Consider the following 113367-nt stretch of genomic DNA (forward strand, 5'->3'; position numbering starts at 1 on the left):
GAACCTGGACGACGTCCGTCTTCCTCGGCTCGTCGCGGCCGAGAAGCGAGGTGCTCGCCGCCGGGGAGGGGGTGCCGATCACGCGCTTCGGCGCGCGCTCCTCCGGCTGCTCGATGTCGTGATTGTTGTCAGTCATTTGGCCTGTCGCCTCTTCGCGGTGATCCAGATGGCGGCCAGGGAGAGGAGGCTGAGCCCGACGACCCAGGCCACCAGACCCTCCGTGACCGGGCCGATGCGGCCGAGACCGGCGCCGCCCGGGTTGGGCTCCTCGCGCACGCCCACGATGTAGGCGATCATGTCCCGCTTCTGCTCGGGGGTGATGATGCTGTCGTTGAACACCGGCATCGCCTGCGGGCCGGTGATCATCGCCTCGTAGATCTGCCTCTCGCTGGCCTGGTGGAGCGGCGGTGCGTACTTGCCCTGGGTCAGGGCGCCGCCGGAGCCGACGAAGTTGTGGCACTGGATGCAGTTCGCGCGGAACAGCTCCCCGCCCTTGGACTTGTCGCCCTTGGAGGCGTCGACCTGCTCGTCGGTCGGGACGGTCGGGCCGCCGCCGAGTGACTGCACGTAGGCGGCGAGCTGCCGGACGGTGTCCTCGTTGACCCAGGGCGCCAGGGGCTTGCGCGGTGCCTGCGCGCTGGGGTTGGCCAGGGGCATGCGGCCGCTGCCGACCTGGAAGTCCACGGAGGCGGCGCCGACGCCGATCAGGGTCGGGCCCTGCGCGGTGCCCTCGGCGTTGAGGCCGTGACAGCTGGAGCAGCTCTGCTCGAAGAGTTTCTTGCCCTCCGCCACGTCGTCGGCCCTGCCGGACGCGATGGCGGCGTCGGCCTGCCGGCTGGGGGAGACCGCGAGCGCGACGGTGTAGACCCCGCCGATCAGGCCCAGGGCCAGGAGCAGGACGGCGTATCTCGCGAGGGGATGCCGCCGCCCAGCGGTGATCCTATTCACAGAGATCCCCGATTCCTTAGTGAATGCCATAGATGGTTACGAAAAGGCCAATCCAGACCACGTCGACGAAGTGCCAGTAGTAGGACACGACGATCGCGCTGGTCGCCTGCTCACGGGTGAAGCGCTTCGCGGCGTACGTGCGTCCCAGCATGAACAGGAACGCGATCAGTCCACCGGTCACGTGCAGGCCGTGAAAGCCCGTGGTCAGGTAGAACACGGAGTCGTACGCGGAGTGCGACAGCGTGTGCCCCTCGTGGACCAGCTGGCTGTACTCGTACAGCTGGCCGCCCACGAACACGGCGCCCATCAGGAAGCTGACGACGTACCAGAAGCGCAGCTTGGCGACCTGGCCCTTCTCTGCCGCCCACACGCCCAGCTGGCAGGTCACACTCGACAGGACCAGGATGATCGTGTTGACAAGGGCGAACGGGACGTTCAGATGGGCCTCGGGCCAGGGCAGGCCCTGGCCGATGCTCACCGACCGGATGGTGAAGTACATCGCGAACAGCGCCGCGAAGAACATGAGCTCGGAGGACAGCCAGACAATCGTCCCGACGCTGACCAGATCGGGTCTGCGGGACGAGTGTGCTGTCGTCGTCGTTGAAATTGCGGATGCTGTCGCCACGGGCAGCATTATTGCGGCTCTCCTGCTCGGGTCGCCGCACGACCCCCCGATAGCGGGTGCGCACGTCCCCCCAAAGTGGACGTATGGGGCAATTCGCTCGCCCTCGGCTCCGGCCTGGGTCTCCGGACCGGCTGACCGGTAGCATCCCAGGTGACCATACATCGACGAGGGATAGTGAGCGCGACCGTGAGCACCGACGACAAGATGAGGGTCCTCGTCTACAGCGACGACGCGAGCACCCGCGAGAAGGTGCGGCAGGCGATCGGCCGCCGCCCCGCCGGCGACGTGCCCCTCGTGGAGATCGTGGAGTGCGCCACCCACGCCAAGGTCGTCCAGCACTTCGACTCCGGCGAGATCGACGTCGCCGTGCTCGACGCCGAGGCCCAGCCCGCCGGCGGCATGGGCGTGGCCCGCCAGGCCAAGGACGAGGTCCACGACTGCCCGCCGATCTGCCTGCTGATCGCCCGCCGCGACGACCGCTGGCTGGCCGAGTGGTCGCGGGCCGAGGCCGTCGTGCCGCAGCCGATCGACCCGGTCGTCCTCGCCGAGACCGTCGCCGACCTGATGCGCCGCCGCCTGTCCACCCGCCTGTCCGCCCGGTAGCCCCCCGGAAACCCCCCTGGAGACCTCCATGGACGCGCGCACCACCTGGCCCGCGCTGTTATCCGCCCTGATCGCGGGCGAGCACCTGACGGCCGACGAGGCCGCCTGGGCGATGAACCAGATCATGTCCGGCTCCGCCACGTCCGCCCAGATCGCGGGCTTCGCGGTGGCGATGAGGGCGAAGGGCGAGACGGTCGCGGAGGTGACCGGCCTGGCGCGCACGATGCTGGAGCGGGCCACCCCGCTGTCGGTCGAGGGCCCCGTCGTCGACGTCGTCGGCACCGGCGGCGACCGGGCCCACACCGTCAACGTCTCCACCATGGCCGCGATCGTGGCCGCCGCCGCCGGGGCGAGGGTCGTCAAGCACGGCAACCGGGCCGCCTCCTCCTCCTGCGGCGCCGCCGACGTCCTGGAACACCTCGGGATCGTGCTCGATCTGGCCCCGGCCGACACCGCCAGGGTCGCCGTCGAGGCGGGGATCGCCTTCTGCTTCGCGCCGGTCTACCACCCGGCGCTGCGCTTCGTGGGCCCCACGCGCAAGGAGCTCGGCGTCCCCACGATCTTCAACTTCCTGGGCCCGCTGACCAATCCGGCCAGGCCCGCCGCCCAGGCGATCGGCATCTTCGACGCGGGGATGCTCCCCACCGTCGCGGGCGTCTTCGCCGAGCGCGGGGCCTCCGCGCTGGTCTTCAGGGGCGACGACGGGCTGGACGAGCTCACCATCGCCACGACCTCCACGGTGTGGGTGGTGCGCCGGGGCGCCCTCGAGAAGGTCGTCTTCGACCCGTCAGCCCTCGGCATCCCCAGGGCGGCGCCCGACGCGCTGCGCGGGGGGGACGTGGTGTTCAACGCCCAGGCCGTCCGCGACCTGGTCGGCGGCAGGACGGGGCCGGTCCGCGACGCGGTGCTGCTGAACGCCGCCGCCGCGCTGGTCGCCCTCGACGGCGCGGGCGAGGGCGCGGACGACGGTGCCGGTGACGACCTGAACGCCGCGATGGCCGCGGGGTACGAGCGCGCGACGAAGGCCGTCGACTCCGGTGCCGCGGCCGAGACCCTCGACCGCTGGATCGAGGTCAGCCGGGCCCTGAAGCCGTCCTGACCTCCGTCGGGGAGGGGTCCGGGCGAGGCCCCGGCCGCCTCGCTCGCGAAGGCCGTCCCGGCGTCGTCGTCCCGGATGGCCGGAGGTGTCCCGGCCGGGCGGCCGGGGTCGCCACGGTGTGCCGGGCCGTCCCGGTGCCGGAGGTCCTCCTCTCGTGGGCGGATGCAAGATCCGCCCACGAGGGGATGTATCGCCCCGGGTGGCCGTTCTAGATTGCGGCCATGTGGCGTGCCGACCTCCTGACCGGGCAGATGTTCCCCATCCTGCTGTCGTGCGCGGCGCTCGTCCTGTGCGTGGCCGTGGCGGGCCTGGTGCGGGAGCGCAGGCTCCTGCTGCTGAGGCTCAGGTCCTGGGAGGCCAGGTTCGCCGACCAGGGGGAGGCGCTGGCCGGCGCCCAGCTCGCCCGGAGGCGGGCGCGCATCGCCCGCGAACTGCACGACGTCGTCGCCCACGGGATCAGCATGATGACGCTCGGGGTGGGCGCCGGGCGAATGATCATGGACAAGGACCCCGAGCGGGCCAGGGAGACCCTGAGGGTGGCCGAGGAGTCGGGGCGCCAGGCACTCGTCGAGCTCCAGCGCACCCTGGCGCTGCTCGACCTCGACGGTCTCCCGGCCGGCAGGACGCCCCAGCCCAGGCTGTCCGACCTGCGCGACCTGCTCGCCGGGGTCAGGGCGCGGGGCCTGCGGGTGGACGTGGTCGAGGACGGCAGGCCCGCCGAGGTCGGGCTCGCCCTCGAACTGGTGGCCTACCGCATCGTCCAGGAGGCGCTCGACAACACCCTGCGGCACGCCGGTGCCCGCTCGGCCCGCGTCACGCTGCGCTGGCGGCCGGGTCTCCTCGACGTTCTCGTACGGGACGACGGCAGGACCGTCCCCACGGCGGCCGCGGGGCACGGTCTGCTCGGCATGCGCGAGCGGGCCGCCCTCTTCGGAGGGACGCTGGCGGCCGGCACCCTGCCCGGAGGGGGGTTCGAGGTGCGGGCGCGGCTGCCCACCGCGGGCGAGGCCGGCGGCCGTACCGGCGAGGGTGACGTCACCGTCATGGCGCGCCTCGGGCCGCGTCCGGGCTCCGCCGGCCCGGGTGAGACGGCCCCCGCCGGATCCGCCGGGCCGTGCCCGGGTGCCGGCCCGGGTGAGGATCAGTCGGACTCGCCGAGGCCGATCGAGAAGGCGGCGTCCAGGTCGTGCCGCGAGTAGGCCCGGAAGGCGACGTGGGTCTCGGTGTGCAGCACCCCGTCCACCTTGTTGATCCGGCCGGGGACGACCTCGGCGATCTCCTCGTAGGCGGGGACGCGGACCATGGCCAGCAGGTCGTACTCCCCGGTTATGGAGTAGACCTCGCTCACCCCGTCGATCTCGGCGACCGTCTGGGCGACCTCGGAGATCCGGTCCACCTCGGCGTTGATGTGAACGATCGCGGTGACCACGAGCTTCCTCCTCGTTGAGTGCGGCATTTCGTCTCAGAAGCTATCAGCGCAGCGGGCGGCCCTCGCGCGCCCGGCGCGGCTCGGCCGTCTGGTAGGCGCGGTCGATACGGGCCTTGAGCCGCCCCGCGCCCGAGACGGGCAGACTCCAGGTGCCCTCGACCTGCACCAGCCGCACCCCGGGGGTCTCCAGCCAGCGCAGGACGCACTCGGTCTCCTCGGCGCTGGCCGCGTGGACCGGCCCGGGGCCCGGCGGCACCGTCTCAGCGGTGGCGGTCAGCGCCTCGACGAACGGGGTGGGGTGGGCGCCCTTCGGCATCACCCCGGCCGAGGCGAGCCGCCCGTACCGGATGACGTGGATCTCCCAGACGCCGCCCGGCAGGGGGGCGGCGGCGACCATCTGGGAGATCGCGGTCAGCGACCGCAGCCGCTGCATGCGGGCCGAGGTGCGGACGTAGGAGGCGAGCCGGTCGCGGTCGGCCGCGGCCTCCTCGTAGCGCTGGTCGAGGGCGAGCCGCTCCATCCTGGCCTCGATCGCGGAGAAGACCGGGGCGGCGTCCAGCTCCATCGCCCGGCGGGCCGCCACGACGTGCACGGCGTACTCGCCGGGGCTCTGGCGGCCCTCGCACGGCGCCCCGCACCTCCCGATCTCGGCGAGGGCGCAGGCGGAGCGCCTGGTGCGCGGGGTGATCCGCTCGGTGCACTGCCGCAGCGGGATCGTCTCGTGCAGGGCCGTGCGGGCGTCCTCGGCGGCGCGGGTGCTGTTGAACGGGCCGAGGTAGGAGGCCTCGTCGTCCCTCACCTCGCGGACGACCGACAGGCGGGGGAACGGCTCGTCGGTCAGCTTGAGCCAGAACATCTTCTCGGGGAAGCGCGACCTGCGGTTGTAGCGGGGCTTGGCCGAGCCGATCAGCCGCAGCTCCCTGACCTCGGCCTCCAGCGAGGTCGCGCAGGCGATCGACCTGACCCGCGCGGCGATGCCGATCATCTCGCGGACGCGAGGCCTGGTCTCGCTCGCGGTGAAGTAACTGCGCACGCGGTTGCGCAGGTTGGTGCTCTTGCCGACGTAGAGCGGGTCGCCGCCCTCGTCCTCGAACACGTAGACGCCGGGGCCGGCCGGCACCGAGTCGGCCAGGTGCCGCTTGCGGCGCTGCTCGGGGGTGGGCGCGCGGACGAAGCCCTTGAGCTCCTCCAGCGTCTGCACCCCGAAGGAGCCCGCCCGCTCCAGCAGGGCGTGCAGCACGTCGACGGTGGCCCGCGCGTCGGCGAGCGCCCGGTGGCAGGGCTCGGTGTGGCTGAAGATCTTGGCGAGCGTGGACAGCTTGCAGTTGGGCGCCTCGTCGCGGGTGAGCAGCTTGCGGGCCAGGTCGACGGTGTCGACCACCTGGTGGGCCGGTGGGGGATAGCCGTGCGCGGCGCAGGCCGCCCTGACGAACCCCAGGTCGAAGCCCGCGTTGTGCGCCACCAGGGTGGAACCCGCGGCGAACTCCAGGAAGGACGGCAGCACCGACTCGATCCTCGGCGCCGCCACCACCATGCTGTCGGTGATGCCGGTCAGCACCGAGATGAACGGCGGGATCGGCGAGCCGGGGTCGACCAGGGTGGCGAACTCGCCGAGCACCTCGCCACCCCTGACCTTGACCGCCCCGATCTCGGTGATCGCATGCTCGCCCGCCGAGACGCCGGTGGTCTCCAGGTCGAACACGACGAAGGTGATCTGGCTGAGCGGGGTGCCCAGCTCGTCGAGTGTTCCCTGCACGGCGTAGTCCACGATTCACGACCATAGAAGCCCCGACCGACATTTACCGCACCGGGCCCTCCCCGGGCCGGTGCGCGCCGGTGCCGGGAGAACCCGCGCCCTCCGGGGCCCGTGAGGGCCTCCGGAGGGCCTCAGCTCCAGTGACTCCCGTCCAGCATCCGTTCGAGGAGGGCCCGGTGCATCACCAGGTCGTCGGGGTCGTCGGGCATGGCCTGCTCGCCGAAGTGGACCTGGCGCTGCCGGACGCGGGCCATGATGATGCCGTGCCTGAGGGCGGCGTACGTCTCGTAGAACTCCATGTCCCGGGGCTTGTATCCCGTTATTTCGTGGTACGTCTGGCAGACATCCTCGCGCCGCATGAAGTCGGGCATCCCCGGCAGTTCCATGAACTCGGTGATGTCCTGGAAGAAGGTGTGCAGGAAGATCATCCAGGAGATGTCCAGCTCGCGGGGGGCGATCGCGGCCATCTCCCAGTCGAGCACCGCCACCGGGGTGAAGTCGCGGTACATCACGTTCCCGATGCGGGCGTCGCCCCAGTTCAGCACGTCGGGCCCCGGATCGGCCGGCCAGTGCTCCTCCAGCCAGCCGAACGCCCGCTCCAGCAGCGGGACGGGCATCGAGCCGTGCGCCCACTCGTAGTAGGCCCGCTGCTCGTCGACGTGCCTGCGCAGCGCCGTCCCGCCCGTCCCGGGGGTCTCCAGGGGGCGCAGCTCCTCGGCGGTGAACGGGGCGTCGTGCAGCGCGGCCAGGATCTCGACGCTGCTCCGCTGCAGCCGGCCGCGGTCGGCGGGGGAGGCGTCCAGCAGCCAGCTCCCGAAGGTGTAGGGCATCACGTCCGGCGGCACGTCGCCGGTGAGCCGCTCCATCACGAAGAACGGGGCGCCCAGCCGCCCGGGGTCGGGCTCGTACCACAGGGCCCGGGGCGCGAGCACGCCCGCCCGCTCCCTGACCATCCGCATGACCTCGTACTGCCTGCCGAGGTCGTAGCCGGGGAAGACCGGCACCGCCTCGCTCGCCGGGGCCATCCGGGCGACGCACGCGACGTCGTGCCCGCCCTCGGCGGAGGTCCAGGAGGCGTCGAAGAGCAGGGTCTCGCTGGACATGCCGTTGCCCGAGGGGCGGGACAGCGGGGAGACGGCGACGGGAGAGCCCACCCTTCCGGCGAGCCATGAGCGCATCCGCTCCCGCAACTCCTCGAGGTCGCGGGTCGATGTCCGCATGCTCTTGTCGGCCTGCCGGCCGGCCTCGTTCGTCGGCTCGTCCATCGCGCTCTCCCGGGTGGCGTGCGTCACAAGGCGATCCGCACAGTCGTAACCCACCAGCAAGCACTTGTCCATGAAGCGTTCACGGGCTCGTCGGCCATCGGTCGATTCACGGTCAGGTCGGGGTCAGGGTGCGGTAGCCGTACCCTTGACGTGAAGACCGATCCGAGTAGGGGCCGTGATGAGTTCAGCCGGAGAGGGCCTGTCTCGTCCGTTACCCGAGCAGGTTCGCTTACATGTCGTGGAGCTGGCCTCCCAGATTCTCGGTTCGATGCCCGCCGCCTCGGTGCCGCTGCCCCTGAAGGGGATCGCCAAGTTCGACCCCCGCAAGCGGGCCAGGCTGGGCGGGGCGCCGATCGCCGCACAGCTGGAGACCGACAAGAAGTTCCGCGAGCTGGTCGCGGAGACGCTGACCGAGGGCTGGCCCGAGCTGATCGCGAGCCTCGCCGAGGGCACGGTCCCACCGGCCGCCGAGCCCGTCATGGTGGCCGCGGCCGCCTACCTGACCCGGCCGCCCGGCTGGGTGGACATGGTGGAGACGGCCCGCGCCGACCTGGAGCGGTCGGCCGCCGCGGCCGAGGGCTCGGCGCAGGAGCAGACGGTCTCCCGGCTGCGCGAGCAGCTGGCCGCCCAGAAGACCGCGGCCAAGGAGGAGTCGGAGCGGCTGCGCGAGCAGCTCAAGACCTCGCGCTCGGAGGTCTCCGACCTGCGCCGCAGGCTGCACGACGCCCGTGAGCGGACCAGGGCGGCCGAGGCGCGCGCCGCCGCCGCCCAGGAGGTGGCCGACGAGGCGCGCGCCGCCGCGCTCTCGGCGGGGAGCACGGTGGAGAGCGAGCTGCGCCGCCTGCGCGAGCGGCTGGCCGACGCCGAGCGGCAGCTGGAGTCGACGCGCAGGGCCGCCCGTGAGGGCCGCAGCGTGGAGGACACCAAGGTGCGCATGCTGCTCGACGCGCTGCAGGACGCCGCCGCCGGGCTGCGCAGGGAGCTCGCCCTGCCCTCGGGCATCCACCGTCCCGCCGACTCGGTGGCCTCGGTGGCGCCCGGCAGGCAGGGGGTCCAGGCGGTTCCCGCGCGGGCGCTCGCCGACGACGACCCCGCCCTGCTCGACCAGCTGCTCGCGCTGCCGCAGATCCACCTGATCGTCGACGGTTACAACGTGACCAAGACCGGTTACGGCACGTTCACCCTGGCCGACCAGCGCACCCGCCTCCTCACCGGTCTCGGCGCGCTCTACGCGCAGACCCGCACCGAGCTGACCTGTGTCTTCGACGGCGCCGAGCTGAACGGGCCGGTCCCGGTGTCGGCGCCCAGGGGGGTGCGCGTGATGTTCAGCGCCCCGAACCAGATCGCCGACGACCTGATCCGCCAGCTGGTCCGCGCCGAGCCCGCGGGGCGTGCGGTCGCGGTGGTCTCCTCCGATCGCGAGGTGGCCGAGTCGGTCCGCAGGATGGGCGCCAGGCCGGTGCCCTCGGTGCTTCTTCTCCGGCGTCTGGGGCGCGCGTAAACCTTTCGCGGTCGCCGAGCATCGGATCACCCAGGAGGTTTGATTCGATGAAGAAGATCATAACGCTCGCCCTCGCCGTCCTGGCCGCCGGAGCGACCGTCACCACACCCGCGGCGGCCACGACGGCCGCCATCCCCAAGGGCTTCCTGCTGTACGAGAAGGACGCCGCCAAGAAGGACGACGACCCCGAGACCAACTGGCGGGTCGGCAACTCGGCGAAGGCCAGGCTGGCCGTCAACCCGTGCGACAGGAGCACGCTGGCCGCGACCGGCCGGGTGGCCGCGCGGACGGTGACCTTCACCGGCGTGCCGGACTTCATGAAGGTCGAGCAGGTGGTCCTGTACGGTTCGCGGGCCTCGGCCGCCTCGGCCGTCGCCCAGGTGCGCGCCGCCCTGACCAGGTGCGGGGCCAGGACCGACTCGGGTACCGGCTACCGCTACGCCTCCTCGCGCCTGACCGGGCTCGGCGACGAGGCGCTGAGGATCTCCGGGCAGGTCTACTACGGCAGAAGGGCCGGGGTGGGCGGCGAGCGGAGCGTGCTGGTCAGGAAGGGCAACGCCGTCCTGGTCTACCTCTGGGCGGGCGAGTACGCCAAGCCCGCGAAGAGCGACTGGGCCGTTCAGCTGCGTGACGCCAGGAAGATGACCGCCAAGATCTGCGACATCGCCACCTGCGGGTAGCGGGACCGGGCGGGGTCCGGGGCGGACCGCCCCCGTGGCCGGGGCGCCGCCGGTCGCGAGACGGGCGCCGCCGGTCGCGGGTAAAGGGTTTCACCTGCAATTAAGGAGCAAACCCGGCGAAAAGGTGAGTCAATCATTACTTCTTCTGTACTATTCGCCGCAGGTCTGGTGCAGTCGGGAGGCGTTGACGTGGCCGTGGCGGGTTTGCCGGTTGGACTGATTCGGATACCGGTGGCGGTCGGACTCGCTCTCGCGTTGCTGACGCTGCCGATGGGCGGAGCGTCCGCCGAGCCGAAGCCGACGGCCGCCCAGGCCAAGAAGAAGCTGGAAAAGCTCAACGAGCAGGCCGACCAGGTCGTCGAGAAGTACAACCAGGCCTCGGAGAAGTGGAAGCGGGCCAGGAAGAAGTACCGCACGCTCAACGAGGACCTGACCCGCCAGAACGAGCAGGTCGCCGGGCTGCGCAAGGAGCTCGTCACGATGGCCGTCAGCACCTACCAGGTCGGCGTGATCAACGGCTGGGAAGGCATGATCTACCAGGCCGATCCCGGCGCCCTGCTGAGCGGCCTGGCCGCCGCCGACCAGATGTCCACCTCCCGCGCCCAGTCCCTGAACGCCTTCGACGAGGCCACCAAGGCGCTGCGGACCAGCCGGGACCAGGCGAAAAAGGCGCTGGCCGAGGCCGACGAGACGCGTGACGAGCTGGCCAGGGAGAAGGCCAGGGCCGACAAGATGGTCAAGGCCCAGACGAAGATCCTGCGCGAGCTCAACGCCTTCAGGACGGGCAACCCCGAGAGCGCCGGGATCCAGTACAACGGCTCCGCCTCGGGCAACGCCCGCGCCGCCCTGCAGTTCGCCTTCGCCCAGGTCGGCAAGCCCTACCGGTACGGTGGCACGGGCCCCGGCGGCTGGGACTGCTCCGGCCTGGTCCAGGGCGCCTGGCGCAGCGGGGGGGTCAGCCTCCCCCGCACGACCTGGGAGCAGTGGAGCTGGGGCGCGAGCCGCAAGGTCTCGCTGAGCGAGCTCCAGCCGGGCGACCTCATCTTCAGCGAGGGTCTCGGCCATGTCAGCATGTACGCGGGCAACGGCCAGATCGTGCACGCCCCGCAGACCGGCGACGTCGTCAAGGTCGTCCCGCTGTCCGCCTACGGCCGCCGCATCGTCGGAGCCGTCCGCCCCTGACCGCGCTCCCGCCGGGGAGGTCCCGGCCCCGCCTCGCGCGTGACGGGGTGCCGGAAAAAACCGGATGTGCCGGACACGGCGGTACTGCCAGCATCGGGACATGATCAAGCCGTGGATGCCCGACGAGCTCGCGTACGCCGGTCCCGAGCACCTCGACGCCGCGTTCGTCGCCGGGTTCGACCGCAAGCAGGGCAGGCCCGACCCCGGGGAGGACCTCGCCGTGCTCGCGGGGCACGGCGTGGGGGAGGCGGCGACGGTCGTGGAGTTCGGCGCGGGGACGGGGCAGTTCGCCCTCGCCGCGGCGCGGCGGTTCCGGCGGGTGGTGGCGGTGGACGTCTCCCCGGCGATGCACGACTTCCTCGGCGCCCGCGCCGCCGAGGAGGGGCTCTCCGGCCTTGAGCGCGTGCGTGCGGGCTTCCTGTCCTACGAGCACGCGGGGCCGCCCGCCGACGCGGTCTACACCCGCCACGCGCTCCACCAGCTCCCCGACTTCTGGAAGGCCGTCGCGCTCGACCGCGTCGCGCGGATCGTACGGCCCGGGGGCGTCCTGCGCCTGCGGGACCTGATCTTCGACTTCCGGCCGGCCGACGCCGACGCCGTGCTCGGCCGCTGGCTCGACGGCGCGGCGGGCGATCCCGCGCTGGGCTACACCCGCGACGACTACGCCGAGCATCTGCGCACCGAGTACAGCACCTTCAGGTGGCTGCTCGAACCGATGCTCGACGCCGCCGGATTCGAGATCGTCGAGGCGGGCTTCCGGGAGTCGATGTACGGCGCCTACACGTGCGTCAGGCGCTGAGGTCACCCGGCCGGATCGTCCGGGACCGCTCCACCGGCGGTGAGTGTGATGAAGATTACATAAATCGTGATTTGTCGGACTAGAGAGAAGGGTGTGACGAGAGTCATATCTCAATAGCATAAATAGCCATTAAGCAGGGGTAACAGGAAGATCAAGAGGGGTAGTAGATCTTCCAATTTGGCGAATGCTTTGCCGAAAGTTGGAGATCGGGGTAACTTCTGGCGTCGCGACGTGCAAGCCACGCCGTCGCGGTGAATGTCGGTCTTCGGGCCGGTGTCCCTATAGAAATCCAACCGGCCGCCGCGCCCCCACCCGGGGGCAGGGCTCGTCGCGGCGGCCCGCCGAATCTATGCAGCCAGGAGGCATGGAACCGGGGACCCAAAAGGCCCGATACAGCGTGGCCAGGGGTGAATCGGCGCGTTTGTGCCGTAGGGCATCTTCCAAGCCCGAATCCGTCAGCTAACCCGGTAGGCATCAGTGGAAGTCCCAAGGAGAAATCCTGTCTACCACCCCGTACAACCCTCGTCTGTCGCGCCTTTTCCGCCTTTCCCTCGGCGGCATCGCCCTCACCCTGACCGCCTCAGCCGGAGCGGTCACCCTGGGGTCCACGGCGGCGCAGGCGGTGGACGGCCCCTCCGAGATACTGGTCAACAGCGTGGCCGGTGTCTCCGAGAAGGCCGAGAGCACCAAGAAGACCGCCTCTCAGACCGGGACCAAGGCCAAGGCCGAAACCAAGGCCACGGTCAAGGCCAAGGCCAGGAAGAGCAGGGCGGCACTGCAGAAGGTCCGGGCCGGCAAGGCGGTCTCGGCGGCCAAGAGGCAGATCGGCGATCCGTACCGGTGGGGAGCCTCCGGTCCCGGAGCGTTCGACTGCTCGGGGCTCGTCCGGTACGCCTGGCGGAAGGCGGGCGTGTCCCTTCCCAGGATCACGCACAGCCAGTACAGGTCGATCAGGAAAAAGGTCTCGTGGAGCAATTTGCGCCCCGGTGACCTGCTGTTCTTCAGTGGAAAGGGTCATGTCGGCATGTACGTCGGCAAGGGCAGGATGGTCCACTCGCCGAGCAGCGGCAAGACGGTCCGTGTCGTGAGGCTGGCGGGCTACTACAGGTCCTCCTTCGCCGGAGCGGTACGGCCCGGGGCCTGAGCCCCGCACGAAGCCCGGGTACGGAGCCCGGGTACGGAGCCCGGGTACGGAGCCCGGGTACGGAGCCCGGGACCCGCGCGTGAGCACGGAGCCCAGGTACGGAATCCGAGCCCGCGCCGGAGCACGCGCCCGAGCACATGCCCGAGCACGCGCCCGAGCACGGAAAAGCGGCCCCGGTCCTCCACCAGGAGGACCGGGGCCGCTCCATGCCGGTCGAGTACCATCGGCTCGTGTCCGTCCCGAAAGGGCGCCGCGCCGTGCTCGCCGGGATGCTGGCGCTGATGAGCGCCGGCCCGTTCGCCGGGACGGGACCTCTCCTGGCCGGAGCCGCACCCCTCCCGCGCGCCCCCCGCCCCCTCGTCCCGTACGCCTCCCGGAGCCCGCGCGACCCCCGAGACCTGTGGCGGGGCGCCGCGGTCACCGTCCGGGGCGAGCACTCCCTCGTGATCGGCCACGGCGTCCCGGCCGCCGTCCTGCGGGATCTGGCGGCCAGGGCCGACCGGGCCCGCGCGACGATCGCGGCGATCTGGGGGCCGGTCCCCGCGGTGGTCCTCTTCCCCGCCACCGACGCCGAGGCCGCGGCGCTCGCCGGGGCCGGGAGCACCCGCGGCCTGGCCGCGATGGCGACCGCGGACCGGGTGGTCGTCCTGCCGTCGGGGTACGCCCGGCTCACCGCGACCGGCAGGGACGTGGTGATCACCCACGAGCTCGCCCACGTGGCCACCGGCGCGACCCGCGGCGGCCGGGTGCCGATGTGGCTGTCGGAGGGCTTCGCCGACTACGCGGGCTACCGCGACGCCGGGATCGCGGTGCGTACGGCCGCCGCCGAACTGGCCGCCGAGGTGCGCTCGGGCGTCCTGCCCGCCAGGCTCCCCGGCCCGGCCGACTTCGCCCCCGGCGCGCCGAGGCTCGCGCAGGCCTACGAGGAGGCGTGGCTCGCCTGCCGGTTCGTCGCGGAGCGCTTCGGGGAGAAGGCCCTGGTGAGGCTCTACGGTAGCGATGTCGAGAGCACGCTCGGCCTGCCGGTGGACGAGTTCACCCGAGCCTGGCGCGACTACCTCAGGGAGGAACTCACGTGACGCTGAGCACGACGGACACGCCCGCGGGCGTGCGGTCGGCGGGGTGGGCGCTGGCCGCCCTGGGGGTGGTCACGCTGGCGGTCGTGGCGTTCATGACGCCCTGGAGGGCGCTGCCCGAGGGGGCCCCGGCCGTCGTTCCCGATCCGGCCCGCGACTTCACCGCCGAGCAGATCGCCAGGGCCGGGACGTTCGACGCGCTGGTCAGCCTTCCCGGCTATCTGTCGCTCGGCCTGACGCTGGTCGTGGCGGGGGTGCTGGTGGCCACCCCGCTGGGCGCGCGGCTCGCCGGCCGGCTGCCGGGGCCCTGGTGGCTGCGGGCGCTCCTCGGCGTGCTGGCGCTGTCGGTGGCCGTGGCGATCCTGCGCTGGCCCCTGGGGATGTGGTCGGAGAGCCACCTGCGCGACTTCGGGCTGTCCACCCAGGCCTGGCCGGCGTGGGCGGCCGACCGGGCCAAGAGCACCGGCATCGGCACCGCGCTGACCGCGATCATGGTGCTGGCGGTGATCGCCCTGGCGCGGCGCTACCGGCGCTGGTGGATCCCCGCGGCGGCCGGGGCCTTCGCCCTGACCGTGGTCGCCTCCTTCGCCTACCCGGTGCTCATCGAGCCGGTCTTCAACGACTTCAGGCCGCTGGAGGCCGGGCAGCTCCGCGACGACCTGCTCGCCATGGCCGCCAGGGACGGCGTGCCGGTCGAGAACGTGCTCGTCGCCGACGCCTCCCGGCGGACCACCGCGCTCAACGCGTACGTCTCCGGATTCGGCGCGACCCGCAGGATCGTGGTCTACGACACGCTGCTCCGCGCGCCCGCCGACGAGGTCGAGCTGGTGGTCGCCCACGAGCTGGGCCACGCCAAGGCGGGCGACGTGCTGTCGGGCACGCTCGTCGGCGGCCTGGGCGCGGCGTTCGGGGCGTGCCTGCTCTACGCGGTGACCTCCGCCGGGGCCGTACGGCGCCGGGCGGGGATCTTCTCCCTCGGCGACCCGAGGGCGGTGGGACTGGTCATGGGGCTGCTGAGCCTGGCCACGGTCCTGTCGGGACCGGCCCAGAACCTGGTGAGCAGGCAGATCGAGGCCCGTGCGGACGTGCACGCGCTGGACCTGACCAGGGACCCGGCGACGTTCGTCGCCATGCAGAGACGACTGGCGGCCACCAATATTTCGGATTTGTCGCCAGATCTAGTCGAATATGTACTTTATGCATCGCATCCCACGACGCCGCAGCGCATCGCCCTGGCGCGATCCTGGGCACGGCTGAACGGCCTCCCCGAACCGTGAGCCGCACGCTGGTCGTCACGAACGACTTCCCGCCCCGCGCAGGGGGGATCCAGTCGTTCGTGTACGGTCTCATCGCCCGCCGCCCGCCCGGCTCCGTCGTCGTCTACGCCCCCCGGTGGGCCGGCAGCGCGGCCTTCGACCTGCGCCAGCCGTACCCCGTCGTGCGGCACCCGACCTCGCTGATGCTGCCCACGCCCGCCGTCGCCCGCCGGGCCGCCGGGCTGGTCGCCGAGTTCGGGTGCGACACCGTGGTCTTCGGGGCGGCGGCGCCGCTCGGGCTGCTCGCGCCCCGGATGCGCGAGGCCGGGGCCCGTCGCGTCGTCATGGTCACTCACGGCCACGAGGCGGGCTGGGCCGGGATCCCGATCGGCCGCCGGGTGCTCGCCAGAATCGGGGCGGACGCCGACGTGGTCACCTACCTGGGGGAGTACACCCGCCGGCGGCTGGCCAGGGTGATGGCGGCGGACAAACTGGTGCGGCTCGCGCCCGGCGTCGACACCGAGGTGTTCCACCCGGGGGCCGGCGGGGGGCGGGTGCGCGCGCGACTCGGCCTGGGGGAGCGGCCGGTGGTGGTCTGCCTGTCCAGGCTGGTGCCGCGCAAGGGCCAGGACACGCTCCTGCGGGCCTGGCCCGGCGTGGTCGGGGACGTGCCCGGCGCGGTGCTCCTGATCGTCGGCGGGGGCCCGTACCGCAGGACCCTGGAACGGCTGGCCCGGCCGATGGGCGCTTCGGTGAGGCTCACCGGCCCGGTGCCGGAGGCGGAGCTGCCCGGCTACCTCGCCGCGGGTGACGTGTTCGCCATGCCGTGCCGCACCCGTCTGGGCGGCGTCGACGTGGAGGGACTCGGCATCGTCTACCTGGAGGCCTCCGCCAGCGGCCTGCCCGTGGTGGCCGGTTCCTCGGGCGGCGCCCCCGACGCCGTGCTGAACGGGGAGACCGGCCTGGTCGTCGACGGCACCCGCCCCGAGGAGGTCGCGGCGGCCCTGGTCGGCCTGCTCAAGGATCCGGCCGGGGCGCGTGCGATGGGGGAGCGCGGGCGCGAGTGGGCGGCGCGCGAGTGGAACTGGGACCTCGCCGCCTCCCGCTTCGCCCGCCTCCTGGAGCCCGCGGAGGCCCCCTAGGCGAGCAGGTCCCGATGCCGGGAACAGTCCGGGAACAGGCCGGGAACAGTCCGGGAACAGGTACGGCGACGCGTACCGGTCGGTGAGCCCGCCCGTGAGGCACGTCCGTGGCGGGCCGGATGCCCCCGTGCCGTCCGGAGACCGGACCGCGTCGGCCGCCGCCATCTGGCGCAACCGCGGCACCGGCCGGCCCGTCACCCGGTCACCGACCGCCTGCGGCCACCGACCGGACCCCGAGCGAAACGGTCCCCGCCGGATCGCGGGCCGGTCGGTAGGCCGCGCATCGTGAACGCATCGCGGAGATATCAACCACGGCTCGCAGGATCGGTGTCACAAGGAAGCACTACCAGGGAGTGTCCCCATGTCCACCACTGCCGTCGTCGTCACCGTCCTCGCCGCCCTCTGGGTGGGTTTCTCGGCCTTCTCTCTCCTCCGCCGCGCTGATTGGGTCGTGGAGCCGCTGATGGACTACGGCGTCCCCCGCTCGTGGTGGACCTGGCTCGGCGCGGCCAAGGCCGCGGGGGCCGCGGGCCTGCTCGTCGGCCTGTTCGTGCCGGTCATCGGCGTCCTGGCCGGGATCTGCCTGGTGCTGTACTTCGCCGGAGCCGTCGTCACCGTGCTCCGGGCGCGCTCGTACTCGACCGTCGTCTTTCCCCTGCTGTACATGGGCCCGGTCATCGCCGCCCTGGTACTGGGACACGTCGCCTGACACCGACGCGGATCACAGCCGCAGGCTGTCATGTCGCCGCCGGGCCGCGCCGAGCCGCACCGGAGACCCGCGCGGGCTCCAGGGTGCCTGGAGCCCGCGGAGACCCCTAGCTGTAGAGGGAGTCGACCTGCTTGGCGAAGTCGCGCATCACGATGTTGCGCTTGATCTTCAGGGTCGGGGTGAGGTGCCCGCTCTCCTCGCTGATGTCGATGTCGAGGATGGTGAACTTCTTGATCTGCTCGGCCTTGGAGACGAATCTGTTGGCGCCGTCCACCGCCTTCTGCACCTCGGCGACGATCGCCGGGTCGGCGCTGAGCTCGGTGAGGTCCGCCCCCGCCTTGCCGTTGGCGGCCTTCCACTGCTCCAGGGCCTCGACGTCGAGCGTGACGAGCGCCGCGACGAACGGCCTGTCGTCGCCGACCACCATCGCCTGGCTGATCAGCGGGTGGGCGCGGATGTGGTCCTCCATCGGGGCCGGGGCGACGTTCTTGCCCGCGGCGGTGACGATGATCTCCTTCTTGCGCCCGGTGATGCGGAGGTAGCCGTCCTTGTCGAGCTCGCCGATGTCGCCGGTGTGGAACCAGCCGTCCGCGTCGATCGCCTCGGCGGTGGCCTCGTCGTTGTTCCAGTAGCCCTGGAAGACGTGGCGGCCCTTGACGAGCACCTCGCCGTCGTCGCCGATGCCGATGGTGACGCCGGGGAACGGCTTGCCGACGGTGCCGATCTTGTTGGCCCCCGGCATGTTGACCGAGGACGGCGCGGAGGTCTCGGTGAGGCCCCAGCCCTCCAGGGTCTCGATGCCCACGCCGCGGAAGAAGTGGCCGAGCCGCTCGCCGAGGGCGGACCCGCCGGACACCGCCGTCGTCAGCCTGCCTCCGGTCGCGGCGCGGATCTTGCGGTAGACGAGCTTGTCGAACAGGGCGTGCTTGAGCCGGAGGCCCAGGCCCGCGCCGCCCGCCGACTCCGCCCTGCTCCACGCGACGGCGGTGTCGGCCGCGGCGTGGAAGATCTTCCCCTTGCCCTCGGCGGACGCCTTCTGCTCGGCGCCGTTGTAGACCTTCTCGAACACGCGGGGCACGCCCAGCAGGAACGTGGGCTTGAAGGCCTGCAGGTCGGGGGCGACGTTCTTCATGTTGGGGGTGTGGGCGAGGATCGTGCCGGTCTCGATCAGCACGATCTCGATGATGCGGGCGAAGACGTGCGCGAGCGGGAGGAAGAGCAGCGCCGCCCTGCCGTCCACGACGAACAGGCGCTCCAGCGGTCCCTGCGCGACGTTCCTGGCGGTGAACAGCAGGTTGTCGTGGGTCAGGCCGCAGCCCTTGGGCCTGCCGGTGGTGCCCGAGGTGTAGACGATGGTCGCCAGGTCGGCGATGCCGCGCCCGGTCCTGCGCTCGGCGAGCGTGCCGTCGGGGACCTCGGCGCCGAGCGCGGTGAGCTCGTCCAGGGCGCCGCCGTCGATGCGCCAGACGTTCTTGAGACCCGGCAGCCCGGCCGCGTCCTCGCGGACGGTCTCCTCGTGCGACTCCAACTCGGCGAACACGGCCTTGGCGCCGCTGTCGGAGATGATCCAGGCGACCTGGTCGGCCGAGGAGGACTCGTAGATCGGCACGCCGACCGCCCCGGCGGTCCAGATCGCGTAGTCGATCACGGTCCACTCGTAGCGGGTGCGCGACATCAGGGCCACCCGGTCGCCGGGCTCCACCCCCGCCGCGATCAGGCCCTTGGCCACCCCGGCCACCTGGTCGCGGAACTCCCTGGCGGTGACCGCCGTCCAGTCGTCGCCGACCTTGCGCCGCAGGGCGACGGCGTCGGGCTCCTCCTCGGCACGCCGGAACACCGTGTCGGTGAGGTTGGCGGAGGCGGGGACATCCACCAGCACGGGGACGCTGTACTCGCGCACGGGTCACTCCTGGAGACGCACGATCGATGGGCTGCCTGGAAGTTATCGCGATAAGTTACGCATGAGTAAATTCGTCACCCAGGCGTTATGAAGAGGGATTTCACCGTAGCAACTACTGCCGCGCCGGACCGTCGGCCGCGCCGTGCGTCCCGTCGCGTTCCCGCCTCGCTGGGTTCGTCACATATGTCCCTGTTTATTGGTAGTTAGGATGTCCGGCATGCGGGTTCATGTCGTCAGCGATGTGCACGGAAGAGCCGACGCGCTGGCCCGCGCGGGAGACGGCGCCGACGCGCTGATCTGCCTGGGCGACCTGATCCTGTTCGTCGACTACGAGGACCACTCCCAGGGCATCTTCGCCGAGCTCTTCGGGGCCGAGCGGGCGGGGGAGTTCATCGCGCTGCGCACGGCCAAGCGGTTCGACGAGGCACGGGCGATGTCCTCCGTGCTGTGGGCCTCGCTGGAGGGCGACCCGCGCGACCACATCGAGCGCTCCGTCCGGCGGCAGTACGGCGAGATCTTCGCCGCGATGCCGACTCCCGCGTACCTCACCTACGGCAACGTGGACCTGCCGGTCTACTGGCCCGAGTACGTGCGGGAGGGCCACCACGTGCTCGACGGCGAGACCGTGGAGATCGGCGGCCTGCGTTTCGGCTTCGTCGGGGGCGGCCTGCGCACCCAGTACCGGACGCCGCACGAGATCGACGACGAGGAGTTCGCCCGCAAGGTCGAGGCCGTCGGCGAGGTCGACGTGCTCTGCTGCCACATCCCTCCCGCGATCCCCGAACTGCTCTACGACGTGGTCGCCCGGCGCTTCGAGCGGGGCAGCGAGGCCACCCTGGAGGCGATCAGGCGGACCCAGCCGCGCTACGCCCTCTTCGGCCACGTGCACCAGCCCCTCGCCGCCCGCACCCGGATCGGCAGGACCGAATGCCTCAACGTAGGGCACTTCCGGAACAGAGGCGTCCCCTACGTCCTGGAGTGGTAGCCGCGCGGTCCGGCAGAGCGCCCTCTCTCATCCGGGCGGTGACCCTTCGACGTCCGGGCGGTGACCCTTCGACGGGAGCGGCGGACACGCGAGGTGTCCGCTTCGTGTCGCCGCCTCCCGTCGGCGCGGTGGCCGCGCCCGGCCCCGCCGGGCGTACGCGGACGATCGTGAAGCAGTACGGTTGCCCCATGGCTGATCGCACCACCTCCAGCATCACGATCGGCGCGGACCGGTCGACCATCATGACGGTCATCGCCGACTTCCCCTCGTACCCGGAGTGGGCCGGGCAGGTGAAGGCCGCGCGCGTCCTCTCCACGGGGGAGGACGGCCGGCCGGAAACGGTCCGGTTCGTTCTCGACGCGGGCGTGATCAGCGACGAGTACACCCTCCGCTACACCTGGCACGACGACGAGTCCGTCGACTGGAGCATCGCCGAGGCGGGAAAGATGGTCTCCAGGCTCACCGGAAGTTATCGTCTTGCCGACGCGGGCAGCGGCACCGAGGTGACGTACGAGCTCGCCGTCGACCTCAAGGTGCCGATGATCGGCATGATCAAGCGGAAGGCGGAGAAGGTCATCATCGACACCGCCCTGAAGGGGCTGAAGAAGCGCGTCGAGACCCCATGAGGGAGCGGGGCGCGCGGCACGGCGCGGTCGCGGAGCGGAGTCCCGCGCCCTCCCGCCGGGAGGCGGCGTGAGCAGGGTCCTGCTCTTCACCGGCAAGGGCGGCGTCGGCAAGACGACCGTCGCCGCCGCCACGGCCACGCTCGCCGCCAGGTCCGGATTGAAGACCCTGGTGGTCTCCACCGACACCGCCCACTCGCTGGCCGACGCCCTCGGCGTGCGGGCCGGCGGGGAGCCCACGGAGATCGCGCCCGGTCTCTCCCTCCACCAGGTCGACACCCAGAGGGCGCTGGAACGCCAGTGGGGTGAGCTGCGCGACTACGCCAGGGGCGTCTTCGCCGAACTCGGCCTCGACGAGGTGACCGCCGAGGAGATCACGGTGCTGCCCGGCGCCGAGGAGGTCATCGCGCTGCTGGAGCTGCGCGAGCAGGCGCGCACCGGGCTGTGGGACGTCATCGTCATCGACTGCGCCCCGACCGCCGAGACGCTCCGGCTGCTCGCCCTGCCCGAGGCCCTCGACTGGCACGTGAACCGGTTGCTGCCCATCGGCAGGCGGCTGCTGAGCACCATCTCCCCGCTGGTCCGCCGCCTGGCGCAGGTCAGCATGCCGGAAGACCACGTGATCGGCGCGGGCGAGCGGCTCCACCGGGGCCTGATGGAGGTGCGCGAGCTGCTCACCGGGCCCGGGGCGAGCGTCCGGCTGGTGCTCACCCCCGAGGCCGTCGTGCTCGCCGAGGCCCGGCGCACGCTCACCTCCCTCAGCCTGTACGGCTACCGGGTGGACGCGGTGATCGCCAACCGTGTCTTCCCCTCCGAGGGCGCCGACCCGTGGCGGCGGAAATGGGTGCGGGCCCAGGCCCGGCACCTGGCTGAGGTCGGGGAGTCCTTCGCGCCGCTGCCCGTGCACACCGTGCCGTACCTCGAGGCCGAGCCCGTCGGCCTCGACGCCCTCGCCGCCGTCGCCGAGGCCATGTACGGCGAGGGCGACCCCTTCGCCCCGCCCTCCGTCGACCCGCCGCTGCGGATCACCGCCGAGGGCGAGCTGATCCTGGCCCTGCCGCTCGCGGACAAGGACGAGGTGGATCTGGCGCGCAAGGGCGACGAGCTGATCGTCAACGCCGGTTCCTACCGCCGGGTCCTGGCCCTGCCCGCCGCGCTGGCCCGCAGGTCGGTGCGGGACGCCGCGCTCCGAGACGGGTTTCTCCGGGTACGGTTCGAATCGGGAGGGCCTGATGACCGATAACACGAACGACGCAGAGAAGACCCCGAAGCCGCGCGCGCCGAGGAAGCCACGGAAGGCCGCCGGCGCCGTGACGCCGCCGTCCGAGGCCGGGGGCATCGAGAGCACCGAGAACACCGGGATCGCCGGAAGCACCGAGGGTTCCGAGGGTACCGGCAAGGCCCAGAAGGGCCGGCGCGCGGGGAAGACGACCCAGAAGGGGCGGAGCGCGGACCCGGCCGGGAAGTCCCCGAAGGGCGGGCGCACCGGATCGTCCGAGTCCGTCGAGTCCGTCGAGTCCGTCGAGTCCGTCGTGCGGGTCGAGGCCGTCGAGCGGCCGGAGAACGCCGGGACGCCCGCGCGGGGCGAGCGCGTCGAGAAGGTCGCGCGCCTGGAGGTGGTCGAGGTGGAGGCCGTGGCCGAGGCCGCGCCTTCCGAGCCGGCTCCGAGCTCCGAGCCGGACCCGGGCCCTGAGCAGGCCGAGGGTTCCGAGCAGACCTCGGGTCCGGCGCAGGCCGATCGCGACGCGCGCGCCGAGTGGTTCGAGGAACGCGCCAGGCGGGCCAGGCAGGAGGAGCGGGCCGGATGGACCCCGTGGGCCCGGCCCGGCGACCGCGCCGGGTCCGTGGAGCGCCAGAAGGACAGCGCGGCCGGAGAACGGGAACAGGAACGGGCACGGGACGAACGAGCGCGTGACGAGCGGTCCCAGGGCGGCAAGGACCCGCTGGGCGCCGCCGCCGAGGAGGCGTTCAAGCTCTTCGACACGCTGCAGCAGAAAGCGACCAGGGAACTGCGCAAGAACCTGATCAAGGGCACGATGAGCGGGGTCGGCGGCGCGTTCTCCGGTGGTGGCCGCAGAAGAGAGCGGGACGTGTGGGAGGAGGCGGTCTCGGAGCATGAGGAGTACATCTGCCGGGCCTGCCCCGTCTGCCGCGCGATGGCCGCGCAGCGCGAGTCGGGCGGTGGCGGTGCCGTCACCGACCATCTCATGCAGGCGGGCACCGAGCTGTTCGCCGCCTTCAAGTCGGCCGTCGACGGACTCGGCAAGCCCGCTCCCGCGCAGCGGGAACGGGAGCGCGAGCGAGGAGACACCCCCGTGGAGCACATCGACCTGGGGTGAGCCCAGGGGGAGAGGATGAATGGACAATGGCGCTGACCATCGGTGTGGACATTGGCGGTACGAAGGTCGCGGCGGGAGTCGTGGACGAGGACGGCCAGATCGTCGAGCATCTCTTGCGGCCCACCCCGGCGGAGAATCCGGACCAGGTCGCCCACACGATCGGTGACGCGATCCTGGAGCTCTCCAAGGGCCGGGAGATCGAGGCCGTCGGTCTCGGCGCGGCCGGGTTCGTCGACGAGACCAGGTCCATTGTCCGGTTCGCCCCCAACCTCGCCTGGCGCGAGGAGCCCCTGCAGAAGAAGGTCTCCGACATGGTCGGCCTTCCCGTCGTGGTGGAGAACGACGCCAACGCGATGGCGTGGGGCGAGGCCAGGTTCGGTGCCGGTCGCGGCGAGACCCACCTGGTGTGCGTGACCGTCGGTACCGGCATCGGCGGCGGCATCGTGTTCGACGGCTCCCTCTACCGGGGGCGCTGGGGCATGGGCGCCGAGCTCGGCCACATGCAGGCGGTCCCCGGCGGACGTCTGTGCGGGTGCGGCAACCTCGGCTGCTGGGAGCAGTACGCCAGCGGGAACGCCCTGGTCAGCGAGGCCAAGAGGATCGCCGAGGCCGAGCCGGACCAGGCCGTCAAACTCCTGGAGATCGCCGGAGGAACGCCCGACCAGATCGAGGGCCAGGAGGTCACCGAGGCCGCCCGGCAGGGCGACCCGGCCGCGCTGGCCGCGTTCTCCTCGATGGCCCGCTGGATCGGCCAGGGCCTGGCCGACCTCGCCGCCGTCCTCGACCCGGGCTGCTTCGTCCTCGGCGGCGGCGTCTCGCGTGCCGCCGACCTGTGGATCGACGAGACCCGCGAGTTCTACAACACCCATCTGAGCGGCCGGGGGCACCGCCCGCTGGCCGACATCCGCTGCGCCGAACTCGGCGCGGCGGCGGGTCTGGTGGGTGCCGCGGATCTCGCCCGCAGGCGCTGACCGCTTCCGGCGCGTACGGCCGCCCGCATGCCGATGGGGGCGGGCGGCCGGCACGCCCGGAGATGAGCGTGCCGGTCGGGGTGAACGGCCGGCACGCCCGGCGGTGAGCATGCCGATCGGAGCGGGTGGCTGGTACGCCCGGCGGCGCGCGGCTATCCTCGCGGCACGCGTCGCGAAGTGAGGTGGCCGTGGTGCTCAGGATCGCCAGCTACAACGTGCGCTCCATGAAGGATGACGTCCCGGCGCTGGGGCGGGTGGTCGCCGCGCTCCGCGCCGACGTGCTCTGCGTGCAGGAGGCGCCCCGGTTCCTGTGCTGGCGCCGCAGGCGAGGGCGGCTGGCCGCCTTCGGCGGGCTGGCCGTGGCCGCGGGCCGCCGCAGGGGCGGGGTCGCCGTACTGACCGGTCCCGGGGTGCGGTTGCTGCACGGGGAGGGTCATCTCCTGGAGTCCTTCTTCCCCCTGGAGCGGCGCGCCATCGCGATCGCCGTGGTGGAGGCGGACGGACGGCGGGTCGCCGTCGGCTCCATCCACCTGGACCTCGACGAGACCGCCCGCCGCCGCCACGCGGACGAGGCGGTGAGGCTCCTGCGGGAGGTGGCCGACCGGTTCGGCGCGCTGCCGGTGCTGGCGGGAGACATCAACGAGCAGTCCGGCCAGCCGAGCTGGCAACACCTCGCCGAACGGCTGACCGACTGCTATCCGGTCTCGCCGCGCGGCGACGGCTTCACCTTCCCCGCCAGGGGCCCGCACAAGCGGATCGACGCGATCTTCGCGGTCGAGGGTTTCTCCGTGGTCTCCTGCGGCGGGGTCGACGCCGACCCGGCCGATCTGGTGGCCGCCACCGACCACCTGCCGGTGGTCGCCGAGCTGGACCACCCGCGTCCCGAAGGCGAGGCGCCTCCGGACCTTGTCGCGGAACCCGTCGCGGACGCCGGTCCCGGTACGGCCCCGGTGAGATCCCCCGGCGCCGGCGACCACACGGGCCCCGCGCGAGGGGAGCCCGATCCGGGCCTCCCCGGGGAGGCGGGAGAGCCGGGGGAGACGGGAGGACCGGCGTCCCGGTGACCGTTCCGATGACCAAGGACAGGCCGTCTTTCCAGATCGCGCCGGTCAAGTGGGGAGACCGGCACACGGGGAGCGCGCGAGCCCCGTACCATTTGAAACATGACCCGTCGCCTTCCGCGGCGTGCGCTGGTTCTCTGCGCGGGAGGCCTGCTCCTGCTGTCTCCGCAAACGTTCCCAGCCCACGCCGATCCCGTCAGCCCGCCCGCGGCCGAGGCATGGCAGGCTCCGGTGAGCGCGGGCCTGAGCAGCGACGGATCGCTGTCCGACGTGGCGGGGGTCTCGGCCACGAGCGTGTGGGCGGTCGGCCAGCAGAGCGTCTGGGACGTCTGGCAGAGCCGCGGCGCGATCACCCACTGGGACGGTTCCTCCTGGAACGAGGTCGGCATCCGCAACGACCCGACCGGCGCCGGGCCCCTGCGTTCCGTCGCGGCGGCCTCGGCGACCGAGCTGTGGGCCGTCGGCGAGGGGCACGACGGCCTCCCCTATCTGGCGAGGGGGGACGGGGCGTCCTTCGACAGGGTCATCGTCGACAAGCTGCACTCGGGCGACTGGCTGGGCGGGGTGGCGGCCGTTCCCGGCCGGGTGGTCGCGGTCGGCCGCCGCGACAAGCTGCCCATGGTCGTCACCGGCACCGGCTCGAAGTGGAAGCTCACCCACCTTCCCGACCGGGGCACGCTGTACGGGGTGGCGCTGTCGGGCAAGAACGACGGGTGGGCGGTGGGCGACACCGGTGGCAAGCCGTTGATCATGAAGCAGTCCGGCGGGCGCTGGAAGACCTTCAAGGCCCCCGATATCGCCGGCGGCTATCTGCGTGACGTCCACCTCGACGGGCCCAAGCGGGCCCTCGCCGTCGGCGGCGTCTACCGGGAGGCCGGTGGGATCGTCCCGCTGGTCCTGTCGTGGAACGGCAAGAAGTGGTCTCGGGTGTCCCTCCCCGCCGGCGACGTCCGCCTGTACGGGGTGACGGGTGACCGCAAGGGTCACTTCTGGATCTCCGGGGTCGACCTGGAACGGCCCGGCGAGGCGTTCCTGCTCCGCTACGACGGACGCACGGTCAAGGCGCTGCGCGGTCCGGAGACCGCCGCCCCCCGGACGGTGCGGCTCCAGTCGGTGGCCTACCTGCCGGGCACCGGCACCGTGTGGACCGTCGGCCACGTGGTCGACGCCTCCGGCAAGTACACCGACGTGATCGAGCGCTTCGGCACCTCGGAGCGCGCCAAGCCGTAGCCGGGCGGCGACGGTCGTGCCCGGCGATCGTGGACGACCCGCTCGGGCGAGCGTGGCAGATGGCCCGCTCGGACGACCGCGGCCGAGGACCCGTTCGGGTGGGGTGGCCGTGGCCGGGCGCCCCGCTCAGATGACGGCGCCGTCGTCCCAGCCGGAGTCGTTGGGCGGGCCGTCGCCCATGCGGACCACCAGCGCCACGAAACCGCCGATGAACGCGGCGACCGCGGTGAAGAGCATCCACCCCTGCAGGTTCCAGTTGAGCGCGGCGCTCAGCAGCAGGTAGGCGGGACCGCCGAACAGTGCCAGCCATGCGATCTTGGTGGTGGCGTCGGTCTTGGGCAGTGGGGGCGGGGGCGGGGGCACGTAGTGCCCCTCTTCGTCCTCGCCGTCGGGCTGTTCCGTACTGGATTCGGTGTCGTCCGCGGGGTCGTCCTCCCGCAGGAGGTCCTCCTCGTCCGACTGTTTGATCACCCGTCGCGGAGGCTCGGCCGGAAGGTTCTCACTGTCCGGCCACGGCTGATTCGCCGAGTCACGCTCGGCGGTGTCGTTGAAGGACGCGACGATCTGACGCCAGACCTCGTCCTCATCGCTTTGAGGTGTCACCTAGCTGGGCCCGTTGTTCATCAGCCGATCACTTTCTCCCGGAGACCGCGCATCCCCCGCTCGCGATCAGTCTCTCTGCAAGGGTACAGACGCGTTCGCGGTGATGAACTCCAGGCTCCCCGCAAAGATCCGATCAGCGTCGTTGTCAAGCGTCGCGACGTGATAGCTGTCGGCGAGCTCCACCACATTCAGATTCCCCCCGGTCAGCCTCTCACGCAGAATACGCACACTCCCCGGTTTCACAACATGATCCTGCGGACTATGGAAAACCAGGACGGGCTGGGTGATCTTACCCAGCTCCGATCGGGTCAACGACCACAGCCGCAGGAGGGTGGCCGCGGCCTTGACCGGCGTACGCGTGTAGCCGAGTTCGGCCGCCCCCTCCTTCTTGATGTCCCCGGCGACGCCGGGCACCGACGCGACCACGAACCTGAGCAGGGGAGCCAGCCTGAGCAGTGGCACGTCGTTGACGATCGACGGGTTGACGACCACCAGTCCCTTGATCCCGTCACCGTGCACCTCGGCCAGCCGCAGCGCCATGCACCCGCCGAGCGACAGGCCCATGACGAAGACCTCGGCGCAGCTGCCGCGCAGGTCCGCCAGGGCCTTGTCCAGCTCGGCGTACCAGTCCTCCCAGCGGGTGCGCGCCATCTCCCGCCAGGTGGTGCCGTGGCCGGGCAGCCTCGGGAGCGCCACCGTCATGCCCGCCGCCGCCAGGTATTCACCCCAGGGGCGCAACGACTGTGGCGATCCGGTGAATCCGTGGCAGAGCAGGACGCCGATCTGTCCCCCCGCATGGTGGTACGCCTCCGCACCGGGCATGACTGGCATCGCGGCTCCTAGTAAGTTTCGCCCGATCGTCGCACGACTGGGACGTGTTTTGCGAGAGGTCGATTTGGGTGGTTCGGTGGGGTAGGTGACCGGGATCGGAAGTGGGAGGATAACTCCAGGTCCACGCCTGTCAACCGAAGGAGCATCGAGTGTTCTACTGGGTGGTGAAGGCCATCCTCTCGCCCTTCCTCCATCTGATTTTCCGTCCCTGGGTGGAGGGCGTGGGGAACGTGCCGAAGGAAGGGCCGGTGATCCTGGCCGGAAACCACCTGTCGTTCGCCGACCACTTCTTCGGGGCGCTGTTCCTGCGGCGCAAGGTGATCTCCCTCGGCAAGTCCGACTACTTCACCGGCCGCGGTCTCAAGGGAATGATGAGCAAGGCCTTCTTCAGCGGTGTCGGCACCGTCCCCATCGACCGCTCCGGAGGCAAGGCCAGCGAGGCGGCCCTGCGCACCGGCAGACGCATCCTCGACGAGGGGCACGTGCTCGCCATCTACCCGGAGGGGACCCGCTCCCACGACGGCCGCCTCTACAAGGGCAAGACCGGTGTGGCCCGCCTGGCGCTGGAGTCGCGCGTGCCGGTCATTCCGTGGGCGATGGTCAACACCTTCGAGATGATGCCCCCGGGCAGCGTCCTTCCCAAGCTGGGCATCCGCCCGGGGGTGAAGTTCGGCAAGCCGCTCGACTTCGCCCGCTACTACGGGATGGAGGAGGACCGCCTCGTCCTGCGCGCCGTCACCGACGAGATCATGTACGCGCTGATGGAGCTCTCGGGTCAGGAGTACGTCGACAAATACGCCGCGAGCGCCAAGGTCGAGGCCGCCCGCGCCGCCAAGGAGGCGAAGGAGGCGGCCAGGCAGGCCGCCAAGGAGGCGCGCCGGCGTCCTTCCCCGGGTGGAGACGGGACCACCGGCTGAGGCGGGCTCAGAGAGTCGACTCGCGGATGACCAGCTCGGGCTGGAACATGATCTGCTGATGGGCGTGCGACTCGGGGTTGTCGCACTCGTCCAGCAGCAGCTCGGTGGCGACCCGGCCGAGCCGGTGGGTCGGCTGCCGGACGGAGCTGAGCGAGACCGTCGACGCCGAGGCGAAGTCGATGTCGTCGTAGCCGATGAGGGAGATGTCCCGGGGGACCCGCACGCCCGCCTGGAGCAGCCCGCGCAGCATGCCCAGGGCGAGCAGGTCGTTCGCGCAGAACACGGCGTCGGGCAGACGCCCCCCGGCGATCATCTTCTCCGCCGCCTGCTGCCCCGACCTGGCGTTCATCGCGCCCATCGCGATCTCCTCCAGCGCCTCCCCGGGGTCGCGGCCCGCCGCGGCCAGCGCCCGCTCCGCGCCGATCAGGCGGTCGGCGCACTGGCGGATGGTGAGGGGGCCGGTGACGTAGGCGATCCGCTCGGCGCCGGTGGACAGCAGGTGGGAGACCGCCAGCGAGCCACCGGTGATGTCGTTGACCGCGACCGAGCACTGGTCGGCGCGTTCGGCGGGGTGGTCCACCAGCACCACGCTGATGCCGCGTTCCTTGAGCTGGTCGAGCTTGGCCAGGTTCTCCCCGGCGGGCGTGATGAGCACCCCGCGGACCCGCTGCTCGGCGAAGACGAGCAGGTTGCGCTCCTCCTTGAGCCGGTCGCCCGAGGAGTTGCCCAGGATCACCGCGTATCCGCGCTCGCTGGCCACCTCCTCGACCCCCGCCGCCACGTCGGTGAAGAAGGGGTTGCCGATGTCGATCACCGACAGGCCGACGGTGCGGCTGTGCCCGGCCCGGAGGCTGGAGGCGGAGCCGTGCCGGACGAACCCGAGGTCGCGGATGGCCTCCTCGACCCGGGTGCGGGTGGCCTCGGCGACCTTCTCCGGGCGGTTGAGCACGTTGGAGACCGTGCCGGGGGACACCCCGGCCCGTGTCGCGACTTCCTTTATGCTCACCGAACTCATGTGCATTGATTAAAACGTAACAACCGATGGTCCGCCAGTCGGCACCGGTACTTTCGGCCCACCTGACGGTTTCCGGCCCGCGATCCGACACGGGGGCGTTGACAGTGTCATGCGTGTCACATAGCTTTTTCACCGTCGTTAAAACGTTTTTAAAAAGATCTCACCTCGCCGCGCCCCGGGTCTCCCACGAAGGCCCCGCCGGGTGTCCGCGGGAGGTGACGGGTGAACGAGCGAGCGGAGAGGTGTCATGACGTCGCCGGTTGAGGAACTGCTGCAGCGGTCGCACGCGCTGGGGGCCGATCCGCGGAACACGAACTTCGCGGGGGGCAACACCTCGGCCAAGGGGACGGCGGCCGATCCCGTGACCGGGACCCCGGCCGAGGTGATGTGGGTCAAGGGTTCCGGGGGAGACCTGGGCACCCTGGCCGAGCGCGGCCTGGCGGTGCTGCGGCTGGACCGGCTGCGGGCGCTGGCGGGGGTGTACCCCGGGGTCGAGCGCGAGGACGAGATGGTCGCGGCGTTCGACTTCTGCGCCTTCGGCACGGGCGGCGCCGCGCCCTCGATCGACACCGCGATGCACGGCCTGGTGGACGCGGCACACGTGGACCACCTGCACCCCGACGCGGGGATCGCGATCGCCACCGCCGCCGACGGGGAGGCGCTGACGGCGCGGATCTTCGGGGACCGGGTGGTGTGGGTGCCCTGGCGGCGGCCCGGTTTCCAGCTGGGACTGGACATCGCGGCGATCAAGAAGGACAACCCCCGGGCGATCGGGTGCGTCCTGGGCGGGCACGGCATCACCGCCTGGGGCGACACCTCGGCCACCTGCGAGGCCAACTCGCTGGAGATCATCCGCACCGCGGAGGCGTACATCGCCGAGCACGGCAGGGCGGAGCCGTTCGGGCCGGTGCTCGCCGGGTACGAGCCGTTGGACGAGGAGGCGCGGGCCGCGCGGGCGGCGGCGCTGTTCCCCGTGGTGCGCGGGCTGGCCTCCACCGACGCCCCGCAGGTCGGCCACTACACCGCCACCGGCGAGGTGCTGGACTTCCTGTCGCGCGAGCGCCACCCCGAACTGGCCGCGCTGGGCACCTCGTGCCCCGACCACTTCCTGCGGACCAAGGTGGCCCCGCTGGTGGTGGACCTGCCCGCCGGCGCGCCGATCGAGGACGTGGTCGCCCGGCTGCGGGAACTGCACGCCGCCTACCGCGAGGAGTACGCGGCCTACTACCGGCGGCACGCAGTGGAGGGCTCGCCCGCGATGCGCGGTGCCGACCCGGCGATCGTGCTGGTGCCGGGGGTGGGCATGTTCTCCTTCGGCAAGGACAAGCAGACCGCGCGGGTGGCCGGGGAGTTCTACGTCAACGCCGTCAACGTGATGCGCGGCGCCGAGGCGCTCTCCTCGTACGCGCCGATCGAGGAGAGCGAGAAGTTCCGGATCGAGTACTGGGAACTGGAGGAGGCCAAGCTGCGCCGGATGCCGCCCGCCCGCCCGCTGGCGACGCGGGTGGCCGTGGTGACCGGCGGCGGCTCGGGCATCGGGGCGGCGACCGCGCGCCGGCTCGCCGCCGAGGGGGCGTGCGTGGTGGTGGCCGACCGCGACCTCGGCGCCGCGCGGAAGGTGGCCGCCGAGCTGGGCGCGAAGGCGTACCGGCCCGAGGACGTCGCGGTCGCGGTGGAGGTGGACGTCACCGACGAGGCACAGGTGGTCGCCGCGCTCCGGGCGGCGGTACTGGCGTTCGGCGGGGTGGACCTGATCGTCAACAACGCGGGCCTGTCGCTGTCGCGCTCGCTGCTGGAGACCACGACGGCAGACTGGGACCTGCAGCACGGCGTGATGGCCCGCGGGTCGTTCCTGGTCTCGCGGGAGAGCGCCCGGGTGATGATCGCCCAGGGGATGGGCGGGGAGATCGTGTACATCTCCTCCAAGAACGCGGTGTTCGCCGGACCGAACAACGTGGCCTACGGGGCGGCCAAGGCCGACCAGGCGCACCAGGTGCGGTTGCTGGCGGCCGAGCTCGGCGGGCACGGGATCCGCGTCAACGGCGTCAACCCCGACGGGGTGGTACGCGGGTCCGGCATCTTCGCCTCGGGGTGGGGGGCCAACCGGGCCGCGGTGTACGGGGTGGAGGAGGAGAAACTGGGCGAGTACTACGCGCAGCGCACCCTGCTCAAGCGCGAGGTGCTGCCCGAGCACGTCGCGGGGGCGGTCTTCCAGCTGACCCAGCTCACCCAGACCACCGGGCTGCACATCCCGGTCGACGCGGGCGTCGCGGCGGCCTTCCTGCGCTGACCGCCGGTCCTCGGTTCTCCTCGTCCGGCTCCCGTACCGCGAGGCGGACGGGGACGTTCCCGCTTCCTGATTTCTCATCCTGTTTCCCGCTTTCTGAGAGGGGCTCGCATGCAGTCGGCACCGGGGACCGGAGGGTTCGCGCGATCCGAACAGTCCGCGCCGTCGGCGCGGTCCGGGCAGCACGCGCAGACCGTGCCGGCCGGGCGGACCGGGCGGACCGGGCGGTACGCCGCGGTCGACCTCGGCGCGTCGAGCGGCCGGGTGGTCGTCGCCGAGATCGGGCCGGACACCCTGGAACTGCGCGAGGTGCACCGTTTCGCGAACGTGCCCGTCCGGGCCGGAGGCACGCTGTACTGGGACATCCTGCGGATCCACCGGGGAGTGCTGGACGGCCTGCGCGCGGCGGGCCCCGTCGACGGCATCGGGATCGACTCCTGGGCCGTCGACTACGGGCTCCTGGACGAGGACGGCGCGCTGCTCGGCAATCCTGTCCACTACCGTGACGCCCGCACCGAGAAGACGGCCAGCCGGGTCCCCTTCGAGGAGCTCTACGCCCGCACCGGCATCGCCCGCCAGCCGTTCAACACCATCCACCAGCTCGCCGCCGAGACCCGGCTGGCCTCGGCCTCGACGTTGCTGCTCATTCCCGACCTGATCGCGTACTGGCTGACCGGGGAGGTCGGCGCGGAACTGACCAACGCCTCCACCACCCAGCTGCTCGACGCCAGGACCCGCCGGTGGGACACCGTTCTGACGGGCGGCCTCGGCCCCGCGGCCAGGATCCTGCCGCCGATCCGGCGCCCCGGCGAGGTGATCGGCCCGCTGGCGCCGGAGGTCGCGGGCGAGCTCGGGCTCTCCCCGGACACCCGGGTCATCGCGGTCGGTTCCCACGACACCGCCTCCGCGGTGGCGGCGGTCCCCGCGGAGAGCGAGCGGTTCGCCTACATCTCCTGCGGCACCTGGTCGCTGGTCGGCGTCGAGCTGGACCAGCCCATGATCAGCGAGGAGGGGCGGCGGGCCAACTTCACCAACGAGGCGGGCATCGACGGCACCGTGCGCTACCTGCGTAACGTCACCGGGTTGTGGCTGCTGCAGGAGTGCATCCGCACCTGGGAGGCGGAGGCCGCCCCGGCGGAGACCCCGCCCGGCGCGGAGCCGTCCACCGGGTCGTTCACCGGGTCGCCCGAAGAGCCGGCCGGCGGGGCTTCGGCCGACGCCGGGGACTCGCCTGCCGGGGCGCCGGGAGGGCGGGTCGACCTGGAGGAACTGCTCGGGCAGGCCGCCGGGGAGGTGCCGTTCCGGTCGGTCGTGGACGCCGACGACCCGATCTTCCACGCGCCCGGCGACATGCCCGGACGCATCGCCGACTTCTGCCGCCGTACCGGCAGGCCCGTGCCGGAGACCCGCGCCCAGACCGTCCGATGCGTGATCGACTCCCTGGCGCTGGCCCACCGGGCGGCGATCGAGGACGCCCGGCGGCTCACCGGGCAGGCGGTGGACACGATCCACATCGTCGGGGGAGGCTCGCGCAACGCGCTGCTCTGCCGGCTCACCGCCGACGCCTGTGGCCTCCCCGTGGTCGCGGGGCCGGTCGAGGCCACCTCGACCGGCAACGTCCTGGTCCAGGCCAGAGCCGACGGGGTCGTCTCCGGCACCCTCGCCGACCTGCGCGCCCTGGTCCGGCGCACCCAGCACCTGGAGCGCTACGAGCCCCGCCCCGATGCCGGGATCCCGCCCGCGGACGCGCTCGGCGGGGCGGTTCCCGCCGGAGGGTGAGTGGATGTCCGCCGCAGGATCCCCGGAGGTGCGCGGCCGGGGGTCCTGGGCTCGCGGGACGCGCGGTGGCCGGTCAGGGCCTCACGGGGTGCCCGACCCCATGAGGTGGGTGCGGATCTGGCGGATGTGCTCCGGAGTGGTACGGCAGCAGCCGCCGACGAAGGCGGAGCCCGCGGCGGTCCACCCGGCCGCGGCCTCTCCGAACTCCACCGGGTCGGCCAGCCCGAGCCAGCGCCGGTTCGCGGAGTCCCAGACCTCGCCGGAGTTGGGATACACCATGGTGGGCTTGCCCTTGATCTGCGAGATCAGGCTGAGCACGTGGCGCGGTGCCGTGCAGTTGACGCCGATCGCGATCACCTGGGGGTTCCCGGTGAACAACCCGGCGGCCATCTTGAGCGGGGTGCCGTCGTTGATGTGCTCGCCGTCGCGGCAGGAGAAACTCACCCACGCCCGCATCTCCGGCGTCTCGGCGAGCAGCCGCCTCAGCGCCCTGGCCTCGGTGTAGGACGGGATGGTCTCGCAGGCCATCAGGTCGGCCTCGCTGTCGGCCAGGATGTGCCAGCGGTCGCGGTGCCAGTCGGTCAGGCCGTCCTCGTCGAGGTCGTAGTCGCCGGTGTACTCGGCGCCGTTGGACAGGTAGGCGCCGTACGGGCCGACGCTGGCGGCCACGGTGCCCGAACCGTGGGCGTCCCTGGCCTGGGCGGCCAGGTGCACGGAGAGCAGGATGAGGTCCTCGGCCTCGGCGGCGCTCAGACCGCGCCGTACGAACGCGGGGATGCTCGCCTGGTAACTCGCCGTTATCGCCACCTCGGCGCCCGCGGCGAAGTAGTCGAGATGCGCCTGCCGGATCACGGAGGGGTTCTCCAGCAGGATCTTCGCCGACCAGAGATCGTCTCGCAGGTCCGCGCCCAGCTCCTCCAAATGGGTGGCCAGGCCGCCGTCCAGAATCACCATCCCGCTACTTTATGTGGCGCGGCCCGAGTTGGAACCCCGCTCTTCCCGCCCTTGGTCCTGCTCTGTCCCATATCGGTCTCGTGGCATCTTCACCGCGCACGGTGATCCGCCGGTGATCCGCGCCCGCGTGAGGGCCGGATCCAGGGAGGGGCCTGCCGATGACCACTGCCGTGCCGTGCCGATGACCGCCGCCGCGCCGGGGACTCCATCTCGCCCCCGTGAAACGACGGGATACGGCTACGCGTCACCCCTCGCTGTCGTCCGAACCGGCTCGCCGCCCGGTAGATGTCTGTGAGGCTTCAGGACGGAGATCGTGAATGGACGACGGGTTCGACGGCGGGTCCGGGAAACCGGCCCGAAGCACGCTCTTCGCGGGTGTTCGTGCCCGGAGGTGGTCTCGTGACCGTTCGAACGGTCACGAGACCACCTCCGGGCCCTCAGGTCGCCACGGATTCCCGGCGCGGGATCGGGGAGGTCACCGCTTCCAGAACGGGCGTCGCCTTGCGGGGCCCGCCAGAGACTCCAGGACCTCCTCGGCCCGCCGCCACAGGGTGTCCACGTCCCCGCCGGCCTGCAGCTCCTCGGCCAGGGCCGCCAGCTCCGCGTGGCCGCCGAGGTAGACGGCGAGGGCCGCGAGGCGGCTGCCCAGGTCCTCCAGCAGGCGCAGCCGCTCGGCGGCGGGCAGGGAGGCCGCGGCGCGCAGCCGCCTCAGCTCCTCGGCGAGCTGCTCCCTCGGCGGCTCCTGCGGCGTGCCCTGCCTCGGGGGAGCCCCGGCCGGCGCGGGACGCAGCATCCGGGCGCGGTCGTCGAAGCCTCCGGCCGCCGCGTCCTGCGGCAGGCCGCCGACGGCCGGGCTCGCCGCGAACCTCGGCATGGAGCCGGGACGGGCCATCCCCGGAGGCGCCCCGGGGGACGGCGGCGGGCTCGGGGCCGCGCTCTCGAAGGCCATCGAGGTCATCATCATCGGCGCGGCGGCGACCGGGCTCTCCCAGCCGCTGGGCGGCTCCACCGGCTGGATCACCCGATGCGCCGGGCCGCCCTCGGCGACCACCTGCGTGTCGACCGCGACGAAGGCGGTGAACCGGCAGAGCACCCCGTATCTGAGCGAGGTCTCGACGATCTCGGCCTCCAGGGACCGGTCACCGGCCGCGTAGCGGTCCTCCAGGGCCCGCAGCCGCGCCCGCGCCCAGATCGCCCGTACGGCCGGATTGTCCACCGTCGACGCGGTGACCCTCCGCTCCCACGGCGAGCCGTCGGGGCCCAGGCCCCGTACGGTCAGCGCTCCGGCGGCCGTGCCGCGGTAGCGGCCGAGCACGGTGAGCGGGACGCCCGAGTAGATCGAACCGACGTGGCTGACCGTCTCGGTGACCAGGTCGAGCCCGTCGGCCTTGAGGGACAGGTCGGTGACCAGGGGGGCGCCGATCCGGCGGTGGATGTGCTCCATCGCCTCGTCCAGCCGGTCCTCGGACTCGACCAGCTCGCACCTGCCCCCGCCCAGCCCGGCCAGCCTGCCCAGGAAACCGGCGTTGACCGCCCTGTCGATGCCGACCGTGTGCACCCGCACCCCGGCCAGCCCGGCGCCGAGCCGCTCCAGGATCTGGTCCTCGTTGCCGACCTGCCCGTCGGTGACGAGCACCAGCACCCGGTCCCCGGCGGAGTCGGCGAGCAGCGCGGCGGCCCGCTCCAGCGGTGACAACATCTCGGTGCCGCCGCGCGCCTCCAGCCTGGCCAGGTGCTCCACGGCCCGGTAGCGGTTGCGGTCGGACGCCTCGGACAGTCCCTCGCCGAGCCCGTCCGGATACTCCACGACGGTATCGAAGGAGAGCACCGCGAACCGGTCGCCCGAGGTGAGCGTGTCGACGATGCGCGCGGCGGCGCGCCGGGCGGCCACCATCTTCCAGCCGGTCATGCTGCCCGAGCGGTCGAGCACCAGCACCACGTCCTTGGCCCCGGTCCCGGCGGGCGCCGGTTCGGGGACGACGGTCAGCGTGAACGTGCCCTCGCTCTCGTCGTCTCCGTCCGGGGCGAGCGCGAGGGAGGTGGAGGCGTCGAAGGCCAGGCGCAGGATGAAGTCGCGGTCCAGCCGCTCACCCGGCTGGAGGCGGATCACGGTGCCCTCCTCCCGCACCACGTGCAGGCTGGAACGGACCTCGCGCAGCTCCAGACCGGCGGGGTCGACGGAGACGGCGAGCGACAGCCGGACCGGGTTGGGGAAGCCGGGCAGCAGCACCGGCGGGGTGATGCGAGAGGCGTCGGGGACCGCGTCGGTGTCCGGGGCCCAGCCGTCGCCCGCGCGCTCGCCGTCCAGCGGGGTGCCCGGGACGTAGCGGGGGGCGACGACCAGCGGGAAGCGGAAGGTGGCCGCGCCGTCCTCGTACGGGAGCGGCTGGTTCAGCGTGAGGTGCACGGTGACCCGCTCGCCCGGCACGATGTTGCCGACCCTCATGGTGAAGACGTCCGGCCGGTCCTCCTCGGCGATCGCGGCCCGCTTTCCCTGGGAGATCGCCTGGTCGTAGTCGGCCCTGGCCTGGCCGCGCTCCTTGAGCACGCCCTCGACGACCCGGCCGTCGGCCTCCATCCTGAAGGCGGTCACGGCGGCCCGGTCGGGCAGCGGGAAGACGTACGTCGCCTCAAGGGCCACGTCGTGCGGGTTGCGGAAGCCCTGGACCACCTCGACCCCGGCGCTCAGGCCGGACACGGCGGCGGTCACGTCCACGCTCTCCAGCGGCAGGTTGCCGCGTTCGGTGGCGAGCGCCCCCATCCCGGCGTCGGGGACGGGCAGGCACTCCTCCGGCGGCAGTGTGGTGATCGAAGTGGTCATGCGTGCATTCCTTCCGGAGGTGTGAGGCCGCGTTCGCGAAGGAGCGACAGGAGTCCCTCCGAAGCGACGGCGATCTCGGCGAGGTCATCGGGTGAGGGGGCGTGTCCGCCCGTGTCGAGCACCAGCGTCACGCCGTTCGCGAGCCGTACGCCGTGGACGAGCACGGCTTCCGGGGTCGGCGGTGCCGGGGGAGTCCTGCCGGGCGGGTTCTGGGCCTGCGGGACCGCGGCGGGGAAGGTCTTGCCGGAGGGGGCTTTACCGGAGGGGGCTTTACCGGACAGGGCCGGAGCGGGCGGGACATGGCCGGAGGAAGCAGGAGGGGCCGGAGCGGGCGGGACTTCGCCGACCGGGGCCGGGGGCGGCTTCGGCGGAGCGGGGTCGGTGGTCGCCGGGGCGGTGGCTGCCAGGGCGGCGGACGGCCCGGCCCAGAAACGCGGGCGTGCCGCCCGGGGAGAACCGGTCCCTGCCGGAGGCGCGGGCGGGTGCCCGGGTGCGTGCTCCGGCCGGTGCTCCGGTGCGTTTTCCAGCGCGGGCTCGGGGAGCCGGGCGATCGACTCCAAAGTCTGGTCGGTGGCCCCCGCCAGCTCGGCCTGGATCTCGGCGATGGTCCGGCCGTCGGACTGGCGCCGCTTGACGGCGACGATCTGGAGCAGGTGACGCCTGCCGTACATGGCCACGCGGCCCCGGCGGGCCAGCGGGGGGTCGAGGAGGCCGATCGTCGAATACCAGCGGATGAGGCGCTCGTTGGGCATGTCCCTGACCCGCCCGTTGAGCTGGGCGGTGGGGGCCAGCGCCGCGGACGCCCGCTCGGCCAGTTCACCGATGGTCCATTCCATGTCTCTATGGTGACACTGTAATCATGACAGTGTCAACATGATGGCCGGAATAGGGAGGCAGATAGATGGGTACGGATATTTCGTAGCAAAGGGGAAACTAAGCTCGAAACAGGGGGGACACTTCATGTCCGCGATCACCAGCCCACTCACGCCAGAAGACAAGAAGACCATTGCCGTCGTGCTCCAGGGGGCTCTCGTCGACCTGCTCGACCTTTCGCTCTTGACCAAGCAGGCCCACTGGAACGTGATCGGCCACAACTTCCGGTCACTGCACCTGCAGCTCGACAAGATCGTCTCGTCGGCCAGGAAGCACGCGGACACCGTCGCCGAGCGCGCGGTGGCCCTCGGGTGCAACCCCGACGGCCGGGCCTCCACGCTCACGAGCACCAGCGAGGTGCCGCAACTGGAGTCGGGCTACATCAACGACGGCAAGGTCGTGGCCGCCATGACGGACATCCTCGGATCCATCATCCGCCGGATGCGTGAGCGCATCGAGGCCGCCGAGCAGCCCGACCTGGTCACCCAGGACCTCCTCATCGAGATCACGCAGGACCTCGAGAAGCACCACTGGATGATCGAGGCCCAGCGCTAGATCGTCTTTCGGGGCGCCCCGGCCCGTGAGGGCCGGGGCGCCTTCCGCATGAGTTCCGGCCAGATGGATGGACCCGGCCGCGCCGCAGGATCACTTCGGAGGGATCGAACACGTCCTTCTAACGCTGAAAGTGCCACAACAGCATCGACGGCGTTCCGGCGATGGCCGCGTGCGCCGCCTCGGGCGCCAGGTCGCACAGGGCCCACGGCCACACCTCCCACGGCTCCAGGACGTCGGTCCGCTCGCCGGGCTTCTCCGGCGGGTGCCGTGGCTCCTCGCAACGCCGTACCCGGAGCCCGGCCGCCAGCGCGGCTCGCAGGTAGTCACCGACCAGGTGGCGGTAGGTGGCCACCCTTCCCGGCCGGCCGTCGGGCAGCCGTACGGGCGGGACCACTCCCCGGGCCACGCCCTCGGGATGGATGTCGGTGATCACCAGGTGCCCACCGGGCCGCAACACCCGCGCGAACTCGGCCAGCACCGGGTCCAGGGCGGGCACATGTGTCAACGCCAGCGAGCAGACCACCAGGTCGACGGACTCGCCGGGCACCGGCAGCGATGACAGGTCACCCGGTTGGAACTCCGCCTGCGGCACCCGCCGGCGCGCCCGCTCCAGCATGTCGGGTGAGCTGTCCACGCCGCGCACCCGATGGCCGCGCCCTGCCAGATAGGCCGCGATCCTGCCGGTGCCGCACGCCGCGTCCAGCGCGTCGCCGGACGGCAGCGCGTCGACCAGTTCCCTGATGAAGGGCTCGTCGGCGTCGAACGCGGCGTTGGGGGTGTCATAGGTCTGCGACCAGATCCGGTAACCGTCCACGGTGTCCACGCGGGCCACCTCGACAGCGGCGCAGGCAAGGGAGTCGTCGTCGAGGAACTCGCGGATCTCGGTCAGGCGCGCCTCGACGAACGCGCGGTCGTGCTCGCCGGTGTAGGCCCGCATCAGGGCGATGCCCTCAAGTCCGAGCACGTACGCCAAAGGATGCTCGTAGATCACCGCGACACGCTAACGGCGGCTGCCGCGAGGAGGCCACCGGATTTCGAACCGGACGGGCACGCCCTGGATGCGCCAGGCTTCCAGGGCCTGAACTCCTCAGGAGCCGCCGTCCCGAGCACGTTCCGGAGCGCCGGGAGAGGATGATCGCGTCCCCGTGGCGCTACGGGGCGGGGACCTTCCTGTCGCCGTCCCCGAGCCAGACCAGGTCGGAGTGAGCGGTCCGAGGCGACTCCTGCAGGCCAGAGCGATGGTCTGTTCAGAGAAGCCTGCGTTCGATGCCGTCCGGGCGCACCAGCACGCCACCGGCGCGCTCCGCACCCACGCGACACCCGGGCCGAGTGGGAGGCGTTCGTCGGCGGCGTCAGGGACGGCGAGTTTGATTTCCCCGCCCGTTGACCGTACCGGCCGCCGAGTGGCACGGCCGGGCAGTGAGGCGATCCACCTTGCCCCCCGGCCTCTGCGGGTCCCGTCATACCTCGGTGGTAATCGACGGGCGGCGCCCGGAACCTGGAGGCTTGTGACATGAGTGATGAGACCCGTGACATCGTGGAAGAACTGCTGCGCCGGATGGCCGAGGGCGATCACGACCGTACGGCGGAGCTGTTCGCCGAGCCGGTCGACTGGCGGCTCGCCTGGCCCGCCGAGGGGCATCCGGCGGTGCCGTGGATTCGCCCCCGGTCCGGCCGGGCCGATGTGGCGGACCACTTCCGGTCGCTGGAGGCCCATCACGTGCCCGAACTGAACGGCACGTCGGTGACGCGGATCCTGGTCGACGGGGCGCACGCCGTCGTGCTCGGGGACATCGCGCAGACGGTGCGGGACGGCGGGGCCTCGTACACCTCACCGTTCGCGCTGCACCTCACCGTCGAGGACGGGCTCGTCACCCGCTTCCACATCTACGAGGACAGCCTCACGGTCGCGCGGGCCCTCAGCGCTCAAATGTGATCGCGAAGGGCCCCTTCCGTCGTAGTGTCGAGGAAAGGGCTCACGCTGCCCGCCGGGCACCACCCTCTTCCGAGATCCTTGGTTTTCCGGAGATTCGCCCTCCGGGTGACGCCCGGAACCGGATCCGCGCCCGGCCGCCCGGGGCGAGACTCCCGACGGCCGGACGAGGATCCGAACAAGGGCGTCGATACCGCACCGCACGCTGTTTTGACGGAAACTCCCATGTAAAAATTTGCTCGGCATTCCGCCTATAGGCTTCCGTTTCGTGCCGAAACGATCATCGACTCTCTGGGGGGCGGCGATCCTGGTCGCCTTGATTCCCGATATCCATTTCTGGATCAGGACGATGCTGTCCGGCACAGAGGGCGGCGGGGGTGTCTGGATCGCGTCCGCTCTTTGCGAGGGACGCCGGATCGACCTGTGGCTGGACGAGCTGCTCGACCCGGTCTGGGACCTCCCGCTCCTGTGGTTCGGATCCGTGCCGCTGATCGTCCTCGCCTGGGGAAGCCGGTCTCTGAGCGGGCGGGCCGGACGTCCCTGGATCGGCCGGATCCTGGGACGCCTCGCCGCCGTGGTGATGATCGTTCGCCATCTCCCGTCCCTGCTGCTGCTCGTGATCGACATATCCGCCGATCCCGGGTGCGGGGTCATCTGGGGACCGGGGCTGACGAACTGGGGTGTCACGAGGGATCTCTGCGGCCTGGTCGCCGCGATCCTGGTGCTCCTCGCGGTCCGTGCCTCCCGTACTCCGGGAAACGGCCTCACCCGTACGGCGATCGCGGTGCCGCTGGTGATCGTGGTGCTCCTCGGCGCGGTGGGCGACGTCGCGCGGGGGAAGGTGAGCGACGCGTCGGCGCTCGACTGCGCCGGATTCGGCGACGGCACCGTCTCGGGGCTGGATGAGAGCGAGAAGGAGTTCCTGTGCCGGGTCCGGGACGACTACCAGTGGGGCATACCGGAGCTCGAGGACATGCCCGACCGTGATCTTCTCGCGTACGGCCGCGGGCTGTGCGACCTGGCGGTGCGCCTCGGAGGAGGCGACGTCGACGCGCCCGCCGCGGCGGAGGCGATCGGCGAGCTGCACAGCCACTCGCTGGCGGGGGCGCTGAGCCTGCTGTGTCCCAAGGTGGCCGAGGTGCAGCGGGAGAAGGCGCTGCGGGCGCAGGAGGAGAGTGACGCCTACTTCGCGGCGGCGGAGCGGAGCTGTGCCGCCCATCCCCGGCACCGGCCGAGGATCACACCGGTACGGCAGGTCCGCGAGACCATGTGGACGGAGTTCTGGGAAATCCACGCCTGGGACGAGGAGAACGAGGGCGCCGAGGTCGAAGGCCGGGTGGCCGACCTGGTGGCGAGCGCACCCGGCGCGCTGGGCATCTGGGCGGCGGACGAGATCGGCCACGCGTGCGTGACGGGGGAGTCCTACCGGCGCCGACCGCCGGTGGAGACCCGGGGCTGGGAGCAGGTCGTCGAGGTCGGCTACCGGAGTGGCGACGGGGTCCTGTCCATCGTGGACGGGGAGGGTGAGCGGCTCCCCGACCTCGCGGCCGGAGGGCCGGGAGGCTACCGGGTCCGGGTCCACGTCCGGGGACGCAAGGCCGTACGGGAGAACGTCGACGTTCCCGACGGCACCGTCCAACTGCTGATCATGGTGTTTCCCGGAAAGGAGAAGGAGCCCAGGATCTACCGCGATTCCCTGTCGTCCTGAGCTCAGAGGAGATAGCGGGCCAGGTCGGCGACGGGGTGCGGTCCGGAGAGCAGGTCGCGCAGGGTGTCCAGGTGGGTGCCGCCCGAGGTGTGGTGGGCGGTGAGGCCGGTGTCGTGGACGGCCCGCTCCCAGCCGTCGTCGTCGTTCGCCGCCTCCTCCAGCCGCCGCAGCACGCTCGCCCCGTCCGCCTCCCCGGCCAGCAGCGTCAGCAGGTGCGGCCACTGGACGGCGAGCGCCGCGAGCTTGGCGACCTCGCCGTCCGAGGCGGGGGCCGCCCCGGCGAGGGCGCGGCGGTAGGTCAGGAACGAGTAGAAGCGGAACACGTTCACGTACCGCTTGATCTCGCGCGGGTTGAAGAACGTCAGGGCCGGGAGCACGAACTCGATCGCCCGGTAGGCGTTCTCGTCGCTGTAGAGGTCGTCGAAGACCCGGTCCGCGGCCTCGCGGGTCGCCGCGCAGAGGCCGCCGACGGCGTCGGAGCACTCGATGCCCAGGGCGTCCTGCGCCAGCCGCGCCGCCTCGTCGAGGGTCGTCGTGGTCGGGCGCAGCGCCCAGATGGCGTCCTGCAATCGGCTCACCTGGACCGGGTCCGGCGGTTCCGCCGCCCGTGATCCGGGGTCGGGCGTCTCCGCCGGCGTTCGCGGCCCGAATCCCTGCAGCTCCATCGTCGCCCGCAGCCCGAGCCCCGGTATCGCCACCGGTGTCCGCGATCCGGGTCTCCGCGGTTCCGCCGGTGCCCGCAGTCCCGGCACGGCCGCTCCCGGTGGCGTGATGGTGCCGGGCGAGCCCGGTGTGACCGCGCCGAGGGGGGAGGGCCGTGCGGGAGGCAGGGGACCGCGCGAACGCGGCCCGGCCGGATCCGGTGGCGGGTCGAGCCGTTCCAGGGCGGCTGAGGGGCCCGCCGGACGCGGTCCGGCCGGATTCGGTGTCCGTGTGGTGTCCGGGTCCCGCGGCCACGAGGGACCCGCGCCCGCGGGAGCGGTACCCGCGCCCGCGGGAACGGCAGGAGGACCGGCGTGCACGTCGGGACCGTCCGAGGGGACGGTCGCGGGCCGCGCCGGGCCGGACACGCCCAGCAGGGCCCGTACGAAGGCGGGCAGCCGGTCGGCGTCGTCCAGCAGCGGCACGCTCAGCGGGAGCTGCACGATCTTCTCCAGGAACCGCCAGCCCAGGCCGGACCGCCCGCCGCCCGGCAGCGTCCCTGCCAGCTCCGGATAGGCCGCCTCGACGTGCGCCACGACCACCTCCGGCTCCATGGCCAGCACGAACACGCAGTTGGGGAACTCTCCGGCGAGGAAGAGGTTGATCGCCTCGATGACCTGCGCCACCGTTCCCGGCGAGCAGCGGTCCAGGTCGTCCACGAACACCACCAGCGGGCGCTCCCCGGTGGCGACGAGGTCGAGGACCTGCCGCATGTCGGTCTGCACCAGGTGCAGGAAGCCGGTCCTGGACCGGTACCCGGGGGTGGTCGCGACCTCGTTGACGAACCCGTCGGCCGCGCCGGGGCCGAGCAGGTCGGGTTGGGTGACCAGGCCGCGGAACGCGTTGTCCGCCGACTCCCCGAAGAACCGCGCCAGCCGTACGGCACCCGCCCCCACCACCAGCGCCGACCCGGCGGAGCCGACGGCCGCGGCGGCGTTTCCCAGGAAGGCGCCGAGCGTGGGCAGCAGCGCGGCGGCGGCCAGGAGCGCCCCGGTGAGGACGACGGTGGCGACCAGGCCGAGGGCCACCGGCGCCAGGCGGGTCATCGCCAGGTGGTAGGCGCGCCTGCGGACCGCCTCCCGGTCGATCCTGGACAGGTTCAGCTCCAGCCAGAACCGTTCCCGCTCGGCGCGGGGCAGCCGCCGGGTGACCTGGCTGATGATCTCGTGGGCCAGCCCGGCCCAGACCTGCTCGCCGCTCTGGTACATCCACGGGTTGAACCAGACTGTGGGCCGCCAGTCCGCCCGCCGCAGCGGGAGCGGGCCCGGCTCTGCCTGCCCGGAGCCCTCCCGGGGACGCCGTCCCGTCCTGGCGAGCACCTCGGCGTTGGTCAGCGTCCGCTCCGCGCGGGAGCCGGGCAGGTGGATCGGGGCGGGGTCGTCCCCGGCGGCCCCGGGGTCCAGCAGGTCCTGGATCATCCGCATCAGCGAGGTCTTGCCCGCGCCCCAGGGGCCCTTGACGCCGATCGTGAGCGGGGGCCGGGTCTCGGGGTGGCGGACGAACGCGGCGATGGCCTCGGCGTAGACCCGGTGCCCGAGCTGGTCCTCGGTGGTCCACCGGTCGGCGGTGAGCCTGGCCCGGGGCCGTACCGTCCGCAGCCCGGCCCGGCGGCGGCGCAGCAGCGCCGAGGTCTGCGCCCGCTCGGCCGCCGACAGCCGCGAGTGGCCGAAGGTCCGCACGTCCGGGTGGACGAACGTGGTCGTCTCGCCCAGCAGGCCCCACTGCCTCAGCTCGGCGGCGTCGCCGAGGATCTCGTCGATCGGCTCGTCCTCGTCGAGGAGGGCCGCCCTGCGCAGGATCTCCCTGGCGGGCTCGCTCAGGTGGAGTTCGTAGACCCGCCGGACGATCTCGATCCCGCAGGCGGGCGGGGCGTGGTCGCCGAGCCGCGCCAGGACGCGGGCGAAGGCGGCGTGCGGCACGGCGGCGGTGTCCCTCGCCGGGGTGAGGGCGACCCCCGCGACGGCCCCGTACGAGATCAGGATGGGCGTGCGGGCGGCCGAGGCCGCCGCGTAGCGGGCGAGCGTGTAGGCGTGCAGGTCCCCGACGCTGATCGTCCCGTCCCCGTCGAGGTCGGCGGCCCGCGTCGTGAGGCCTTCCGCGATGACGTCGGTCAGCGTGCGCACCGGGCCGGGTACCGTCTCGTCGAGCCTCAGCGTGAGGGTGAGGGCCGCCGCGGCCACCCTCGGCTCCCCGGCCACGGCGAGCTGCCTGACCGGTTCGGCGGAGCCGTCCAGGGCGCTCCAGCCGAAGTCGACGATCATCAGTACGGCGGCCGCCAGCGACTCGCCGACCTGCCGCCCGAACGCGCCGATCATCGATCCCAGCTGTCCCGAGGTCCAGCCGCCGTCGGCGGGCAGCCGGATCACCAGCAGGTCGCCCTCCCGCGCCGAGCGCAGCAGGTTCCACACGCGCTCGCCGTCCGCGCCGGCCCCCTCGCTGGTCTCGGCCTCGACGGTGAACCCCTCGGCACGCAGCGCGCTCGCCAGCCGCGCGTCCGGCGGGGCGGCGTGCGGCCCGATGGCGGAGGTGCCCGCGTCCGGCGAGGTCGAGGTCGAGGCAGAGAGCGGGGAGGAGGACGGGACGGGTGACGGTGGCGGGGCCGCGGCCGGGGGAGAGTCGAGGAAGACGAGGGCTCGGCGGGTGCCCACGTGGGGCGTGGTCTCGAAAACTGGATTCGCGAACGCGAGTCCCTCGCTCAACGGTCCTCCCGATCTGACGGCGGTCATCCCACTGTGGACGCGTCGGACGGGACAGATGGCGATCTTGGCGATAGGTCGACCTGTTTTGACGGATGTTTGCTCGCCGGTTTCCGCAAAGTTTGCGGCGGGGAGCCGGGGCGGCGCCACCTGCGGTGTCACTCACGACGGTGCCACCCGCGGTGTCGCTGACGGCGGTGTCACTCACGGCGGCGCCAGCGAGATCACCGGCCCCTTCCGCCGCCGGGCGACGCGGCCTCCCTGACGACCTCCGTCAGCTCCTCGCGCAGCCCGGCGAAGAGCGGGTCGGCGCGGGGATGGTCGCCGTACGGCAGGTCCGAGCCGCGGTCGAGGACCACCCGGCCCGGCCTGCCGCTCAGCGCGAGCACGCGGGTGCCGAGGTAGACGGCCTCGTCCACGCTGTGGGTGATGAACACCACCGTCGTGCCCGCCCGCCGCCACAGCTCGCGGACCTCCTCCTGCATGCGTTCCCTCGTGAAGGCGTCCAGGGCGGCGAACGGCTCGTCCATCAGCAACAGCGCGGGTCCCGGGGCGAGGGCGCGGGCGATCGCCGCGCGCTGCTGCATGCCCCCCGAGAGCTCGTACGGCCTGGCCCTGGCGACGTCGGCCAGCCCGGTCAACTCCAGCAGCTCGGCCACCCGCTCGCGCCGCGCGGCCTTCGGCAGGCCGCGCAGCCCGAAACCGACGTTCCCCTCGACCGAGAGCCAGGGAAAGAGCCGGTGCTGCTGGAACACGTACCCCCTGGCCGGATCGGGCCCCGACACCGGCTTGCCGGAGGCCGTGATGGTTCCCGCCGACGGCGCGGTGAAGCCCGCCACCAGCCGCAGCAGCGTGCTCTTGCCGCACCCCGAGGGGCCCACGACCGTCACGAACTCCCCGGCGGCGATCTCCAGATCGATCGGGCCGAGGGCGTCGACCGTCCCGGCGCGCCCCCGGTAGGAGTGCGCCACCCCGGCGAGTGCGAGCGCCGTCTCCCGGGGGTCCGGGCTCCCGCCGGTCACCTCCGTGCTCACTTCGCTCGCGGTCCCGGGACCCGCGCCCGCGCGGGCGGTCTCAGCTTCCGGCGAAGGCATCCGCGAGCTCCTGCGTGGCCAGGCCCTTCTGGAAGACGCTCAGCTCCGGCACGGCGTCCACCTTCTTCTGGCCCTTGAGGAACTCGGCGGAGCTGCGCAGGTTCTCGGCGAACCTGCCGGGGGCCGAGGGGGTGCCGAGATACTCGGCGGAGCGCTGCTCGCCGGCGTCGAGGAGCACGAGCTGGCCGAGCTGGCGCGCGGCCTCCGCCGGATCGAGGTTGAGCTGGCGGCCGATGGCCGCGGCGGCGGCGTCCTTGTCGCTCCTGGCCAGCTTGACCGCGCGGTCCTGCTGCTGGAGCCACACGTGCAGCGCCTTCGGGTACTTCTTCGCGAAGTCGTCGCTCACCACCGCGAGGTCGGCGGTGAGCTTGCCCCGCCGGGCCAGCTCGCGGCTGGTGACCAGCGTCGTGCCGCCGTTCTTCTGCAGCTCGGCCAGGGTGGGCGTCCAGACGTAGGCGGCGTCGACGTCACCGCGCTGCCAGGCGGCCTGGATGTCCGGCGGCTCCATGTCGAGGATCTTCACGTCGGCCTCCGACAGCCCGGCCTCGGCGAGCGCGGCGAGCAGGCTGTAGTGGGTGGTCGAGGCGAAGGGGGCGGCGACCCGCTTGCCCGCGAGTCCCTTGACGTCGGTCACGCCGCCCCGGGCGACGAGCGCCTCGTTGTCCCCGATCACGTCGAAGATCCACGGCACCCGGTACGGGATGTTGAGCGGCGCCGACAGGCCACGGGTGACCGGGCTGCTGCCCGCCAGCCCGATGTCGAGCGATCCGGCGATCATCGCGGTGTTCACGTCACCGCCCGAGTCGAACCTGCTCCATGTGATCTTGGTGTTCGGCAGCGCCTTCTCCAGCCACTGCTGGTCCTTGACGATCAGATCCCCGTTGGGGATGAGCTGGTAGCCGATGCGCAGGGTCGCCGGGGAGCCGTCGGCGGCGGGCTTGGCCTCCTCCGTACCGGACCCGCAGGCGGTCAGGGCGAGGGCGGCGGCGGTGAGGGCGAGAATCATGCGTTTCATGGGGGTCTTTCCTAGGTACGGCCGCGCCAGGGCACCAGGCGGCGGTCCAGCGTTTGCAGGAGGAAGTCGATGAGCAGGCCGGACAGGCCGATGACGATGATCCCGAGCACCACCACGTCCGTCTGGTTGTAGCGCTGGGCGTCGCGGACCATGCCGCCGATGCCGGGCACGCCGTTCACGGTCTCGGCGGCGACCACGGTGGTGTAGGCGACGCCCACGGCCACCCGCACCCCCGTGATGATCTCGGGCAGCGCGCTCGGCAGCACCACCCGCAGCGGCAGCTCGTGCCGGCGGGCGCCCAGCGAGCGGGCCGCGTTCAGGTAGTCCTCGTGCACCCCGCGCACGGCGTCGGCGGTGGCCACCGCGACCGGCGGCAGCGCGGCCAGCAGCAGGAGCCAGATCTTGGGCTCCTCGTCGATGCCGAACCAGATCACCAGCAGGCTGAGGTACGCCAGCGGCGGCAGGGTGCGGACGAACGTGACCAGCGGTCCCAGCAGCGCGCGCAGCGTGGGGACCATGCCGATCAGCAGTCCCAGCGCGATGCCGCCCGTCACCCCGTACAGGCAGCCGAGCAGGATGCGCCGCAGGCTGGTGAGCAGGTGCTCCTGGAGGGTGTAACCACTCACCCCCTCGACGGTGGTGCGCAGGAACCGGTCCCAGACCGCGACGGGCTCCGGTACGAAGACCGGCGGCCAGATCCCGGCCATGGCCACGGCCTGCCAGATCGCGACCAGGGCGACGATCGCCCCGGCCCGCAGCGCCAGGGCCCGCCAGAGCCCCTGGCCGGGTTCGGCGCCGGGGACGTTCGCGCGGCGGGGACGGAGACGGGGAGGGGAGGTGAGAACGCTCACGGGACGAGCGCGGGAGCGGCCAGCCGGGGGAGGACGAAGTCGCCCACCCGCCAGGCCTCCTCCAGGTGCGGCCAGCCGGACAGGACGAACTCCGACAGGCCGAGCTCGGAGTATTCGCGGATGCGCTCGGCGACCTCCGCGTAATCGCCGACCAGCGCGGTACCGGCGCCCTCCCTGACCAGCCCGACCCCCGCCCAGAGGTTGGGCGAGATCTCGAGCGCGTCCGCGGAACCTCCGTGGAGGTCGGTCATGCGGCGCTGCCCCACGGAGTCCATCCGGGCGAACCGCGCCTGGGCGGCGGCGATCCTGCCCGGGTCCATGCCGTCGAGCAGGCGCCGGGCGTATGTCCAGGCCTCCTCGGCGGTGTCGCGGGCGATGACGTGCAGCCGGATGCCGAACCGCAGCTCGCGGCCCGCCTCGGCGGCGAGCCTGCGCATCCTGGCGACCCGTTCGGCGATCATCGCCGGGGGCTCGCCCCACATCAGGTAGACGTCCGCCCCGGCGGCGGCCACCCGCTCCGCGGCGGGGGAGGCCCCGCCGAAGTAGATGTCGGGGGTGTCGAGGAGCGGAGTGGCGAGCCCTCCCCCCGACACCCGGTAGTGGGCGCCGAGGTGGTCGAACGGCTCGCCCGCCCAGGTGCGCCTGAGCACCTCGATGAACTCGCCGGTGCGCTCGTAACGGGCGTCGTGGTCGAGGAAGTCGCCGTAGGCGCGCTGCTCCCCGGGGTCGCCGCCGGTGACCACGTTGAGCAGGAGCCGCCCTCCGCTGATCTCCTGGAGGGTCTGCGCCTGCTGGGCGAGCAGCGTGGGGAGGGTGAAGCCGGGCCGGAAGGCCACCAGCAGCTTGAGCCGCTCGGTCCGTGCCGCGACGGCGCTGCACACCACCAGCGGGTCGGGGCAGCCCGCTCCGACCGGGGTCAGCGCCGCCTCGAAACCGGCCGCCTCGGCGGCGCGGGCCACCTGGGACAGGTAGTCGAGCGTCGCGGGCCTGGCCGCGGCGCCTCCCGCCGCGACGGTGGTCGTGGCGGGCCTGACGTGATGGCCGTCGCCGGTGGTCGGCAGGAACCAGTGCAAGCGCATCTTCGCCTCATAGGGCTCATACGGAACGGGTGGTGCCCCTGATATTAACCACATAATACCTATCTATAAATAGGGAATTAGGGCGAGGTCGGAGACGGTCCCTGAGCAGGGCCCTCGGGCTCGGGACCGACCGGCCGGGTTCCGCGAGGAGGCGGTCTCAGGGGTGAGAAGGCGTTCTCAGGGGTGAAGCGATCTCAGATCTCAGAGGTGAGGAGGCGATCTCAGAGGTCGCGGGCCCAGATCTCCTCGACGAACTCTCCGCCGCCCGGGCCGCCCCGGCCCCGCTCCTTCTCGACCAGCTCGAAGCCCGCCGCCTGGTAGATGCGCCTGGCGCCCACCAGCACGTCCCTGGTCCACAGCACCATCCGCCGGTAGCCGGCGGCCCTGGCGAAGCGCACGCACTCGTCCACGAGCCGGGTGCCGACCCCCATGCCGCGCGCGGACGGCTCGACCAGCAGCATCCGCAGCTGCGCAGTCTCGTCGTCCTTGCGCACGCAGAAGACGCACCCGGCGCGCTCGCCGTCCACCTCGGCGATCCAGCCCGCCTCCCGCCGGGGGTCGTGGCCGTCCGCGTAGTCGGCCACGATCCTGGCCACCATCGCCTCGAAGTCCATCCCCCAGCCCTGCTCCTGGCCGTAGAGCGTGCCGTGCCGGTAGACCACCCAGCCGAGGTCGCCGGAGCGCGGCGGGCGGATGACGTACGGCCGGTCCGTCTTCGGCGCCCGGCCGAGGATCGCCTCGATCGTCGCCATGCTCGCGACCAGCCGCCCGCGGTCCTCGTCGGTCACCCCGGCCAGCAGCTCGCGTACCTCCTCCGCCGCGCGCTCGTCGAAGCCCGCGAACCTGGCCCTGCCCTCGGCGGTCAGCTCGACCACCTGCCGCCGCGCGTCGGCGGCGGACCGCTCGCGCACCACCAGGCCCTCGTCCTCGAACCTGCCGAGCATCCGGCTGAGGTACCCGGCGTCGAGCCCGAGCAGCCGCCGCAGGTCGCCCGTCTCCGTCCGGCCCGCCCGGTCCAGCTCGAACAGCACCCTCACCTCGGTCAGCGAGTAGGAGCTGTCCAGGACGCCCTGGTGGAGCAGGCCGATCAGCCTCGTGTAGAAGCGGTTGAAGGCGCGTACGTCCGCCACGTGTCTCTCCATGCTTGACAGCATCAACTAATTCATTGACGCAGTCAAAGAACTTGTCGACGTAGCCTCCTGTGAGATCGGCGGCCCGCTGCGCTAACTTCGCACTTTGGCTGAGAACGGATGATGAGCGGGGGCGGCGCGTGCCGCGCCCACGGCGGGAGCATGATGGCTGAGGTCGCGTACATCGGTGGATACACCCCGGACACCAACGGGTCCGGGCCGGGGATCACCCTGGTCGAGCTGGGGAGCCTCGCGCGGCTCGGGGAGACGGCGGCCTCCGGCCCCTCCTTCCTCGCTGTCCACCCCACCCTCCCGGTCCTCTACGCGGTGGGGGAGAGCGAGCGCGGCACGGTCTGCGTCTTCGCCCGCGCAGGGGACGGCACGCTGAGCCCGCTCGCGCAGCGGCCCAGCGAGGGATCGGCCCCCTGCCACCTGGCGGTGGACCCCACCGGCACGCGCCTCGCGGTGGCCAACTACGGCGACGGCACGGTCAGCGTGCACGGCATCGACGGCTCCGGCCTCCTGACCGACGTGTGGATCTTCCCCTACCGCGAGGGCGCCCACGCCCACCAGGCGGTCTTCGGCCCCGACGGGGTGCTGTACGTGAGCGACCTGGGCTCCGACGAGGTCCGCCGCTACCTGGTCGGGGAGGAGGTGGTCCCGCACCCCGCGGGTCCGGTGCGGCTCGCGTCCGGCATGGGCCCCCGGCACATGGCCTGGTCGGACGGCCACTGGTACGTGGCGGGGGAGCTGGACGGCACCGTGCGCGTCTACGAGGTCTCCGACGGCCTCGACGACTCCGACGACTCCGACGACTCCGACGACTCCGGCGCCTCGGGTGTCTCCGGCGAGGGGTGGCGCGAGGTCGCCGCCGTCCCGGCCAGCGGGGTCGACGGACACAACCAGCCCTCGCACCTGGAGGTCTCCGGCGGCCTCGTCTACGTCGCCAACCGGGGCCCCGACACGATCTCGGTCTTCGCGGGTCCCGGGCTGGAGCCGGTGGCGGAGGTCCCCTGCGGCGGCGTCTGGCCGCGGCACTTCGCCATCGCCGACGACCGCGTGTACGTGGCCAACCAGCGCTCGGACGGCGTCGCCGTGCTCCCGCTCAAGGGGGGCGTGCCGCAGCCCGTGGAGGAGCTCTTCGCCGTCGGCACCCCCTCCTGCGTGCTGCCCCTGCCCTAACATTTCCCTGGGGGCCTCCCGGGGCCTCCGGCCCGCTTCCGACATGCCTCCACCGGGCCCGCGCCGGGCCTCCGACGTGCGCGCCCGGCCGGACGCGGGGAGCCGGGTCCGCCGGGCGGCTCACCTGTCGATCATGGGAAAGGACATGTGAGGACTACTCCCCTTGGTCTAGACCACTGGGCGCATCTGCGGGCAGAATGCGTTGCGTCGGTGGCGAAAACCCGTCGCCGCACCGACCGTGCCACTTAGTCTGGCCATCTTGTCTCGAACTCACTACCGGAGGATGCCATGCGTATCGGAGTGCTCACCGGGGGCGGCGACTGCCCTGGCCTGAACGCCGTTATCCGCGCCGTCGTGCGCAAGGGAGCGGGCGTTCACGGGCATGAGTTCGTCGGGTTCCGCGACGGCTGGCGCGGTCCCCTCGAGGGCGACACCATGCCGCTTGACATCGAGGCCGTACGCGGGATCCTGCCGCGTGGCGGAACGATCCTTGGCTCTTCCAGGACCAACCCGATCAAGATCGAGGGCGGCGTTGAGAAGATCAAGGAAAACCTCGCGAAGGGCGGGGTCGACGCGCTGATCGCGATCGGCGGCGAGGACACCCTCGGTGTGGCCAAGCAGCTCTTCGACAAGGGCGTGAAGGTCGTCGGCGTGCCCAAGACGATCGACAACGACCTCAACGCGACCGACTACACCTTCGGCTTCGACACGGCCGTCAACATCGCCGTCGAGGCGATCGACCGCCTGCACACCACCGCCGAGTCTCACCACCGCGCGCTGATCTGCGAGGTCATGGGCCGTCACGCGGGCTGGATCGCCCTGCACGCCGGAATGGCGGGCGGCGCCAACGTCATCCTCATCCCGGAGAAGCCCTTCGACATCGACAAGGTCTGCGCCTACGTCGAGTCCCGCTTCAAGACGCGGTACGCGCCGATCATCGTCGTGGCCGAGGGGGCGCACCCGGTCGAGGGCCAGATGGCGCTGCAGGCGGGCGAGCTCGACGCCTTCGGCCACGTGCGGCTCGGCGGCATCGGCGAGAACCTCGCCAAGGAGATCGAGAAGCGCACCGGCAAGGAGGCCCGCACCACCGTGCTCGGCCACATCCAGCGCGGCGGCACCCCCACGGCCTTCGACCGGGTGCTGGCCACCCGGTTCGGCCTGCAGGCCATCGACGCGGTGCAGGAGGGCGACTTCGGCAAGATGGTCGCCCTGCAGGGCACCGACATCGTCAGGGTCGGCCTCGACGAGGCCACCAAGGAGCTGAAGACCGTGCCGGCCGGCCGCTACGAGGAGGCCGAGGTCTTCTTCGGCTGAGCCGGGACGCCCCGGAGTCCGCCCCCTGAGGCGTCTCTCCGGGGCGCCGGTAAGTGTTCTGCAAGCGGCCTCCCCTAGCCTCCCGACAGGGCGGCCGCCCGCGATTCCCCTCCATGTACGGCTTGCGCCTTGACCAGGCACCAGCGGGGGCGCAAGCCGTACATCATCGCCCTTGTGAGTCGAACAGCGACGGGCCCTTCCGCGCGGGAGCCGGCGGCGGGGCGACCGGCTCCCGGAGGTGGTCCTCGTCGCGGAGGCTCTCCAGTTTGGCCAGCAGGGCGGCGTCGTTCTCCATCTCCCGCTGCGACGGCGCCAGGATGACGGCCAGCAGCAGGCCGAGGGTGAGCAGGCTCACCAGGGCCAGCATGGGCAGCATGAAGTCGACGCCCCTGGCCCCCTCGACCGGCGTCAGCGAGATCAGGGGCCGCACCTCGAGCGCGAACATGCCGGTGTAGTGCATGCCGCAGACGGCCAGAGCCATGATCAGCGCGGCGCCGCCGGTGGCGAGCGCGCCGCTGACCCGCAGGGTGAACCAGAGCGCCACCGTCGACGCGGCGATCGCGATCAGTACCGAGAGCCCGACCAGCAGCGGGTCGTAGGAGACCTGCGCCGACATGTTCATCGCGAACATCCCGATGTAGTGCATGCCCGCCACGCCGAGGCCGGTGAGCACGCCGCCGGACAGCAGGGAGAGCGGCCTCTCGCCCTGGTAGGAGACCAGGAACAGGCCCACGCCCACGATGACGACCGCCAGGGCCGCCGAGCCGATCGTCAACGGCACGTCGTAACGGATCTGGCCACCGCCGACGGCGAAGCCCATCATGGCGACGAAGTGCATGACCCAGATGCCGGTGCCGCCGATGGACAGCGCCCCGCCCGCCAGCCAGCGGACCCGGGCCCCGCCCGTCGCCGCGCGGGCCTTGGCGGTGAGCAGAAGACCGAGCATGCATCCGACACTCGACATGACGTAGGCCAGCGCGGGGGTGAGCAGGCCATAGGAGAAGTGATCTACGTGGGACATGTTCCAGTTTCTGGTGAGAGAGAAATCAGGGGATTATTGCAGCTCGCGGCCTCTCCGGAGAAAGGCGCGGGCGGCCGATGACGGGAATCGAGGATCCGTTCTGGCGAGCGGTCGCGGTTTTCCGCGTCGCATCCCTCGGGTACGCGGCGGTCCTGCTCGTCCGCGCCGGAGGATATGCCCACCCGGTGACCGGCTGGCTGGTGATCGGCGTCATGGCACTGTGGACCGTGGCGACGATCTTCGCCTACTCCGTCAGGGAGCTGCGCGGCCGGCCCCTGCTCGCCGCCGACATGCTCGTGACGGTGGGCTGCCTGCTCGCCACTCCGGCCGTGCAGGGCGCCTACCAGCAGGGTAGCCTGCCGATCACCGGCACCTGGATGGGCGGGGCGGTGCTCGCCTGGGGAGTGTACGGCGGGCGGCGGCTGGGGGCGGTGGCCGCGCTGATCGTCTCGCTGGCCGATCTGTGGCTGCACGGCGTCCCCGGGGGCGGCTTCGAGATGCTGCCGATCAACGGAACCGTCCTGCTCTTCCTCGCCGGGGTGGTCGTCGGGCACGTGGCCCGGCTGGCCAAGAAGGCCGAGGAGCGCATGCAGCAGGCGATCGAGTTGGAGGCGGCCGGGCGGGAGCGGGAGCGGCTCGCCCGGGGAATCCACGACTCGGTGCTCCAGGTGCTCGCGCTGGTGCAGCGGCGCGGGCAGGAGATCGGCGGCGAGGCGGCGGAGCTGGGCAGGCTCGCGGGCGAGCAGGAGGCCGCGCTGCGCGAGCTGGTCAGGCTCAGGCCCGAGGCGTCCACCCTCGGCACCGCCGACCTGTGCGTCCTGCTGCACAGGTACGGCTCGGCCACGGTGACCGTCTCGGCCCCGGCGACCCCGCTGACCCTGCCCGCGGCCACCGCGGCCGAGATGGCCGCCGCGGTCGGGGCCGCCCTGGACAACGTCGCCCGCCACTGCGGGGCGCGGGCGCCCGCCTGGGTCTTCGCCGAGGGCGACGGCGGGCTGGTCACCGTGACCGTCAGGGACGAGGGGCCGGGCATCGCGCCCGGACGCCTGGAGGAGGCCGCCGCCGACGGGCGGCTGGGCGTGGCGCAGTCCATCCGGGGCCGCATCGCCGACCTCGGCGGCACGGTCACCGTGATCTCGGACCCGGGCCGGGGCACCGAGATCGAGATGTCGGTGCCGGCCGGGTGAAGAAGACCGGCCGGTCGGGACATGACAGCTCTAAGGTGGGCCAATGCGCGTGATGGTGGTGGACGACCACCCGATGTGGAGGGACGGGGTGGCCAGGGATCTGGCCGAGGCCGGGTACGAGGTCGTGGCGACGGTCGGAGAGGGGCGGCAGGCGGTCCGGGTGGCCGCGGCGGTCCGGCCCGAGCTGGTCGTGCTCGACCTGCAGCTGCCCGACCTGCCGGGGGTCGAGGTGGCCAGGAGGCTGGCCGCGTCGGAGCCGCCGCCCCGGGTGCTGATGCTGTCGGCCAGCGGCGAGCAGGAGGACGTGCTGGAGGCCGTCAAGGCGGGCGCGTCCGGATATCTTCTGAAATCCGCGAGCAAGGAGGAGTTCCTCGACGCGGTCAGGCGCACCGCCGAGGGCGACGCGGTGTTCACCCCCGGCCTGGCGGGACTCGTCCTGGGGGAGTACCGCAGGCTGGCCGCCAGGCCCGCGCCCGAGACGACCCCCCGCCTGACCGAGCGGGAGACCGAGGTGCTCCGCCTGGTCGCCAAGGGCCTGTCGTACAAGCAGATCGCCGAGCGTCTCGTGCTCTCCCACCGGACGGTGCAGAACCACGTCCAGAACACGTTGAACAAGCTCCAGCTCCACAATCGGGTGGAGCTGGTCCGCTACGCGATCGAGCAGGGCCTCGACGAGTCGTAAGCGCGACTAAAGTGACAAGGTCGAGACGTTGTCTTTGCGTGAGGACGCGAGAGACTTGACCGTGGTACCCGGACCCCCGGGTCCTCCGGGTCTCCCTGACGTCCCCCGACTCCCCGTTCCCCTCGAAGTTCCACCGGAGGTCGCACCATGACCATGTCCGCCTTGGGCGAGCCCTGCGTTCTGCTCAAACTGGGCGAGGTCGTCCTCAAGGGCAACAACCGCGAGCTCTTCGAGCGCAGGTTGCAGGCCAACATCAAGGCCGCCCTGAAGGACGTCGGCGTCAAGGTCGACGTACGGCAGCGCCACGGTGTCATCGCGCTCTTCCTGCCGGACGGCAGTGGTGCGGAGATCGCCGACGCGGTCGCCGAGCGTGTCTCGTACGTCCCCGGCCTGGTCTGGGTGCACCGCGCCTGGCGGGTGGAGAAGGACCCCTCGGCGATCACCAAGGCCGCCATCGAGTTGCTGGCCGACCGCGACGACGTCAGGCGCGGCGTCTCCTTCGCGGTCCGCTCCCGCCGCCGTGACAAGCGCTTCCCGCTCACCTCGATGCAGCTGGACCGCTCGGTCGGCGGCGAGCTCAACGACATCTACGGCCTGCCGGTCGACCTGAAGCGCCCCGAGCTGGTGGTCTCCATCGAGGTCGACCGCGACGAGGCGTTCGTCTTCACCGGCGGGCAGCCGGGCCAGGGCGGGCTGCCGGTCGGCACCAGCGGCAGGGGCCTGGTGCTGATGTCCGGCGGCATCGACTCCCCGGTGGCCGCCTACCGGATGATGCGCCGCGGCCTGCGGGTCGACTTCCTGCACTTCTCCGGCATCCCCTTCACCACCTCGGAGTCCATCTACAAGGCGTACGCGCTGGTCAGGGCGCTCGACAAGTTCCAGGGCGGGTCCCGGCTGTGGGTCGTCCCCTTCGGCAAGGCCCAGCAGTCGATCAAGGCCTCCGGGCAGGACCGCCTGGCGATCATCACCCAGCGGCGCCTGATGCTGAAGACCGGCGAGGAGGTCGCCCGCCGCCTGCGCGCCGGGGCCCTCGTCACCGGCGACTCCCTGGGGCAGGTCTCCTCGCAGACCCTGCAGAACATCACCGCCCAGGACGACGCCGTCGACATGCCGATCCTGCGTCCCCTCATCGGCCTCGACAAGACCGAGATCATGGCCGAGGCCCGCCGCATCGGCACCCTGGCGATCTCCGAGCTGCCGGACGAGGACTGCTGCACGCTCCTGGCCCCCCGCAGGGCCGAGACCGCCGCGAAGCTCGTCGACCTGAAGAAGATCGAGCGCCGCCTCGACGCCGAGGAGCTCGCCGTCCAGCTGGCCGGGTCCCTGCAGGAGTACAGGCTCGACGCCTGAACCCCCGGGCACGCCCGGGGGAGGGCCGAGAGGTCAGGCGGGGGCCAGGAGGTCACCGGCGGCGACCTTGCCCAGCAGCGGCGGGAACCGCTCCATCACCCGGGCGAGCTCGTCCAGGTCGCCGTCGACCAGTGCCTGCGGGCCGTCGCAGAGGGCCTGCTCGGGGTGCGGGTGGACATCGATGATCACGCCGTCGGCGCCGGCCGCGATGGCCGCGCGGGTGAGCGGCAGGACCAGGTCGCGGTGGCCGCCGGAGTGGGACGGGTCGACGATCACCGGCAGGTGCGACAGCCGCTGGGCGAGCGGCACCGCCGAGACGTCCAGGGTGTTGCGGGTGGCGGTCTCGAAGGTGCGGATGCCGCGCTCGCACAGCACGATGTCGAGGTTGCCGCGCTGGGCGACGTACTCGGCGGCCATCAGCCACTCCTCGATGGTGGCGCTCATCCCGCGTTTGAGCATCACCGGCTTGCCGGCGGCGCCGACGGCCTGCAGCAGCGCGAAGTTCTGCGCGTTGCGGGTGCCGACCTGGAGCATGTCGGCGTAGGAGGCCACCAGCTCCACGTCGTCGGCGTCGACGACCTCGGTGACGACGGGAAGCCCGGTCTGCTCGCGCACGTCGGCGAGGATGCGCAGGCCCGCCTCGCCGAGCCCCTGGAAGGCGTACGGGGAGGTGCGGGGCTTGTAGGCGCCGCCGCGCAGCAGGGTGGCCCCGGCCGCCTTCGCCATCAGGGCGGCCTCCAGGGTCTGCTGAGGGGTCTCCACCGCGCACGGCCCGGCGATCAGGGTGACCGTGTCCGGGCCGATCGGCACGCCGCCGACGCGCACGGTGGACCGCTCGGGGTGGTTGTCGCGGCTCACCAGCTTGTACGGCGCGCTCACCCGCATCACGTCGGCCACCCCCGGCATCCCGCGCAGGTCCAGGGTGGCGAACTGGGCGATGTCGCCGACCAGGCCGATGATCGTGCGGCTCACGCCCCGGCTGACGAACGCCTCGCCGCCCGCCGTGCTGATGATCTTCACGATCGCCTCGACGTCCTCTCGCGTGGCGTCCGGGCCCATGACGATGACCATTTCTCTCCCTCTCGATCGCGCCGCCGGTGCCGGCCGATCCCGGCGGGCCCCGATGGTTTTCGTGGTTGTGACGTTCTCGGCGAAGGCCGGGAAAAGCAGAAGGCCCCGGGTCCGAAAACCGGACCCGGGGCCTTCTGTTCGCCAGGCTGTCAGCGCAGCATCTGGAGGCGAACGGTCCGACCTGAGGGTCCGTCGCCATACCAAAACCAGAACGTGGTGCGCATAGCGGCAAATGATAGCGCACGACGAGAACGCGCTCTCCCGTGACCCGGGGTCCGGAGGGGGAAGGGTGCAATGCGGTGGCCACCGAGGAGGTGGGAAACCGACGATGGCAGGATTACCCCGTGCCAGCGGGGAAACGGCGAGGGGAGTGACGGTGGAGCAGTCCGAATCGCCGGAGGAGCCTCGACTGCCCCCCGGCCAGTACGTCCCGCGGGGCAGGCCGGTGATCCACTACGGCCGGGTGCCCACCTTCCGCCCGGCGACCTGGCAGTTGCACGTCATGGGGGCGACCGCCTCGGGCGAGCAGCACCGCTTCACCTGGCCCCAGTTCTCCGAGCTGCCGCGCACCACGATCGTGGCCGACTTCCACTGCGTCACCAAGTTCTCGATCATGGGCAACGAGTGGAGCGGGGTGTCCACGGAGACGCTGATGAAGATCGCCCCGCCCGCGCCCGACGTGAAGCACGTGATGATCTGGGGTGAGTACGGCTACAGCGCCAACCTCCGGATAGGCGACTTCGCCCGCTCCCAGACGATGTTCGCGCTGGAGTTCGACGAGAAGCCCATCTCCCCGGAGCGCGGGTTCCCGGTGCGGATGGTCGTCCCGCACCTGTATGCGTGGAAGAGCGTCAAGTGGGTCCGCGCCGTGGAGTACCTGCTGGAGGACAAGCGCGGTTTCTGGGAGGAGCGCGGTTACCACAACATCGCCGACCCCTGGCGCGAGCAGCGCTACTCCTACCAGGAGGAGGCGGGCGAAGGTCCGCCGTCGTAGGAGGGGCGAGAAAACCGGCCCGCGCCGTGGTGGCGCCCGAGGGGAAGATTCGTGGACAAAAAAGAATTGGATCTGCTGTCTGCGGAGCTGCTCGAGGGAAACGCCAGAGAAAGGGGAGTGGATGACCTGATCGTGGCACTCAAGACGTCTGGGCGCTCGATGGTGGAATCCATCTACATAGTCTCCAAAGTGTTCTCCATGTCGCCGGCGGACGCCAAGATGTCGGTGGTGACCGGACCTTCCTGGTCGAAGGAGGGGGAAGGTCACGAGGAGTTCCATGGAAGGCTCGTCGGGGAACGCGTGGACGAGGCGTGATCCGTTCTTCCCCGGCCTCGGCGACGCGTTCCTGCAGGATGACCGGGATCTCGCGGAAGATGCTGCCGGTCACTCTCCAGGGGACGACTTCGTGCTCGCCTCGCCTGACCTCTTCGAGCATCTTGTCGATCCGGCGCTGGGCGAAGTCCCGGCCTGAGCGGTCCAGGTCCTGGACGATGTCGAAGATCTCCAGATTTGTCCGTAGGGTCATCTGGTCGCGGGCGTGAGCATGGACCTCGGGGAGTGGAGATCTTTCCCTCCCTTGGCGGAAGACGCGCGTACATGAATTTCGGCGCGCCGGCGCGGCGGCGTGTGATCGTCTCCGGGGTGGTCGGTTTTGGACGCCCCGAAGTATCCGGTTAATCCTTTTGCGGATACTCCAGTGATCGGCGTTCGCCCCTGATCAGAGGGACGGGTTGACTACGGTTCTCCGCATGTCGACCACCGGCTGGGTGCTGCTGTGCGCCTTCAGCACCCTCCTCGGATTCCTCCTGCCCCGCCCGCGCCGGCAGCACCCGGACCGTCCGGGCGGCCCGACGGACGAGGCCACCTTCCTCACCCTGCACATCGCGGCGATGGCGGCGCCCTCGCTGCGGGCCGGGCTCACCCGCGACTCCGCCCGCAAGGCGGTCCGCCACCTGCGTGCCCTGCTGGGCACCAGCGCCATCGCGGTCACCGACTCCGGCGGCCTGCTCGCCTGGGACGGCGAGGCGGGCTGCCATCGCGTCCACGCGCCCGAGCACGCCCGTACGGTCCTCACCTTCGCCCGCCCGCGCACGGTGGCCGAGGACGAGCTGGCCTGCGACACGCCGGGCTGCGCCATCCGGGGCGGGGTCGTCGTGCCGCTCACCGTCGACGGGCGGGTGGTCGGGGCGCTCGCCGCGTACGACACCGTGGTGAGCGCGGCGCTGGTGCGGACCGTCACCGAGGTCGGCCGGTGGGTCTCGGGACAGCTGGAGCTGGCCGAGGTCGACTCCTCGCGGCGGCGGACGATGGCGGCCGAGATGCGGGTGCTGCGCGCCCAGATGTCCCCGCACTTCGTCTACAACGCGCTGACCACCATCGCCTCCTTCGTCCGTACCGACCCCGACCGGGCGCGGGAGCTGCTGGTGGAGTTCGCCGACTTCAACCGGTACGCGCTGCGCCGGGCCCGCGACTTCGCCACCCTTGCCGAGGAGGTGCACTGCGTGGACCGCTACCTGCTTCTGGAACGTGCCAGGTTCGGCGACCGGCTCCACGTCACCCTCCGGATCGCGCCGGAGGTGCTGTCGCTCTCCGTCCCGTTCCTCTGCCTGCAACCCCTGGTGGAGAACGCCGTCAAGCGCGGGGTGGCCGCGGCGGGACGTCGCGGCGAGGTCCGGGTGGTGGTCAGCGACGCCGGTCCCGAGGCGCACATCAGCGTGGAGGACGACGGCCCGGGCATGCCTCCCGAGCGGACCCGGCCGCTCCTCGGCGGCGGCTCCCCGCACGAGGGCCCGCACGAGGACGAGGAGGGCGGGAGCGGGCTGGCCGGCGTGGACGTGCGGTTCCGCCAGATCTACGGCGAGGACTACGGCCTGGTCGTGGAGAGCGCCCCGAACGCGGGTACCACGGTGAGGCTCCGCGTTCCCAAGCTTCCCCGCCAATAGCTACATGTAGTCAAACTATTACCTGAAGTCGCCATGCGGCTTGCGGCGGATGTGGTTCAGGGGGCAGCGTAGGGTCATGTTGCGAGTCCTGGCCGTTGACGACGAGGTCCCCGCTCTTGAGGAGATCGCCTATCTCCTCCGCCAGGACCCCCGGATCGAGCACGTCTCCACCGCCGTGGGCGGCGTCACCGCGCTCCAGGACATGGTCCAGATGATCGGTACGGGCGAGCGGCTGGACGGGGTCTTCCTCGACATCCGGATGCCCGGCCTCGACGGCCTCGACCTGGCCAGGCTCATCGCGGGCTTCCCCAACCCGCCCCGGCTGGTCTTCGTCACCGCCCACGAGGAGTGCGCGGTGCAGGCCTTCGAGCTGGAGGCGGTCGACTACCTGCTCAAGCCGATCAGGGCCGACCGGCTGGCCGAGGCGGTGCGGCGCCTGGAGGCGCTGATCCCCGCGACCCCCGCGGCGGCCGACCCCGTGGCCGAGGACGTCATCCCGGTCGAGCTCGCCGGGCGGACGAGGTTCGTGCCGCAGCAGGCCGTCTGGTTCGCCGAGGCGCAGGGCGACTACGTCAGGCTGCACACCGACGAGGGCAGCTATCTGGTCCGCATGCCGCTGGCCGCCCTGGAGCGGCGCTGGGCCGGGTCGGGGTTCATCAGGGTGCACCGCAGCACGCTCGTCTCGGTGCGGCACGTGAGCGAGCTGCGCTTCGACGGTGGCCGGGTGATGCTCAGGGTGGGCACCGAGACGCTCCCGGTCAGCCGCCGCCACACCCGCCAGGTCCGTGAGCGGCTCATCCGCCAGTTCCGCGACCGCCCGGCCGTCCCCGGGGTGGCCCGGGGCAGGTCCCTGCCCTCCGCCGCCCTGCGCTAGCCGCGTCCCTTCCCGTTTCGTCCTCGCCCCCCTCCGGGCCGTACGGTCGCCGTACGGCCGCCGTGCGACCACGTCTTCGCCCAGGGCCTGCCTCGCGCTCCCACGCCCCCGTGTGGCGATTCACGCCCGGGTGGACCCCGGCACGCCCACTCCCGGGCGGCCGGACCGCCGGCCGTGTCTCCGATCGCCGCCCCGGCCGTGGCCCGGACGGCGTCCCGCGCTCGCCGCGGGCACCCTCGCCCGGGACGCCTGCCTGCCGTCGCCGGGCTCCCGGTCCCCGACCCCGCTCGCCGGCACGCGTTCCGCGCGCCCCACCCCCGGTTCCCCGTACCGGTGGTCCCACGGGCCGCAGAAGCCCCCGATCGACCGTTCGTCGTCCGCCGGCGGCCGTTCGTCGTTCCGGTACTCTCCGTACATCGACAACTACGAACCGTTAATCGCGCTGGGGGGAAAGCGCCGCTCACTCGTCTGGACGCGCCTCTAGTGTTCCCTCATCGGAGAGCGAGACCCGCCACGTCAGGGGGGACAGAGCCGGAAGGCTCGCACAAGACCTGACGCGCGGACATCGGGTGACCGTCGAGAGCCGGCGACATCCGGTCACTCGGCCGCCGGGTCCTTGGCCGGAAGGGGAGGGGCCGCCGATCTCCGATATGACGGGACGCCCGCGCCAGCCAGCGGGCCGGACCGTGATCCGGCCACACGGGGGCGGTCGGATCACGAGGACGGGCGTCCCGTCCGACCTCGCGGACTCCGGGGAGGCGGGCCCTTCCCGCCGGTGGTCACCGGCGGGCGGCCGGTCGCCGGATCAGGTGTCGCGCAGCTTCTTGAGCACGTCGATGTCCTCGCGGTGCTTCTCGGCACCGCCCGGCGTCTCGATGCAGAACGGCACCCCCGCCACCGCGGGGTGGCGCATCATCTCGGCGAAGGGGGCGGCGCCGATGCGGCCGGCGCCGATGTTCTCGTGCCGGTCCCTTCTGGAGGCGCACGGGTCCTTGGAGTCGTTGGCGTGGACCAGCTTGAGCCGCCCCGGGGCGATCGCGTGCAGGGCGTCCAGGGTCTCCTTGACGCCCTCGGAGGTCGACAGGTCGTGCCCGGCGGAGAAGACGTGGCAGGTGTCGAAGCAGATGCCCGCCTTCGGGTGCCAGTCGAGGGCCTCCAGGTAGGGCTCCAGGTCCTGGACGGTCGCGCAGAGCACCCCGCCCTGCCCGGCCATCGACTCCAGCAGCAGGTCGGGCCCGTCGTCGGGGATCTCCTCCAGGAGCGGCAGGAGGTGCTCGTGCAGCTGGCGCAGGGCGGCGTCACGGGTCTGGCTCACCGCCGACCCCGTGTGGATGACCACTCCCTTCGCGCCGATCGCGTGGCCGCGCAGCAGGTTGTGCCGCACGGTGGCCACCGACTTCTCCAGCGTCTCGGGGCTGGGAGACCCCACGTTGACGAGGTAGGAGGCGTGCACGAAGGACAGCATGCCCGACTCGCGCAGCTTGGCGTCCTGGGCGGGGTCGCCCGCGGCGAGCGCCCAGCCCCGGGGGTTGCTGACGAACACCTGGATCATCTCGGCGCCGATGTCCGCGGCGTACCGCAGCCCGCCCTTGGCGAGACCGCCGGTGACGGAGACGTGCCCGCCGATAGGGGAGAGTGAAGTCATAGTGAACCCATTTTAGGCGCCACCCGGGCGGTCGGCCTGTCCCGGCGATCGGTGTTCCTTATCGCCCGGCCTCACCCGCTGTCGCCTGCCGGCACCCGTCCTTCAGCGAGTTTGGAGCATGTTACGAAAATCTGGGGCAAATCATGGCTCACTTTGCGGTTCTTGGCGCTGGACCGCGCACACCGGCGGTGTGTGTACTGCTCACATGCGTAACGTGGACTCCGCGCCGAACTCCGCGCCGCCGGTCCCGGGGCTGGCCGCGTTCAACGCGCTGGGCGCCGAGGAGGCCGAGGCCGGGCTGCTGGCCTGCTGCGCCTGCCGGGCCTTCGCCCGGGAGGTGGCCGCGCTGCGCCCCTACCGCGACCTCGACCGGCTGGCCGAGGCGGCGGAGGCCGCCGTGCGGGGGCTGGACTGGTCCGGCGTCCGCGAGGCGCTGGCCGCCCACCCCCGGATCGGCGAGCCGCCCCGGGAGGGTGGTCCGGCGGCCGGTTCCGAGCCGCCCGGCCAATCGGGAGAACGCGTGGAAAGGCGCTCGGAAACGGAGGCGTCCTGGTCGCGGGGGGAGCAGGCGGGGGTCGACACGGCCGGGCGGGAGGTCCTCGACCGGCTGGCGGAGGGAAACCGCGCCTACGAGCGGCGGTTCGGCCACGTCTACCTGATCTGCGCCACCGGCCTGTCGGCCGGGGAGATGCTGGCCCGTCTCACGGAGCGGCTCGGCAACGACGAGGACACCGAGCGGGAGGTCGTCAGGGCCGAACTCGCGAAGATCACCCGGCTGCGGCTGGCGAAGCTCCTGGGAGCCGCCACATGAGCCCCGCGCCTCCGGGAGCCGTCACGGCCTCCGTACCCCTCGAAGACCGCGCGCCAGGGAAGGGTCCCGCATGAGCCTGTCCACCCACGTGCTGGACGCCGCCCTGGGCAGGCCCGCGGCGGGGGTCGCCGTACGCCTGGAAAGGGCCGGCGAGGTGCTCGCCGAGGGCGTCACCGACGCCGACGGGCGGATCGCGGGATGGACCTGCGGGGAAGGCGACCACCGCCTGGTCTTCGAGACCGGCGGCTACTTCGCCGCCCGCGCGGTGGAGGCCTTCTACCCCCGGGTCTCGATCGACTTCACGGTGGCGGACCCGCGGGAGCACCACCACGTGCCCCTGCTGCTCAGCCCGTTCGCCTACTCGACGTATCGAGGGAGCTAGCATGCCCGTCGTTCTCGGCCCCAACCGCTACGGCAAGGCGGAGACCCGCCTGGTCCGCGTCGTCAGGGACGGCGGCGTCCACCACGTCAAGGACGTCACCGTCGGCTCGGCGCTGTCCGGGGACATGGAGGCGGTCCACCTCACCGGCGACAACGCCGCGGTCCTGCCGACCGACACGCAGAAGAACACCGTGTACGCCTTCGCCAGGAAGTACGGCGTGGCGGAGATCGAGGACTTCGCGGTCCTGCTGGCCCGCCACTACGTGGAGTCGCAGCCCACCGTCCACCACGCCCGCGTGGAGATCGAGGAACACTTCTGGGACCGCATCCCGGTGTCCGAGGACGCCGCCGGGGAGCGCGGGCGGCACTCCTTCGTCCGCTCCGGCCGGGAGACGCGCACCTGCGCCGTCCACCACGACCGGGACGGCACCACCACCGTGGTCTCCGGGCTGAGGGACCTGGTGGTGCTCAACTCGACCGACTCGGAGTTCTCCGGCTTCATCGAGGACGAGTACACCACCCTCCCGCCCACCAAGGACCGCGTCCTGGCCACCGCCGTCTCGGCCCGCTGGCGGCACCTGCCCGGCCCGGCACCCTCGCCGGCGGCGTACGGGGAGTCGTACGACGAGGTGCGCCGCCACCTGCTCGGGGCGTTCGCCGAGACCTACAGCCTGTCGCTGCAGCAGACGCTCTACGCGATGGGCGAGCGGGTCCTGAACGCCCGCGAGGAGGTCTGCGAGGTGCGCCTGGCGATGCCGAACAAGCACCACTTCCTGGTCGACCTCACCCCGTTCGGGCTGGACAACCCCAACGAGGTGTTCTACGCGGCCGACCGTCCCTACGGGCTGATCGAGGGCAGTGTGCTCCGCGACGACGCCCCCGACGCCCGCTTCAGCTGGGAATGACGACGATGGACTTCCTGCGACCCGCCACGTGGGCGGAGGCACTCGCCGCCAGGGCCGACCGGCCCGACGCGGTGCCCATCCAGGGCGGTACCGACATGATGGTCGAGCTCAACTTCGACGTGCGGCGGCCCGGCGCGCTGCTCGACCTGAACCGGGTCGCCGAGCTCGCGGAGTGGAGCGAGGAGCCGGACGGCAGGCTCAGGGTCGGCGCGGGCGTGACGTACGCCCGGCTGATCGCCGAGCTGGGCGACCGGCTGCCCGGCCTGGCCCAGGCCTCCCGCACGGTCGGCTCGCCGCAGATCCGCAACCGGGGCACCGTGGGAGGCAACCTCGGCGCGGCCTCGCCCGCCGGGGACGGCCACCCGCCGCTGCTGGCCGGGGACGCGGTCGTCGAGGTCGAGTCCGCGGCCAGGGGCGTGCGGATGATCCCGGCCGACGGCTTCTACCTCGGGGTCAAGCGCAGCGCGCTGGAGGCCGACGAGCTGATCCGGGCGTTCTGGATGAGCCCCGCGAGCGGCCCCCAGTACTTCTCCAAGGTCGGCACCCGCAACGCCATGGTGATCGCGGTCTGCTCGTTCGCGATCGCGCTGCGCCCCGGCGAGCGCCGGGTTGGCACCGGCATCGGCTCGGCCGCCCCGACCCCCCGCCGCGCCGTCGCCGCCGAGGAGTTCCTCGCCGCCGAACTCGACTGGGAGGCGCGGCTCGACCTCGCGGTGCTCGGCCGTTTCGGGGAGCTGGCCGCCGAGGCCGCCTCGCCGATCGACGACGTGCGCGGCACCGCCGACTACCGGCGCCACGCCATCGCGGTGATGGCGCGGCGCACCCTCACCTGGGCGTGGAACGAGTTCCGCTCCGGACACTTCGAGAGGAGGGCCGGCTGATGCGCGTCACCTTCACCGTCAACGGCCGCACGGAGACCGCCGACGACGTCTGGGAGGGCGAGAGCCTCCTGTACGTCCTGCGCGAGCGGGTCGGCCTGCCGGGTTCCAAGAACGCGTGCGAGCAGGGCGAGTGCGGCTCCTGCACGGTCTACCTCGACGGGATCCCCGTCTGCGCGTGCCTGGTCGCGGCCGGGCAGGCCGAGGGGCGTCAGGTCCGCACCGTCGAGGGGCTCGCCGACGGCGACCGGCTCGACCCGATCCAGGAGGCCTTCGTCGAGTGCGGCGCCGTCCAGTGCGGCTTCTGCACCCCCGGCCTCCTCGTCCAGGCCCACGACCTGATCGAACGGGTCGGGCAGCCGTCCGACGCGGAGATCCGCGAGGCCCTGGCGGGCAACCTGTGCCGGTGCACCGGCTACGAGAAGATCCTCGACGCCGTACGCCTCGCCGCGGCGCGGAAGGCGGAGGCCTCGTGAGTCCCATCCTGATCGAGAACGTCCACGGGAAGGCGACCCGGTGAGCTCCATCCTGATCGAGAACGTCCACATCGCCCCGGTCGCGGGCCCGGAGATCCCCTCGGGGCACATCCACGTCGAGGGCGACAGGATCGCGGCCGTGGGCGCCGGCCCGGCGCCGGACGTCCCGGGAGCGGCCAGGATCGACGGCACCGGCTGCCTGGCCACCCCCGGCCTGGTCAACACCCACCACCACCTCTACCAGTGGGCCTCCCAGGGGCTCGCCCAGGACGCCACCCTGTTCGAGTGGCTGACGGCGCTCTACCAGGTGTGGGCCGCGATGGACGCCGAGGTCGTCAGGGGCGCGGCGGGCGCGGGGCTGGGCCATCTGGCGCTGTCCGGCTGCACCACCTCCAGCGACCACCACTACATCTTCCCCTCCGGGCGCGGGGACCTGTTCGCCGCGGAGATCGAGGCGGCGAGGGAGGTCGGCCTGCGCTTCCACCCCGCCCGGGGCTCGATGGACCGGGGGAGGTCGCAGGGCGGCCTGCCGCCGGACGTCGTGGTCGAGCGGCTCGACGAGATCCTCGACGCCACGGCCGAGGCCGTCGACACCTACCACGACCCGTCCTTCTCCTCCATGCTCCGCGTCGCGGTCGCCCCCTGCTCGCCGTTCTCCGTCAGCGCCGACCTGATGACCGAGGCCGCCGCGCTGGCCAGGTCCAAGGGCGTGCGCCTGCACACCCACCTCGCCGAGACCCTCGACGAGGAGGAGCACTGCCTGCGGCAGGTCGGGCAGCGCCCGGTCGACTACATGGAGAAACTCGGCTGGCTCGGCCCGGACGTGTGGTTCGCCCACGCCGTCCACCTGAGTGACGGCGACATCGACGTCTTCGCCCAGACCGGTACCGGTTCGGCGCACTGCCCCAGTTCCAACGGCCGTCTCGGCGCCGGGATCGCCCGCGTCTCCGAGATGCTCCACCGGGGCGCGAACGTCGGCCTGGGGGTGGACGGCAGCGCCTCCGCCGAGCTGACCTCCCTCTCCGGCGAGATGCGGCAGGCCCTGCTGTTCCAGCGGGCCAGGTACGGGCCCACCGCGCTCACCGCCCGCCAGGCCCTGGAGATCGCCACCCTCGGCGGGGCGAGGAACCTGGGCCGGCAGGAGGAGCTCGGCTCCCTGGAGCCCGGGAAGCTCGCGGACATCGCCCTCTGGCGCACCGGGGCCTTCGCCTCCGCGGTCGCCGACCCGGTCTGCGCCCTGGTCTTCGGCACCCGGCAGCCCCCGCTGGCCCGGCTGCTGGTCGGCGGACGGACCGTCGTCGAGGACGACGAGCTGCGTACCGTCGCCCAGGACGAGCTCGGCCGCGCGGGAGGCGAGGCGCACCGCCGCCTCATGCGCCTGGCGGCGGAGCAGGGCTTCGGGATCCCGTGACCTTCCCCGCGGGTGGCCCGGAGGCGTCGCCGGGCAGGACCGGGCGTCCGGAGCGTCCGGAGCGTCCGGGGCGTCCGGGGGGAGGGGCCGGGCGTCCGGGGTGTCCGGGGGCGGATGTCAAGATGGTGCTCCGTCTCACCGGGGTCCGGCATCCGCCTCCCGTCCGCTCGTACCGGCCGGGGACGCGTGCCCCCCATCCGTCACCAGGGAGCAGGGTTGTCTGAGTCGTCGGGACACGTCGTGATCGCCCCGGACAAGTTCAAGGGTTCGCTGACCGGTGCCGAGGTCGCCGCGCGGGTCGCGGCGGGTCTCGGGCCCGGCGTCGCCACGGTCGCGCTGCCGGTGGCCGACGGCGGTGACGGCACCGTGGACGCCGTCGTGGCCTGCGGTTTCACCCGCGTCGAGACCGAGGTCACCGGTCCCGTCGGCGTACCGGTCCTCGCCTCCTACGCCTGGCGCGACGCCTCCTCACCGGGGGACGCCTCTTCGGGAGGGGACGTGCCGACGGCGGTCGTCGAGCTGGCCGAGGCGTCCGGCCTGCGGCGGCTGCCGGTCGCCTCCGGGCCCGCCGCCCCGGCGGGATCCCCCGCGCACGAGGGCGTCGAGCTGGCCCCGCTCACCGCGACCAGCCACGGCACCGGCGAGCTGATCGCCCACGCCGTACGGCGCGGGGCCCGGCGGGTCGTGCTCGGCCTCGGCGGCAGTGCCTGCACCGACGGCGGCACGGGCATGATGCGGGCGCTCGGCGTCCGCTTCCTGGACGCCGAGGGGCGGGAACTCCCCTTCGGGGGAGCGGCCCTCCGCGACCTGGCGAGAATCGACACCTCCGGACTCATCGCCGTTGACGGGGTCGAGTTCGTGGTCGCGGGCGACGTGGACAACCCGCTGCTCGGCCCGCACGGCGCCGCCGCCGTGTACGGGCCGCAGAAGGGCGCGAGCCCCGACGACGTGCGGCTGCTCGACCGGGCTCTCGCCCGGCTCGCCGCCGTCGCCGCGCACACCCACGGCCTGGTCGGGGCCATCGAGCACGACGGCGTCGTCCGCTCGATGGGCGTGGCCGGGCAGCCGGGCGCGGGCGCCGCGGGAGGAGTGGGCTTCGCTGCGCTGGCCTTCCTGGCCGCCGACTTCCGCCCGGGCATCGACTATCTCCTGGAACTGCTCGGCTTCCGCGACCGGCTCGAGGGCGCGCGCCTCGTCGTCACCGGTGAGGGCTCGCTCGACGAGCAGACGCTGCGCGGCAAGGCACCCGCCGGGGTGGCGAGCGCCGCGGCCAAGGCGGGGGTCCCGGTCGTCGCGGTCTGCGGGCGCCGCAGCCTCGGCGACGAGGAGTTGAACGCGGCGGGCATCACGGCCGCCTACGCGCTCACCGACATCGAGCCCGACCCGGCCGTGTGCATGTCCCAGGCGGGCCCGTTGCTGGAGCGGCTCGCCCGCAGGGTCGCGGAAAGGCACCTTTGACAGGCGGCGAGGACGGAGAGCGGATGAGCGCAGGGGCTGAGGACGTACCGGATCTGGTCATCCGGTCCCGCAGGGTCGTGCTGCCCGGGGGAGAGGGGCCGGCGGCGGTCGCCGTACGGGACGGGAGGATCGTCGGGGTGCACGCCCACGACGCCGGGCCGGACGCCGTCGAGCGGGTCGACCTCGGCGACGTCGCGCTGCTGCCCGGCCTGGTCGACACCCACGTGCACGTCAACGAGCCCGGCCGCACCCACTGGGAGGGTTTCGCCTCCGCCACCCGGGCGGCCGCGGCGGGCGGGGTGACCACGATCGTGGACATGCCGCTCAACTCGCTGCCGCCGACCGTGAACGCGGACGCCCTGGCCGTGAAGCGGAGGGCCGCGGACGGGCAGTGCGCGGTGGACGTCGCCTTCTGGGGCGGGGCGGTCCCCGGCAACGTCGGGGACCTGCGGGCGCTGCACGAGGCGGGTGTGCGCGGGTTCAAGTGCTTCCTGTCCCCGTCGGGCGTGGACGAGTTCCCGCCGCTGGACGCGGACGGCCTGCGGGCCGCCATGGTGGAGATCGCCTCCTTCGACGGCCTGCTGGTCGTCCACGCCGAGGACCCCGCGCTGCTCGCCGACCCCGAGGGGCCGGGATACCCGGAGTTCCTCGACTCCCGGCCGGGAGAGGCCGAGCGCCGCGCCGTCGAACGGGTCGCCGCGCTGGCGGGGGAGACCGGGGTGCGGGCGCACATCCTGCACGTGTCGTCCGCATTGTGCCTGGAACCGCTGGCGAAGGCCCGGCGGGAGGGGGTGCGGCTCACCGCGGAGACCTGCCCGCACTACCTCACGCTGATGGCCGAGGAGGTGCCCGAGGGCGCCACCCAGTTCAAGTGCTGCCCGCCGATCCGCTCCTCGGCCAACCGCGACGAGCTCTGGCGCGGGCTCGCCGACGGGGTGCTCGGCTGCGTCGTCTCCGACCACTCGCCGTCCACCCCCGACCTGAAGGTGCCCGACTTCGCCGCCGCCTGGGGCGGGATCTCCTCCCTCCAGCTCGGCCTGACCGCCGTCTGGACCGAGGCGGTACGGCGCGGGCACGACCTGGACGACGTCGTGCGCTGGATGGCGGGAAACCCGGCCGAGCTGGCCGGGCTGCGCGGCAAGGGCGCGATCGCGGTGGGCGCGGACGCCGACCTGGTCGCGTTCGACCCCGACGCCGTCCACACCGTGGACGTCTCCGCCCTGCACCACAGGAACCCGGTCACGCCCTACCACGGCAGGACGCTGGTGGGGGAGGTGCGCACGACGTGGCTGCGCGGCCGGGCCGTGGGTAGGGAACCCCGGGGCGCCCTCCTGTAGGGCCGTCGGACCTGAAGGGCCGTGGAACGACCCCGGTGGCCGGGCCGGCTCCCCGCGAGAAAGGTTCTCTCCTTGACCGAGTTCACGACCGGATTCACCGCACTGCCCGATCTCGCCCTGCGCACCCTCGGCGGCTCGGTCATCGCGGCCAACGACGAGTCCTTCGCCGAGAAGGAGAGCCTCATCAGGCCGGGCCGCCCCGGCTTCATGCCGCACACCTTCGGGGCCAAGGGCCAGGTCTACGACGGCTGGGAGACCCGCAGGCGCCGCGAGCCCGGCCACGACTGGGCCCTGGTCAGGCTCGGCATGCCCGGGGTGATCAGGGGCGTCGTGATCGACACCGCCTGGTTCAAGGGCAACTACCCGCCGTACGCCTCCGTCGAGGCCGCCGAGGTCGAGGGCTACCCCACGGTCGCCGAGCTGGAGACGGCCGGCTGGACGGAGATCGTTCCCAGGAGCGACCTGAAGGGGGACGCCGAGCACCTCTTCGCGGTGCCCGGTGAGCACCGCTACACGCACGTGCGGCTGAACATGTTCCCCGACGGGGGCATCGCCCGCCTGCGGGTGCACGGCGAGGTCAGACCCGACCTGTCCCTGTACGAGGGACTCGGCCTGGACCTGGCCGCCCTGGAGAACGGCGCGCTCGTCACCGCGTGCTCCGACGAGTTCTACTCCTCGCCCAACAACGCCATCTCACCCGGCCTCGCCCGCCACCAGGCCGAGGGCTGGGAGACCGCCCGCCGCCGCGACGACGGCAACGACTGGCTGGTGATCCGCCTGGCGGGCCCCGGCGTCGTCGGCCTCGCCGAGATCGACACCACCAACCTGGTGTTCAACGCCCCCGCCGAGGTCTCCGTCACGGGCAGCGCGGACGGCACCACCTGGTTCCCGCTGCTGCCCAGGACCCGCCTGCTGCCCGACACCCGGCACCGCTTCCGCATCCGGGACGCGCCCGCGGCCACGTACGCCAGGGTCGACATCCATCCCGACGGCGGCCTGGCCCGGATCCGCCTGCACGGCTTCCTCACCGAGGGCTGACCCGCGCCGGTGCGGGGTCAGTACCAGATGGTGACCTCGGTGCCGGGCGGGACCGCCTGGCCGCCCGCCGGAACCTGGGCCAGCACCCTGCCCTTGCCCAGGGTGCGCCTCAGCTTCACCGTGACCCCCGCGGCGCGCAGCTCGTCTCTCGCCGCCCGGTAGTCCTTGAACACGATGTTCGGGATCACCACGATCTTCTGGTCGTCGCCGGGCGGGGGCTCGCCCTCGCGCTCCCAGGGCCAGCGCCAGTCGCCGCCGCACTGCGACAGGGTCAGCCGGACCACGGCGCCCCTGTCGACCTCGGCCCTGGGCAGCGGGTCTTGGGCGATGACGGTGCACGGCTGGGCGGAGTCGGTCTGCTCGACGAACTCGGGAACGAACCCGGCCCCGCGCAGCACCGCGTCGGCCTGGTCGCGGGGCATGCCCCTGATGTCCGGCATGACCAGGCCCGCGCTCACGACCAGGTCGAGCTTGCTGTTCTCCTTGACCGGGTTTCCCACCGCGGGGATGGTCCGCATCACCTGGCCGCGCGGCACGGTCTCGCTGGCCTGCTTCCTGACGTCGTCGACGAGGAGGGAGGACTCCGCCAGCTTGCTCCTGGCCTGCGGTTCGGTCATCCCCACCACGTTGGGCACCGCCACCCGCTTGGGGCCGGCCGAGGCGATGAGGATCAGCTTGCTGTTCGGCTCGACCTCGGTGCCCGCCGCGGGCTCGGTGCGCAGCACGATCCCCTTGGGAACCTTCTCGTCGTGCTCGGCCTTGCCCGTCTCGACCGTGAAGCCGCTCCGCTTGGCCTCGCCGGTGGCGGCCGTGACGTTCTTGCCCACCAGGGTGGCGGGCACCACGATGGAGGTGTTCTGCGAGAACAGCCAGCCGGTCACCCCCACCGCGACCACCATGACCACGGCCAGCCCGATCAGGAACCAGCGGGCCCCCGACCCCTTGCGCGCCCTGGGGGCGGCCTCGGGGCGGTCGCCGGCCGGGCCGGTGAGCAGGTCGGCGCGGGGCTGGATCAGCGTGTGGTTGGCCGGGGCGGGAGGCGCGGGCGCCACCATCTCGTGGCCGTGCGGCGGGCCGACGGGGACCGACGGCACCGGGCCGCTCTCCCTGGGCAGCATCCGGTGCGCCTCGACGGCGGCGACCAGCAGCGCGGTGGCGTCCGCCGGGCGGTTGGCGGGGTCGCGGGCCGTCGCCCTGGCCACCAGCGTGTCGAGCAGCGGGGAGGAGCCTGGCAGCAGCGCCGAGGGCACGGGCACCGTGTCGTGCACGTGCCGGTAGGCCACCGACATCGGGGTCTCGCCCTCGTACGGCTGGCGGCCGGTCAGGAGCTCGAACAGCATGATGCCGGCCGCGTAGACGTCGCTGCGGGCGTCGGCGCCCCCGGAGGTCACCTGCTCGGGCGACATGTAGCCGATGGTGCCGATCATGACACCCGTGCGCGTCTGGTTGCTCGCCTCGATCGCGCGGGCCAGGCCGAAGTCGACGACCTTGACCCGGCCGTCGTCGGCGAGCAGCACGTTCTCCGGCTTGACGTCCCGGTGGATCAGGCCGGACTGGTGGGCGGCGCCCAGCGCGGCGAGGACGGGGATCATGACTTCCAGCGCCTCGCGGGCGGGCAGCCTGCCCCGGGCGCGGAGCACGTCGCGCAGGGTCCGCCCCGGCACGTACTCCATGGAGAGGTAGACGTTGTCGCCGTCCGTGCCCTGGTCGAACACGTGCACCACGTTGGGGTGCGACAGGCTGGCCACCGACTTGGCCTCGCCGATGAAGCGCCGCACGAAGGCGGGGTCCTCGGCGAGCGAGCGGTGCATCACCTTGACGGCGACCGTGCGGTCGAGCCGGACGTCCAGGGCCAGATAGACGGTCGCCATTCCGCCCCGGGCGATCCGGGACTCAACGCGGTAACGCCCGTCGAGGAGTTTCCCGACCAGGGGGTCCGTAAGCGTCGTGTCCACGTGGCCGAGTTTACGGGCGATTTGGCGCCGACAGGATCCCCGAATCCCAAACCGATGCCGAGACGTGGTGGTTTTCTATCGATGAACCACCGGCGTGCTGTCGGTCGAGGGAGAGGAGGCTTCCGCGTAGCGACGCCGGGGTATCCGCCCGGCCATACGGGCCGCCCGGCCCGCGGAGACGGCCGAGCGCATCGCCCGGGCCATCAGGTCCGGTCGCTGTGCCCGGGTGACCGCCGTGGCCAGCAGGACCGCGTCGCAGCCCAGCTCCATGGCGAGCGCCGCGTCGCTGGCCGTGCCGATCCCGGCGTCCAGGATCACCGGCACGCTCGCGAACTCCACGATCAGCTCGATGTTGTGCGGGTTGCGGATGCCCAGCCCCGAGCCGATCGGCGCGCCCAGCGGCATCACCGCCGCGCAGCCCGCCTGCTCCAGCCTGCGCGCCAGCACGGGGTCGTCGCCGATGTAGGGCAGCACCGTGAACCCGTCGGCGACCAGCCGCTCCGCCGCGTCGAAGGTCTCGATGGGGTCGGGCAGCAGGGTGCGCTCGTCGGCGATGACCTCCAGCTTGACCCAGTTCGTCTCCAGCGCCTCCCTGGCCAGCCTGGCGGTCAGCACGGCCTCACCGGCGGTGAAGCAACCCGCGGTGTTCGGCAGCACCTTGATGTCGCGCCGGCGCAGCACATCGAGCACCGAGCCCCGCGCGGCCGGGTCGAGCCGCCGCATCGCGACCGTGGTCAGCTCGGTCCCCGAGGCGGCGAGCGCCTGGTCGAGGATCTCCAGGGAGGGGGCGCCCCCGGTGCCCATGATCAGGCGGGAGGAGAACTTCTCGCCGCCGATGATCAGCTCGTCGGCCATACCCGTCATACCCGTCATATCCGTCATGTCAGCTGTGTCAGCCATGTCAGCCGTGTTCGTCATCGCCCGTCACCCTCCCTGGACCGCGGTGAGCACCTCGACGCGGTCGGCCTCCGCGAGCGCCGTGGACTCCCAGGCGCCGCGCGAGACGACCTCGTCGTTCACCGCGACGGCCACCCCGCTCCGCACGTCGGTCAGCCGCCGCACGGCCTGCGCGACGGTCGCCCCCGAGGGCAACTCGTGCGCGGCGCCGTTGATGGTCACGTTCATCGGTACTCCTGAGGTGTGTGCTCCCGGAGGCGGTGTTCCCGCGGCGGGTGTTCCCGGAGGGTGCGCTCCTGTGGGGTGTGCTCCTGGGAGCCGCGCTTCCGGGGGGTGCGCTCCCGGGAAGCCGGCTCCTGGAAGCGGAGGGGGGAGCAGACCGCGGCGAGCCCCGGGTCCGGCTCACCCGCCCCGCCCACCTCACCCGTCTCGCTCACGCAGAGGTCGGCGGTGAGCGGCGCGAGCAGGACCCCGCCCCGGTGGTGGCCGGTGGCCAGGTGGAGACCGGGCACGATCGTGGGACCGATCAGCGGCAGGTTGTCCGGGGTGCCGGGGCGCAGTCCCGCGGCCACCTCCGACACCTCCAGCTCGGTCACCCCGGGGACGAGCTCCCGCGCGTCGCGCAGCAGCTCCCACAGCCCCCCGGCGGTGACACGGGTGTCGAAGCCCATCTCCTCCTGGGTGGCGCCGAGGACCGTCTCGCCGTCGCCGCGCGGCACCAGGTAGACGTGCGAGCCGTGGACGACCCCGCGCACGCACCGCCGCAGGATCGGCGCGGGGGAGCGCAGCCGCATGATCTGGCCCTTGACGGGCCGCACCGGGGGCAGCGCCTCCGGGGGCACTCCCTCCAGGGAGCCCGACCAGGCTCCCGTGGCGAGGACCACCAGGCCGGCACCGACGGTCTCGCCACCCGCCAGGCGTACTCCGGTGACCGTTCCCGAGGACGTGAGCAGCTCGGTCACGCGGGCGCGCACCAGGGCGCCGCCCGTACGCTCCAGGGCCGCCAGGAGCGCCGCGGTGACCCTCCTGGGGTCCACCCAGGCGTCGCCGCCCGCCAGTAGGCCGCCCCGGACGGCGGGGGCCAGCATGGGCTCCAGGCGGCGGCACTCGCGGCCGGTGAGCCGCTCGGCGGGCAGTCCCAGCCTGGCGGTGAAGGCGGCGAGGTCGTCCAGCGCGGCCAGGTCGTCGGAGCCGAAGGCGACGTCGAGCGTGCCGTCGGTGCGGTAGTCGAGATCGTGCCCGCTCGCGTCCGCCAGCTCGGCGGCGAAGGCGGGCCAGCGCTCCAGGGAGGCCAGGCCCAGCCGCAGCAGCGGCTCCTCGGTGTAGGTGACCTCGCTGACCGGGGCGAGCATGCCCGCCGCCGCGTGCGAGGCGCCGGAGGCCGGTGCGGGGTCGGCCACCGCCACCCTCAGGCCCCTGCGGGCGGCGCGCCACGCCACCGACAGGCCGATCACGCCCCCGCCGGCGACGAGAAGATCGAAATGGTCCGCCATACGTGCTCCGCTCCCTTCGCCGGCATGACCCGGATCAGGTTCGTGGCGGTCGAGGGCTCGCTCGCGGCCGCTGTCCGGACCTCGCTCGCCGTGCCGTGCCCGATCGCGCCCCAGGGCGCGTCTCCTCGCACATCACCGGCTCGCAGGGTCCTTCTTCGCCCGCAGCCCTCCTCTCAGCCCGGTGCGTACCGGGCTCCCGCGCGTCTTCACCCCCACCCTAAGGGTTCGGGCAACACGCTTAGCGCGTCAGATGTGAGGTAAATCCCGTTTTCGTTATCAACGACCGTTGGTAGGAGTACGGGGTTCCCGCTTATGGTCGGGAAGTGTGAATCATGTCGTGGTGGTTGGCGCCGGCCTGGCCGGTGTACGCAGCGTCGAGGCGTTACGGGCCCGTGGGTTCGGCGGCAGGATCACCCTGATCGGGGAGGAACGGCACCGGCCCTACGACCGCCCGCCCCTGTCCAAGGGGGTGCTGCTCGGCGAGACCGACTCCACGGTCGTCGACTCCGACCTCGACGCGCTCGAGGTCGACTTCCGCGCGGGCGTGTCCGCCAAGGGGCTGCACCCCGGCGTGGTCGAGACCACCGAGGGCGAGCTGGCCTACGACGGCCTGGTCGTCGCCACCGGGGCCCGCCCGATCAGGCTGCGCGGGGACGGCCCCCAGCACGTGGTGCGCACCATCGACGACGCGCTCCGGCTGCGTTCACTGCTCGGCGAGGGAACCAGGGTCGCCGTCATCGGCGCGGGCTGGATCGGCGCCGAGGTGGCCACCGCCGCCCGCAGGGCCGGCTGCGCCGTGACCGTCGTCGAGGCCGCCGGCACCCCGCTGGCCACCGCGCTCGGCCAGGCCGGCGCGTACACCGCCCCCTGGTACGCCGAGGCGGGCGTCGACCTGCGCCTGGGCACGATGGTCGCCTCCGTCGACCACGGAGGGCTCACCCTGGCCGACGGCTCGGCGATCGAGGCCGACGTGGTCGTCACCGGCGTGGGCGTGCGGCCCGCGACCGAGTGGCTGGCCGGGTCCGGCATCAGGCTCGACAACGGCGTGGTCACCGACGAGCACCTGCGCACCTCGCTGCCCGACGTGGTCGCGGTGGGCGACTGCGCGGCCTGGTGGTCGCGCCGCTACGGCATCCGCCTCCGCGTCGAGCACTGGGACACCGCCCTGGGCGCCCCGGACGTCGCGGCGGCCACCCTCGTCGGCGACGCCGCGGTCTACGACCCGGTCCCCTACTTCTGGTCCGAGCAGTTCGGCCACATGGTCCAGTACGCGGGCCACCACGACGGCGCCCGCCTGATCCTGCGCGGCGACCCGGCGGCCGAGGGAAAACCCAGGTGGGCGATCTGCTGGGTGACCGGGGACGACCGGCTCACCGCGGTGCTCTCCGTCAACCGCCCCCGCGACCTCGTCCAGGGGCGCCGCCTCATCGAGGGCGGGCAGCGCCTCGACGTCGATCGCCTCACCGACCCTGCGATAGCGTTGCGCGATTGTACGGTGGCGTAACCTCGCCGCCAGGTGTTTGGCGAAGGGCTCGATGTGGTAGTGGTGGATTCGTGACGCTTTCTGTTGCGCAGATCGACCGGGAAACCGACCAGCTGGTGGGCGAGTGGCTCACCCTGACCGAGGTGGCCAGAAGGCTCAACCTGAGCGCCGGTCGCGCCAAGCAACTTCTCAAGGACCGCAAGCTCATCGGAGTGCGCAGGGGCGGTGGCGAGCCACAGGTCCCCGCCGCGTTCCTCGCCGACGGAGACGTCGTCAAGGGCCTCCCCGGCACCCTCACGGTGCTCCTGGACGCCGGATACGACGACGTCGAATCCCTTCGCTGGCTTTTCACCCCCGACGACACGCTTCCGGGATCGCCGGTCGACGCGATCCTGGCGGGCCGCCACACCGAGGTGAAGAGACGTGCTCAAGCCCTCGGTTTCTGACGCCCGCCTGTATCTCTGTACGGACGGGCGCCGGGACCGGGGGGACCTCGCGGACTTCCTCGACGCCGCCCTCGCGGGCGGGGTCGACATCGTGCAACTGCGCGAGAAGGGCCTTGAGGCGCGCGAGGAGCTCGACCTCCTCGCCGTCTTCCGCGAGGCCTGCGACCGGCACGGCACCCTCCTGGCCGTGAACGACAGGGCCGACATCGCCTACGCGATCCGTCCCGACGTGCTCCACCTCGGCCAGGATGATCTGCCGGTGCGGGTCGCGCGCGACATGCTCGGCGACGACATCCTCATCGGGCGCTCCACTCACGCCCCCGAGGAGGCGTCCGCCGCGGCCGTCGAGCCCGGTGTCGACTACTTCTGCTGCGGCCCGATCTGGCCGACGCCCACCAAGCCCGGCAGGTTCGCGCCGGGCCCCGGCCTGCTCAGGCACGCCGCGGCCCTGGAGACCGACCGGCCCTGGTTCGGCATCGGCGGCATCGACCTCGCCAACCTCGACGAGGTGATGTCGTACGGCGTGCGCCGGGTCGTGGTCGTGCGGGCGATCACCGAGGCCGACGACCCCAAGGCGGCGGCCGAGGAGTTCAAGCGGAGGCTGGCCGTCCCCGCCTGAGGCCCCTCCGCCCGGCGAGGGCCGCGTTCCCCGCCGGGCGGGCCGGCCTGTCCGCGAACCTTTTCACGAACCGGTTCGCGAACCCGCCGCCGCTCGGCCGGGTGTGCGTCCGGCGCGCGGTCAGGTCCGCCGGGAGGTGGCGGCCACCGCGAGGTCGGCCAGGGCCGCGCGGGCCTCGGGAAGGATCGGGGCGCCCTCCAGCGAGCCGAGGGCGTTCTCCAGATACCCCTTGATCAGGTCCTCGCACGCCACGAGGGCCCCCGTCTCCTCGATGATCCGGCGCAGCCGGTCGACCCCCGCCTCGTCCAGGCCGGGGTCGCCCAGCGTGGTGCGCACCACCTGGGCCTGCGACTCCGAGGCCGCGGCCAGCGTGCGGGCGATGAGCATGGTCCGCTTGCCCTCGCGGAGATCGTCGCCGGCCGGTTTGCCGGTCTCGTCAGGGTCGCCGAACACGCCGAGGATGTCGTCGCGCAACTGGAAGGCGATGCCCACGGACTGCCCGTACTCCTCGCAGAGCCGGTCGATCCACGGCTCCCTGCCCCGGGCGGCCAGCACCAGGCCGAGCCGGAGCGGCTGCTCCACGGAGTACTTGCCGCTCTTGAAGAGGGCGACCCGCAGCGCGCTGTCGAAGGTGCCCTCCCCGTGCGCCTGCTCCAGCAGATCGAAGTACTGCCCGCACATCAGCTCGGTGCGCATGTCGTCGTGGACCTTCTGCGCCGCCGCCAGCGAGGCGGCCGGCAGGCCGCTGTTGCGCCACATCTCACCGGACCAGATGAGCATCAGGTTGCCCAGCAGGATGGCCGCCCCCTCGCCGAACTGCTCGGCCGAGCCGTGCCAGCCCGCCTTCCTGTGCAGATCCTCGAACCTGCGGTGCGCCGAGGGCATGCCCCGGCGCAGGTCGCTGGCGTCCATCACGTCGTCGTGCACCAGGGCGCTGGCCTGGAGCAGCTCCAGCGAGGCCGCGGCGGCGAAGAGCGCGGGATCGTCACCTCCGCCCGCGCCACGCCAGCCCCAGTAGCAGAAGGCGGGTCGCAGCCGTTTGCCGCCCGCGAGGAAGTCCTCGGCCGCCGAGACGAGCGGGGCCAGCTCCGGAGCGCTGACCTGCGGGCGCTGCCGTTCGACGAATCGCCGAAGAGAGCGGTCCACCTCGGACCGGATCGTGTCCAGCGCGGCTGCAGAAGTGATCATCGAATACCTCCAGTGTGGAGACCCTGGGCTTCAGCTCTGGGGGGGAAACGCGGTACGTTGCCGTGCGCCGCGGCAGCGTGACCAGCGGTGATGACGCACCGATCACCGTACGCATGATCGACAAGATCCTCTCCGCCGGTCCGGCGGAGAGGTGGAACGCCTGTGGAGCCGATGTAAGGCACGACACCTCCGGGTTCCTTGCGACTGGCGACGAGGCAGGAAACCCAATCTATGAAAATCGGAATCTCCCGCCTTCGACGGCGGGAGGAGGTCAGGTAATGAGATTAACGGTCCAAGAGGACATTTCGATCTAGAGGGGCGGTTGATTTGCGCGATAATTGACATAAGGCCGTTCTGCGGGTGGCGGCGATGATCTGATCGGGCACCCGGGCGGCCGGGCAAGTATCCTTGCCCCATGGCTCTGGGTCGCGCATCTGTCCTCCCCGATCGTGTCGCCACCGTCCGCGAACTCCTCGCCGCCGGTGCCCGCTCGTTCTCCTTCGAGTTCTCCCCCCCGAAGACCGACGAGGGAGAGCGTCAGCTCTGGCGAGCCGTCCGTGAGCTGGAGTCGCTGCACCCCACCTTCGTGTCCGTCACCTACGGCGCGGGCGGCAGCACCCGCGACCGCACCGTCGACATCGTCGAGCGGCTCGCCCACGAGACCACGCTCACCCCGGTGGCCCACTTCACCGCCGTCAACCACTCCGTCCGCGAGCTGCGCCACCTGATCGGCCGCTTCGCGGGGGCGGGCGTGCGCAACATCCTCGCCGTGCGGGGCGACCCGCCCGGCGACGTGACGGGCGAGTGGGTGCGCCACCCCGAGGGCGTCCAGTACGCCGAGGACCTGGTCCGGCTCATCCGCCAGTCCGGCGACTTCTGCGTGGGCGTGGCCGCCTTCCCGTACAAGCACCCCAGGTCGGGTTCGGTCGAGTCCGACACCGAGTACTTCGTGCGCAAGTGCCGCGCGGGCGCCGACTACGCGATCACCCAGATGTTCTTCCGCGCCGAGGACTACCTGCGGCTGCGCGACCGGGTGGCGGCCGGCGGCTGTGACACGCCGATCATCCCCGGGATCATGCCCGTCACGCAGATGAGCACCATCGCCAGGTCCGAGCAGCTCTCCGGCGCGCCGTTCCCGCCGGAGGTGGCCGAGAGGTTCGCGGCCGTCGCCGACGATCCGGCCGCCGTGCGCAGCCTCGGCATCGAGCACGCCGCCGAGCTCTGCCAGACCCTGCTCGACGAGGGGGCGCCCGGCATCCACTTCATCACCTTCAACCGCTCCAGCGCGACCCGAGAGGTCTTCCAGGCCCTCGACCACACGCCGAAGGCCGCCCCGCTGCCGACCTGAGCCGTCGCGTCCCGGCCGCCCCGCCCCCGCTCCCGCCGGGGCACGGCGGCCGGCGGGTGGTCCCTGTCCGGCGGGGCCCCGGTCACCGGGGCCCGGCCCGGCTCCCCGAGCGGGGCACGCCGGTGCGGGACGTCCCGGGAGGGTGGCGTCCCGGCGGGGACCCGGAGCTCCGGCCGGTGGCTCAGCCGCCCAGCGGCAGGACGGTCCCGAGGATCGCGTAGCGCTCGTGCCCGCCGGGAAAGACGAACTGCGTGAGCAGGTCCACGAAGCCGATGCTCCGGTAGAGGTGCCGGGCCGCGGTGGGCTGGTCGCGGGTCGACAGCACGGCGGTGCGCTCCAGGCGGCCCGCGCACATGCCCGTGATCATCGCCCGGCCGATGCCCTTCCCCTGGTAGTCGGGGTGGACGTGGATCTCGGCGAGCTCCAGCGCGTCGCCCAGCCAGCCGCGGGCACTGCCCTCGCCGTGTTCCTCCGCGAGGGCCCGCCTGACCACGTCGTGCCACCACTGGCCGGGAACCCCGTGGAAGCCGTAGGCGACGCCCACCGGCGTGCCGTCGGCGAGCTCGGCGAACAGGCAGGTGAAGGCGGGGTGGGTGGCGTGGTTTCCCATGATGAGCCTGCGGCCGGCGATCTGGTCGGCGGGCGGGTTCATCGCCTCGGTGTAGACGTGGAGGACCGCGTCCAGCCGGAGCCTGAACTCGTCGGGTCCGATCCGTCGCAGTCCGATCACGCGTCGCACCCTAGCAGTGCGGACGTGGCGCGGGTCGGCACGATGCGAGAGCGCGGCGCCTGGTGAGTGCGGCACTCAAGTGCCGCGGAGGACCGTCATTCGACCTCGACGGGAACCCCGCCGGTGATGCGGACGAGCTCCTCGAAGGAGGTCGGGAAGACGGTGTGCGGATGGCCGGCGGCGGCCCAGACGACCTCGTGCTTGCCCAGCCAGGTGTCGACCAGGGTCCTGACCGGCGCGGGGTGGCCGATCGGGGCGATGCCGCCGATGACCTGGCCGGTGGCCGCCCGTACGAAGGCGGGGTCGGCGCGCCGCACCTTCGCCACGCCGGCGGTCCTGGCGATCAGGTCGGTGTCGACCCGGTGGGCTCCGCTGGTCAGCACCAGGAGCGGCTCGCCGTCGGCCTCGAATATCAGGCTGTTGGCGATGGCGCCGACCTCGCAGCCGAGCTGCGCGGCCGCGGTGGCGGCGGTCGGGGTGGCCTCCGCGAAGACGACGATCTCGCCGGGGACGCCGTGCTCGCGCAGGACGGCGGCGACCTTCTCGATGTTCGGATGCAACTTTTCTGGCACGCGGCCACTCTAAACAGATTGACCGTTGATTGCCGCTTTATAACCGGCGGCCTGCACGGGGAACCCGTGCGCTATGGTCCCTTGACCTGATCCATAGTGATATGAGGAGTTGATTGAAAGTGGGGGTTGGACAGCGGCAGGGAGTGGCCGCGCTGATGACGGCGGGGGCCGTGCTCCTCTCTTCCGCGGGCGTCACCCTTTTCGCGGGCGCCGCCGCGGCCCAGACCTCGGCCTCCCCGGCCGTCTCGGCCGTGACGGCCGTGACGGAGACGGGGGCGAGCCCGTTCGTCGCACCGGGCAAGACGCTCAAGCTCGGCGCGAAGGGCGCCGCGGTGAAGGTGCTCCAGACCCGGCTGGCCGAGCTCGGCTACGCCCCGGGCAGGATCGACGGCCGCTACGGCGGGGCGACCCTGGCGGCGGTCTGGGCCTTCCAGAAGGTCAACGGCGTCACCCCGACCAGCACCGTGGCGCGCAGGACCTGGGCCGCCCTGGAGGCCCCGCTGGCGCCGAAGGTGCTCGTGCCCAACGGGAAGCCGACCCGGGTGGAGGTCAACCTCGCCAAGCAGGTGATGGTCCTCTACGTCGGCGGTGTGGTGAAACTGGTCAGCCACACCTCCTCCGGCAGCGGGATCTCCTACTGCGAGACGGCCACCTGGGAGGGCAGGGCCCAGCGGTTCTGCGGCGACGCCCGCACGCCGACGGGCGACTACAAGACCACCTGGCGCAGGGACGGCTGGCACAAGTCCTACCTCGGCCAGCTCTACAACCCGATCTTCTTCAACGGGGGCATCGCCTTCCACGGCGCGCTGTCGGTGCCGCTGGCGCCCGCCTCCCACGGCTGCGTACGGCTGCCGATGCACGTGGCGGAGGTCCTTCCCGGTCTGCTCGGTACGGGAGTGCCGGTGCACGTCCGAGGCAGGTTCGCCCGGTAGGGCGGAGGGACGGGCGATCCGGCGGGCGTGACCCCGCCGGTCGTGAACCGGGGCCCCGGGAGACGGCGATCTCCCGGGGCCCTTTCGCGTGCCCGCACGCACCGATCTCCCCGGACTCGCGTGTGCCCTCACATACCCGAAGATCGAACTTTTGTTCGCCGTTTTACTTGACAGTATTAGTGATCGAATTTATGTTCGATGTGATGGCACGGGGCTCGCGGCTCGTGTCCGAGGGCGGCCGATCCGGTCCACGTCGTCGGCGGAGACGATCGGGCCAGGTCAGGACGGGCGGGGAGAGGGGAAGCTCCTCGTCCGGCCGTCCGGTGGATTTGTCGGTGGGGTCTGCGAGTGTGATACCACCGGCGAAAACGCCGGAGCCGCTTGCGACCAAGGAGGCTGAAGCACTATGACCCCTCGGCTCAGCGATTCCGGTGGGCCCCGGTTGTCCCCCACGGTGCGGGCGCACCTCTCAGACGCGCGCGACTGCCTCGAAGAGGCCGCCGCCGCCCGGACTTCCGCCGCGCGTTACGTCGCGGCCCATCTCGCCGCGCTCAGGGCGGCCGCTGCCGTCCTGGCGGCCCGTCCCCGTCCGATGGAGGGCCGCAGGAGGCGCAGGCTGCGCAGCGCCTGGGAAATGCTGCCCGAGGCCGAGCCCCGCCTGGCCGAGTGGGCACCCTACTTCGAGACGAGCGCGGCCAAGCGGGCCGCCGCCGAGGCGGGCCTGACCCGCACGGTGTCCTCACGAGACGCCGAGGAGCTCATCTCCGAGGCGGAGCGTTTCGTCACCGCCGTGGAGAAGCTGCTCGGCGTGCCGAGCCAGCCCATGCTCCCCGGCCAGGTCCCCCTAGCCGGTTAGAGCCGGAGCGGCCTCCCACCCGGGGTCGCCGCCCGGGCTCACCGGCGCCGTCCCCGTACGTCTCCGTGCCCACCGGTCCTCCCGGGCGGGGCACGGAGACGTACGGGGACGTTTTTCGCGTCGCCTGCCCCTCGCGTCGCCTGACCTCGCGTCGCCCGTCCATCGCGCCACCCGCCCAGGGCGCCCCCGGGCCGCCCTCACCCCGTCCGTTCTCACGCCGCCGCCGTGGAGTTCTGGCGGGCGGCGCGGTGACGTAGCAGGAGCATGGCGGCGTCGTCGCTCAGCGGCCTGCCCACGTGGTCGAGCAGGTCGGCGCGGAGGGCGTCCAGCGAGCCCTGGGGGTCGTCGCCGTCCAGCAGGTGCGCCCGCTCCAGCAGCGGGTAGAACTCGCCGGTCCCGTCGCGCGCCTCGATGACCCCGTCGGTGTAGAAGAGCACCTGGTCGCCCGGCTCGAACGGGATGTGGTGCGGCTGCGGCTCACTGGCCTTGAGGGCGCTCATGCCCAGCGGGAGCGCCTCGTCCGGCGGGTCGGCGAACCAGATCGCGCCCTCGGCGTCGAGCACCATGGGCGCCGGATGGCCGCAGTTGATGACGGTGATGGTGGAACCGCCGCTGATCTCGGCCAGCACGGCGGTCACGAACTGCTCGCCGGACAGCTCGCGGGTCAGGGCGTTCTCCAGGCGCGCCACGACGCCCTGGAGCGTCCTCTCGTCGTGGGCCGCCTCCCGGAAGGCCCCGAGCACCACGGCGGCCGTCTCCACGGCCTCCAGGCCCTTGCCCTGGACGTCTCCCACGATGATCCGAACCCCGTGCGGGGTGGTGACGACCTCGTACAGGTCGCCGCCGATCCTGGCCTCCGCCGTGGCGGAGGTGTACGAGACGGCCACGCCGATGCCCGGTCCCGCGCGGCGGGGCACCGGGCGCAGCAGCACCCGCTGGGCGGCCTCGGCCACCGAGCGCACGTCGGCGAGCTGGTGTTCGTGGCGCAGCCGCCCGGCGCTGGCCAGCACGCTGGCCACGGTGACGCCGAGAATGGCGAGGAGGGTGATGTCGGTGCGGGGCATCCAGAGGATGTCGTTGTAGGCGCCGAGCGCGAAGCACAGCACCAGGGCGACGACGCCGACCACCGTGGTGCGGGTCAGGCCGCACGCCACGCTGGCGAAGGCCGGGCCGAGGGCGAGCAGCGGCAGGAGGCCGGACGTGGGACCCGAGCCGAAGTCGATCAGAGCCACCACGGCCATGACGACGAACGGCAGGAGTTTCAGGGTGTCCTGGGTCTTGGTGGTGCCGATCGAGGTCAGCAGCCGCAGGAAGGCACGCGTCTTGGTCGATCCCAGCGACGCCATGACGGCGCGGAGACGGTTTTTCCGGCTTGATCGAGAGTGATCGAGCCGATCATCTCCCGAGGCCATGTCCACCACATCTCGCTAAACGCATGTTTGCCTTTTCCTACCACAGTGGCGGTCAGGCCGGGGCGGGACGAAGGGCACGTTCTGCTGAGAGCGGGAATATCTGCGGGGTGGGCACGCCGGTTCCGGCGCACCCACGACCGGTCAGGGGTCGTCAGAAGGACTCGACGGCTCGGCGCGCCTCCGGGTCCAGGACGCCCCAGCTGATGAGCTCCTCGGTGAGCTCGCTGGGGGACTTGTCGTAGATCACGGCGAGGGAGCGGAGGTCCTCCTGACGGATGGACAGCACCTTGCCGTTGTAGTCGCCACGCTGGCTCTGGATGGTGGCCGCGTAACGGGCGAGCGCGCCCGCCTTCTCCTTGGGGAGCTGGGCGAGACGCTCAAGGTCGATCACAAGCTTCGGTGTCGGGCCCAGGGGGCTCGGAGCGGCCCCTCCCGGCAGCAACTCCGAGACCGGCACCCCGTAGAAATCAGCCAGTTCGGCAAGCTTCTGCACGGTGACGGCACGGTCGCCACGCTCGTAGGAGCCAACGACGACCGCCTTCCAGCGCCCGCGGGACTTCTCTTCTACTCCGTGCAGGGACAGGCCCTGCTGGGTGCGGATGGCGCGGAGTCGTGCACCCAGCGACTTGGCGTACTCAGACGGCATGGTGTGGCCCCCCGGCTCTGTTATGTAGTGCTCTCAACATGATTGTGCTACCTCGCAACTTATGCCCCGTTCACCGGGTTGGCGCCCGGGGTGGGCACCTTCGGTGACCGATGCGTCAGGGTTCACCCGATAACGCCACGAGGTGTGGTTACGGACAGTGACGGTAAAGCTGTGGGCGCCTAAGGTCAAGCTGATTGGAAAAAAGATGCCGAATCCGGTCCGGTGGGGTCCGCGTCAAACGCCGCACTTGTCCTACCCCGCATCGCGAAACCTCCGGTTTTTTCGGGACTTCCGCATGATTTCCGGCTCTTCTCCGGGATTCGAGACGACGTCCTCCCCGGGCGCGGCGACAGGCGTATGATCTTGAACGATGCGGCGGCGGGCAATACCCGGTGCGACGGTCCCGCGCTGCCGGAGGCGGGGCCCGGCGCGCCCGCGTGCCGGTCCGGACACCGCCCTGGAGACTCCGCCCGCCGTGTCCCGGCCGTCCCGCCCCGAGGCCCGGGGCGGGGGCGGGGGCTCGCCCCGGGCGTCCGGCCGGCGGCCCCGGTCACCGGACGCCCCGGTCGAGACGCGAGTGGCGATAGCCGTAGAGGAAGTAGGCGAGCAGGCCGGCCGCCATCCAGATCCCGAAGGCCAGCCAGGTGACGCCTGCCAGGCCGGCCATCACGACGAGGCAGAGGATCACACCGAGGATCGGCGTGATCGGGAAGAACGGTGTCCTGAAGCCGCGGGGCAGGTCTGGGCGGGTGCGGCGCAGGACGAGCACACCGGTGTTGACGATCGCGAAGGCGAACAGGGTGCCGATGCTGGTGGCCTCGGCGAGCCGGCCCAGCGGGACGAACCCGGCGAGCACGGAGACGAAGGCGGCCACGATGAGGGTGTTGGCGACCGGTACCCGGCGGCGCGGGCTCACCCTCTCGAAGATCTTCGGAATCAGGCCGTCGCGCGCCATGGCGAACAGGATGCGGGTCTGGCCGTACAGCACGGTCAGGACCACGCTGGCGATGGCGATGGCCGCGCCGAAGGAGATGACGACACCGGGCCAGGTGGCGCCCACGGCCCGCTTCGCGATCACGGACAGGCCCGCCTCGGTGCTCTCCGGGCCGAAGTCCCGCCACGGCATGGCGCCGACGGCGGCCAGCGCCACCAGGACGTAGACGAGCGTGACGACGCCGAGGGACAGCATGATCGCCAAAGGAAGGTCGCGCCTGGGGTTCCTGGCCTCCTCCCCGGCGGTGGAGGCCGCGTCGAAACCGATGTAGGCGAAGAACACCTGCGAGGCGGCGGCGGTGATGCCGGCGACCCCCATCGGGGCGAACGGCGCCAGGTTGCCCGAGTCGAACGCGGTGAACGCCACGACGCAGAAGAACGCCAGCACCGCGATCTTGACGAGCACGAGGATCGCGTTGGCGCCCGCGCTCTCCGAGGCGCCGCGCAGCAGCAGCCAGGTGGCGAGCAGGACGATCAGGATCGCGGTCAGGTTGACCACGCCGCCCCGGTCGCCGGGGGAGTGGACGACGGCCGCCGGGAACGTCCAGCCGAACAGGTCCAGGAGGAAGGCGTTGAGGTATTCGCCCCAGCCGACCGCCACGGCCGCCACCGAGACGGCGTACTCCAGCATCAGGCACCAGCCGCACACCCACGCCACCAGCTCGCCCAGGGTGGCGTACGCGTACGAGTACGACGATCCTGAGACGGGGATCGTGCCGGCCAGTTCCGCGTACGACAGCGCGGAGAACAGGGCGGTGAGCGCGGCCAGCAGGAAGGCGACCGGCACCGCGGGGCCCGCCTTGGGCACGGCCTGGCCGAGGATCACGAAGATGCCGGTGCCGAGGGTGGCGCCGACGCTGAACAGGGTCAGCTGCCACAGGGTCATGCTCCTGCGCAGCTCGCCGCCCTCGCCGTGGCCGCCCTCGGCGACGATCTCCTCGGCGGGCTTGGTACGGAACAGCCGGCGAGCCGGTGAGGCCATCCGCTCGTCCCCCTCCACTGCGGTCCGGGTGGTGATGGTCCGCCCTGCCGGGAGGAGGGAGCAGACCTGTCCTCCGGGGGACGACGGCTCTCCGGGAGGTATGAGGAGCTTTTCCGCACACGTCCCGCCGCACACGTCCCGCCGCACACGTCCCGCCGGACCAGGTTTCCGGGAGCCGAGCCGTCCGGACGGACCGAAGCTGCCTGGACGGGCCGAGTTGTCTGGATGGACCGGGCTGTCCGGACGGGCCGGGCCCTCCGGGCGGCGGGGAGGAGGGGAGTCAGATGCCGTCGCGTTCGAGCGGGCAGCTCATGCAGCGCGGGCCGCCCCGGCCGCGGCCGAGCTCGCTGCCCCGGATCGTGATGACCTCGATCCCGTTCTCGCGCAGGTGGTTGTTGGTGGTGGTGTTGCGCTCGTAGGCCACCACCACGCCGGGACGCAGGGCCAGCACGTTGCAGCCGTCGTCCCACTGCTCCCGCTCGGAGGCGTACACGTCCTGCGTCGCGCTGAGGACCTTGATGTCGTCCAGCCCGATCGCCCGCGCGATGGCCCGGTGCATGTCCTCGGGGGGATGGTCGGTGATCTTGAGTTCCTTCTCGTTGTCGCCGGGCTCGACGGTGTAGGAGGGCAGCATGCCCAGCCCCGCGAACTTGGTGAAGACGCCGACGTCCACGTTGGTCATGACCGTGTCCAGGTGCATGAAGGCCCGCGCCTTCGGCATGTCCAGCGCGACGATCCTCGTCGCCGCCCCTCGCCTGAACAGGCTCCGCGCGAGCATCTCGACGGCCTGGGGCTGCGTGCGCTCGCTGATCCCCACCAGCACCGCGCCGCGGCCGATGACGAGCACGTCGCCGCCCTCGATGGTGGCGGGCGCCATGGGGATGCCCGGCAGCCAGACGTTGTAGCCGCCCTCGTCCGGCCGGTCGTAGCCGGGCGCGAAGGCCGGGTGGTAGCGGTAGATCGCCTCCATGTTGACGGTCTCGCGGCGGCGGGCCTTCTTCCTCATCGCGTTGATCGAGACGCCGTCGTAGATCCAGCAGGAGGTGTCGCGGGTGAACAGGTGGTTGGGCAGCGGGGGCAGGACGAAGTCGTCCGGCTTGAGCGTGTGGAAGGCGAGGCTCTTGGGGTCGGTGCCCATCTCCACCATCTCGCGCTTGGTGATGCCGCCGGTGAGATAGCGCTGGAGCACGATGGAGTCCATCGAGTCCAGCGCGTTGCGGATGGCGTCGACGGCCATCGGGCCGAAGTAGCGCTCGTCGGCGACGCCGTCCAGGATGTGCTTGCGCGCCTCGGGGATCTCGACCGTCTCGTGGAGCAGGTCGGAGAGCATGTGGACGGTGACGCCCTGTTCGACCAGGAGCTTCTGCCACTCCTCGTGCTCCTCCACGGCGCGCTGCACCCACAGCACGTCGTCGAAGAGGAAGTCGTCCTTGTTCGACGGCGTGAGCCGTTTCAGGGCGAGTTCCGGCCGGTGCAGCAGGACCTGGTGGAGCCGGCCGACCTCGGAGTCGACGTGAAAGGCCATTTCTCTTCCTTCGCGGCTGGTGACGGGCGCGGCCGGTGACGAGGCCGCCGTGGCCGCCGGTGGCCGCCGGTGGCCGCCGGGCCGGCCGCGCCCGGGGTGTGATCGTCATGCTCCGCCTTGGTGCGGATGTAAAGCGCATACCCGGAAGAACCAAGGGGAAGTCAGCGATGATCGGGATATTTATTCTCTTTTGAGAAGATCGCTGGGCCGGATCTTCGGCGTTCGCGGAGCGGACCCCTGTTCGGGCGAGCCTTCACGCGGCTGGTACCGTGAAGGCGTTGACTTCCTTTAAGACCCGTCCCGTGAGGCGGGAAAGGTGGTGTTCCTCCTTGGCCGAGGCCATTTCGCGTTCGCTCCCGCATGCGCAGGGCAACGCCCGCGCCGTTCTCGAGGAGCCCGACATCAACCGGGCTCTCGTCCGCATCTCCCACGAGATCCTTGAGCGGACCAAGGGCGGTGAGAACGTCCTTCTCCTGGGCATCCCCACCCGCGGCGTCCACCTGGCCCGCCGCCTGGCCGCCCACATCAAGCAGTTCGAGGGCCGCTCGGTGCCCGTCGGCTCCCTCGACGTCACGATGTACCGCGACGACCTCCGGCTGCGTCCCGCCCGCGCGCTGGGCCGCACCGAGCTGCCCGCCGACGGCATCGACGGCAGGGTGGTCGTCCTCGTCGACGACGTCCTCTACTCGGGCCGCACCGTCCGCGCGGCCCTCGACGCCCTCAACGACCTGGGCCGCCCGCAGGCCGTGCAGCTCGCCACCCTGGTCGACCGGGGACACCGCGAGCTGCCCATCCGCCCCGACTACGTGGGCAAGAACCTGCCGACGTCCAAGTCCGAGAGCGTCAAGGTCTACCTGGAGGAGAACGACGGCCGCGACGCGGTCCTGCTGCTGAAGGAGGAGGACCGGTGAAGCGGCACCTGATCTCCGCGGCCGACCTGACCCGCGACGACGCCCTGCTCATCCTGGACACCGCCGACGAGCTGGCGAAGATCTCGGAACGTTCCATCAAGAAGCTGCCCACCCTGCGGGGCCGCACGGTGGTGAACCTCTTCTTCGAGGACTCCACCCGGACCAGGATCTCCTTCGAGGCCGCCGCCAAGCGCCTGTCGGCCGACGTCATCAACTTCTCCGCCAAGGGCTCCAGCGTCTCCAAGGGCGAGTCGCTCAAGGACACCGCGCTCACCCTGGAGGCGATGGGCGCCGACGCCGTCGTGATCCGCCACGGCGCCTCGGGCGCGCCGCACCGGCTGGCCGGCTGGGTGCGCGGCAGCGTCGTCAACGCCGGCGACGGCACCCACGAGCACCCCACCCAGGCCCTGCTCGACGCCTTCACCATGCGCCGCCGCCTGGGCCCGCTGGACGGCAGGAAGATCACCATCGTCGGCGACGTGCTGCACAGCCGGGTGGCCCGCTCCAACGTGCTGCTGCTGGCCACGCTCGGCGCCGAGGTGACCCTGGTCGCCCCGCCGACCCTGTTCCCGGTCCAGGTCGACTCCTGGCCGTGCGAGATCTCGTACGACCTCGACGCGGTGCTGCCCAAGTCCGACGTGGTGATGATGCTGCGCGTGCAGCGCGAGCGCATGAACGCGGCCTTCTTCCCCACCGAGCGGGAGTACAGCCGCCGCTACGGGCTCGACCGCGACCGCGTCGCCAAGATGCCCGACCACGCCGTCGTGATGCACCCCGGCCCGATGAACCGGGGCATGGAGATCGCGGCCGAGGTGGCCGACTCGCCGCGCTCGACGATCGTCGAGCAGGTCGCCAACGGTGTGACCGCACGCATGGCCGTTTTGTACCTGCTGCTCGGCGGCGCCGACCTCGGGGGAGAGATCTGATGAACGACCGCATCGGGGCCACGCGTGACGGCATCGTCATCAGGGGCGCCAGGATCCTCGGCGGCGAGCCGGCCGACATCCTGATCCGCGACGGCCTCCTGGTGGAGATCGGCCAGGGGCTGACCGGCGGCGAGACCGTCGAGGCCGAGGGGCTGATCGCCCTGCCCGGCCTGGTCGACCTGCACACCCACCTGCGCGAGCCGGGCCGCGAGGACGCCGAGACAGTCGACACCGGCACCCGCGCCGCCGCCCTCGGCGGCTACACCGCCGTGCACGCCATGGCCAACACCGAGCCGGTCGCCGACACCGCGGGCGTCGTCGAGCAGGTCTGGCGCCTGGGCCAGGAGGCGGGCCACTGCGACGTGCAGCCCGTCGGCGCCGTCACCGTCGGCCTGGGCGGTGAGCGCCTGGCCGAGCTCGGCGCGATGGCCGACTCCGCCGCGCGGGTCCGGGTCTTCTCCGACGACGGCAAGTGCGTCTCCGACGCGGTGCTCATGCGCCGCGCCCTGGAGTACGTCAAGGCGTTCGACGGCGTCGTCGCCCAGCACGCCCAGGAGCCGCGCCTGACCGCGGGCGCGCAGATGAACGAGGGCGCGGTCTCCGGCAGGCTGGGCCTGACCGGGTGGCCCGCGGTCGCCGAGGAGGCGATCATCGCCCGCGACTGCCTGCTCGCCGCCCACGTCGGCTCGCGCCTGCACGTCTGCCACGTCTCCACGGCCGGTTCCGTGGAGATCATCCGCTGGGCCAAGTCCAAGGGCTGGGACGTCACCGCCGAGGTGACCCCGCACCACCTGCTTCTCACCGACGACCTGGTCGAGGACTCCCCGGTCGGCTCCTACAACCCGATCTACAAGGTGAACCCGCCGCTGCGCACCCGCGCGGACGTCGAGGCGCTGCGCGAGGCCCTGGCCGACGGCACGATCGACTGCGTGGCCACCGACCACGCCCCGCACCCGGTCGAGGACAAGGAGACCGAGTGGGCCGCCGCGGCCATGGGCATGATCGGCCTGGAGACGGCGCTGGCCGTGGTCCAGGAGGCGATGGTGGACACCGGGCTGCTCGACTGGGCCGGCGTCGCCGAGCGCATGTCCCTCGCCCCGGCCAGGATCGGCAGGCTCCAGGGGCACGGACGGCCGATCGAGGTCGGGGCCCCGGCCAACATCACCCTCTACGACCCGTCGGTGCGTGCCGCGGTCGACCCGGCGGGCTACGCTTCCAAGAGCCGCAACACGCCCTACGAGGGCCTGACCCTGCCCGGCCACGTCGTGGCGACCTTCCTGCGCGGCAGGCCGACCGTCCTGGACGGAAAGCTCACGTGAGGGCTCCCGTCCGCCGCGCCCGGGCGACCGCAGTGACCTCTGTGACCGCCGTGTCCTTCAGGGAGGGCGCCTTGCGCCTTCCCTCCCCGGAACACGGGGGCCTCCCTCCCGCCCCGGGGCGCCGAGACGCCCCATCGGGCGGAGGGATGGCGACCCACCATGCCGGATATTTCATACTTTGCGGAGCTGTAACCGAGATGATCGGGGTGTGTGAGTGACCGCAGTGCTAGTGCTGGAAGACGGGCGCGTCTTCCGCGGGATCCCTTACGGCGCCGAGGGCGAGACCTTCGGCGAGATGGTCTTCAACACCGGGATGACCGGCTACCAGGAGACGCTGACCGACCCGTCGTACCACCGCCAGATCGTCGCGATGACCGCGCCCCACATCGGGAACACCGGGGTCAACGACGAGGACCCGGAGTCGTCGCGGGTGTGGGTGGCCGGATACGTGGTCCGCGAGCCCGCCCGGACGGCCTCCAGCTGGCGCTCCAACCGTTCCCTGGACGACTACCTCAAGGAGCAGGGCGTCGTCGGCATCGCCATCACCGGCACCCGTGCCCTCACCCGCCACCTGCGGGAGCGGGGGGCGATGCGGGCCGGGGTCTTCTCCGGCAAGGCCCTGGCGCCGGTCGAGGAGCTGCTGGAGCGGGTGCTGGGCAGCCCCGCGATGGAGGGCGCCGACCTGGCCGGGGAGGTCTCCACCCCCAAGCCGTACGTCGTGCCCGCGATCGGTCCCAAGCGGTTCACCGTGGCCGCCGTCGACCTCGGCATCAAGGCGATGACGCCGCACCGGATGGCCGAGCGCGGCTGCGAGGTGCACGTGCTGCCCGCCTCCGTCACCGCCGAGGAGATCCTCGCGCTCGGCCCCGACGGGGTGTTCTTCTCCAACGGCCCGGGCGACCCCGCCACCGCCGACGGCCCGGTGCGGGCGCTTCGCGGCGTCCTCGACGCGGGCGTCCCGTTCTTCGGCATCTGCTTCGGCAACCAGCTCTTCGGGCGGGCGCTGGGGCTGGGCACCTACAAGCTGCGCTACGGCCACCGGGGCGTCAACCAGCCGGTGCAGCACCGGGGCACCGGCAAGGTGGAGATCTCCGCGCACAACCACGGCTTCGCGGTACGGGCGCCGCTGGAGGGCGTGTTCGACACGCCGTACGGATCGGCGGAGGTCAGCCACGTCAACCTCAACGACGACTGCGTCGAGGGGCTGCGGCTGCTGGACCGCCCGGCGTTCAGCGTCCAGTACCACCCCGAGGCCGCGGCGGGCCCGCACGACTCGGCCGGCCTGTTCGACGACTTCTGCGCGTTGATGGCGGGCGAGCGGGGAACGGTCGGTGAGGTGAGCGCTGACACGGGCGCGACCACGAGCACGAGTACGGGGGGAAGCAAGGGTGCCTAAGCGCACGGACATTCAGTCGATCATGGTGATCGGCTCAGGGCCGATCGTGATCGGCCAGGCCTGCGAGTTCGACTACTCGGGCACCCAGGCCTGCCGGGTGCTGCGCGCCGAGGGCTTCCGCGTGATCCTCGTCAACAGCAACCCGGCGACGATCATGACCGACCCCGAGTTCGCCGACGCCACCTACGTCGAGCCCATCACCCCCGACATCGTCGAGAAGATCATCGCCAAGGAGCGGCCCGACGCGCTGCTGCCCACCCTGGGCGGGCAGACCGCGCTGAACACCGCGATCTCCCTGTACGAGGCCGGGGTCCTGGAGCGCTACGACGTCGAGCTGATCGGCGCCGACGTCGACGCCATCCAGGCGGGCGAGAACCGCGAGCTGTTCAAGGGCATCGTGGCCAAGGTCGCCGCCGAGCGCGGCCTCAACGCCGAGTCGGCGCGCTCGTTCGTCTGCCACGGCATGGACGAGTGCCTGGCCGCCGCCGGCGAGCTGGGCTACCCGCTGGTGGTGCGGCCCTCCTTCACCATGGGCGGGGTCGGCTCGGGCTTCGCGCACGACGAGGAGGGGCTGCGCCGCATCGCCGGGGCGGGCCTCGACGCCTCGCCGACCACCGAGGTGCTCCTGGAGGAGTCCATCCTCGGCTGGAAGGAGTACGAGCTGGAGGTCATGCGCGACCGGGCCGACAACGTGGTGATCGTCTGCTCGATCGAGAACATCGACCCGATGGGCGTGCACACCGGCGACAGCGTCACCGTGGCCCCCGCGCTGACGCTGACCGACCGCGAGTACCAGAACATGCGCGACGTGGCCATCGCGGTCATCCGCGAGGTCGGCGTCGACACCGGCGGCTGCAACATCCAGTTCGCCGTCGACCCGCGCACCGGCCGCATGGTCGTCATCGAGATGAACCCCCGCGTCTCGCGCTCCTCGGCGCTCGCCTCCAAGGCCACCGGCTTCCCGATCGCGAAGATCGCCGCCAAGCTGGCCATCGGCTACACCCTGGACGAGATCCCCAACGACATCACCAAGGAGACCCCGGCGTCGTTCGAGCCCTCGCTCGACTACGTCGTGGTCAAGGTGCCGAGGTTCGCGTTCGAGAAGTTCGCCGGGGCCGACCAGACCCTGACCACCCACATGAAGTCGGTGGGCGAGGCCATGGCGATCGGCAGGTCCTTCCCCGAGGCCCTGCAGAAGGCGCTGCGCTCGCTGGAGAAGAAGGGCGCCTCCTTCACCTGGGCCGGGGAGCCGGGCGACAGGGACGAGCTCCTGGCCGCCTGCCGCGTCCCGCACGACGGGCGCCTGTTCACCATGCAGCAGGCCATCCGCGCCGGGGCCACGATCGAGGAGCTGTCCGAGGCCACCTCCGTCGACCCCTGGTTCCTCGACCAGCTCTTCGCGATCGACGAGGTCGCCGCCGAGCTGCGCGACGCGCCGCAGCTGACCGCCGAGGTGCTGACCCGGGTCAAGCGGTACGGCTTCAGCGACGCGCAGATCGCCGAGCTGCGCGACATGACCGAGCCGCGGGTGCGCGACCTGCGCCACGCCCTCGGCGTCCGCCCGGTCTACAACACCGTCGACACCTGCGCCGCCGAGTTCGCCGCCCAGACCCCCTACCTGTACTCCACCTACGACGAGGAGACCGAGGTCCCCCACGGGGAGCGTCCCAAGGTCCTCATCCTCGGCTCGGGACCCAACAGGATCGGCCAGGGCATCGAGTTCGACTACGCGTGCGTGCACGCCTCCTTCGAGCTGTCGGCCGCCGGGTACGAGACCGTCATGGTCAACTGCAACCCCGAGACGGTCTCCACCGACTACGACACCTCCGACCGCCTCTACTTCGAGCCGCTCACCCTGGAGGACGTCCTGGAGGTCGTCCACGCCGAGCAGCAGACCGGTCCCGTGGTGGGCGTCATCGTCCAGCTCGGCGGCCAGACCCCGCTCGGCCTGGCCCAGGCGCTCAAGGACGCCGGGGTCCCGATCGTCGGCACCTCGCCCGAGTCGATCCACCTCGCCGAGGAGCGCGGCGCGTTCGGCAGGGTCCTCGCCGAGGCGGGCCTGCCCGCGCCCAAGCACGGTGTCGCGGTGACGGAGGACGAGGCGCTGGCCATCGCCGCCGAGATCGGCTACCCGGTGCTGGTGCGGCCCTCCTACGTGCTGGGCGGCGCCGGGATGGCCATCGTCTACGACGACGACACCCTGACCTCCTACATGGCCAAGGCGGGCGCGGCCAGCGACCACCCGGTGCTGGTGGACAAGTTCCTCGACGAGGCCGTGGAGATCGACGTCGACGCCCTGTTCGACGGCGAGGAGCTCTACCTCGGCGGCGTGATGGAGCACATCGAGGAGGCCGGCATCCACTCCGGCGACTCGGCGTGCTCGCTGCCGCCGATGACGCTGGGCGGCTACGACATCAAGCGCATCCGCGCCGCCACCGAGGCCATCGCCAGGGGAGTGGGCGTGCGCGGCCTGCTCAACGTGCAGTACGCCATGTCCGCCAACATCCTGTACGTGCTGGAGGCCAACCCGCGCGCCAGCCGTACGGTCCCGTTCGTCTCCAAGGCCACGGCGGTGCCGCTGGCCAAGGCGGCGGCCAGGGTGATGATGGGCGCCACGGTGGCGGACCTGCGCGCCGAGGGCCTGCTGCCCGCGACCGGCGACGGCGGCACCATGCCGCTGGACGCGCCCATCGCGGTCAAGGAGGCCGTGCTGCCGTTCAACCGCTTCCGCGGCGTGGACATCGTGCTCAGCCCCGAGATGCGATCCACCGGCGAGGTCATGGGGATCGACGAGTTCTTCGGCACCGCCTACGCCAAGTCGCAGGCCGCCGCGTACGGCTCGCTGCCCACCAAGGGGCGGGCGTTCGTCTCGGTGGCCAACCGCGACAAACGCGCGATGATCTTCCCGGTGAAGGCCCTCGCCGACCTCGGCTTCGAGATCCTCGCCACCGAGGGCACCGCCGAAGTACTGCGCCGCAACGGTGTCCATGCCAAGATCGTGCGCAAGCACAGCGAGGGGACCGGCCCCGAGGGCGAGCAGACCATCGTCCGGCGCATCCTGGACGGGGAGGTGGACCTCATCGTCAACACCCCCTTCGGCAGTCCCGGCCAGTCGGGGCCGCGCCTGGACGGCTACGAGATCCGCACCGCCGCGGTGTTGCGCGCCATCCCCTGCATCACCACCGTCCAGGGACTCGCCGCGGCCGTACAGGGCATCCAGGCGATCGTCCGCGGTGACATCGGCGTACGGTCCCTCCAGGAGCACGCGAAGCGTTTGCGGAGCGGCTGAGGAGCGGGGCCGGTGCCTTAGCGGAGGTGAGGGAGACGCCTGTTACTCCGGTACAGGTGACCGGCACGGTGCTGACGACGCGCCGCGTCGACGCCTACCATGCGCTGACCGTGGTGGCGCCCGGCATCGCCGAGCGCTTCCGCCCCGGCCACTTCGTCGGGGTGGCCGTCGGCGGGGCGCGGACGTCGATGCTGACGCGCCGCGCCTTCTTCGTCCACGACGTCAAGCCCGACTACGGCGGTACGGTCGAGTTCGTCTTCTCCGTACGAGGTCCCGGCACGGCCTGGCTGGCCGGGCGCCGCGCCCGCGACACCCTCGACCTGGTGGGCCCGCTCGGCCGCCCGTTCCCGCTGCCCAGGGACCCGGTGACCTGTGTCCTGGTCGGCGCCGAGCACGGCTCGGCGACGCTGTTCACCGTGGCCGACGCCCTCCAGGGGCGCGGCTGCCGTGTCGACTTCGTCCTGGGCGCGGTCTCCGCCGACCGGGTGTTCGGCGCCCTGCGCGCCAGGAGGATGGGGGAGACCACCACGCTGACCACCGAGGACGGCTCCCTGGGCATGCGCGGCCGGGTGACCGACGTGCTGCCCGGGGTGATCGCCGACGTGCGGGCCGACGCCGTCTACGCCTGCGGCCCGATGCCGGTGCTGCGCGGCGTCACCGCGGTGGCGGTCGAGTTCGACATCCCCGTCCAGGTGGCCGTCGAGGAGGGGATGGCGTGCGGGATCGGCGTGTGCATGACGTGCGTGCTCCCGGTCATCGGGGACGACGGTGTAACCCGGATGGTGCGCTCGTGCGTCGAAGGACCGGTCTTCAGGGGCGAGCGCGTCCGCTTCGACGACGTCGGCACGATCCCGTTCGACGCGCTGGGAGCGCCCGGTGGGGGAACGCGGAATGCCGGTTGACATGCGGACGTACCTGGGGCACGTGGAGCTGGTCAACCCCGTCACCACGGCCGCCGGGTGCGCGGCATCGGGCTCGGAGCTGGCCCAGTTCTTCGACCTCGCCAGGATCGGCGCGCTGACCACCCGGTCGATCACGATGGCCCCCAGGGCGGGCCGCCCGACCCCCAGGATGGCCGAGACGCCCTCGGGCATGCTCAACGCCGTCGGGCTCCAGGGGCCGGGCGTGGACGCCTTCCTGGAGCGCGAGCTGCCCTGGCTGGCCCAGCGGGGCGTACGGACGGTGGTGTCCATCGGCGGCGGCACCGTGGCCGAGTACACCGCGCTGGCCCGCAGGCTCACCGACGCGCCCGGGGTCACCGCGGTGGAGGTCAACCTGTCCTGCCCCAACATCGAGGACCGGGGCCGGGTCTTCGCCCGCGACGGCGCGGCCTCCGCCGAGGTGATCGCCTCGGTGCGCTCGGTGATGCGCTACGACGTGCCCGTGGTGGCCAAGCTCTCCCCGGACGTCGTGGACATCGTGAGCGTCGCCCGCGCGTGCGTGGACGGCGGCGCCGACGCGCTCTCGATGATCAACAACCCGCTCGGCATGAGCATCGACACCGAGGCCATGCGCCCCGCGCTCGCGGCCGTCACCGGCGGCCTGTCGGGACCGGCCATCCGGCCGCTGGCCGTACGCTGCGTGTGGCAGGTCCACGCGGCCCTGCCCAGCGTGCCCATCATCGGCATGGGCGGCGTGCTGACCGGCAGGGACGCCTTCGAGCTCATCCTCGCCGGCGCCTGCGTCGTCGCCGTGGGGACGGCGCTGTTCCACGACCCCTACGCCTGCCTGCGCATCCTCCGCGAGCTGGAGGAGCTCCTGGCGGCCCGGGGGTTCCACCGGCTGGCCGACGCGGTCGGACTGGCCCACCGCCCGCCGGGGGCGTCCTCCCGGCATCGGATAGATCTTGAGGAGAGTTCCCTGTGACGCCCGCACCCATCGCCGTCGCCCTGGACGCGCCAGACCTCGAGACCGCGGCCCACTGGGCGAGCCTGGTGACCCCGCACGTCACCACCGTCAAGGTCGGGCTGGAACTCTATCTCCGCTACGGCCCCGACGTGATCGCCTCCGTCCGCGGGGCGAGCGGAGTGCGGATCTTCCTGGACCTGAAGCTCCACGACATCCCCAACACCGTCGCGGGCGCCGCCAGGGCCGTGGCCCGCCTCAAGCCCGCCATCCTGACCGTGCACGCCGCCGGGGGCCCCGCGATGATCCGCGCGGCCGTGGAGGCCATGCCCAACACCCAGATCGCGGCGGTGACGTTGCTCACCTCGCTCTCGGAGGCCGACCTGGACCAGATGGGCGTCAACGGCCCCTCGCAGGACGCCGTGCGCCGCCTGTCGGCGCTGGCCGTCGCCGCGGGCGCCCAGGCCCTCGTCTGCTCGCCGCGCGAGGTCGCCGCGGTGCGCGCGGAGGTCGGGCCCGACATCACCCTCATCACCCCCGGCGTCCGTCCCGTCGGCGCCGCGAGCCAGGACCAGGCAAGAGTAGCGACCCCCGAGCAGGCGCTGGCCGACGGGGCCGACCTTCTCGTGATCGGCCGCCCGATCACCGGCTCCGCCGATCCCGGCGCGACGGCCGCGGGCATCGCCGCCGCCCTCCGGCGCGTCTCCGCCGCCACGGGGCACGGCGCGTGACACGGCCCGGGAAGCGGCCCGGGAAGCGGTCCGGGAAGCGGTCCGGGAAGCGGTCCGGGAAGCGGTCCGGGAACCCGCCGGGCGGTCGTGGGCGGCGCGCCCGCAACCCTGCCGGGCGTCACGCGTGGCAGGGTCCGGAAGCCGCCGGGCGTCACGCGTGACGGGGTCCGGAGACCGCCGGGCGTCGCGGGTGGGGTAACGCCGGGAACCACCCGGTTTCGCGTGTGAGGGGACGCTGGAGACCGCCGTGCGTCGCGGGTGAGACAACCCCTGAAAACTCGGCGTTGAGAGCAGTTTCGTCGACATAGAGCAACTCGGCGAGCACGGAAAGTCACGAAGTAGATTTTCTAGGGGGATAAAGTGGCCTTGACGTTGCTTGAAGCGCCATGACCAGCTAGTTTCCCTTCCCGTCCGAGTACATCGACAGGAAATTCGAGGTGACCCGGCGTGGCTCTTCCTCCCCTTACCCCTGAGCAGCGCGCCGCAGCCCTAGAGAAGGCTGCCAAGGCCCGCCGAGAGCGTGCCGAGGTGAAGAACCGCCTGAAGCACGGTGCGGTCTCTCTGGCTGAGGTGCTCAAAGACGGGCAGGCCGACGACGTCATCGGCAAGATGAAGGTTTCGGCCCTTCTCGAGTCGCTTCCCGGCGTGGGCAAGGTCCGCGCCAAGCAGCTCATGGAGCGGCTTGGAATCGCAGAGTCCCGCCGCGTGCGGGGCCTGGGTACGAACCAGCGAGCTTCGCTCGAGCGTGAGTTCGGCGGGGCCGAGAGCTAGTCTCGGTTCATACGACCACGCTCGCCCCACATGGGGGACGGCATCACGGGGGGTTTGGAGTGACCGGAACGTCGTGGTCCGACGAGAGTCGGACTCCGGAGGCAACCGCCGAGGGCGGGGCCGGTCGCTTCACATCCCCAGCCGGAGGTCCGGAGGGGGCGCCAGCCTTCCCCGGCCTCTCGGCCGGTAAGCGCCTGACGGTCCTGTCCGGGCCGTCGGGCGTCGGCAAGTCCACGGTCGTCGCCGAGCTTCGGCGGGCACACCCCGAGGTGTGGCTGTCGGTCTCGGTGACCACCAGGAAGCCCCGTCCGGGGGAGACCCACGGCGTCGAGTACTTCTTCGCCGACGACGAGGAGTTCGACCGCCTCGCCGCCTCGGGCGAGCTGCTGGAATGGGCCGAGTTCGCCGGCAACCGGTACGGAACCCCGCGCGGCCCCGTGCTCGAGAAGCTCGACGCCGGGGTGCCCACGCTGCTGGAGATCGACCTCCAGGGCGCCAGGCAGGTCCGCGCGACCATGCCCGAGGCACTGCTGGTCTTCCTGGCCCCCCCGACCTGGGGAGAGCTGGAGAAGCGGCTGCGCGGCCGGGGCACCGAGCCCGAGGACGTCATCGCCCGCCGCCTGGCGGCCGGCCGGATCGAGATGGCGGCCGAGCAGGAGTTCGACCTGACACTCGTCAACACGTCCGTCCAGGGCGTATGCCATCGGCTGATAGCCTTATTGGCTGATGCTCCCGAGGATTCGCGCCTCGGACGTTCACCTAGCTAGGGGAAATCACACGTGGCAACCAGCGCCGCCTACTCCGAAGGCATCACCAACCCGTCGATCGACGCCCTGCTCGACATCGTCGACAGCAAGTACAGTCTCGTGATCTTCGGCTCCAAGCGGGCGCGTCAGATCAACGCCTACTACTCCCAGCTCGGCGAGGGCCTGCTCGAGTACGTCGGCCCGCTCGTCGAGACCCACGCGCAGGAGAAGCCGCTGTCCATCGCGCTGCGCGAGGTCAGCGAGGGCCTGCTGACCTCCGAGCCGATCGAGGGCTGAACCACCTCGTGCGGACCCCAGAAGAAGCCGGGTCTCCCGGCAGACCCAGGGTCGTCCTCGGTGTGAGCGCGGGCATCGCCGCCTATAAGGCGTGCGAGCTGCTGCGCCTGTTCACCGAGTCGGGTCACGACGTGCGCGTGGTCCCGACCAGGGAGGCGCTCCGCTTCGTCGGTGAGCCGACCTGGGCCGCGCTGTCGGGCAACCCGGTCACGACCGACGTCTGGGAGTCCGTGCACGAGGTGCCGCACGTCCGCATCGGGCAGGGCGCCGACCTGGTGGTCGTCGCGCCGGCCACCGCCGACGTGCTCGCCAAGGCCGCCCACGGGCTGGCGGGCGATCTGCTGACCAACACCCTGCTCACCGCGCGCTGCCCGGTGGTGTTCGCCCCGGCGATGCACACCGAGATGTGGGAGCACCCCGCGACCCGCGCCAACGTGGCCACGCTCCGCGAGCGCGGCTCGATCGTCGTCGACCCCGCCGTGGGCCGCCTGACCGGCGCCGACACCGGCCCCGGCCGGCTGCCGGACCCGAAGGAGATCTTCGAGGTCTGCCGCGCGGTTCTCGCCGGACGCTCCGCCGACCTGGCGGGGCGCCGCCTGGTGATCTCCGCCGGGGGCACCCGCGAGGCCATCGACCCGGTCCGCTTCATCGGCAACCGCTCCTCGGGCCTGCAGGGCTACGCGCTGGCCCGCACGGCCGTCGCCCGCGGAGCCGAGGTCACCCTGGTGGCCGCCAACGTCGGCCTGCCCGATCCGGCGGGCGCCCGGGTCGTCCGGGTCGAGTCGGCCCTGGAGCTGCGCGCCGCCGTGCTCGACGCGGTGGAGGGCGCCGACGCCGTGGTCATGGCCGCCGCCGTCGCCGACTTCCGGCCCGCGGCGCGAAGCGGATCGAAGATCAAGAAGACCGCCGACGAGCCTGACGCCATCCATCTTGTGAAAAATCCTGACATCTTGGCTGAGCTGGGTGAGCGGCGCCGCGAGGGGCTCAAGCCGTACCCGCGGGTGATCGCGGGATTCGCGGCCGAGACCGACGACGTGCTCGCCAACGGGCGGGCCAAGCTCGCCCGCAAGGGCTGTGATCTGCTCGTCGTCAACCAGGTCGGCGACGGCCTCGCCTTCGGCACGCCCGACAACGCGGCCGTGGTCCTGGTCGCCGGCGGGGAGCAGGTCGAGATCCCCCGCGGTCCCAAGGAGGCCCTCGCCGACACGGTCTGGGACCTCGTCGCCGCGCGCCTGGCCTGACCACTCGCGGTAGACCGCCTCCCGGCGGATCCCGGCCGTTTGCCGGAGCTCGTCTCCCGGTGGATCCGACCACTTGCCGTCGGCCACCTCCCGGCGGATACTGCCTCCGAGATGACCTGCGTTGTCGCGGCTGGGAGGGGTTTCGATCATGCCGGTCGCCGCCGCCGTCAGGGCTCGATGCCGGGCCCTGCTCCCTCCGGGGGAGGAGATCCACTACGTCCTGCCCGCGCTGTCGGTGGGCACCCCGGTCATGGCGACCTTCCTCATCGTGGTCACCGACCGCACCATCTGCGTGATGTCCACCAAGTTCTTCGACCGCGACGCGCCGACCTCGGTGTACGCCACCCACTCCCGGCGCACCCGGCTCGGCCCGCTGGAGTTCTCCGCGGGCGCGGCCATCGAGCTCGGCGGCATGGTGTTCGAGATCGACGAGGAGTACGCCGCGGTGGTCGCCGCCGCCGACGCCGAGGTCTTCGCCCCCGAGACGCTGCCCCCCGATCCTCTGCCCGATTTGTGAGCTAAATGCCGTTTTTCGGGTTTCTGTCGGTGGGGTGATCGAGCCCTCCCCGCATCGCGGACGCACGCGGTTCCGACGTGGATTCCGGTCAGCCGGCGCTCTTTCCGGTACGCGATCCAAGATTTTAGGGTGACATGATCTGAGACGATTTCGCGGCCTCACATCAGGTGGGGCTAGAATTCGCCGGAGCGCTACTGGTGTCCGCCGACGCCAGAGCCCCCAGACGCCAGCAGCCGCTGCATGAGGAGCCACTGACTTGTCCCGTCGCCTTTTCACCTCCGAGTCGGTCACAGAGGGCCACCCGGACAAGATCGCCGACCAGATCAGTGACGCGATTCTCGACGCCATGCTCAAGGGTGACCCCAAGAGCCGTGTCGCGGTCGAGACGCTGATCACCACCGGTCAGGTCCACGTCGCCGGAGAGGTGACGACGGAGACCTACGTCGACATTCCCGGTCTCATCCGCGAGAAGATCCTCGAGATCGGTTACGACGCCTCGCACAAGGGCTTCGACGGCGCCTCCTGTGGCGTGTCGGTGTCCATCGGGGCGCAGTCGCCCGACATCGCCCAGGGTGTCGACGACGCCTACGAGAACCGCGAGGGCGAGGCCGGCGACGAGCTCGACCGCCAGGGCGCCGGCGACCAGGGCCTGATGTTCGGCTACGCCTGCCGCGAGACCCCCGAGCTGATGCCGCTGCCGATCCAGCTGGCGCACCGCCTCGCCGAGCGCCTGTCGCAGGTCCGCAAGGACGGCACGGTGCCCTACCTGCGTCCCGACGGCAAGACCCAGGTCACCGTCGAGTACGACGGCGACAGGCCCGTCCGGCTCGACACCGTGGTGGTCTCCACCCAGCACGCGGCCGAGATCGACCTCAAGGAGATGCTCGCTCCCGACATCAAGGAGCACGTGGTCGACCCGGTCCTGGCCGGCCTGGAGATCGCCACCGAGGGCTACCGCCTCCTGGTCAACCCGACCGGCCGCTTCGAGATCGGCGGCCCCATGGGCGACGCCGGCCTGACCGGTCGCAAGATCATCGTTGACACCTACGGCGGCATGTCCCGCCACGGTGGCGGCGCCTTCTCCGGCAAGGACCCGTCCAAGGTCGACCGCTCGGCCGCCTACGCCATGCGCTGGGTCGCCAAGAACATCGTGGCCGCCGGTCTGGCCGACCGCGCCGAGGTCCAGGTCGCCTACGCCATCGGCAAGGCCCACCCGGTCGGCGTGTTCGTCGAGACCTTCGGCACCGAGAAGACCGACGTCGAGAAGATCCAGCAGGCCGTGCTGGAGGTCTTCGACCTGCGCCCGGCCGCGATCATCCGCGACCTCGACCTGCTCCGCCCGATCTACTCGGGCACCTCCGCGTACGGCCACTTCGGCCGCGAGGGCTTCTCCTGGGAGTCCACCGACCGCGCCGACGCCCTGCGCAGCGCCGCCGGTCTCTGACCCGCACCGCCTTTCCCGTACGGCCCCCGTGATCTCCTTCGCGGGGGCCGTACGCGTTCCCGGTCCCGTCCCGCGGGATGCCGGGTTTCCATCACGATTGCGAGGATGAGGGCCTCTCGCCGGTGAACTGGGCCCAGACGGCGTGGCCGTGGGTTCGGGTGCCCTGGCAGCCGACCTGGGAAGCCAGGGCGGTGACAAGAAGGAGGCCCCGGCCGCTCTCGCCGAGGAGGGCCGGGCGGGGGAGAGCGGGTACGGGCCCCTGGCCGGAGTCGTGGACCGTCACGCGGGTGGCCTCCGGCCTGCGGACGACCTCGACGACGAACGTGCCGTACGGCCGTCCGCTGGCGGTGTGGCGGACCGCGTTGGCGGCGAGTTCGGCGACGACCTGCTCCGCGTCCTGGCCGAGGGGGGAGTCGACCAGGAGGAACCGGACGAAGCGTCGAGCCTCGGGAACCTGGGAGGGGCGGCCGGGGAAGGTCCGCCGCCAGGTCATGCCGCCGGGGCGGAGCCGGACCATCGCCTCGATCAACTCCGGGGCCACGCCGTCGTGGGTAGCGGTCATGTTGTCTCTCCTGGTCGGCGGAAATCGTCAGGAGAACGGTGACCCGGCCCTCGGGGAGCAGTGAACCCCCGGGTCGTCGGCGAGGAATTACCCCACTCCCACCACCCCTGACCTGCGCGAACATCTGTTCCGACGGTCGAAGATCTCCACTTTTCCACCGGACTGTCATTCTCCGTCACCGGAGCAATACGATCCGTGTGTGTTCGAGGAGGGGAGCGAGGGTGCCCGGAGAGGGATATCGGATCCTGCTGGGATGCAGGCGGCGCAGCGAGGCTCTGCGAGCCTGTTCCCTCACGTTCGACCAGATCGCCGGCGTGTTCGCCCTCGACCACGCGGTCAGCCCGCTGCGCCTGTACCGCTACGCCCACGGGCGCACGGCGGGTGACGTGGTGGCCGCCTACAACGACCTCGACCCGGCGGGCACCGCCACCCTGCGTGTCCCGCGCTTCTACGACTACGAGGCGTGGCCGCAGGCCGGGCGACGTCCCGGCGCAGGGGCCGTCGCCATCTTGGCCCGCGTCTACCAGACCACGGCGCGGCGTCTGCTCACCGACGAGGTGTACGCCTCCTACGGCGTACACGACCGGGACCTGCTCGACCAGGCCGACCATCGTCACCTCGACGCGAACCACCCTCGCCAGGTGTCCGCACCGGCCGTCCCGGGCACCAAGGGAACGAAGGCACTTCCCCCACTCGTTCCCGTGCCCGCGCCCGCCCGCTGTGCCGACCTGCTGCGCGCGGTCGGCGCAGAGGAGGCCGACGTGAAACGCCGCGAGCTGCTCTTCGAACTGGCCCTGCTCCTGGGCGGGACACCGGCCCTGGGCCTGCTGCGCCACCTCACCCCGCCGGAGCGGGAGCGCCTGGCAGCGGCCGCCCGGCACCAGGGCCCGATCGACGCGGCCACCATCGACGTGCTGGAACGGCTCACCGCCCGCCTGTGGACCATGGACGAATCATCGGGCCCCCGGCGAGTCCTGCCGGTCGCCGAGGCCAAGCGCGCCATGGTCGACGACCTCCTCAAGCGGGGCTCCCTCACCCCGGCCCTGCGCGAGCGCCTGCTTCGCGTCCACTGGAGCCTGAGCCACATGACGGGCTGGTGCTATTTTGATCTGCTGGATTATGCCGCGGCCGCCTGTCGGTACGAGGAGGGACTGGCTGCGGCGCACGAGCTGAATGCGCCCGCCTTCCTAGCTCATATGCACGGGTTGCTGGCTGATATGGCACTTCACCGGGGAAAGCCCACGGTCGCCATGGACCATGTCTTCGCGGCTGACGGCTGGGCCAAGAGCAGTGGTAACCGTCTGCAGCAAGCGGCGACCTTTCTCATTGTCGCCCGTGTGCTCTCGAGGACGAGGTCCGACGATGAAGGTCTCCGCGTGCTCGACCGTGCCATCTCACTGGCGGGAAGGAATCGGGAGGCCAGTGATCTTCGGCATCTCTTCTGGTGTAACCAGGATCGTGTCGCACGCCATGCCGTCTTCTGCCTGGTCGGTCTCAAACAGCCCGATCGAGCGATCAGCGCGGCGGATCCGATCATGGCAGAGATGGGGTCCGGCTCGAATCGATCCGGCTGGAATCGCGAGCGGGGCATCCTGACTCTCGAATACGCGACCGCACTGATTCAAAAGCGAGAAATCCCGGCGGCCGTCGCCATGATCGGTGAGGCCGCCCAAATCACCGCGCGACACAGCTCTGCCAGACTCGTTCACTCCGTACGGCGAACGCGCGTCGAGCTTCAGCCTTGGGAGGGCAACAAGCACGTCCGGGACCTGGATGAACGGTTGCGCTCGCTGTCCGTCGTGGTCTGACGTGTTCAGGCACTCTTCCTGGAAATCGCTTGGTTATCAGACATCATTGGGTCTGGGGATGTTGGCCGACGTGAACGGAGAGCTCTATGGTGCGCCTTGCTTCCGCCCCTGTCGGGTCGGCTGTGATCGTCGCCTTGGGGATATTGGCGTTGGGAGCGTGCTCTTCTGAGCCTCCGGGGCCGACGGCGGCTCAGGCCGAAGCGACGTTGAAGGCTGACATCGACTGGTTGGTGAAGTCGACCCACGCAAAAGATGTCACGGTGACGGACGAGGGTGGCAAGGACATCCCCTGCGGAGAGGGGAAGGCAAAACGAACGTATGGGGTTGCCGGAGTGGACGCTTCCAGCGTCGACGAACCGGTCATCATCTTCAACATGCTGACCGGCGGCCTGGGGAAGCGCGGATACAAGGTTGTTTCTGTCGACTGGAAAACGCCGAGCAATGAGTCCGTCAAGGGTGAATCGCGTGTCAAAATCACGGTTGATTCTTCGCGTAAAAAGCACTTCGAGCTCTCCGGTGAGACTCAATGCCTTAAGGTCGCTTTGTGAACTACCCCAAAGGGCTTGGGTTTGTTTGCGTGTTGTCCTTGGCTCCGCCGAAAGCGTTGTTGAGCCGGGTGGCCGCCTCTCCGACGGTGCTGTCGTCTCCGCTGCCCGAGCCGTTGCGAATCATCCAGTCGGCGAGGTTCTTCAATGCCTTCGGGTCCTTGGCCAGTTTGTCGAAGGGGAGCAGGTTGCCGTCCTTTCCGGTGATGGGAGGCCGGTTGAAGGCCGGATCGTTGGGAGGTACCGGATAGGAGAACCCGTAGCGCTTCAACTCGTGAAAGATCCAGTATTCGCGTCCAAGGGTGGCCAGGCGATTACCCTCCTTGAGGGTGTCCAGACGGGTCTTGTCGAGGTCCTTGTACGAGTCGACGGTCTCGCTCGCGGACTTGCCGATCAGCAACCAGATCAGCTCGCCGGCCGGGTCGAACGCCATGCTCGCGCCCGAGGCGTCCAGCGTCGCGGCGGCCCACTGCGAGACGCCGAATCCCACGAGGTCGACTCCCAATCCCATGAGGAGGAAGAGTCGATCCCTCACCTCCTGGTCGTACTCATCCATTTTCCCCTGGACCTCGTTCGCCGCGGCGAACTGCATGCCGGAGACGTAGCCCAGGCTCGCGAAGGTTCTTCCGAGGTGCTTGATGCCCGTCCCGCGGTCCTTGGCGCCCGCCTCGTCCATAAGGTGCCTGGAGAACCTGCCCATTCCCGCGTCGAACGGCTTCATCCGCTCCGCCGAGTCGGCGAAGGTCTTGATGAAACGGTAGGTGTCGCCGGGACTGAGACGGAATTTCGGATGCAGACCGGCGGTGAGCGTGGCGGTTTTCTCGAACGCGCTGTCCTGCGTCCGGTTGGCGTCACCGGCGTCGGCGCCCTCGATGATCTCGGCGGCGTAGGCGCCCGCGAGCATCGACATGAAGATTCTCGCGCCCTTCGCCACCTCCATCGGCTGCCCCTCCGGATTGCGGAAGTCCGCTCCGGTCCGGAGGTCGCCCATGGTCGTCATGGTGTCGAAGGCGAATCGCACCGCCTCGGGGCCGGGGGAGCGCTTCTCGAAGACACCGGATCCGGCGGCGAGCATCCGGCCGAACTCCTTCTCCAGGTCGAAGGCGATCACGTCATGCTCGTTGGGATAGAGCGACACCTGCTCGTTGAGTCCGGAGAACAGGTCCCTGAGATCTCCGGGAGACAGGTCGTTGAACAGTGCCCTGGCCGTTTCCGGATTGTTGGCCAGAGCGGACAGGAAGTGGCTCAGATCGGCGGTCCAGCGTGCCGGAACCCTGCCCTCGGCGGCTTTCTGGACGCGGGGACGTACCACCTCGGTGAACCACTCGGAAGGGAACCTGCCGTGGCCGAGCAGCAGGCCCAGATCGGCCCCCTGTGTCTTCCCGAGGTTTTCCGGTTCCCAGGCCGGGCCGAGCGTTTTCGGCCGCCGGGTCACCGCCGTGGCGAGAGCCTCCCCCATGGTCTTCCAGTGTTTTCGAGCGGATTCTCCGTGGTGGTGATTCAGCTTCCGAAGCGCGGACGCCGCGCCCTTCGGGCCGAGAACGGCGAAGAATCCCGCGGTGAAGTCGGCGTCCTTCCGCCTTTCGGCGAGCCGGTCGAAGATACCGTCGTGGACGTTTTCCGAGGAGAGGGGAGTCGGGTGTCCCCGAGCGGTGAGGGTCTCCGCGAGCCTCTCGCCCTCGTCGGTGGCGAGAGTACGCGTCGTGAGGGCTTTCTCGTCGAAGGCCGTGAGTTCTCCGCCTCCGGGCCCCGGCGTGAGTCCCAGCGGACCGAGCCCTGCCAGGCCCGCGGCCCACTCCTCCAGGAGGTCGGGCTCCTGGATCAGCTGGTTGCGCCTGCGCAGGCGCGGGATCTCCTGGTCCAGCCAGCCTTCGATCTCGCGGATCAGCAGGGCCGCGGACCGGTCGACGTCCACGGAGGAAAGCAACCGGAGGACTGCCGAGAGCTCCTCGCCCACCACTTTCCGCGCCTGCTCCAATGCCGCGATGAATCGCTCCATCAACTCCGGGTTAATTCCCGAGTATTCATCCGAAGATGACCCGTTTTCCGATGACGCGGGCGGTGTCGGCCCCATATCGAAAGTCTCCTGCCGAAGGCGATCCACGTTTACCTTAAGCACCCGGATCGCAGCCTGATAGGACTTCGAGCGCCCGGGAGCGTGGACCGCCGGTTCTGGTCTTTCGCACGAGCGACGGGCGCCACGCTCGACGACGCGAGAAAGAACGACGGCCGGGAAGAATCCGGTACCCGGGAGAGCGCGCGTCGGCTGTGCGCCTAATCTCTGTTCATGTCCTCACCGTCTCCTCGCCTGCTGCTGCGCAACGCGCGGCTGGGTCCCGGCGGCCCGCTCCGCCACGTCCTGATCGCCGGAGGCCGGGTCGCGGAGGTGGCCGCGGAGCCGCCTTCCTGTGACGAGTCGGTCGACACCGGGGGCGCCACCCTCCTGCCGGGCCTGTGGGACGCGCACGTGCACTCCGCGCAGTGGGCGCAGGCCCGGCGCAGGATCGACCTGACCTCGGCGCGGTCGGCGCGGGAGGCGGTCGACCTCGTCGTGCCCCGCTCCGGCGCGCCCGGCGCCTCCGGGTTCACGGTCGGCTACGGCTTCCGCGACGCCCTGTGGCCGGACACGCCGCACAAGTCGCTGCTCCAGGCGGCGGCGCCCGGCCGGCCGATCGTCCTGGTCAGCAATGATCTGCACACCGCCTGGTTCAGCCCGGCCGCGCTGGCGGCGATCGGCAGGGGAGGGCACCCGACGGGGGTGCTGCGCGAGCGCGACTGCTACGACGCGATGGCGGAGATGCCCCCGCCGCCCCGGGAGGAGCTGGACCGCTGGGTGGCCGAGGCCACCACCGCCGCCGCGGCCAGGGGCGTCGTCGGCGTGCTGGACTTCGAGTTCGCCGACAACGTCACCGACTGGAGCCGGCGGGTCCGGTCGGAGCGGATCGACGTCCGGGTCGGCTGCTCGATCCCGGTGAACCGGCTGGAGGAGGCGATCGGCCGCGGGCTGCGCACCGGCGAGCCCGTCGCCGGTTCGGGGGGCCTGCTGGAGGTCGGGCCGGTCAAGACGTTCGTGGACGGGTCGCTGAACACCAGGACCGCCTACTGCGAGGACCCGTACCCCGGCGGCGACGCGCGCGGGCTGCTGGAGACGGCGCCCGAGGAGCTGTACGGCGTCATGGCCCTGGCCGCGGGACACGGGATCGACCCGGCGGTGCACGCGATCGGCGACCTGGCGGTGAACATCGCGCTGGACGCCTTCGAGCGGACCGGTTGCCCGGGGAGGATCGAGCACGCGCAGCTGGTCCGTCCGGAGGACTTCGGGAGGTTCGCCAGGCCCGGCCTCGTCGCGGGCGTGCAACCCGCCCACGCGCCCGACGACCGCGACGTGGCCGACCTGCACTGGTCCGGGCGGACCGGCAGGGCCTTCGCCTACGCCGACCTGCTGGCGGCCGGAGCCGCCATCGAGCTGGGCTCCGACGCCCCGGTGGCGCCGCTCGACCCGTGGGACGGGATCGCCTCGGCGGTGGCCAGGACCGACGACGAGCGGCCGCCGTGGCATCCGGAGCAGGCGATCCCGCTGCAGGCGGCGCTCGCGGCGGCGGCCAGGGGACGCGCCGGGGTGCGTCCCGGCGACCCCGCCGACCTGGTGATCACCGAGTACGACCCGGGCGCGCTGGACGGGGACGGCCTGCGCCGCATGCCGATCCTCGGCACCCTGCTCGGCGGCCGCTGGACCCATCGCCGCTCCATCTGATCCGTCCGGCCGCCTCCCGGCGGCGATCCCGTCGTCGCCGGGCGCCGCCGAGCGTGCCGCGAAC

103 protein-coding genes and 1 riboswitch (1 of these 104 cut by a window edge) are annotated in these 113367 nt (G+C 71.8%); of the genes, 67 read left to right on the forward strand and 36 right to left on the reverse strand.

The annotated features are described in order from the left end of the window. The 3 genes in view from qcrA to ctaE are tightly spaced (at most 16 nt apart) and all read right to left on the reverse strand, a layout consistent with a single transcriptional unit that may run on beyond the window. Nucleotides 1-136: the beginning of a cytochrome bc1 complex Rieske iron-sulfur subunit gene (gene qcrA / locus ACTOQ3_RS02825; protein WP_362676661.1), read on the reverse strand. It extends 980 nt beyond the left edge of the window; only the first 136 of its 1116 coding nucleotides appear in the window; the start codon lies at nt 134-136; the stop codon falls past the left edge of the window. Continuing rightward, on the reverse strand, nt 133-948 hold the full coding sequence (gene qcrC, locus ACTOQ3_RS02830) for a cytochrome bc1 complex diheme cytochrome c subunit (RefSeq protein ID WP_362676659.1): 816 nt from the start codon (nt 946-948) through the stop codon (nt 133-135). The genes qcrA and qcrC overlap by 4 nt, the downstream gene beginning before the upstream one ends. A gap of 16 nt (nt 949-964) precedes the next feature. Then, nucleotides 965-1582, reverse strand: a complete 618-nt coding sequence (ctaE, locus tag ACTOQ3_RS02835; protein WP_440081811.1) for an aa3-type cytochrome oxidase subunit III — start codon at nt 1580-1582, stop codon at nt 965-967. Nucleotides 1583-1777: 195 nt separating this feature from the next. On the opposite strand from ctaE, the gene ACTOQ3_RS02840 reads away from it, so the two are divergent. From ACTOQ3_RS02840 to ACTOQ3_RS02850, 3 genes are all read left to right on the forward strand, one after another. After that, nucleotides 1778-2176 (forward strand): hypothetical protein, encoded by a 399-nt coding sequence (locus tag ACTOQ3_RS02840; RefSeq protein ID WP_344917239.1) that lies wholly within the window; start codon nt 1778-1780, stop codon nt 2174-2176. Between the two features lie 28 nt (nt 2177-2204). After that, nucleotides 2205-3275, forward strand: coding sequence for an anthranilate phosphoribosyltransferase (gene trpD, locus ACTOQ3_RS02845; protein ID WP_440081812.1), 1071 nt, complete (start codon nt 2205-2207; stop codon nt 3273-3275). A 221-nt stretch (nt 3276-3496) separates the two neighbouring features. Continuing rightward, nucleotides 3497-4474: a sensor histidine kinase gene (locus ACTOQ3_RS02850; protein ID WP_440081813.1), complete on the forward strand. Its 978-nt coding sequence runs from the start codon at nt 3497-3499 to the stop codon at nt 4472-4474. On the opposite strand, the gene ACTOQ3_RS02855 is transcribed toward ACTOQ3_RS02850, so the two are convergent. From ACTOQ3_RS02855 to ACTOQ3_RS02865, 3 genes are all read right to left on the reverse strand, one after another. Then, nucleotides 4417-4704 (reverse strand): Lrp/AsnC family transcriptional regulator, encoded by a 288-nt coding sequence (locus ACTOQ3_RS02855; RefSeq protein WP_440065255.1) that lies wholly within the window; start codon nt 4702-4704, stop codon nt 4417-4419. The two genes, ACTOQ3_RS02850 and ACTOQ3_RS02855, sit on opposite strands and share 58 nt — an antisense overlap. A 43-nt stretch (nt 4705-4747) precedes the next feature. Then, the gene (locus ACTOQ3_RS02860) at nt 4748-6472 is read right to left on the reverse strand and encodes a DEDD exonuclease domain-containing protein (protein WP_440081814.1); all 1725 of its coding nucleotides are present in this window, start codon (nt 6470-6472) and stop codon (nt 4748-4750) included. 119 nt (nt 6473-6591) lie between these two features. Next, nucleotides 6592-7725, reverse strand: coding sequence for a phosphotransferase family protein (locus ACTOQ3_RS02865; RefSeq protein ID WP_440081815.1), 1134 nt, complete (start codon nt 7723-7725; stop codon nt 6592-6594). A gap of 238 nt (nt 7726-7963) precedes the next feature. Here ACTOQ3_RS02865 and ACTOQ3_RS02870 point away from each other — a divergent pair, with 238 nt between their 5' ends. From ACTOQ3_RS02870 to ACTOQ3_RS02910, 9 genes are all read left to right on the forward strand, one after another. Continuing rightward, nucleotides 7964-9226 carry an NYN domain-containing protein gene (locus ACTOQ3_RS02870; protein WP_440081816.1) on the forward strand — a complete coding sequence of 421 codons (1263 nt, stop codon included), beginning with the start codon at nt 7964-7966 and terminating at the stop codon, nt 9224-9226. A 47-nt stretch (nt 9227-9273) separates the two neighbouring features. Continuing rightward, nucleotides 9274-9906 carry a hypothetical protein gene (locus tag ACTOQ3_RS02875; RefSeq protein ID WP_440081817.1) on the forward strand — a complete coding sequence of 211 codons (633 nt, stop codon included), beginning with the start codon at nt 9274-9276 and terminating at the stop codon, nt 9904-9906. Between the two features lie 231 nt (nt 9907-10137). Continuing rightward, nucleotides 10138-11088, forward strand: a complete 951-nt coding sequence (locus ACTOQ3_RS02880) for an NlpC/P60 family protein (protein ID WP_440081818.1) — start codon at nt 10138-10140, stop codon at nt 11086-11088. Between the two features lie 100 nt (nt 11089-11188). Continuing rightward, nucleotides 11189-11887 (forward strand): class I SAM-dependent methyltransferase, encoded by a 699-nt coding sequence (locus ACTOQ3_RS02885; RefSeq protein WP_440081819.1) that lies wholly within the window; start codon nt 11189-11191, stop codon nt 11885-11887. Nucleotides 11888-12216: 329 nt separating this feature from the next. Continuing rightward, nucleotides 12217-12376, forward strand: a riboswitch (cyclic di-AMP (ydaO/yuaA leader). Nucleotides 12377-12509: 133 nt separating this feature from the next. Further along, on the forward strand, nt 12510-13031 hold the full coding sequence (locus tag ACTOQ3_RS02890) for a C40 family peptidase (protein WP_440081820.1): 522 nt from the start codon (nt 12510-12512) through the stop codon (nt 13029-13031). Between the two features lie 230 nt (nt 13032-13261). Further along, complete coding sequence (locus tag ACTOQ3_RS02895; RefSeq protein WP_440081822.1) at nt 13262-14110, forward strand: hypothetical protein; 849 nt, start codon at nt 13262-13264, stop codon at nt 14108-14110. Beyond that, on the forward strand, nt 14107-15384 hold the full coding sequence (locus ACTOQ3_RS02900) for a M48 family metallopeptidase (protein ID WP_440081824.1): 1278 nt from the start codon (nt 14107-14109) through the stop codon (nt 15382-15384). Before ACTOQ3_RS02895 ends, ACTOQ3_RS02900 begins: the two co-directional genes overlap by 4 nt. Continuing rightward, nucleotides 15381-16505: a glycosyltransferase family 4 protein gene (locus tag ACTOQ3_RS02905; protein ID WP_440081825.1), complete on the forward strand. Its 1125-nt coding sequence runs from the start codon at nt 15381-15383 to the stop codon at nt 16503-16505. Before ACTOQ3_RS02900 ends, ACTOQ3_RS02905 begins: the two co-directional genes overlap by 4 nt. A 361-nt stretch (nt 16506-16866) precedes the next feature. Then, nucleotides 16867-17214 carry a DoxX family protein gene (locus ACTOQ3_RS02910; protein WP_440081826.1) on the forward strand — a complete coding sequence of 116 codons (348 nt, stop codon included), beginning with the start codon at nt 16867-16869 and terminating at the stop codon, nt 17212-17214. Nucleotides 17215-17320: 106 nt separating this feature from the next. Here the strand turns inward: ACTOQ3_RS02910 and ACTOQ3_RS02915 are convergent, their stop codons facing one another. Next, a complete protein-coding gene (locus ACTOQ3_RS02915) occupies nt 17321-19114 on the reverse strand; it encodes an AMP-dependent synthetase/ligase (RefSeq protein WP_440081827.1) in 1794 nt (597 codons plus the stop codon). A gap of 217 nt (nt 19115-19331) precedes the next feature. On the opposite strand from ACTOQ3_RS02915, the gene ACTOQ3_RS02920 reads away from it, so the two are divergent. The 7 genes from ACTOQ3_RS02920 to ACTOQ3_RS02950 all read left to right on the forward strand — a co-directional run bounded on the left by ACTOQ3_RS02920 (nt 19332) and on the right by ACTOQ3_RS02950 (nt 26323). Next, nucleotides 19332-20099, forward strand: coding sequence for a metallophosphoesterase family protein (locus ACTOQ3_RS02920; protein ID WP_440081829.1), 768 nt, complete (start codon nt 19332-19334; stop codon nt 20097-20099). Between the two features lie 188 nt (nt 20100-20287). Next, nucleotides 20288-20725, forward strand: coding sequence for an SRPBCC family protein (locus tag ACTOQ3_RS02925; RefSeq protein ID WP_440081830.1), 438 nt, complete (start codon nt 20288-20290; stop codon nt 20723-20725). Between the two features lie 67 nt (nt 20726-20792). After that, nucleotides 20793-21965 (forward strand): ArsA family ATPase, encoded by a 1173-nt coding sequence (locus tag ACTOQ3_RS02930; protein ID WP_440081832.1) that lies wholly within the window; start codon nt 20793-20795, stop codon nt 21963-21965. After that, entirely contained in the window at nt 21955-23061 is a 1107-nt protein-coding gene (locus tag ACTOQ3_RS02935; RefSeq protein ID WP_440081834.1) for a hypothetical protein, read from the forward strand. Before ACTOQ3_RS02930 ends, ACTOQ3_RS02935 begins: the two co-directional genes overlap by 11 nt. A 26-nt stretch (nt 23062-23087) precedes the next feature. After that, on the forward strand, nt 23088-24032 hold the full coding sequence (locus ACTOQ3_RS02940) for an ROK family glucokinase (RefSeq protein WP_440081836.1): 945 nt from the start codon (nt 23088-23090) through the stop codon (nt 24030-24032). Between the two features lie 191 nt (nt 24033-24223). Then, nucleotides 24224-25096 (forward strand): endonuclease/exonuclease/phosphatase family protein, encoded by an 873-nt coding sequence (locus ACTOQ3_RS02945; RefSeq protein WP_440081838.1) that lies wholly within the window; start codon nt 24224-24226, stop codon nt 25094-25096. A 99-nt stretch (nt 25097-25195) separates the two neighbouring features. Next, complete coding sequence (locus tag ACTOQ3_RS02950; RefSeq protein WP_440081839.1) at nt 25196-26323, forward strand: hypothetical protein; 1128 nt, start codon at nt 25196-25198, stop codon at nt 26321-26323. 126 nt (nt 26324-26449) lie between these two features. Here ACTOQ3_RS02950 and ACTOQ3_RS02955 read toward each other — a convergent pair whose 3' ends face one another. After that, nucleotides 26450-26794, reverse strand: coding sequence for a hypothetical protein (locus tag ACTOQ3_RS02955; protein ID WP_440081841.1), 345 nt, complete (start codon nt 26792-26794; stop codon nt 26450-26452). A gap of 198 nt (nt 26795-26992) precedes the next feature. After that, entirely contained in the window at nt 26993-27757 is a 765-nt protein-coding gene (locus ACTOQ3_RS02960) for an alpha/beta hydrolase (protein ID WP_440081843.1), read from the reverse strand. A gap of 149 nt (nt 27758-27906) precedes the next feature. Here ACTOQ3_RS02960 and ACTOQ3_RS02965 point away from each other — a divergent pair, with 149 nt between their 5' ends. Beyond that, on the forward strand, nt 27907-28674 hold the full coding sequence (locus ACTOQ3_RS02965; protein ID WP_440081844.1) for a lysophospholipid acyltransferase family protein: 768 nt from the start codon (nt 27907-27909) through the stop codon (nt 28672-28674). A 7-nt stretch (nt 28675-28681) separates the two neighbouring features. Here the strand turns inward: ACTOQ3_RS02965 and ACTOQ3_RS02970 are convergent, their stop codons facing one another. Further along, nucleotides 28682-29689, reverse strand: a complete 1008-nt coding sequence (locus tag ACTOQ3_RS02970) for a LacI family DNA-binding transcriptional regulator (RefSeq protein WP_440081846.1) — start codon at nt 29687-29689, stop codon at nt 28682-28684. Nucleotides 29690-29936: 247 nt separating this feature from the next. Between ACTOQ3_RS02970 and ACTOQ3_RS02975 the strand changes: the two genes are divergently transcribed. After that, the gene (locus tag ACTOQ3_RS02975; RefSeq protein ID WP_440081848.1) at nt 29937-31979 is read left to right on the forward strand and encodes a bifunctional aldolase/short-chain dehydrogenase; all 2043 of its coding nucleotides are present in this window, start codon (nt 29937-29939) and stop codon (nt 31977-31979) included. 108 nt (nt 31980-32087) lie between these two features. After that, complete coding sequence (locus ACTOQ3_RS02980) at nt 32088-33755, forward strand: rhamnulokinase (RefSeq protein ID WP_440081850.1); 1668 nt, start codon at nt 32088-32090, stop codon at nt 33753-33755. Between the two features lie 81 nt (nt 33756-33836). Here ACTOQ3_RS02980 and mmuM read toward each other — a convergent pair whose 3' ends face one another. The 3 genes from mmuM to ACTOQ3_RS02995 all read right to left on the reverse strand — a co-directional run bounded on the left by mmuM (nt 33837) and on the right by ACTOQ3_RS02995 (nt 38366). After that, nucleotides 33837-34709, reverse strand: a complete 873-nt coding sequence (gene mmuM / locus ACTOQ3_RS02985) for a homocysteine S-methyltransferase (RefSeq protein WP_440081852.1) — start codon at nt 34707-34709, stop codon at nt 33837-33839. 475 nt (nt 34710-35184) lie between these two features. Next, entirely contained in the window at nt 35185-37530 is a 2346-nt protein-coding gene (locus tag ACTOQ3_RS02990; RefSeq protein ID WP_440081854.1) for a VIT domain-containing protein, read from the reverse strand. Continuing rightward, on the reverse strand, nt 37527-38366 hold the full coding sequence (locus ACTOQ3_RS02995) for a MerR family transcriptional regulator (RefSeq protein ID WP_440081856.1): 840 nt from the start codon (nt 38364-38366) through the stop codon (nt 37527-37529). The genes ACTOQ3_RS02990 and ACTOQ3_RS02995 overlap by 4 nt, the downstream gene beginning before the upstream one ends. A 124-nt stretch (nt 38367-38490) precedes the next feature. Here ACTOQ3_RS02995 and ACTOQ3_RS03000 point away from each other — a divergent pair, with 124 nt between their 5' ends. Further along, nucleotides 38491-38958: a Dps family protein gene (locus ACTOQ3_RS03000; RefSeq protein ID WP_440081858.1), complete on the forward strand. Its 468-nt coding sequence runs from the start codon at nt 38491-38493 to the stop codon at nt 38956-38958. Nucleotides 38959-39076: 118 nt separating this feature from the next. Here the strand turns inward: ACTOQ3_RS03000 and ACTOQ3_RS03005 are convergent, their stop codons facing one another. Beyond that, a complete protein-coding gene (locus ACTOQ3_RS03005; RefSeq protein ID WP_440081861.1) occupies nt 39077-39949 on the reverse strand; it encodes a class I SAM-dependent methyltransferase in 873 nt (290 codons plus the stop codon). A gap of 522 nt (nt 39950-40471) precedes the next feature. Here ACTOQ3_RS03005 and ACTOQ3_RS03010 point away from each other — a divergent pair. Then, the gene (locus ACTOQ3_RS03010) at nt 40472-40894 is read left to right on the forward strand and encodes a nuclear transport factor 2 family protein (protein ID WP_440081863.1); all 423 of its coding nucleotides are present in this window, start codon (nt 40472-40474) and stop codon (nt 40892-40894) included. Nucleotides 40895-41240: 346 nt separating this feature from the next. Next, nucleotides 41241-42599: a hypothetical protein gene (locus tag ACTOQ3_RS03015; RefSeq protein ID WP_440081865.1), complete on the forward strand. Its 1359-nt coding sequence runs from the start codon at nt 41241-41243 to the stop codon at nt 42597-42599. 2 nt (nt 42600-42601) lie between these two features. On the opposite strand, the gene ACTOQ3_RS03020 is transcribed toward ACTOQ3_RS03015, so the two are convergent. The 6 genes from ACTOQ3_RS03020 to ACTOQ3_RS03045 all read right to left on the reverse strand — a co-directional run bounded on the left by ACTOQ3_RS03020 (nt 42602) and on the right by ACTOQ3_RS03045 (nt 51178). Then, nucleotides 42602-46000 (reverse strand): P-loop NTPase fold protein, encoded by a 3399-nt coding sequence (locus ACTOQ3_RS03020; protein WP_440081866.1) that lies wholly within the window; start codon nt 45998-46000, stop codon nt 42602-42604. A gap of 221 nt (nt 46001-46221) precedes the next feature. Next, a complete protein-coding gene (locus ACTOQ3_RS03025) occupies nt 46222-47031 on the reverse strand; it encodes an ABC transporter ATP-binding protein (protein ID WP_440081868.1) in 810 nt (269 codons plus the stop codon). Between the two features lie 40 nt (nt 47032-47071). Then, complete coding sequence (locus ACTOQ3_RS03030; protein ID WP_440081870.1) at nt 47072-48106, reverse strand: taurine ABC transporter substrate-binding protein; 1035 nt, start codon at nt 48104-48106, stop codon at nt 47072-47074. An 11-nt stretch (nt 48107-48117) separates the two neighbouring features. Next, complete coding sequence (locus ACTOQ3_RS03035) at nt 48118-48957, reverse strand: ABC transporter permease (protein WP_440081872.1); 840 nt, start codon at nt 48955-48957, stop codon at nt 48118-48120. Further along, the gene (locus ACTOQ3_RS03040; protein WP_440081874.1) at nt 48954-50036 is read right to left on the reverse strand and encodes an LLM class flavin-dependent oxidoreductase; all 1083 of its coding nucleotides are present in this window, start codon (nt 50034-50036) and stop codon (nt 48954-48956) included. Before ACTOQ3_RS03040 ends, ACTOQ3_RS03035 begins: the two co-directional genes overlap by 4 nt. A 221-nt stretch (nt 50037-50257) precedes the next feature. Continuing rightward, on the reverse strand, nt 50258-51178 hold the full coding sequence (locus ACTOQ3_RS03045) for a bifunctional helix-turn-helix transcriptional regulator/GNAT family N-acetyltransferase (RefSeq protein WP_440081876.1): 921 nt from the start codon (nt 51176-51178) through the stop codon (nt 50258-50260). Between the two features lie 150 nt (nt 51179-51328). Between ACTOQ3_RS03045 and ACTOQ3_RS03050 the strand changes: the two genes are divergently transcribed. Both ACTOQ3_RS03050 and ACTOQ3_RS03055 read left to right on the forward strand, forming a co-directional pair. Further along, a complete protein-coding gene (locus ACTOQ3_RS03050; protein ID WP_440081877.1) occupies nt 51329-52348 on the forward strand; it encodes a lactonase family protein in 1020 nt (339 codons plus the stop codon). 288 nt (nt 52349-52636) lie between these two features. After that, nucleotides 52637-53662, forward strand: a complete 1026-nt coding sequence (locus ACTOQ3_RS03055; protein ID WP_440081879.1) for a 6-phosphofructokinase — start codon at nt 52637-52639, stop codon at nt 53660-53662. A 163-nt stretch (nt 53663-53825) separates the two neighbouring features. Here the strand turns inward: ACTOQ3_RS03055 and ACTOQ3_RS03060 are convergent, their stop codons facing one another. Next, the gene (locus ACTOQ3_RS03060) at nt 53826-54683 is read right to left on the reverse strand and encodes an MHYT domain-containing protein (protein ID WP_440081881.1); all 858 of its coding nucleotides are present in this window, start codon (nt 54681-54683) and stop codon (nt 53826-53828) included. A gap of 77 nt (nt 54684-54760) precedes the next feature. On the opposite strand from ACTOQ3_RS03060, the gene macS reads away from it, so the two are divergent. The 3 genes from macS (at nt 54761) to thiI (ending at nt 57902) form a co-directional block, all read left to right on the forward strand. Beyond that, nucleotides 54761-55870: a MacS family sensor histidine kinase gene (gene macS / locus ACTOQ3_RS03065; RefSeq protein WP_440081883.1), complete on the forward strand. Its 1110-nt coding sequence runs from the start codon at nt 54761-54763 to the stop codon at nt 55868-55870. Nucleotides 55871-55922: 52 nt separating this feature from the next. Next, nucleotides 55923-56552, forward strand: coding sequence for a response regulator (locus tag ACTOQ3_RS03070; RefSeq protein WP_440065467.1), 630 nt, complete (start codon nt 55923-55925; stop codon nt 56550-56552). Between the two features lie 147 nt (nt 56553-56699). Further along, nucleotides 56700-57902 (forward strand): tRNA uracil 4-sulfurtransferase ThiI, encoded by a 1203-nt coding sequence (gene thiI, locus ACTOQ3_RS03075; protein WP_440081885.1) that lies wholly within the window; start codon nt 56700-56702, stop codon nt 57900-57902. A gap of 33 nt (nt 57903-57935) precedes the next feature. Here the strand turns inward: thiI and aroF are convergent, their stop codons facing one another. Then, nucleotides 57936-58973 (reverse strand): 3-deoxy-7-phosphoheptulonate synthase, encoded by a 1038-nt coding sequence (gene aroF, locus ACTOQ3_RS03080; RefSeq protein WP_440081887.1) that lies wholly within the window; start codon nt 58971-58973, stop codon nt 57936-57938. A 328-nt stretch (nt 58974-59301) separates the two neighbouring features. Here aroF and ACTOQ3_RS03085 point away from each other — a divergent pair, with 328 nt between their 5' ends. The 5 genes from ACTOQ3_RS03085 to ACTOQ3_RS03105 all read left to right on the forward strand — a co-directional run bounded on the left by ACTOQ3_RS03085 (nt 59302) and on the right by ACTOQ3_RS03105 (nt 62784). Continuing rightward, a complete protein-coding gene (locus tag ACTOQ3_RS03085) occupies nt 59302-59967 on the forward strand; it encodes a molybdopterin-dependent oxidoreductase (protein ID WP_440081889.1) in 666 nt (221 codons plus the stop codon). A gap of 51 nt (nt 59968-60018) precedes the next feature. Continuing rightward, nucleotides 60019-60282 carry a hypothetical protein gene (locus ACTOQ3_RS03090; protein ID WP_440081891.1) on the forward strand — a complete coding sequence of 88 codons (264 nt, stop codon included), beginning with the start codon at nt 60019-60021 and terminating at the stop codon, nt 60280-60282. Continuing rightward, a complete protein-coding gene (locus ACTOQ3_RS03095) occupies nt 60245-60439 on the forward strand; it encodes a hypothetical protein (protein ID WP_440081892.1) in 195 nt (64 codons plus the stop codon). Before ACTOQ3_RS03090 ends, ACTOQ3_RS03095 begins: the two co-directional genes overlap by 38 nt. A 277-nt stretch (nt 60440-60716) precedes the next feature. Then, the gene (locus tag ACTOQ3_RS03100) at nt 60717-61910 is read left to right on the forward strand and encodes a histidine kinase (RefSeq protein WP_440081894.1); all 1194 of its coding nucleotides are present in this window, start codon (nt 60717-60719) and stop codon (nt 61908-61910) included. 76 nt (nt 61911-61986) lie between these two features. Continuing rightward, nucleotides 61987-62784, forward strand: a complete 798-nt coding sequence (locus ACTOQ3_RS03105) for a LytR/AlgR family response regulator transcription factor (RefSeq protein ID WP_362676553.1) — start codon at nt 61987-61989, stop codon at nt 62782-62784. Nucleotides 62785-63589: 805 nt separating this feature from the next. Here the strand turns inward: ACTOQ3_RS03105 and ACTOQ3_RS03110 are convergent. Continuing rightward, nucleotides 63590-64429 (reverse strand): deoxyribonuclease IV, encoded by an 840-nt coding sequence (locus ACTOQ3_RS03110; protein WP_440081896.1) that lies wholly within the window; start codon nt 64427-64429, stop codon nt 63590-63592. A gap of 205 nt (nt 64430-64634) precedes the next feature. Here ACTOQ3_RS03110 and uraD point away from each other — a divergent pair, with 205 nt between their 5' ends. From uraD to alc, 9 genes are all read left to right on the forward strand, one after another. Further along, nucleotides 64635-65240 carry a 2-oxo-4-hydroxy-4-carboxy-5-ureidoimidazoline decarboxylase gene (gene uraD / locus ACTOQ3_RS03115; protein WP_440081897.1) on the forward strand — a complete coding sequence of 202 codons (606 nt, stop codon included), beginning with the start codon at nt 64635-64637 and terminating at the stop codon, nt 65238-65240. A 70-nt stretch (nt 65241-65310) separates the two neighbouring features. Next, nucleotides 65311-65622, forward strand: a complete 312-nt coding sequence (uraH, locus tag ACTOQ3_RS03120) for a hydroxyisourate hydrolase (protein ID WP_440081898.1) — start codon at nt 65311-65313, stop codon at nt 65620-65622. 1 nt (nt 65623) lies between these two features. Beyond that, nucleotides 65624-66526 carry a factor-independent urate hydroxylase gene (gene pucL / locus ACTOQ3_RS03125; RefSeq protein ID WP_440081899.1) on the forward strand — a complete coding sequence of 301 codons (903 nt, stop codon included), beginning with the start codon at nt 65624-65626 and terminating at the stop codon, nt 66524-66526. Between the two features lie 5 nt (nt 66527-66531). Beyond that, on the forward strand, nt 66532-67407 hold the full coding sequence (locus ACTOQ3_RS03130) for an FAD binding domain-containing protein (protein ID WP_440081900.1): 876 nt from the start codon (nt 66532-66534) through the stop codon (nt 67405-67407). Continuing rightward, nucleotides 67407-67880, forward strand: coding sequence for a (2Fe-2S)-binding protein (locus tag ACTOQ3_RS03135; RefSeq protein WP_440065180.1), 474 nt, complete (start codon nt 67407-67409; stop codon nt 67878-67880). Before ACTOQ3_RS03130 ends, ACTOQ3_RS03135 begins: the two co-directional genes overlap by 1 nt. 40 nt (nt 67881-67920) lie before the next feature. Continuing rightward, a complete protein-coding gene (locus tag ACTOQ3_RS03140) occupies nt 67921-69291 on the forward strand; it encodes an 8-oxoguanine deaminase (RefSeq protein WP_440081901.1) in 1371 nt (456 codons plus the stop codon). A gap of 216 nt (nt 69292-69507) precedes the next feature. After that, nucleotides 69508-70749, forward strand: a complete 1242-nt coding sequence (locus ACTOQ3_RS03145) for a glycerate kinase (protein WP_440081902.1) — start codon at nt 69508-69510, stop codon at nt 70747-70749. 23 nt (nt 70750-70772) lie between these two features. After that, nucleotides 70773-72086 carry an allantoinase AllB gene (allB, locus tag ACTOQ3_RS03150; RefSeq protein WP_440081903.1) on the forward strand — a complete coding sequence of 438 codons (1314 nt, stop codon included), beginning with the start codon at nt 70773-70775 and terminating at the stop codon, nt 72084-72086. A 72-nt stretch (nt 72087-72158) separates the two neighbouring features. Then, nucleotides 72159-73124, forward strand: coding sequence for an allantoicase (gene alc / locus ACTOQ3_RS03155; RefSeq protein WP_440081904.1), 966 nt, complete (start codon nt 72159-72161; stop codon nt 73122-73124). A 17-nt stretch (nt 73125-73141) separates the two neighbouring features. Here the strand turns inward: alc and pknB are convergent, their stop codons facing one another. The 4 genes from pknB to thiO all read right to left on the reverse strand — a co-directional run bounded on the left by pknB (nt 73142) and on the right by thiO (nt 77469). After that, nucleotides 73142-75079: a Stk1 family PASTA domain-containing Ser/Thr kinase gene (gene pknB, locus ACTOQ3_RS03160; protein ID WP_440081905.1), complete on the reverse strand. Its 1938-nt coding sequence runs from the start codon at nt 75077-75079 to the stop codon at nt 73142-73144. 75 nt (nt 75080-75154) lie between these two features. Continuing rightward, nucleotides 75155-75961 (reverse strand): thiazole synthase, encoded by an 807-nt coding sequence (locus tag ACTOQ3_RS03165; protein WP_440081906.1) that lies wholly within the window; start codon nt 75959-75961, stop codon nt 75155-75157. 42 nt (nt 75962-76003) lie between these two features. After that, nucleotides 76004-76204, reverse strand: coding sequence for a sulfur carrier protein ThiS (gene thiS, locus ACTOQ3_RS03170; protein WP_440065172.1), 201 nt, complete (start codon nt 76202-76204; stop codon nt 76004-76006). After that, on the reverse strand, nt 76201-77469 hold the full coding sequence (thiO, locus tag ACTOQ3_RS03175) for a glycine oxidase ThiO (protein WP_440081907.1): 1269 nt from the start codon (nt 77467-77469) through the stop codon (nt 76201-76203). The genes thiS and thiO overlap by 4 nt, the downstream gene beginning before the upstream one ends. A 325-nt stretch (nt 77470-77794) precedes the next feature. On the opposite strand from thiO, the gene ACTOQ3_RS03180 reads away from it, so the two are divergent. From ACTOQ3_RS03180 to thiE, 3 genes are read left to right on the forward strand one after another with little or no spacing between them, the layout of a single operon-like run. Next, nucleotides 77795-78973, forward strand: a complete 1179-nt coding sequence (locus ACTOQ3_RS03180; protein WP_440081908.1) for an NAD(P)/FAD-dependent oxidoreductase — start codon at nt 77795-77797, stop codon at nt 78971-78973. 50 nt (nt 78974-79023) lie between these two features. Continuing rightward, complete coding sequence (locus tag ACTOQ3_RS03185; RefSeq protein ID WP_362676524.1) at nt 79024-79398, forward strand: Rv2175c family DNA-binding protein; 375 nt, start codon at nt 79024-79026, stop codon at nt 79396-79398. After that, nucleotides 79376-80017, forward strand: a complete 642-nt coding sequence (gene thiE / locus ACTOQ3_RS03190; protein ID WP_440081909.1) for a thiamine phosphate synthase — start codon at nt 79376-79378, stop codon at nt 80015-80017. Before ACTOQ3_RS03185 ends, thiE begins: the two co-directional genes overlap by 23 nt. A gap of 120 nt (nt 80018-80137) precedes the next feature. On the opposite strand, the gene ACTOQ3_RS03195 is transcribed toward thiE, so the two are convergent. Further along, nucleotides 80138-81205 (reverse strand): polyprenyl synthetase family protein, encoded by a 1068-nt coding sequence (locus tag ACTOQ3_RS03195; protein WP_440081910.1) that lies wholly within the window; start codon nt 81203-81205, stop codon nt 80138-80140. A gap of 415 nt (nt 81206-81620) precedes the next feature. Here ACTOQ3_RS03195 and metF point away from each other — a divergent pair, with 415 nt between their 5' ends. Further along, a complete protein-coding gene (metF, locus tag ACTOQ3_RS03200) occupies nt 81621-82553 on the forward strand; it encodes a methylenetetrahydrofolate reductase [NAD(P)H] (RefSeq protein WP_440081911.1) in 933 nt (310 codons plus the stop codon). A 181-nt stretch (nt 82554-82734) separates the two neighbouring features. Here metF and ACTOQ3_RS03205 read toward each other — a convergent pair whose 3' ends face one another. Both ACTOQ3_RS03205 and ACTOQ3_RS03210 read right to left on the reverse strand, forming a co-directional pair. After that, nucleotides 82735-83283 carry a GNAT family N-acetyltransferase gene (locus tag ACTOQ3_RS03205; RefSeq protein ID WP_440081912.1) on the reverse strand — a complete coding sequence of 183 codons (549 nt, stop codon included), beginning with the start codon at nt 83281-83283 and terminating at the stop codon, nt 82735-82737. A 95-nt stretch (nt 83284-83378) separates the two neighbouring features. After that, entirely contained in the window at nt 83379-83855 is a 477-nt protein-coding gene (locus tag ACTOQ3_RS03210; protein WP_440081913.1) for a YbaK/EbsC family protein, read from the reverse strand. 119 nt (nt 83856-83974) lie between these two features. Here ACTOQ3_RS03210 and ACTOQ3_RS03215 point away from each other — a divergent pair, with 119 nt between their 5' ends. Both ACTOQ3_RS03215 and ACTOQ3_RS03220 read left to right on the forward strand, forming a co-directional pair. Next, the gene (locus ACTOQ3_RS03215; RefSeq protein ID WP_440081914.1) at nt 83975-84787 is read left to right on the forward strand and encodes a L,D-transpeptidase family protein; all 813 of its coding nucleotides are present in this window, start codon (nt 83975-83977) and stop codon (nt 84785-84787) included. A 406-nt stretch (nt 84788-85193) separates the two neighbouring features. Beyond that, nucleotides 85194-85643: an SAV_6107 family HEPN domain-containing protein gene (locus ACTOQ3_RS03220; protein WP_440081915.1), complete on the forward strand. Its 450-nt coding sequence runs from the start codon at nt 85194-85196 to the stop codon at nt 85641-85643. 212 nt (nt 85644-85855) lie between these two features. Here ACTOQ3_RS03220 and ACTOQ3_RS03225 read toward each other — a convergent pair whose 3' ends face one another. From ACTOQ3_RS03225 to ACTOQ3_RS03240, 4 genes are all read right to left on the reverse strand, one after another. After that, nucleotides 85856-86989 carry a PP2C family protein-serine/threonine phosphatase gene (locus tag ACTOQ3_RS03225; RefSeq protein ID WP_440081916.1) on the reverse strand — a complete coding sequence of 378 codons (1134 nt, stop codon included), beginning with the start codon at nt 86987-86989 and terminating at the stop codon, nt 85856-85858. A 217-nt stretch (nt 86990-87206) separates the two neighbouring features. Further along, nucleotides 87207-87701 (reverse strand): transcriptional regulator BldD, encoded by a 495-nt coding sequence (gene bldD, locus ACTOQ3_RS03230; protein ID WP_329424589.1) that lies wholly within the window; start codon nt 87699-87701, stop codon nt 87207-87209. Between the two features lie 550 nt (nt 87702-88251). Further along, the gene (locus ACTOQ3_RS03235) at nt 88252-89676 is read right to left on the reverse strand and encodes an amino acid permease (RefSeq protein ID WP_440081917.1); all 1425 of its coding nucleotides are present in this window, start codon (nt 89674-89676) and stop codon (nt 88252-88254) included. A gap of 280 nt (nt 89677-89956) precedes the next feature. Next, nucleotides 89957-91201 carry an arginine deiminase gene (locus ACTOQ3_RS03240; RefSeq protein WP_440081918.1) on the reverse strand — a complete coding sequence of 415 codons (1245 nt, stop codon included), beginning with the start codon at nt 91199-91201 and terminating at the stop codon, nt 89957-89959. A gap of 329 nt (nt 91202-91530) precedes the next feature. Between ACTOQ3_RS03240 and pyrR the strand changes: the two genes are divergently transcribed. From pyrR to metK, 14 genes are all read left to right on the forward strand, one after another. Next, nucleotides 91531-92112 carry a bifunctional pyr operon transcriptional regulator/uracil phosphoribosyltransferase PyrR gene (pyrR, locus tag ACTOQ3_RS03245; RefSeq protein ID WP_440081919.1) on the forward strand — a complete coding sequence of 194 codons (582 nt, stop codon included), beginning with the start codon at nt 91531-91533 and terminating at the stop codon, nt 92110-92112. Continuing rightward, nucleotides 92109-93038, forward strand: coding sequence for an aspartate carbamoyltransferase catalytic subunit (locus tag ACTOQ3_RS03250; RefSeq protein WP_440081920.1), 930 nt, complete (start codon nt 92109-92111; stop codon nt 93036-93038). Before pyrR ends, ACTOQ3_RS03250 begins: the two co-directional genes overlap by 4 nt. Beyond that, entirely contained in the window at nt 93038-94357 is a 1320-nt protein-coding gene (locus tag ACTOQ3_RS03255) for a dihydroorotase (protein WP_440081921.1), read from the forward strand. The genes ACTOQ3_RS03250 and ACTOQ3_RS03255 overlap by 1 nt, the downstream gene beginning before the upstream one ends. A gap of 214 nt (nt 94358-94571) precedes the next feature. Next, nucleotides 94572-95753: a glutamine-hydrolyzing carbamoyl-phosphate synthase small subunit gene (gene carA / locus ACTOQ3_RS03260; protein ID WP_440081922.1), complete on the forward strand. Its 1182-nt coding sequence runs from the start codon at nt 94572-94574 to the stop codon at nt 95751-95753. Next, complete coding sequence (gene carB / locus ACTOQ3_RS03265) at nt 95746-99042, forward strand: carbamoyl-phosphate synthase large subunit (protein ID WP_440081923.1); 3297 nt, start codon at nt 95746-95748, stop codon at nt 99040-99042. Before carA ends, carB begins: the two co-directional genes overlap by 8 nt. A gap of 26 nt (nt 99043-99068) precedes the next feature. Then, nucleotides 99069-99944 (forward strand): dihydroorotate dehydrogenase electron transfer subunit, encoded by an 876-nt coding sequence (locus ACTOQ3_RS03270; RefSeq protein WP_440081924.1) that lies wholly within the window; start codon nt 99069-99071, stop codon nt 99942-99944. Then, a complete protein-coding gene (locus tag ACTOQ3_RS03275) occupies nt 99934-100908 on the forward strand; it encodes a dihydroorotate dehydrogenase (RefSeq protein ID WP_344749601.1) in 975 nt (324 codons plus the stop codon). Before ACTOQ3_RS03270 ends, ACTOQ3_RS03275 begins: the two co-directional genes overlap by 11 nt. After that, nucleotides 100905-101618 (forward strand): orotidine-5'-phosphate decarboxylase, encoded by a 714-nt coding sequence (pyrF, locus tag ACTOQ3_RS03280; RefSeq protein ID WP_440081925.1) that lies wholly within the window; start codon nt 100905-100907, stop codon nt 101616-101618. Before ACTOQ3_RS03275 ends, pyrF begins: the two co-directional genes overlap by 4 nt. Before the next feature lie 447 nt (nt 101619-102065). Further along, nucleotides 102066-102389, forward strand: coding sequence for an integration host factor, actinobacterial type (gene mihF, locus ACTOQ3_RS03285; RefSeq protein ID WP_030909986.1), 324 nt, complete (start codon nt 102066-102068; stop codon nt 102387-102389). A gap of 194 nt (nt 102390-102583) precedes the next feature. Further along, the gene (gene gmk, locus ACTOQ3_RS03290; RefSeq protein WP_440065464.1) at nt 102584-103156 is read left to right on the forward strand and encodes a guanylate kinase; all 573 of its coding nucleotides are present in this window, start codon (nt 102584-102586) and stop codon (nt 103154-103156) included. A gap of 12 nt (nt 103157-103168) precedes the next feature. Further along, complete coding sequence (gene rpoZ, locus ACTOQ3_RS03295; RefSeq protein ID WP_030909981.1) at nt 103169-103432, forward strand: DNA-directed RNA polymerase subunit omega; 264 nt, start codon at nt 103169-103171, stop codon at nt 103430-103432. 8 nt (nt 103433-103440) lie between these two features. Continuing rightward, nucleotides 103441-104673, forward strand: a complete 1233-nt coding sequence (gene coaBC, locus ACTOQ3_RS03300) for a bifunctional phosphopantothenoylcysteine decarboxylase/phosphopantothenate--cysteine ligase CoaBC (RefSeq protein ID WP_440065149.1) — start codon at nt 103441-103443, stop codon at nt 104671-104673. A 148-nt stretch (nt 104674-104821) separates the two neighbouring features. Then, a complete protein-coding gene (locus ACTOQ3_RS03305) occupies nt 104822-105190 on the forward strand; it encodes a hypothetical protein (RefSeq protein WP_350974026.1) in 369 nt (122 codons plus the stop codon). A 256-nt stretch (nt 105191-105446) separates the two neighbouring features. After that, nucleotides 105447-106634 carry a methionine adenosyltransferase gene (metK, locus tag ACTOQ3_RS03310; RefSeq protein ID WP_440065146.1) on the forward strand — a complete coding sequence of 396 codons (1188 nt, stop codon included), beginning with the start codon at nt 105447-105449 and terminating at the stop codon, nt 106632-106634. A gap of 91 nt (nt 106635-106725) precedes the next feature. Here metK and ACTOQ3_RS03315 read toward each other — a convergent pair whose 3' ends face one another. Continuing rightward, nucleotides 106726-107196 (reverse strand): ATP-binding protein, encoded by a 471-nt coding sequence (locus ACTOQ3_RS03315; RefSeq protein ID WP_440081926.1) that lies wholly within the window; start codon nt 107194-107196, stop codon nt 106726-106728. 221 nt (nt 107197-107417) lie between these two features. Between ACTOQ3_RS03315 and ACTOQ3_RS03320 the strand changes: the two genes are divergently transcribed. Together ACTOQ3_RS03320 and ACTOQ3_RS03325 are read left to right on the forward strand one after the other, a co-directional pair. Continuing rightward, a complete protein-coding gene (locus ACTOQ3_RS03320; RefSeq protein WP_440081927.1) occupies nt 107418-109004 on the forward strand; it encodes a hypothetical protein in 1587 nt (528 codons plus the stop codon). Between the two features lie 86 nt (nt 109005-109090). Then, a complete protein-coding gene (locus tag ACTOQ3_RS03325; protein ID WP_440081928.1) occupies nt 109091-109552 on the forward strand; it encodes a hypothetical protein in 462 nt (153 codons plus the stop codon). 1 nt (nt 109553) lies between these two features. On the opposite strand, the gene ACTOQ3_RS03330 is transcribed toward ACTOQ3_RS03325, so the two are convergent. Continuing rightward, entirely contained in the window at nt 109554-111548 is a 1995-nt protein-coding gene (locus ACTOQ3_RS03330; RefSeq protein ID WP_440081929.1) for a hypothetical protein, read from the reverse strand. A 288-nt stretch (nt 111549-111836) separates the two neighbouring features. Between ACTOQ3_RS03330 and ACTOQ3_RS03335 the strand changes: the two genes are divergently transcribed. Then, nucleotides 111837-113303: an amidohydrolase gene (locus ACTOQ3_RS03335; RefSeq protein WP_440081930.1), complete on the forward strand. Its 1467-nt coding sequence runs from the start codon at nt 111837-111839 to the stop codon at nt 113301-113303. Nucleotides 113304-113367 lie beyond the last annotated feature (64 nt).

The organism is Streptosporangium sp. LJ11 (genome assembly GCF_051918945.1).
Lineage (GTDB): Bacteria > Actinomycetota > Actinomycetes > Streptosporangiales > Streptosporangiaceae > Streptosporangium.

Coding starts and splice junctions, on each gene's coding strand:
- ACTOQ3_RS03030 (WP_440081870.1), bottom strand. CDS start 48,106: ATGAAACGCATGATTCTCGCCCTCACCGCCGCCGCCCTCGCCCTGACC.
- ACTOQ3_RS03060 (WP_440081881.1), bottom strand. CDS start 54,683: ATGTCCCACGTAGATCACTTCTCCTATGGCCTGCTCACCCCCGCGCTG.
- ACTOQ3_RS03105 (WP_362676553.1), top strand. CDS start 61,987: ATGTTGCGAGTCCTGGCCGTTGACGACGAGGTCCCCGCTCTTGAGGAG.
- ACTOQ3_RS02980 (WP_440081850.1), top strand. CDS start 32,088: ATGCAGTCGGCACCGGGGACCGGAGGGTTCGCGCGATCCGAACAGTCC.
- ACTOQ3_RS03240 (WP_440081918.1), bottom strand. CDS start 91,201: ATGGCCTTTCACGTCGACTCCGAGGTCGGCCGGCTCCACCAGGTCCTG.
- ACTOQ3_RS03015 (WP_440081865.1), top strand. CDS start 41,241: ATGCTGTCCGGCACAGAGGGCGGCGGGGGTGTCTGGATCGCGTCCGCT.
- ACTOQ3_RS02920 (WP_440081829.1), top strand. CDS start 19,332: ATGCGGGTTCATGTCGTCAGCGATGTGCACGGAAGAGCCGACGCGCTG.
- thiS (WP_440065172.1), bottom strand. CDS start 76,204: ATGAACGTGACCATCAACGGCGCCGCGCACGAGTTGCCCTCGGGGGCG.
- ACTOQ3_RS03220 (WP_440081915.1), top strand. CDS start 85,194: ATGACCCCTCGGCTCAGCGATTCCGGTGGGCCCCGGTTGTCCCCCACG.
- ACTOQ3_RS03195 (WP_440081910.1), bottom strand. CDS start 81,205: ATGATCACTTCTGCAGCCGCGCTGGACACGATCCGGTCCGAGGTGGAC.
- ACTOQ3_RS02865 (WP_440081815.1), bottom strand. CDS start 7,725: ATGGACGAGCCGACGAACGAGGCCGGCCGGCAGGCCGACAAGAGCATG.
- ACTOQ3_RS03070 (WP_440065467.1), top strand. CDS start 55,923: ATGGTGGTGGACGACCACCCGATGTGGAGGGACGGGGTGGCCAGGGAT.
- ACTOQ3_RS03325 (WP_440081928.1), top strand. CDS start 109,091: ATGGTGCGCCTTGCTTCCGCCCCTGTCGGGTCGGCTGTGATCGTCGCC.
- ACTOQ3_RS03110 (WP_440081896.1), bottom strand. CDS start 64,429: ATGACTTCACTCTCCCCTATCGGCGGGCACGTCTCCGTCACCGGCGGT.
- ACTOQ3_RS03305 (WP_350974026.1), top strand. CDS start 104,822: ATGCCGGTCGCCGCCGCCGTCAGGGCTCGATGCCGGGCCCTGCTCCCT.
- ACTOQ3_RS03275 (WP_344749601.1), top strand. CDS start 99,934: ATGCCGGTTGACATGCGGACGTACCTGGGGCACGTGGAGCTGGTCAAC.
- trpD (WP_440081812.1), top strand. CDS start 2,205: ATGGACGCGCGCACCACCTGGCCCGCGCTGTTATCCGCCCTGATCGCG.
- ACTOQ3_RS03165 (WP_440081906.1), bottom strand. CDS start 75,961: ATGACGGATATGACGGGTATGACGGGTATGGCCGACGAGCTGATCATC.
- ACTOQ3_RS03000 (WP_440081858.1), top strand. CDS start 38,491: ATGTCCGCGATCACCAGCCCACTCACGCCAGAAGACAAGAAGACCATT.
- ACTOQ3_RS02975 (WP_440081848.1), top strand. CDS start 29,937: ATGACGTCGCCGGTTGAGGAACTGCTGCAGCGGTCGCACGCGCTGGGG.
- ACTOQ3_RS02995 (WP_440081856.1), bottom strand. CDS start 38,366: ATGGAATGGACCATCGGTGAACTGGCCGAGCGGGCGTCCGCGGCGCTG.
- ACTOQ3_RS03335 (WP_440081930.1), top strand. CDS start 111,837: ATGTCCTCACCGTCTCCTCGCCTGCTGCTGCGCAACGCGCGGCTGGGT.
- ACTOQ3_RS02875 (WP_440081817.1), top strand. CDS start 9,274: ATGAAGAAGATCATAACGCTCGCCCTCGCCGTCCTGGCCGCCGGAGCG.
- ACTOQ3_RS03135 (WP_440065180.1), top strand. CDS start 67,407: ATGCGCGTCACCTTCACCGTCAACGGCCGCACGGAGACCGCCGACGAC.
- ACTOQ3_RS03050 (WP_440081877.1), top strand. CDS start 51,329: ATGATGGCTGAGGTCGCGTACATCGGTGGATACACCCCGGACACCAAC.
- ACTOQ3_RS02960 (WP_440081843.1), bottom strand. CDS start 27,757: ATGCCAGTCATGCCCGGTGCGGAGGCGTACCACCATGCGGGGGGACAG.
- ACTOQ3_RS02840 (WP_344917239.1), top strand. CDS start 1,778: ATGAGGGTCCTCGTCTACAGCGACGACGCGAGCACCCGCGAGAAGGTG.
- uraH (WP_440081898.1), top strand. CDS start 65,311: ATGAGCCTGTCCACCCACGTGCTGGACGCCGCCCTGGGCAGGCCCGCG.
- ACTOQ3_RS03100 (WP_440081894.1), top strand. CDS start 60,717: ATGTCGACCACCGGCTGGGTGCTGCTGTGCGCCTTCAGCACCCTCCTC.
- ACTOQ3_RS03085 (WP_440081889.1), top strand. CDS start 59,302: ATGGCAGGATTACCCCGTGCCAGCGGGGAAACGGCGAGGGGAGTGACG.
- ACTOQ3_RS02935 (WP_440081834.1), top strand. CDS start 21,955: ATGACCGATAACACGAACGACGCAGAGAAGACCCCGAAGCCGCGCGCG.
- ACTOQ3_RS03225 (WP_440081916.1), bottom strand. CDS start 86,989: ATGGCGTCGCTGGGATCGACCAAGACGCGTGCCTTCCTGCGGCTGCTG.
- ACTOQ3_RS02950 (WP_440081839.1), top strand. CDS start 25,196: ATGACCCGTCGCCTTCCGCGGCGTGCGCTGGTTCTCTGCGCGGGAGGC.
- ACTOQ3_RS02925 (WP_440081830.1), top strand. CDS start 20,288: ATGGCTGATCGCACCACCTCCAGCATCACGATCGGCGCGGACCGGTCG.
- uraD (WP_440081897.1), top strand. CDS start 64,635: ATGCGTAACGTGGACTCCGCGCCGAACTCCGCGCCGCCGGTCCCGGGG.
- ACTOQ3_RS03130 (WP_440081900.1), top strand. CDS start 66,532: ATGGACTTCCTGCGACCCGCCACGTGGGCGGAGGCACTCGCCGCCAGG.
- ctaE (WP_440081811.1), bottom strand. CDS start 1,582: ATGCTGCCCGTGGCGACAGCATCCGCAATTTCAACGACGACGACAGCA.
- ACTOQ3_RS03255 (WP_440081921.1), top strand. CDS start 93,038: ATGAACGACCGCATCGGGGCCACGCGTGACGGCATCGTCATCAGGGGC.
- thiI (WP_440081885.1), top strand. CDS start 56,700: ATGACCATGTCCGCCTTGGGCGAGCCCTGCGTTCTGCTCAAACTGGGC.
- ACTOQ3_RS03235 (WP_440081917.1), bottom strand. CDS start 89,676: ATGGCCTCACCGGCTCGCCGGCTGTTCCGTACCAAGCCCGCCGAGGAG.
- pucL (WP_440081899.1), top strand. CDS start 65,624: ATGCCCGTCGTTCTCGGCCCCAACCGCTACGGCAAGGCGGAGACCCGC.
- ACTOQ3_RS02940 (WP_440081836.1), top strand. CDS start 23,088: ATGGCGCTGACCATCGGTGTGGACATTGGCGGTACGAAGGTCGCGGCG.
- ACTOQ3_RS03040 (WP_440081874.1), bottom strand. CDS start 50,036: ATGCGCTTGCACTGGTTCCTGCCGACCACCGGCGACGGCCATCACGTC.
- ACTOQ3_RS03095 (WP_440081892.1), top strand. CDS start 60,245: ATGGAAGGCTCGTCGGGGAACGCGTGGACGAGGCGTGATCCGTTCTTC.
- ACTOQ3_RS03330 (WP_440081929.1), bottom strand. CDS start 111,548: ATGGAGCGATTCATCGCGGCATTGGAGCAGGCGCGGAAAGTGGTGGGC.
- allB (WP_440081903.1), top strand. CDS start 70,773: ATGAGCGCAGGGGCTGAGGACGTACCGGATCTGGTCATCCGGTCCCGC.
- ACTOQ3_RS03315 (WP_440081926.1), bottom strand. CDS start 107,196: ATGACCGCTACCCACGACGGCGTGGCCCCGGAGTTGATCGAGGCGATG.
- ACTOQ3_RS02850 (WP_440081813.1), top strand. CDS start 3,497: ATGTGGCGTGCCGACCTCCTGACCGGGCAGATGTTCCCCATCCTGCTG.
- mmuM (WP_440081852.1), bottom strand. CDS start 34,709: ATGGTGATTCTGGACGGCGGCCTGGCCACCCATTTGGAGGAGCTGGGC.
- ACTOQ3_RS03010 (WP_440081863.1), top strand. CDS start 40,472: ATGAGTGATGAGACCCGTGACATCGTGGAAGAACTGCTGCGCCGGATG.
- ACTOQ3_RS02910 (WP_440081826.1), top strand. CDS start 16,867: ATGTCCACCACTGCCGTCGTCGTCACCGTCCTCGCCGCCCTCTGGGTG.
- bldD (WP_329424589.1), bottom strand. CDS start 87,701: ATGCCGTCTGAGTACGCCAAGTCGCTGGGTGCACGACTCCGCGCCATC.
- ACTOQ3_RS03045 (WP_440081876.1), bottom strand. CDS start 51,178: ATGGAGAGACACGTGGCGGACGTACGCGCCTTCAACCGCTTCTACACG.
- macS (WP_440081883.1), top strand. CDS start 54,761: ATGACGGGAATCGAGGATCCGTTCTGGCGAGCGGTCGCGGTTTTCCGC.
- aroF (WP_440081887.1), bottom strand. CDS start 58,973: ATGGTCATCGTCATGGGCCCGGACGCCACGCGAGAGGACGTCGAGGCG.
- ACTOQ3_RS02970 (WP_440081846.1), bottom strand. CDS start 29,689: ATGAGTTCGGTGAGCATAAAGGAAGTCGCGACACGGGCCGGGGTGTCC.
- ACTOQ3_RS02990 (WP_440081854.1), bottom strand. CDS start 37,530: ATGACCACTTCGATCACCACACTGCCGCCGGAGGAGTGCCTGCCCGTC.
- metF (WP_440081911.1), top strand. CDS start 81,621: ATGGCTCTGGGTCGCGCATCTGTCCTCCCCGATCGTGTCGCCACCGTC.
- thiO (WP_440081907.1), bottom strand. CDS start 77,469: ATGGCGGACCATTTCGATCTTCTCGTCGCCGGCGGGGGCGTGATCGGC.
- ACTOQ3_RS03055 (WP_440081879.1), top strand. CDS start 52,637: ATGCGTATCGGAGTGCTCACCGGGGGCGGCGACTGCCCTGGCCTGAAC.
- ACTOQ3_RS02885 (WP_440081819.1), top strand. CDS start 11,189: ATGATCAAGCCGTGGATGCCCGACGAGCTCGCGTACGCCGGTCCCGAG.